Source organism: Couchioplanes caeruleus (genome assembly GCF_003751945.1).
In the GTDB taxonomy this organism is placed as follows: Bacteria; Actinomycetota; Actinomycetes; order Mycobacteriales; family Micromonosporaceae; genus Actinoplanes; species Actinoplanes caeruleus.
Genome location: NZ_RJKL01000001.1, coordinates 1 through 113458, shown reverse-complemented (window position 1 = coordinate 113458; position 113458 = coordinate 1). Strand labels below are relative to the sequence as shown.

Sequence of the window (113458 nt, the reverse complement as noted above, 5' to 3'; positions counted from 1 at the left end):
GTACGAGAGGCGCTCGGCGACCGGGGCCTCGCGCCAGGACAGGTCGACGGTGCGCTTGGTGCCGGCGCCGGTGACCGTGGAGGCGAAGGTGACCAGCCGGTCGGTGGCGTCCTCGCGGCGGTCGAAGATCACGTCCTCGACGAGCTCGAGCAGGTCGGCCGGGATGTCGGCGTAGACGGCGAGCTGACCGGCGTTGACGATGCCCATGTCCAGTCCGGCGCGCACGGCGTGGAGCAGGAAGGCCGAGTGCATGGCCTCGCGGACGACGTCGTTGCCGCGGAAGGCGAACGACAGGTTGGAGATGCCGCCGCTGGTGCGCGCGCCCGGGCAGCGCTCCTTGATCAGCGGCAGGGCGTCGATGAAGGCCCTGGCGTAGCCGTTGTGCTCGGCGATGCCGGTGGCCACGGCCAGCACGTTGGGGTCGAAGATGATGTCCTCGGGCGCGAAGCCTGCCTGCTGCACCAGCAGGTCGTACGCCCGCGCACAGATCTCGACCTTGCGCTCGGTCGTGTCGGCCTGGCCCTGCTCGTCGAAGGCCATGACGACCACGCCGGCGCCGTAGTCGCGGATCCTGCGGGCCTGGGCGAGGAACGGCTCCTCGCCCTCCTTGAGGCTGATCGAGTTGACGACGCCCTTGCCCTGCACGCATTTGAGGCCGGCCTCGAGCACGCTCCACTTCGAGCTGTCGATCATGACCGGGATGCGCGCCACCTCGGGCTCGGTGGCGATCAGGTTGAGGAACGTGGTCATGGCCTGCTCGCTGTCGAGCAGGTCGGCGTCCATGTTGACGTCGAGCAGGTTGGCGCCGCCTCGCACCTGCTCGAGGGCGACCTCCACGGCGGCCTGGTGGTCGCCGGCCTCGATGAGGCGGCGGAACTTCGCGGAGCCGGTGACGTTGGTGCGTTCACCGATCATCACGAAGCCGGTGTCCGGCCCGATGGCGAACGGCTCGAGGCCGCTGAAGCGGGTGGTGCGCACGGGCTCCGCGACCTGGCGCGGGGCGCTGCCTCGTACCGCACCGGCGATCTCCGCGATGTGCGCCGGCGAGGTGCCGCAGCAGCCGCCGACGATGTTGACCATGCCCTCGGCGGCGAACTCGCGGATCAGCCCCGCGGTCTCGGCCGGGGTCTGGTCGTAACCGCCGAACGCGTTGGGCAGGCCGGCGTTGGGGTGACAGGCCACGTAGGTGCCGGCCAGCCGGGCCAGCTCGGCGACGTGCGGGCGCATCTCGGTGGCGCCCAGCGAGCAGTTGACGCCGACCACCAGCGGTTCGGCCCGCTCGATCGAACGCCAGAACGCCTCGACGGTCTGGCCGGACAACGTGCGCCCGGACAGGTCCACGATGGTCACCGAGATCCACAGTGGCAGGTGCGGTGCGACCTCGCGGGCGGCGGCGATCGCGGCCTTGGCGTTGAGGGTGTCGAAGATCGTCTCGACCAGCAGCAGGTCCACGCCGCCCTCGGCCAGCGCCTGGATCTGCTCCGCGTACGTGGCCTTGACCTGGTCGAAGGTCACCGTACGGTAGGCCGGGTCCTCGACCCGCGGGGAGAGCGAGAGGGTGACGTTGAGCGGACCGACCGACCCGGCGACGAACTTGCCGCCCGCCTCGTCGGCGGCCTGCCGGGCAAGCTGGGCACCGCGCACGTTCATGTCGCGCACGAGCGACTCGAGGCCGTAGTCGGCCTGGGCGATGCCGGTCGCCGTGAAGGTGTTGGTCGTGGTGATGTCGGCGCCGGCGGCGAGATACTGCCGGTGGACGTCGAGGATGACGTCGGGCCGGGTCAGGTTGAGCAGGTCGGGGTCGCCGGTGACGTCCTTGGGGTGTTCGGCCGCGATGAGGTCGCCGCGGTAGTCGGCGGGGGTCAGCTTCGCGCCCTGCAGCATGGTGCCCCAGGCGCCGTCGAGCACCAGGACCCGCTCGCCCATCAGCCGGCGCAGCGTCGCCGTCACGTCCCGGCTCTGCGTTGTGACTGACACAGTGACCACCTCCGCGGAAATCTCGGAGGCGCCCTTGTGTCGGTGTTTCCAGTCCGAGCGTGGCGGGTCGTCCCCGTCGCAGCGCCCCTCGGCCTGGCGCACAAGGTTACCCGAAGGCGGTCGTTTCGCCTCCGCCGGCGGCTGCCGTCCCGTCAGGTGGACCGCGCGGCGGGCGGCCGCCAGGGGCCTCACCATCGACGGCCGACGATGGAGAGGCCGAGATCACTCCCTTGATCATCCGGAAGGGCGCCGACGGGTCGTCCCAACGGCCGGTTCTGCCCTAATATCCCCTCGCTGATCGCCCAAGCTTCGCCTTCACCGGGCACGATGCATCGGTACGCAGATTCGGGGAGAAGACCGACATGGAGATCCACCACTTCGAGCAAGGCTGGGTGACCCCGGTCGCCAGCTATCTGCTGTCGGTGCTCGGCTCGCTGCTCGGGCTCATGTGTGCGTCGCGCCTGCGCGCGGCCCGGACCCGCGGCGGCCGCGCCTGGTGGCTCTCGCTCTCCGCGGTCGCCCTCGGCGGCACCGGCATCTGGACCATGCACTTCGTGGCCATGCTCGGCTTCGGGGTGGTCGGCACGCCGATCCGCTACGACCCCGGGATGACCGCCTCCAGCGCGGCCCTGGCGATCGTGGCGGTCGGCGCGGGCATGCTGGTCGTCTTCGGCGGGGAACGCGCCCGCACGCTGCGCCTGCTCGGCGGCGGCCTGCTCGCCGGGCTGGGCGTCGCCGGAATGCACTACGTGGGCATGGAAGGCGTACACCTCAACGGCGAGATCCTGTACGACGCGACGAAGGTCACCGCCTCCGTGATCATCGCGGTCGTGGCGGCCACCGCGGCGCTCTGGCTCACCGCCACGGTGCGCAGGCCGGCCGCGATCGCCGCCGCCGCCCTGGTCATGGGCGTCGCCGTCAACGGAATGCACTTCACCGGCATGTCGGCGATGTCCGTGCGCGCCGGGGCGCCCGACGGCTCGCCGTCCGGCGTGACCGCGACGTCGCTGCTCATCCCGATCGGCCTCGCGGCCGTCTTCGCCATCCTCGGCCTGGTGTCCGCGCTGATGGCCGTCCCGACCGACGAGGACCGTGAGGCGGCCATCTACCCGGCGTCCCGGCCCCGGCGGGGCGCGAGCGCCCCGGCCCCCGAGCCGCACCCGGTGTTCGGCGGCACCCCGGGGAGCGCCCCGGCCCCGGGCGCTCCCCGGGGCGAGGGGCGGATCCCGCAGCCGCGCCGCTCGTCGCTGGGCGACGCCAGTTGGACGTACCGGGACCGCACGCCGCGGCAGTGACACCCGGGTCCGGGGTGCAGCGCACGGCCACGTCCTGGACGAGGCAGTCGCCGTCGACGCCGGTGGTCACCCGCCTTCCACGCCATCTCCACGATCCGGCCGGACCGGCAGGCCCGTGAACGTCAGCCCCGCGTAGAAGCCGGGGCGTCGCCCTCGTCCATCCCCGGGGCGTCGCCCTCGTCCATCCGCCGTACGGGCGAGCCGGCGGCTCGAGACGGCGCCGTCGAAGCCGCCGGTGCCCCCAGTGCATGGTGGTCCCACCGCGGGGCCGTGCGGATCGTGCTGCAGGAACAGGCGGTAGACGCCGTCGTCGTACAGCGGCGCGTTGGTGTCACTCATCCCACCGCCGGCCGGGCTGAATGCACCTGGCCGCGGTGCGGCTCGTCGCGGGCGGTCGGGGCGTAGGGGAACTGGGGACAGTTCGCCGCCGGCCCGCTCCCCGGGATGGCCATGACCGGCTCCGTTACAGCATGAGGGCGCATCCTGTCGCCAGCCGTTTGGACGTGAAAATTCTTGCGGCCACGGCAACTCTTACCCATCGACATACGCGAGTGAATAATGGCCCCTGGTCAGCGCATGGGCACCTTACGTTTTATTAACCTTCCAACTTTCCCGTCGGTCCGGTGCCGAATCGTTACTTGCTTGATCAATCGGAAACATTGCGAAAGCCAGCCGCCCGCTCTTGACTGACAGCCGGGGGAACCGGAGACAGTGACGGTCTTGTCACGCACCGGCGTGATGTGACATAGGGAGAGGGATGTTCGGTCAATCCAGGAGTCAGCGCCTGCGGGGCGCGCTCGCCGGCACGCTGGGCCTCGGCCTCGTGGTCGGCCTGGCCGCCTGTGGCGGCAGCGGCGACTCGGACGACGATTCCACGGCGAAGCAGTCCATCGACTGCTCGCAGTTCAGCTCGTACGGCGATCTGAAGGGCAAGAAGGTCACGGTTTTCGCGAGCATCGTGACGCCGGAGGACAAGGCGTACACGGACTCGTACAAGCCGTTCGAGGACTGCACCGGCGTCGACATCGTGTACCAGGGCGACAAGTCCTTCGAGACGCAGATCCTCGTGCAAGCCAAGGCCGGCAACCCGCCGGACATCGCGATCGTGCCGCAGCCGGGCCTGCTCAAGCAGCTCGTCGCCACCGGCAAGGCCGTCGAGGCGCCGGCCGAGGTCGCCGCCAACGTCGACAAGTTCTGGGACAAGGCCTGGCGGGGCTACGCGACGGTCGACGGCAAGTTCTACGCCGCGCCGTCCGGCGCCAGCGTCAAGTCCCTGATCTGGTACTCGCCCACCGAGTTCAAGGAGAAGGGCTACCAGGTCCCGACCACGCTGGACCAGCTCAAGGAGCTGTCGGACAAGATCGCCGCGGACGGCGGCCGCAAGCCGTGGTGCGCGGGCATCGCCAGCGGTGAGGCCACCGGCTGGCCGATCACCGACTGGATGGAGGACTTCATGCTCCGGCTCAACGGGCCGGAGGCGTACGACAAGTGGGTCAAGCACGAGATCCCGTTCAACGGCCCCGAGTCCACGGCGGCCCTGGACGGCGTCGGCGCGTACCTGAAGAACGACAAGTACGTCAACGGCGGCCTCGGCGACGTCAAGAGCATCGCCACCACGACGTTCCAGGACGCCGGCCTGCCGATCGTCGACGGCAACACCTGCTCCCTGCACCGCCAGGCGAGCTTCTACGCGGCGAACTTCCCCAAGGGCACCAAGGTGGCCGAGGACGGCGACGTCTTCGCGTTCTACCTGCCCGGCAAGGACGCCAGCAGCAAGCCGGTGCTCGGCGGCGGCGAGTTCAACCTGGCGTTCGCCGACCGGCCCGAGGTCAAGGCCTTCCAGACGTACCTGTCCACCGACACCTGGGCCAACAACAAGGCGAAGGTCTCGCAGGGCTGGGTCAGCGCCAACAAGGGCATCGACCCCAACAACCTGAGCAACCCCATCGACAAGCTGGCCGCGAAGATCCTGCTGGACCCGAACACCGTGTTCCGGTTCGACGGCTCGGACCAGATGCCGGCCGCGATCGGCTCGAACGCGTTCTGGAAGCAGACGACGAGCTGGATCACCGGCCAGGACACCAAGACCACCGTCGACAACATCGAGAACGCGTGGCCCAAGTGATCTAGAACCATCCGGGGCCGGTCGCCGCGCGGCGACCGGCCCCGCTCTCCCCGAAGGAGGTACGGGTCGCGTGTTAACCGCCGAGACCAACACCGCGAAGATCGGGCTGATGCTCGCCGCGATCCTGCTCTTCGCCGCGGTCGTGGGCGTCATCCTCTTCGTCGCTACCCTGTTCCGCGGCCGTCGCGCCGACCGCTGGGTCGCGTACGCCTATCTCGCTCCCACCCTGGTCATGCTCCTGGTCGGCCTGGTCTATCCGGGCCTGCGCACGATCTACCAGTCGTTCTTCAACGCCGCCGGCAACGCGTTCATCGGCCTGGACAACTACCAGACCATCTTCACGGACCCCGACCAGCTCACGGTGCTGCGCAACACGGTGTTCTGGGTGCTCGTCACGCCGTTCGTGGCCACCGCGGTCGGGCTGCTCTACGCCATCCTGGTCGACAAGTCGAAGTTCGAGTCGGCGGCCAAGGCGCTGGTCTTCCTGCCCATGGCGATCTCGTTCGTCGGTGCGTCGATCATCTGGAAGTTCGTCTACGAGTACCGGCCCGACCAGGGCAACGTGAAGCAGATCGGTCTGCTCAACCAGATTCTGGTGTGGCTCGGCGGCAAGCCCCAGCAGTGGCTGGTCGACTCGCCGCTCAACACGTTCCTGCTGATCGTGATCATGATCTGGATCCAGGCCGGCTTCGCGATGACCGTGCTCTCCGCGGCCATCAAGGCGATCCCGGACGACATCGTCGAGGCCGCCCGGCTCGACGGCGTCACCGCCTGGGGCATGTTCCGCTTCGTCACCCTGCCGGCGATCCGGCCGGCGGTGGTCGTGGTGCTGACCACCATCGGCATCGGCACGCTGAAGGTCTTCGACATCGTGCGCACCGCCACCGGCGGCCAGTTCGACACCAGCGTCGTGGCCAACGAGTTCTACAGCCAGAGTTTCCGCAGCGACAACCAGGGCCTGGGCGCGGCGCTCGCGGTCCTGCTGTTCCTGCTGGTGATCCCGATCGTCGTCTACAACATCCGGCAGCTCCGCCGATCGGAGGCGCTATGACCACCACGACCCCGCCCGCGGCCGCCCTGCCGGTCGCCGCGGAGCAGCCCTCCGCGGCGGCCGTCGCGAGGCGCCGGCTCAGCTCGCCGTGGGCCTCGCTGGCGGCGATCGTCATCGCGGTGCTGTGGACCCTGCCGACCTTCGGCCTGCTCGTGTCGTCCTTCCGCCCGGAGCGGGCGATCAAGACGACCGGCTGGTGGACGTTCTTCACCGACCCGACGGTCACCATGGACAACTACCGCGAGGTGCTCGACGCGGAGAGCGGGGCCGGGCTGGGGGCGTACTTCATCAACTCGCTGGTGATCACCATTCCCTCGGTGCTCATCCCGCTGACCCTGGCGACGATCGCGGCGTACGCCTTCGCGTGGATCAAGTTCCCGGGCCGCAACATCCTGTTCCTGGTGATCTTCGCCCTTCAGATCGTCCCATTGCAGGTGACGCTGATCCCGCTGCTCACCCTCTACGTGGACGCGGGACTGGCCAACACCTTCTGGACGATCTGGCTCTCGCACTCCATCTTCGGCCTGCCGCTGGCGATCTACCTACTGCACAACTTCATGCGGGAGGTGCCCTCGACCCTGCTGGAGGCGGCCCGGATGGACGGCGCCGGCCACGTGTCGATCTTCTTCCGGGTGCTGCTGCCGCTGCTGCGCCCGGCGCTGGCGGCGTTCGGCATCTTCCAGTTCCTCTGGGTCTGGAACGACCTGCTGGTCGCCCTGGTCTTCGGCGGCGGTGGCGACGCGATCGCCCCGGTGACGGTGGCGCTGGCAAATCTCAGCGGCACCCGCGGCACGGCGTGGCACCTGCTGTCGGCGGGAGCCTTCGTATCCATCCTGGTCCCGGTGACGATCTTCCTGCTGCTGCAGCGGTACTTCGTCCGCGGCCTGCTCGCGGGCAGCGTCAAGGGCTGAACGCACGAAGACCGCGACCGCCCGGTGATCCGGGCGGCCGCGGTCTCGTGTCAGAACGGCTCAGGCGTCGGCGCCGGGCTCCGGCGTCGGCGCCACGGTCGGCTCGACCGAGGGCTCCTCGGTCGGCTCGACCGTCGGCTCGGTCGTGGGCTCGGTCGTGGGCTCGGTCGTGGGCTCGGTCGTGGGCTCGGTCGTGGGCTCGGTCGTGGGCTCGGTCGTGGGCTCGGTCGTGGGCTCGTCGGTCGGGCTCGGCTTGGGCTTGACCACCTTGCCCGTGGTCACCACCTTGGTGGCGGTGTAGACGGAGCCGCTGCGGGTGCCGGTCACGACGATCCGGTGGCCCACGGCGACGAGGGCGAGCGTGCCCTTCTTGCCGTTCACCACGACCATGGCCTTCTCGGCGACCACGACGCTGGTGACGACGGTCTTCTTGGTGGTCTTCTTGCCCTTCTTGACCGTGACCTTGGTCTGCAGCGTCACGGCTCCGGTCGCGGCGTCGAGGGCGGTCACGACGCCGGAGGCCTGGAAGCGCACGGCCTTGACGGGCTTCTTGGTCGTCTTGGTGGTCTTGGTCGTCTTCGGCGTCTTGGCCGAGGCGGTGGACGTCGACTTCGGCTTCGCGCCGCCCTTCGACGCCGACGCGGACGACGACGCCGGCGTCTTCGCGGCGGCGATCGCGACGGTCGAGACGGCGGGAACGACAATCCCGGTGGCGAGCAGGGCGGCGACAGCAGTACGGCGGATACGCATCGGGCAAGACTCCTCGAATCAGGGGAGACTTCAGCTTCGGCGGCACCGGTTGCAGCCGGGTTGCCGGTCCCGGTGTACCCCGGTTGCAACCCGGCCGGCCGTCAGGCCGGCGGCGGTCGCAGCGGCAGCGTGACGGTGAAGGTGCTGCCCTGGTCCAGCTTCGACTCCACCGCGAGCGTGCCGCCGTGCTCCGTGACGATGGTGCGGACGACGGCCAGGCCGAGCCCCGAGCCTGCACCGCCCGGTCCATGGCGTTGGCCGCGCGGTGGAACGGGGTGAACAGCCCCGGCAGGTCCCCGTCCGGGATGCCGATGCCGGTGTCCGTCACCGCCACGACCGCGCGGGCGCCGTCGGCGCCACCTCCGCGTGCACGGCCGCGGCCACGGCGGCGAGGTCCTCGGGGACGGCGTCAACGGTGGTCGTGCGCTGGCTCGGATCGATGCAGTACGGCGGTGTTGGCGTCGCGGGCGCGCTCAAGCCGGGCGGTCCGACCGGCCTGTGCGACCCGCAGCCGGTCACCGACCACGAGCTGGACGACCACGACCGCGCCGAACAGCGTCAGGAGGGGGTGATGAAGGCGGCGTACGCCCGTCGGCGCATGGACATGTCAGGCGCCCGGGAGGGTGAAGGCGATGGTGGTGCCGCCGCCGGGTGCCCCGTCCGCCCAGATGTGCCCGCCGTGGCGCTCGACGATGCGCTGGCAGGCGGCCAGGCCCACGCCGTGGCCGTGGTCGGCCACCTCGCCGAGGTTCGCCTTCTCCCGGCGGCAGGGTTCACTGCCGGCCCGGGCATAGGTCAGCAGCGCCCGGATGACCCAGGGGGTTGGCGGCGTACGTGGGGTCGAGGCTGGCGTCGGGCACATAGGTGAACTCGCCGGTCTCGAACCGTACCGCGCACATCGAGTCGGTCCGGGCGGAGTCGGCGCCCGTGAAGCCGGTCGTGGTGAGCTGGCACTGGCGGTGCTCGTCGATGAGGTTCAGCGTCGCGGTGGGCACGCCGGCGATCATCGCGGCCACCCGGACGACCGCCTCGAGCTCGTCGTCGGCGGGCGCGTCGAGCAGGCGATACTCGTGCAGCGCCGCCAAGCGCCGCCGCTCGTCTGCGCTCACCGGCCGCCGTCCTCCCGTTACATGGTCCCGACGTGAGGCATTTCGGCACGGATGGCCGGGATCTGCACTGGGGCTCGACGCACGGATAGTGCACAGACCTGTGAGCTTCCTGAAAGTTGTTACCGATCCGTAACCATTGATGTTCGCGTACGTGTGGTGACGGTCACATGTGACTTAGCTGACCCATGTGTCCAGAATCGACACATCTTTTACGGCCGCTCGGAAAAAGTCGTGACTGTACGTAACCGCTTTTGTGTCGGGCACGTTACCGACGGGTAGCGGAGCCTCTTGTTCCCGTCACCCGGTAGAGGCAACATTCCCCCCACGTTCAGACGGCCGCATTGACGGGTCTCACTTCCGGACCGACCAGGAGTCGACCGCGATGCGGACCGCATGGGGCCGGGCCGTTCCCATTGTGTACGAGGAGGATCCGTGAAGGATGCGCAAGGCGATCCGGCTTACGGTCGCACCAACTGGCGCCGTTTCGCCGTAGCGGCGGCGGTGCCCACCGCGGCCGCCGGTGCCTTGGTTTTCGGGATGGCCAACGGGGCGTTCGCCGCCTCGTTCACCGTCTCAGGTCAGGCGTTCAAGATCTCCGCCGACCGGCTCGAGGGCACGGGCTTCGCGCAGTACGGCGGCTTCGACGAGACGAAGGACGGCAAGAAGATCCCCGTCGCCGTCTCGGGTATCGCCTCCGCCGAGCTGTACAACCTGTGCCAGTCGGTGAAGACGCCGGGGCTGCCCATCGTGCTCACCATCCGGGCCGGTCGCGACGCCGCCAAGCCGGCGAAGGCCACCGACCTGGTGCTCGGTGTCAGCGAGCTCAGCGGTGACGCGAAGTTCACCGACATCAACATCGGCCAGGACGCCAGCACGCTGGGACTGGGCGGCAAGAACGCGCACGGCGAGAAGGGCGGGTTCGGCCAGGAGGCCAAGGCCGTCACCATCACCGGTCTGAAGCAGACGGCCGTGTCCACCACGGCGGGCACGTTCACGCTGAGCGGGCTGAACATGAAGGTCAACCTGCCCGACTCCAACGGCAAGCCGCCGGCGGAGTGTTTCTGACGCACGATCCGAGGCCCGCGGAACGCACCGTCCGCGGGCCTCACCCATGCCGGGGGCGGCTGAGCACCACCTGAATCGGAGGAGTACGTGGCAACACCAAGGACCACGGCCGGCGGCGGCTTCCGCCACTGGCGGCGCACCCGGCCATTCTGGGGCGGTCTCCTGTTTCTGCTCTCCGGGTTGGAGCTGTTCCTCAGCGCCAACCTGACGCTGGGCGATCTGCAGGTCCACTTCGGGCCGGAGGGCTTCCTGTCCTATCTGCTGCCCTTGCTGCTTCTGCTGTGCGGGCTGCTGACCTGGTTAACGCCGGGCCAGCGGATCTTCTACGGCATCCTCGGGCTGCTGACCGCGGTCTACTCGCTGATCGGGCTCAACCTGGGCGGCTTCGCCGTCGGCATGCTCATCGGCATCCTCGGCGGCGCGCTCGTGCTGGCCTGGACGCCGCAACGGCCGCAGCCCGAGATCCCGATCCCGGCCGACGTCGACGAGGCCGCCGACCCCGCCGACCCGGACGGCGATGCGGCGCAGCCGCGGACGGCGTACGACGAGCCGGCGCCGCAGGACCGGGGGCCCGACCCGGACGAGACCGCGGTGCTGCGCCCGGCCGGCCACAACGGCCAGAACGGAATCGTGCCCGGCTTCCAGGGCGGCGAGGCGCGCCCGGACGACGACCCGGGCCAGCAGCCCCGGCCGTTCGGCGGCGTGCACCGCAAGGCGCTCGCGATCGGACTGGTGCCGCTGGTGGTGGGCGCGATCGTCGTGACGAGCGGCCGGACTCCGGCCCGCGCGGACGAGGAGTGCCCGGAGGGACTGCCGTCCCGCCCGGCCGCGGCCGCCAAGAAGGAGGCCGCGCGACAGTCGTCCGCTTCACTCTCCCCTTCCGGGTCCGCCGCGAAGGCGAAGACGGCCACGACCAAGACCTCCGCGCCGCAGGCGGCCCGCCGCGGTGCCACCCCGTCCTCGCCGAGCGACAGTGCGCCGGCGAAGGCGGACGACGCCGAGGAGGGTGACGGGGAATCCGGCAACATCATCGTCGAGGGCTGGAACAACCTCGTCGACGGCGTCGGTGACCTGCTCGGCCTGGGCGACGACGACGCCGCGGACGCGGCAGAGGCCACGGAGGAGGCCGGGAAGGCCGAGGAGGCCGGCGAGCCCAGCACGCCGCCGTCGGCCCCGCCCGCACCCGCACCCGCGCCGTCCGCCCCGGGGCCGGCCGAGCCGGCCGAGCCGACGACCCCCGGCAAGCCGGCCCCGGACGCCTCGGACGACCCGGCCCCCGGCACGCCCACGGGCTCGGCGAGCGCTTCCACGCCCGCGTCGGCCGCGCCGACGCCGAGCCTGCCGGACATCCCCTGCCTGGGTCCGCGCGTCTTCAAGGTCGCCGGTCCGGACGACGTGCCGACGGTGTCGCTGGGCGGCGGCATCCTCGAGAGCAAGTCGCTGACGATGTACAACTCGACCTACGACGGCGTGAGCGACCTGCCGACGGCGGAGGGCACCATCAAGGCCCTGAAGTTCAGCATGAGGAAGACGGTGACCAAGCCGTTCCAGCTCACCGTCCCCGAACAGAGCGGGGCCAGCACGGTGATCAACAGCGACGAGCTCATCACCGAGGGCAACGTCCGCTTCTACACCCCGAGGTTCCAGGGCAAGCTGTTCGGCCTCATCCCGGTCACCTTCACCCCGGACAAGCCGCCGCCGCTGACCCTGCCGATCCTGTGGTTCACCGACGTGAAGATCCAGTTGGCCTTCGTCCGCTGCGACACCCTCACCGCCGAGCCGCTGAAACTGACCGAGAAGTCCTAGGACGTACGCTCCGCCCGGCGCTCGCGCCAGCCGCGGACGACCTCGTCGGCGTCCAGTGGCGGCAGCAGCACCGGCGGGCCGTCCAGCAGGCCGGCCCGCGCCTTGCGCAACTGCTCGTTGAGATCCGCCACGTACCGGCGCACGTCCGCCTCCGACGTGCGCCGATCGACCGTCTCCCGCAGGTCCTCGGCCTCGCGGCGCAGCGCCAGCGTGGGCGGCAGCGCTCCGGAGGTGGCACCCTCGCGGCGCAGCCATTCCTTGATCCACCAGTCCTCGTCGTACTCCCGGCCGTGGTCGCTCAACGGCTTGCCGGCGCCGGGCAGGTCGTCGAACTGCCCCTGCTCCTGGGCCTCGCGGATCTTGCGATCGATATGCGACTCAGAGCCTTCCCGCGGCGGAGAACCGAAGCCAGACCCCCTTGAACAGCCCACCATGACCAACACTTTACGAGCGCCCGGCACAGCTACTTTACGAGCGCCCGGCGCTCCTCCCGGCGCCGGCGGGCTTCCTGCGGATCGGTGACGGGCACCGCCGCCAGCAGCTCGCGGGTGTACGGATGCTGCGGCCGCTCGTACACCTCGGCGACGTCGCCCAGCTCCACGACCGTGCCGGCGTGCAGGACCGCCACCCGGTCACAGATCCGGCGCACCACGGCGAGGTCGTGCGACACGAAGACCAGCGTCAGGCCGAACTCGCGCCGGACGTCCTCGAGCAGCGCCAGGACCTGCGCCTGCGTGGTGACGTCGAGCGACGACACGGGCTCGTCGCAGACGATCAGCCGGGGCCGCGGTGCCAGCGCCCGGGCGATGCCGACACGCTGGCGCATGCCGCCGGAGAGCTGGTGCGGGTAACGGTCGTACGCGTCCGGGGTCAGGCCGACGCGCACCAGCAGGTCCTCGACCGTGGCGCGGGGTGCCGGCTCACCGACCAGGCGCAGTGGGTCGGCGATGCTCTCCCCCACCGTGCGACGCGGGTTGAGCGAGGACATCGGGTCCTGGAAGACCATCTGCACCGAGCGGCCCCGCCGGCGGGCGACGTCCGTGCCGGCGAAGGTGATCGTGCCGGCGCCGGGGCGGATCAGGCCCACCATCATCCGGGCGAGCGTGGTCTTGCCGGTGCCGCTCTCGCCGACGACGCCGAGCGTCTCACCCTCCCGGACGTCGAGGGTGACGTCCGCGACGGCTCGCACCGGTGCGGGGCGTCGCAGGGAGCGGCGGCGCCGCTGCGGAAAGTGCTTGTGGACGCCGCGCAGCCGCAGCAGCGGCTCGCCCTCGATCGTCCGCGGCGGTCCGGGCCGGGGCACGGCCGCGAGCAGGGCCTTCGTGTACGCGGCCCGCGGCGTGGTCAGCACGGTGGCGGTGGGCCCCTCCTCGACCGCGACGCCGCCGCGCATGACCACGACCGACTCCGTGGCCCCGGCCACCACCCCCAGGTCGTGGCTGATCAGCAGCAGGGCGGCACCGGTCGTGATGCGGACCTCGTCGAGCAGGTCGAGGATCTGTGCCTGCACCGTGACGTCGAGGGCGGTCGTCGGCTCGTCGGCGACGATCAGCCGGGGACGGCAGGCCAGCGCCATGGCGATCAGGGCGCGCTGGCGCATGCCACCGGAGAACTGGTGCGGGTACGCACCCGCGCGCCGCGCCGGCTCCGGGATGTGGACCCGGCCGAGCACCTCGACCGCGCGCTCCCGGGCGGCCCGTCGGGTCGCGCCGGTGTGCAGCCGGTACACCTCGGCGATCTGGTCCCCCACGGTGTGGAAAGGGCTGAGCGCGGTGAGCGGTTCCTGGAAGACCATCGCGATCCCGGCGCCGCGGACCGCCCGCAGCCGCTGCTCGGTGGCGGTGGTGAGGTCGGTGCCGTCGAAGTCGATCCGCCCGCCGAGGGTGGCGTCGCGGTGCAGGCCGAGCAGGGCCAGCGCGGTGGCGCTCTTGCCGGAGCCGGACTCGCCGACCAGGCCCAGGGCGCCGCCCGCGGCGAGGTCGAACGAGAGGCCGTCGACCGCCCGGGTCGCGCCGAAGCTGATGCGCAGGTCGCGCACCGACAGCAGGGTCATCGCAGGTGCACTCTCGGATCGACGGCGGCGTACAGCAGGTCGGCGACGGCATTGGCCACGACGACGAGGAAGCCGGTGAGCAGGGTGACCCCCACGACGACCGGCAGGTCGATCTGGTTGACCGCGCCGACGAGGAGCCGGCCGACGCCCGGCAGGCCGAACACGGTCTCGGTGAGCACGGCGCTGGCCATGATGGCGGCCACGTCGACGGCGGTGAGCGTGACCAGCGGCACCAGGGCGCCGCGCAGCGCCCGGCGGAACACGATGCGGCGCTCGGTGAAGCCGTACGCCCGGGCCGTGCGCACGTGATCCTCCGCGAGCGTCTGCCGCACCCCGGCGCGGGTGAGCCGGGCGTACGCGGCGGACTGGATCACCGCCAGGGCGATCCACGGCAGCAGCAGATTCTGCGCCCAGGCGAGCGGATCGGTGCCGAACGGCACGTACGTGGGGAACGGCAACCACTGCAACTGGACGCAGAAGAGCATGAGCAGGAAGATCCCGACGAGGAAGACCGGGACGGCGTAGCCGGCGAGCACGAGGCCGTTGACGAACCGGTCGAGGACGCGGAAGCGGCGCAGCCCGGAGAGCAGCCCCGCGCCGATGCCGACGACGAGCGAGAGGACCTCGGCCCCGAGCGCCAGCGACGCCGAGACGGGCAGCCGGTCGGCGAGCAGCGCGGTGACCGGCTGGTCGGTCTCGAAGGAGTAGCCCAGGCATGGCGCCGGGCAGCGCCGGACCTCCGGCCCGGCGGGATAGTCGCGGCCGAGGACCAGCCCGCGCAGGAACTCCCCGTACTGGGCGACCACCGACCGGTCGAGACCCATCGCGGCGCGGACCTCGGCGAGGCGTTCCGGGGTGCAGCCCCTGCCGCAGGTGAGCACGGCGGGATCCTGCGGGGCGAGATAGAACAGCCCGTAGACGACGACGGAGAGTCCGAGGAGGACGAGCACGGCGCCGCCGCCGCGGCGCAGCAGGTAGCCGATCACCGCAGCAGCTCGCTCTGGCGGGGGTCGAGGACGCGACGGACGCCGTCGGCTACCAGCACGAAGGCCAGCAGGGTGAGGAAGAGCAGACCGCCGGGGATCCACACGTACGCGGGGTCGGCGCGGAACCACGTCGTGGCGCTGGAGAGCATCTGCCCCCAGGACGGCGTCGGCGGCCGGACCCCGACGCCGAGGAACGACAGCCCGGCCTCGGCGATCATGTTGGCGGGCAGCACCAGGGCCGCGTACGCGAGCACCGGCGCGGCCAGGCCGGGCAGGATCTCCCGGCGCGCCACCCGCAGCGGCCCGGCCCCGGAGACGCGGGCGGCGGCCACGTAGTCGCGGGTCTTGAGCGACAGCGTCTCGCCCCGGGTGATGCGGGCCATGCCGCCCCAGCCGAGCACCGCGATCACCACGGCCAGCAGGGCCGGACGGGGCCAGCTCTGCGGCACGATGGCGAGCAGGGCGATGGCGAGCACCAGGCTGGGGAACGCGAGCACCAGGTCGGCCAGGCGGCTCAGGGCGGCGTCCGCCCACCGCCCGCCCAGACCCGCGGCGACGCCCAGGCCCACCCCGAGCAGCAGTTGCAGCAGCAGCGCCGAGACCGCGACGCCGAGGGAGACGCGGGCGCCGTACACGACCCGGGCGAAGAGGTCGCGGCCGGTGCCGGGCTCGACGCCGAGCCAGTGCTCGCCGCTGATTCCGCCGAAGCGGCCGATCGGCACGCCGCCGCGGGCGGAGTCGAGCAGTTCGCTGTGGAAGGTCGTCGGGTCCTGCCCGGACAGTGCGGTCAGCAGTGGCGCGATCAGGGCGACGAGGACCATGATCGCGGCGACGACCGCGCCCGTGAGGAAGGCGCGGTCGTCGAGCAGGCGGCGCAGGACGGTCACTTGACCGAGATCCGGGCCAGGTCGTAGGTGCCCCGCCAGCCGTCCGGCACGGCGTTCTTCACGTTCTTGCCGTACAGGTAGACGTCCTTGGGATGGGTGAGCGGAAGGACCAGGGCGAGCTTGCCGAGCTTGGCGTCGAGGGCGCCCCAGCGCGACGCTGCGGCGGCCGGATCGGTCAGCGCGTTGATCGCGTCGATCTCGGCGTTGACGGCCGGGTCGTCGTACTGGGCGAGGTTGAAGTTGCCGCCGGCCTCGATGATCTGGCGGCCGTCGAAGATGGGAATCAGGAACGGGCCGCCGGAGGGCCAGTCGGCGCCCCAGCTCTGCAGGGACAACGCGGGCTGGGTGGATGGCTTGCCGGTGACGTCGCGGTAGGTGGCGCTGTCGATGGCGTTCAGCGTGACGGTCACGCCGGCCTGCTTGAACGCCTCCTGCACGGCGGCGGCGACCTTCGGGCCGAGGCCCTGCGCGTCGTCGTTCTCGTGGGCGAGCTCGATGGCGAGGCCGCTGTGCCCCGCGGCGGCGAGCAACTCCCTGGCCTTGGCCGGGTTGCCGGTGTCGCCGGCCGGGAAGTAGTCGTACGGCTGGTGGCCCAGGGCTGTCTGCGGGGGCAGGAAGGTGGTCGAGGGGCCGGCGACCGCGCTGCCGCCGAGCGCGTTGACGACCGAGGTGCGGTTGATCGCGTACGACAGCGCCTGGCGCACCCGCACGTCGTCGAACGGCTTCTGCGTGGTGTCGAAGGCGAGGTACGTGGTCGACGGGAACTCGCCGCGGGCCACCCGCCGGTCCAGCTCGGACCCGGTGCCGAGCTGGACGAGCTGCTCGGGTCCGACGACCGCGTCGGTGGTGACGGCGTTGGCGTCCGCCCCGGCGCCGGTGCTCAGCCGCTGGTTGATGACGGCGGCGTCGAGGCCGGCGGTCACCTTGATCTTGTCGGGGCAGGCGTACCGCAGGGTGTCCGACGAGCGCTTCCAGTGTGGGTTGCGGACCAGCGAGAGGGTCTTCTTCTGCTCGTACGCCTCGACCATGTACGGCCCGGACGAGATCGGGTGCTTCTCGTAGCCGACGCCCTTGTCCTTGCCCTTGGGCACGGGCGCGAACTGCGTGGCCGTGGCCAGGAACGGGAAGTCGCCCTCGGGCTTGCGCAGCCGGAAGACGATCGTCCGCTCGTCGGGCGTCTCGATGGCCTTGAGCCCCTCGGGCTGCTTGTAGGGCCCCTGGTATCCGCTGGCGTCGGCCAGCCAGTCCCGCAGGTAGGGAGCGCCGCCGGGCAGCTCGGGCGCGAACGAGCGCTCGATGCCGTACTTGACGTCGGCGGCGGTGATCGGCGTGCCGTCCTCGAAGAGGATGTCGTCGCGCAGCTTGTAGGTCCACGTCCGGGCGCCGTCCGACGGCGTGCCGAGGTCGGTGGCCAGGTCGGGGGCGGGCTTGGTCCCGGCATCGCCGGGCAGCCGGTTGCGCGTGGTGAGGGTGCGGAACAGCAGCGACGGGATGTTGCCGCCGCCGGAGGTGTAGAGGCGGGCCGGGTCGAGGTGGGTGATGCCGCCCTGGTTGAGCACCGACAGTGTGCCGCCCTGGCAGGTTGCGGGGTCGAAGGCCGCGGAGGAACCGCCGCCACCACCGCCGCCCTGACAGGCGGAGAGGGCTCCGGCCATCAGCGTCGCGGCGAGAACGAGGGACACGTGTCTGCGCATGGCCCACCTTACCTACTTTCCTGCTAGGCAATGCAAGCCGATCGATATCAGGGGAGACGCTACCCACAATCCCTATGGGTGCGATAGGATTCCGGACCATGATGCCGCTGACGGAACGGGCCGCCGAGATCCTCCTCGCCGGCAGTGCGTTCGCCCCCGCACGGCCGGGCTTCGTCGGTGCGGCCGTGGACCTGCTGCTGTCCCAGCCCGGCCTGCCCGGCTCGCTGACGGGATCTCTGGTCGAGGAGCGGCCCCGGCTGCGCCACGGCTATCTGACGGCGCGATCGCCCCGGGTCGCCGTCGTGAGCGGGCCGCCGTCGCCGGGCATCGACGCGGCCCTCGCGCGCCTGACCGACGACCTCGCGCTGCCGCTGCCGCTGTTCGGCGGCCACGGCCTGGCGATCCTCGAGGAGGCGTCGGACACCGTCGACCCGGCCGCGCCGGGCGCCTCCGCGGCGTGGGCCACCGCGGGCGTGCGCGTCGCCCTCGAGGCGGGTCTCGACGAGGACGGGCTGCTGGGCCTGCGCCGGCGCTGGGCCCTGGCCCACGCGCTGGCGCCGGTGCTGGCGGCCGCGTTCGCCAACTCCCCGCTGCGGCACGGGCGGCCGACCGGCTGGCGCAGCAACCGTCAGGCCCTGCGGCGGCTGCCGCCGTGCACCGCCGACCCCCGCGCGGACTGGGCCGCCCGGGTGCTGGACGCGCCGGTGGCCCGCACCTCGCGGACCTTCCGCGAGTGGACCCGCTCCGCGTCCGGCCACCGCCCGGGCCTCGCCGGCCTCGGCCGCCACCTGCGGACGTTCCGGCCGCCGATCGCCGCCCGGCGGCACCTCGAGATCGACGTGGCCGACCGCCAGCCGGGCGCCGGTTGGCGGATCCCGATCGCGGTCACCGCCGCGCTGATGGACGACCCGACGGCGGCGGCCCGGGGGCTGACGGCCGTCGAGCCGCTGCGGACCACGCCGGGCCTGTGGGAACGCGCGTCCCGCGACGCCCTGACCGATCCCCTGCTGGGCGTGGCCGCGCGGTCATGCTTCGTGGCGGCGTACGAGGGGCTCGCCCGGCTGGGCGCCGAGCGTGAGCTGCGGGACGCGGTGGCGACCTTCATCGAGCGCTACGTGATGCGCGGCCGCTGCCCTGCCGACGACATCCTGGACCGCGCCACCGCGCCACACCACCGCTGAGCTGGGCTGCGGCCGCCCGGGCCGTAGGCTCTCGGGCGTGGATGACCTCGCGTACGCCCGGGCCCGGGCGGCGGAACTCGGCCCGCGGTTCTGCCTGACCTTCGTCAAGGGCGCCGACGAGCGCACCGCCCTGGCCCGGATGGGCGCGTACCCGGACACCGTCGCGGAGCGCACCGGCGCCGAGCTCGACGGCGCCGCCGCCGCGATCGGCCTCGGCCGGTGGAGCGTGGTGATCGAGCCGGGCGGCGCCCAGGGCGCCGACCACGTGCTGCTGGAGGCGGTCTCCCGCGGCACGGAGGCGCTGTCGGTGCTGCGCGACGACGCGGCGTCGCCCCGGTTCACCTATGCCGTGGCCGGCACCACGTCGGTCGCGTTCGACCCGGCGTACCCGTCGCCGGAACTCACCTGGGGCGCCGACCCGGAGCTGCTGCGGCATCTGATGCGGGCGATCGGTCTGCGGGAGCCGGCCGGCGAGGACGAGGAGACGTGGCGCGACGCCGAGGCCAGGGCGATGGTCCTGGCCCAGCGCCTCACCGGCGCACGGATCCCCGAGGACCCGCTCGGCGTCTCCCGGCTCTCCGCGCGGATCGAGCCGTGGTTCGTCGGCCCGGCGCGTCCCGGCGACCTGCTGCGTCCCGGTCGCCGGTTCGCCGAGGTGTTCGCCGCGGTGGATGCGGCGGGCGAGGAGCGCCGGTGGGAGGTGGCGGTCGCCCAGGTTCGCCGGCTCGCCGGGGCCCTCGGCGTCGCGGACGCGCCCGGCCTCTCCGAGGCCCTGGAGCAGGCGGCGCGCGGGGCCGGGCGGCCGGTCACGATGGACTCGGCGCTGGGCCGCGAGGTGCGGCGCTGGCTGGAGGGACCCCCGACGGAGCTGCGGACGCTCGCGGTGGCGCTGCGGGGCGTGCTCGGCCGCGACGCCGTCGTGGCGCTGCGGGCCGCCCTCCGGCCGCTGCTCGCCGGGCCCGGCGCGGAGGAGATCCAGGCCGGGACCGTCGCCGCCCTGCGGGCCCCCTAGCTCGTCGGGACCTTCTCCGCTCCGCTCAGGATGCGGAAGCGGGCCTTCTCCATGCCGGAGACGTACTTCTTGATGGCCGGGTTGGAGGTCGCGTACCCGAGGCCGTCGACCTTGAGGTCGTAGCGCCGGACGCCGCCGGAGCGGTCGCCCTTGATGAACGCCTGGATCTCCTGGAAGACGCCGTTGTCGACGCGCTTGAGCATCGAGGTCAGGATCCGGCTCTTCACCTTGCCCTCGGCCGAGGCGTACTGGTCGCTGTCGACGCCGATCGCCCACACGCCCTGGGCGGCCGCCACGGCCTCGAACGAGCCCTGGCCGGAGCCGCCCGCGGCCGAGTAGACGACGTCGGCGCCGTCGTCGATCATCGCCGCCGCGGCGGCCTTGCCCTTGTCCGGCGACCCGAAGCCGCTGAAGTCCGGCGGCTTGGTCAGGAACCGGCTGTCGACCCGGATGCTCGAGTCGACGCTCTTCGCGCCGGCCTCGTAGCCGGCCCAGAACTTGCGGATGACCGGCACGTCGACGCCGCCGATGAAGCCCACGCGCCCGCTCTTGGAGGCCAGCGCCGCCGCCACGCCGACCAGGAACGAGCCCTGCTCCTCGGCGAAGATCAGCGACACCACGTTCTTCGCCTGCACCGAGTCGTCGTCGATGATGGCGAACAGCCGGTCCGGGTGCTCCGCGGCGACGGTCTTGACGGCGCCGGCGTAGAGGAAGCCGACGGCGATGATCGGGTTGCTGCCGGCCTGCACGAGCTCGCGCAGCGCCGCCGAGCGGCCCTCGTCGTCCTCGGACTTCGTGGTGACCTCGGTCGCCTGGACGAGCAGGTCCTTCTTCGCCCGGTCGATGCCCTGGCCGGCCGCGTCGTTGAAGCTCTTGTCGCCGCGGCCCGCGTGGTCGTACGCGATGCCGACGTGGATCGCCTCGCGGCCGAGCCCGATCAGCTTGGTGTCGGTCTTGTCGTGGACCGGCGCGGCGGTGCACGCCGACAGCGTCGCGACGGCGGCGGCCAGCAGGGCGGCGGTGATCCTTCTACGCATCTGCATCCTCAGTACCGGAACTGCCCGACGGCGTCGCGCAGCGTGGTGGACATGCGGGTCAGCTCGGCCGCGGCCTCGCGGGCGCGGGCCACCTCCGCCGAGGTGACCGAGGTCGCGGCGGCGACGGCACGGATGTTCTCGGCGATGCTGGCCGTACCGCTGGAGGCGGCCACGGCGCCGCGGCTCATCTCGACGGTGGTGGCCGTCTGCTCCTCGACGGCGCCCGCGATGCTGGTCTGGTAGTCGCTGATGCGGGCGATGACCCCGCCGATGTGCCCGATGGCGACCACGGCCGCCTCGGTGTCGCCCTGGATCGCCTTGACCAGGCCGTCGATCTCCTCCGCGGCCTTGGCGCTCTCCTGCGCGAGGTCCTTGACCTCGCCGGCCACGACGGCGAAGCCCTTGCCGAGCTCGCCGGCGCGGGCCGCCTCGATGGTGGCGTTCAGCGCGAGCAGGTTGGTCTGCTCGGCGATGCTGGTGATCAGCCGTACGGCGTCACCGATCGCCGACGACGACGAGCCGAGGTTGGCGACGGTGCCGTTCGCGGTCTCGGCGGCCGCGACCGCCTCGGCGGCGACGTTGGCGGCGTCCGTGGCGTTGCGCGAGATCTCCTGAATGGAGATGCCCATCTCCTCCGAGCCCGACGCCATCGTGTCCACGTTGCGGTTGACGTCCTCGGCCGCGCCGGCGACCAGGTCCGCCTGCAGCGACGTGTCACCGACGCTCTTGGCGAAGGCCGCCGAGACGGCGTCCAGGTCCGCGGACGTACGGGTGAGCGCGTCGGCCTGCACGGCGACGTCGGAGACGATGGCACGGACCGAGTCGACCGCCTGCCCGAGCGCGGCGGCCATCTGACCCACCTCGTCGTGCCACTTGCTCTTCGGCGTCTCGGTGAGGTCACCATTGGCCACCCGGCGCAGCGCGTCACGGGCGGCGCCGACCGGGCGCACGATGCTGCGGGTGACGACCCACGCGGATCCCGCGCCGAGCAGCAGGGCCACGATGGTCGCGATCCCGATGACCCACTGCGCGCGCTCGGCGTCGTCGGCGGCGACCTGCACGGCCTGGACGCTGCGGGCGTCCACCGAGCTGGCGAGCTTCTGCGAGTGGACCATGATCCGGTAGTAGCTGTTGAAGCTGTCGTTGATGGCGATCTGGTCGGCGTTCCACAGCGCCTGCGGGGTGCCCGGCTTGTACGCGGCCACGAGCTTGTCGTTGACCGCGACGTAGGTGTCCAGCTCGGCGCCGACCTGCTGGAACAGCTCCTTCTCGGCGCCGGTGAAGGCAGCGGCGTCCACCTGGGAGAGGAACGTCTTGAAGGTGTCGCGCTCCTGTTGCCAGGCCTTGAAGGCGACCGAGTCGCCGCCGATCGCGCGTCCCGCGCCGAGCCGGTAGATGTCGTTGATGTAACTCGCCTGCCAGCCGTTGAGCGTGGCGGCGTGGGTCTTGATCTCCTCCGCCTGCCGCGTCAGCACCTCGAGCCGCCGGACGTCGTTGGCGGACCCCCGCTGGGCGACGATCGTGGCGAAGCCCATCGCGGCGACGCCGAGCAGCAGCACGAGGACAGCGGCGAAGGTCCCGAACAACCGGGTGCCGATAGAGAACCGCCGCACGTGGTCATCCCTCCGCTTGGGTGACGGCGCATAGCTGCCGCCCTTTCTCCGATCGGCACCCGGTCACCGCGGCTGAGGGCTTGAGCCGATCTCACGGCGCGGCGCCCGGAGCGGGGTGATCCTGCGTGCCACCCGGTTCCGGACGCCGTTGCCGGTACCGGCGTCGTCAGTCGTCGTTGACGCAGCTGGCGGCGGTGCTGGCGATGCCGAGGATCGCGAGGCCGTTGCCGCAGACGTTGACCGGGATGTGCACCGGGATCTCGACGCTGTTGCCGTTCAGCAGGCCCACGTTGGTGTTGCCGTTGTGGTCGTCGTCGTCGTGCGCGCTCGCGGGTCCCGCACTCAGCACGAGTGCCGCGGCGGCTACACCGGCGCCGACTGCCAGACGTTTGACCAGTTTCATGTCGTACCTTTCGCTCTTTTCCGACAGATGCCAGGACTCACCGTAGTTCCGTTATCACAATCGGTGGTCATTTCGGCGGTACAACCCTCTGGGGGGATGTCTGCTACGGTCGGCACTGGTCATGAGTGCCAGCGACAAGCCCCGGCTAGCTGGCCGGCAACCCTTGCGTCCGCGATGGGGTGCCCCGGGTGAGGACCGGGCCGGCGTCGATGACGACGCGGGCAAGCGCGGGCCCCGGCGGGGTCCCCGACCCCGTGGAGGTTCCTGTGATCTTGACCGTGCGACACGACCTGGACGTCGTCGACCCCAACGCCAACGTGGCACTGGCCAACGGCGAGAGCATCCGCTTCGCCCACCTGGACTATGCCGCGTCGGCACCCTGCGTGCGGGCCGCCGCGGACGCCGTGGAGGGCCTGCTCCCCTGGTACGGCAGCGTGCACCGCGGCACCGGCGTCCGCGCCCGAACCTCGACGCTGGCGTACGAGCGCGCCCGTGAGCGGGTGGCCGCGTTCGTCGGCGCCCGGGCGAGCGACGCCGTCGTCTTCACCCGCAACACCACCGACGCGCTGAACCTGCTCGCCCGCGCCCTGCCCGCCGGCACCACCACGATCGTCTTCGACGGCGAGCACCACGCCAACCTGCTGCCGTGGCCGCGGCAGTTGCGCCTGGCCTGCCCGGAGACCCCGGACGCGGCGGTGGAGGCCGTGGCGAAGGCGCTCGCGACCGTGCGCGGACCCGCGCTCGTCGCGGTGACCGGCGCCAGCAACGTCACCGGGGAGGTGTGGCCGGTGCAGCGCATCGCCGCCGTGGCGCACGCCCACGGCGCCCGGGTGGCCGTCGACGCCGCCCAGCTCGCCCCGCACTCCCCCGTGGTCCTGGCCGACCTCGGCGCCGACTATGTGGCGTTCTCGGGGCACAAGCTCTACGCCCCGTTCGGCGCGGGTGTGCTGGCGGGCGCGGCCGACTGGCTGGACGCGGCCGAGCCGTACCTCAGCGGCGGCGGCGCCAGCGCGACGGTCGGCGACCGACCGGGCGAGGTGACCTGGGCGACCGGGCCGGCGCGGCACGAGGGCGGCACCCCGAACCTGCTGGGCGCGGCGGCCCTCGGCGCCGTGTGCGCGGCGCTGGGACGCGCCGACCGGGCGGCGCTGCACGAGCGGGAGCAGGAACTGCTGGCGAGGCTGCGCACCGGGCTGGCGTCGGTGCCGGGTGCGGTGGAGGTGACCGCGTTCCGCGGGGCCGCGCCCCGGGTCGGCATCGTGTCGCTCGCCCTGCCGGGCCGCGATCCGGCCGTCGTGGCCACCCAGCTCGCCGACAAGTACGGAATCGGCGTGCGCGCCGGGCAGTTCTGCGCCCACCCGCTGACCCGCAGGCTCACCGCCGACCGGGCCGCCGCGCCGTGCGAGGCCGGGTCCCCGAGCCTGCTCCGCGTGAGCTTCGGCCTGGGGACCCGCGACGACGACATCGACCGGCTGGTGTCCGCCCTCGCCACGCTCACCGCGGCCCGTTCGTAGCGCACGGCGTCCGGTGCGCGGCCCCGGCCCGGCGAGCCGACCGGCCCGAACCCGGCTATCCTCGCTCAGATGTCCAGGAACACCTTGGTCGCGTACGAGCCGGTCACTCCCGACGGACTGCTCGCCGCGGCGCTCGACGGAGACCTCGACCTCGACTGCGCCGACGAGGTGCGCGACAGCCTCGCCTCGGCCGCCCGCGGCACCGGCTGCCGCCGCCTGCACGTCGACGTCAGCCGGCTGACGTTCATCGATTCCTACGCCCTGGGCGCGCTCGTCAGCGCCCGCAACTCGGCGGCCGCGGAGGGCGTCACGCTGACGCTGATCAACCCGTCGCAGCCGGTGCGCAAGGCGATCCAGGTGACCGGCCTGGCCGACGTGTTCGGCCTGCCGCCGCTCGACTGACGGCGCATCCGCCGCGACGGGTCAGGGCGACGGCGGGTGGGTGACCACCACGACCGGGCGCGGCGATCTCTTGATGAGATCGAGCGGCACGCTGCCCAGCAGGCGCTGCGTCACCGCCGGCCGGGTGCTGGAGCCGACCACGATCAGGTCGGCGCCCTGCTCCTCGGCGAACTCGAGGATGCGCTCGAGCGCGCGGCCGGACAGCACGGTCCGGGACGCCTCGACGCCGGCGGCGGCCAGGCGTTCCGCGGCCGCCGCCGCGGCCTGCTCGGCGCGGGCGGTGAAGACGCTGCGCGGCGCGGCCGCCAGCCGCTCGAGCTCCACCTCGTCCACCGCGACCACCGCCACCGTTCCCCCGGTCTGGCGGGCCAGGTCCGCGGCGGCGTCGGCGACCCAGGGCTGGTCGGCCTCCGGGTTCGCGGCGAGCACGATGCGCATGACATCGATCCTGGTGCACGGCTCCCCCCGGGACAAGCCACACTCGACAGATCCGCCGATGTGTACGAGGCTCGAACGACAACACCACCGCGGCACACGACCGGAGGTACGCGGCCATGGCAGAGGCGGGCACTCCGGAGGCGACCACCACCCCGTCCGGCCAGCCGGCGCTCAACCGGGTCATCGGGCCCGGGTTGCTGCTGCTCTTCGTGGTCGGCGACATCCTCGGCACCGGGGTGTACGCGCTCACCGGCAAGGTCGCGGCCGAGGTCGGCGGCGCGGTGTGGCTGCCCTTCCTGCTCGCCTTCGCGGTGGCCCTGCTGACCGCGTTCAGCTATCTCGAGCTCGTGACCAAGTATCCGCGGGCGGCGGGCGCGGCGCTCTACACGCACAAGGCGTTCGGGGTGCACTTCCTGACCTTCATGGTCACCTTCGCGGTGATGTGCTCGGGCCTGACCTCGGCGTCCAGCGCGTCGAAGGCGTTCGCGGGCAATTTCGCGCAGGCCTTCGACCTGTCGATCGGCGCGGGGCTCGGGCTGACCGCGGTCGCGGTCGGGTTCATGACCCTGATCGCGCTGGTCAACTTCCGGGGCGTGGGCGAGAGCGTCAAGGTCAACGTGGTGCTGACCCTGGTGGAGCTGACCGGCCTGCTGATCGTCATCGGCATCGGGGCCTGGGCGCTCGGCGGCGGCGAGGGCGATCTGTCGCGGCTGGTCGAGTTCGACGCTCCGCCGGGCGAGAGCGCCGTGCTGTCCGTGACCGCGGCGACGGCCCTGGCGTTCTTCGCCATGGTCGGCTTCGAGGACTCGGTCAACATGGCGGAGGAGACCCGGGACCCGGTCCGGATCTTCCCCAAGGTGATGCTGACCGGGCTCTGCATCACCGGCCTGATCTACGTGCTCGTGGCGATCTCGGCGGTCGCGCTGGTCTCCCCGACGGACCTGGGCGAGGGCGACGCGCCGTTGCTCAAGGTCGTGTCCGCGGGCGCGCCGGCGTTCCCCCTGACCGTCTTCGCCTTCATCACCATGTTCGCGGTGGCCAACTCCGCGCTGATCAACATGCTGATGGCCAGCCGCCTGCTGTACGGCATGGCCAACGAGCGGGTGCTACCCCGGGTGCTCGGCCTCGTCCACCGCTCCCGGCGTACCCCCTGGGTGGGGATCGTCTTCACCACCCTGGTCGCGTTCGCGCTGATCTGGTTCGCCGACCTGGCGGCGCTGGGCGGGACGACCTCGCTGCTGCTGCTCTGCGTCTTCACGATCGTCAACGTGGCGGTGCTGGTGCTGCGGCGCGACCGGGTCGAGCACCGGCACTTCCGCGCGCCGACGGCCATCCCGGTGCTGGGCGCGGTCCTCTGCGCGTACCTCGCGAGCCCGCTCTCCGGCCGCGCCGGTAGCGACTACCGCGTGGCGGGCGTCCTGCTGCTCGTCGGCGTGGTCTTGTGGGCGGCGACGTACGCCCACCGCCGCCTCACCGGCGACTGAGGGCCGTCAATGCGCCCGCATGCGCCGCTCGACGCGGTCGGCGACCCGGATCAGATACGGCCCGCGCAGGTGGTCGACCTTGGCGTTCCAGGACTCGGGCCCGTGCCGGCACAGCATCTCCTCGTGCCGCCTCGCGGGAGTGACCCGTTCGCCGCGCGGCCCCACCGTCTGGTCGGCGTAGGTCAGCGCGTCCGACAGCATGCCCTCCTCGTACGGGTATGCGGCGAGCCGCTCCCCCAGCCCGCGCGCCGCGGCGACGAACCGGGCGCCGGAGTGGTGGGCGACGCGCGCGGTCACGGACAGCGGCCAGCCCCGCGCGGCGAGGTGGTTGGCGCCGTCGAGCGGGTGGAAGCCGGTGACGACGGTTTCGCGGGCGTACCCGATGTCGTGCAACCAGGCGGCGGCGACGAGGACGTCCGCGTCGAGGTCCAGCGCGGGCGCCAGCTCGGCGGCGCGCTCGGCCACGCCCCGGGTATGCCGCCAGCGGTCACCCATCGTGGCGAGGAGCGCCTCCGCGATCTCGCGGGCGGACGCGGCGAGGACCGGTGTGCGTACCGTCATCGATGGATGGTCGCCCGTCGAGATGAACGGCACGTGACGCCGTCATGAGCGAAGCCTTAAGTGGACTCCGTCACATGCCCTGTCGGATACTGGTGAGGACGCGAGCACGAGGAGTGATCGATGACGACTGGGCTCTCCGCGGCCGGCTCGCGGTCCGACGACGCCGACGCGACGAATCTCGCGCTGGTCCGGGCCGCCGAACCGGGCACCACCGTCGTCATCGGAGCGTCCCGCGAATCAGGGGCCGCCGTCGTCGCGGCCGTGGACGACGACGGCAACTGCGGCCCGCTGCTGCGGTACGCCGCCGCCGAGGCACGCCGGCGGTCGGTCCCGCTGCGGGTCGTGCACGTGTGGGGAGCGCGCGGCGACGCCCGCCCGGGCGTCCGGGGCTGTCCCCGCATGTCCGACGCCGACCGGCTGCTGTCCGCGGTCCTCTACGATCACCTCCCCGCCGAGGTGGCCGCCGAGGCCGAGCGCGAGATCCTGCACGACGACGACCCGGTGCGGGCGCTGGTCGCCCTGAGCGCCGGCGCCTCACTGCTCGTGGTGGCCGCACGCGGGCGCTGTGGCGACACCGCGGAGTCCGTCGGCCGGACGGCACGCGGCCTGCTCGGGACGACGCACTGCCCGCTCGCCGTGGTGATCCCCGCGGCTCCCACCCCCTCGGTGCCGGCGCCGCGCGGCGCCGCACCCCACCCGGTCCCGGCCCGCCGGGACCGCGACCACTCGCTGGAGGAACGATGAACGCGCACGTCGGTGACCGGCTCGTCCTGGAAGGCATCCACGTCGGCGATCCGCGGCGGGTCGGCGTGATCGTCGAGGTGCCCCACCCGGACGGCACCCCGCCGTACCGCGTGCACTGGGAGGACAGCGGCCACGAGGCCCTGGTGTTCCCGGGGCCGGAGGCGCGCGTGGAGCCCGGGACGGGCCACCCGGCGTCGTGAGCGGGCCCGCCCAGGGGCCGCTGGCCGGGGTCCGGGTGGTGGAGCTCGCGAGTCTGGCGCCCGCACCGTTCGGGTGCATGGTGCTCGCCGACCTGGGCGCCGACGTGGTGCGCGTCGACCGGCCCGGCCCCGGCGGCGGGTTCGCACCGCCCGCGCGCGGCCCGCTGCACCGCAGCCGCCGGGTCACCGCCCTGGACCTGAAGTCGCCCGCGGGCGTCGCCGGTCTGCTGCGGCTGACCGCGCACGCCGACGTGCTCGTGGAGGCGTACCGGCCGGGCGTCGCCGAACGACTCGGCTTCGGTCCCGACGTGTGCCTGGAGCGCAACCCCCGCCTGGTGTACGCCCGGATGACCGGCTGGGGCCAGCAGGGACCGCTGGCGCACCGGGCCGGGCACGACATCGACTACATCGCGCTGTCCGGCGCCCTGGAACCGCTCGGCCGGGCCGGCCAGCCCCCGCACGCCCCGCTGAACCTGCTCGGCGACTTCGCCGGCGGCGGCATGCTGCTGGCCGTGGGCGTGCTCGCCGCCCTGCTCGAACGGGAACGCTCGGGCGCGGGGCAGGTCGTGGACGCGGCCATGGTGGACGGTTCGGCGCTGCTGACCGCTTTCCTGCACGGGATGATCGCCACCGGTCAGTGGTCCGGGCCGCGGGGCACCAACCTGCTGGACGGCGGGTCGCCCTACTACGACACGTACGCCACGGCCGACGGCGGGCACATGGCCGTGGGCGCGCTCGAGCCGGCGTTCTACGCGCAGTTGCTCGCCGGGCTCGGCCTGGACGGCGACGCCACCCTGCCGGACCGCGACGATCCGGCGGGCCGCGACGCGCTGCGGCGACGCTTCGCGGACCGGTTCGCCCGGCGTACCCGGGCCGAGTGGACGAAAGTCTTCGAGGACCTGGACGCGTGCGTGGCCCCGGTGCTGTCGCCCGCCGAGGCGCCCGGCCACCCGCACCACACGGCACGCGGCACCTTCGTGGACGTCGGCGCCGAGGTGCAGCCCGCCCCCGCGCCGCGCTTCGGCCGCACCCCCGCCGCCGCGCCGCGGCCGGCACCGGACCCGGTCCGGGACCGGGTAGAGGTGTCGGCCGTGCTCGACGAGTGGAACCGCTGAGGAGCAGGTCAGCGGTTCAGAGCCGAGTGGCGGCGGCCGTAGGCCAGGTAGATGACCAACCCCAGCAGGAACCACACCCCGAAGCGCAACCACGTGACCGGGGCCAGGAACGTGATGAGCCAGAGCGAGAAGATCACCCCGAGCGCCGGGATCACCGGCATCAGGGGCAGCCGGAAGGAGCGCGGCAGGTCCGGGCGCCGGTAGCGCAGCACGATCACCGCGATGCAGACCACGACGAAGGCGAGCAGGATGCCGATGTTCGTGAGCTCGGCCGCCTCACGGATGGGCAGGAAGCCCGCGATGACGGCGGAGGCCACGCCGGCGATCCAGGTCACCCGGCTCGGCACCCGGCGCACCGGGTGAAGGTGGGCGAACCAGCCGGGGAGCAGGCCGTCGCGGCTCATCGCGTACCAGATGCGGGTGACGCCCAGCATGAACGTGAACATGACGGTGAGGATGCCGACGATCGCGCCGACCGCGATGACGTCGGCCAGGCCGGAGAGGCCGACGGCGGCGAAGGCCGAGGAGAAGCCGCTCTCCGGGTCGATGTCGCGGTAGTTCTGCATGCCGGTCAGCACTAGCGTCGCCGCGACGTAGAGCACCATGGAGAAGACCAGTGAATAGATGATCGCCCGGGGCAGGTGCCGGCGGGCGTCGCGCGACTCCTCGGCGGCCGTGCTCATCGCGTCGTAGCCGAAGACGGCGAAGAACACGGTGGCCGCGCCGGTGATCGCCCCGCTCACGCCGAACGGGAAGAACGGCTGGTAGTTCTCCGTACGGATGTAGAAGACGCCGACCGCGACGACCAGCAGGACCACCGCGACCTTCAGCGCCACCACCGCCGTCTCGAAGCGGGCCGCGGCCCGGATCCCCCGGTTGAGCAGGTACGCGATCAGCAGGCACAGCAGCACCGCGAACAGGTCCACGACGTGCCCGTCCCCGGTTCCGGGCGCACCCAGCATCCAGGCCGGCAGGCCGACGCCGAGCTCGCCCATGAGGAACGAGAAGTAGCCGGAGATGCCGATCGCGACCACGGACACGATGGCCGTGTACTCCAGCAGCAGGTCCCAGCCGATGAACCAGCCCACGATCTCGCCCAGCACGACGTAGCCGTACGTGTAGGCGGAGCCGGCCTTCGGGATCAAACCGGCGAACTCCGCGTAGGACAGTGCCGCGGCGGCGCTGGCGACGCCGGCCAGCAGGAAGGAGATCAGCACGGCCGGTCCGGCGGTCTCGTTGGCAACCGCGCCGGCCAGCGCGAAGATGCCGGCGCCGATGATGCCGCCGACGCCGATCGCGGTGAGCTGCCACAGGCCCAGGGACCGGGACAGGTCCGTCTCCCGCTCGTCGGTGATGTCCTCGACCGGCTTGCGCCGGAACATCCCGGTTCCACGGCCGAACCGTTCCGGTGTCGTCGTCATGGCCCACGCTCCCTTGCGGTACGCCACGGCGGCCGCCGACCGGGCCGCCTCTGCCATCGATCTATCACGCATCCGGATCCGGCGCATCCATGAATGTAGATGGAACGCGACAGCGACAGGGTGAACGATGTGGACGCGCGGCCGCGCGGCCCTATGATCGTGCAGGTGGCTGCGCATCATCCGGTGAAGATGCACGTTTGGATGCACGTGCATCCGGTAAAAACACCTCGCGAGGGGACGGACGGCCGATCGGGGTGAAGCGGATGACCGCGCTGGGCACAGACGGCGGCACCGGCTCCCTGGTGCTGCGCATCCGGCTGGGCGCCCAGCTCCGCCACCTGCGCAAGCGCCGCGAGATCACCCGGGAGGCCGCGGGCTGGGAGATCCGCGCCTCGGAGTCGAAGATCAGCCGGATGGAACTCGGCCGGGTGCCGTTCAAGGAGCGCGACGTCGCCGACCTGCTCGCCTTCTACGGCGTGCCCGAGGACGAGCGCGACGACCTGCTGACGCTCGCCCGGCAGGCCAGCACGCCCGGGTGGTGGCAGGAATTCGCCGACGTCGTGCCGCCGTGGTTCCTGGCGTACCTGGGCCTCGAGGAGGCGGCGGCACTGATCCGCTCGTACGAGGTCCACTTCGTCCCCGGGCTGCTGCAGACCGGCGACTACGCCCGTGCGGTGATCGCCCGCGGGCACGCCGGGCTCCCGGCCACCGAGATCGACCGGCGGTTGGCACTGCGGCTGGGCCGCCAGCGGGTGCTGCACCGGGCGAACCCGCCGCAGTTCTGGACGGTGATGGACGAGACCGTGCTGCGCCGCCCGGTCGGCGGGCGGGCGGTCATGCGCGGCCAGCTCGAGGCCCTGATCAAAGCCGCGGACCTGCCGAACGTCCGCATTCAGGTCGCACCACTGGGAGCCGCGTCGCACGCCCACGCCGGCCTGCCCTTCGCGATCCTGCGGTTCGCGGAGCCGGAGCTCTCCGACATCGTCTACATCGAGCAGCTCACCAGCGCGCTCTATCTCGACAAGCCGAACGATGTGGACCACTACTTCGAGACGATGGAACGCGCCTGCGTGGCGGCCGAACCGCCCGATCGCACGCCCGCGATGCTGCGCGCCATCCTCGACGAGACCGCCGGTCCGGCAGGCTGACCATCCGGCCGGTGTCCACCGATCGGTACACGACGCATCGCCGAACCTTCCGTTTCCGACTCAATGTGCATATGCACGTGCAGCAGTACTTGCATCGGCCTGCGCATATGGCCATGCTTGGGCGCGTGCCCGCTATGGGGCGCCGTCGCCGACGATCGGCGACGACGGCGAGCACGGCGTCCGGGCGAACGGACGCGGTGACCATGGAGCGATGGATGGACAGGAATCGCGGCCCGGCGGCCCCGGTCAGTCACTTCCCCGAGTCGGACTACCGGTTCGGAGCCGGCACCCTGCGGATGCGCGTCGAGCGCATCGACTGGAACCGGCCGGTGCTGTACGACAACGACAACTGGTACGAGGTGGACGGCGTCGAGGTCACGGCCGACGGACGCGAGATCGGCCGCCGCCAGGCCCTGGTCCGGGGCCGCAGCCTCGCCGCGCTGCCCCGCAACAGCCGTCCCTGACCGCGCGTCGTGATCCCGGCCATAAAACAGGACTTTGAGAGTCTCTTTTCCGTAGGGTCCTCGGTGTGCGACTCCAGCGCTCCACGGACATCGGCCTGCGGATCCTCATGCTCGGGGCGACCCGCGACGACCGGCTCACCATCGACGAGCTGGCCGAGGCCCTGGCCGTGCCCCGCCACCACCTCGCCAAGGTGGTGCAGCGGCTCCACCACCTCGCTCTGATCGAGACCGTACGGGGCCGCAGCGGCGGCGTCCGCCTCGCCGCCACCACCCCGGCGGCCTCGCTCGGCGGCATCGTGCGCGCCCTCGAGGGCGACAGCGAGGTCGTGGACTGCGACGGCGAACCGGCCTGCCCGCTCAGCGGCGGCTGCCGGCTCCGCGGAGCGTTGCGCCGCGCGCAGGAGGCCTTCTACACGAGCCTCGACCCGATCACGGTCGGCGACCTCGCCGCGCCCCCGGCCCGGAAGCTGCTGCTGAGCCTCGGCCGCCGCTGACCGTGCCACCACCCCCTCGACAGGAGGACCCATGCTGTCCGCCACCAGTGCCCCGGTGATCGACGCGACCCTGCCGGTGGTCGCCGACCACCTGCCGGAGATCTCCGCCGTCTTCTACGACACGATGCTCGGCGAGAACCCCGACCTGCTCGACCTGTTCAGCCGCAGCGCGCAGGCCACCGGCGAGCAGCGCTCCGCACTGGCCGGTGCGGTGGCCGCCTTCGCCGCCCACCTGGTCGGGACCGGGCCGGCACCGGAGGTCGTCGCTCACGTCGTCGAGCGGATCGCCCACCGGCACTGCGCCCTCGGCATCCGCCCCGAGCAGTACACGATGGTCGGTCGCTACCTGATGGGCGCGGTCCGTACGGTGCTGGGCGACGCCGTCACGCCGGCGGTCGCCGCCGCCTGGGACGAGGTCTACTGGCTGTTCGCCGCCCGCCTGATCGGCCGTGAGGCACGCCTGTTCGCGGAGGCGGGGGTCCACGACGACGATCCGTGGCTCGAGACCACTGTGGTCAGCAGGATCCCGGAGGCCGACGACACCGTGTCGTTCGTGCTGGCCCCGGCCGGCGGCGTCCCCGCCCCGGCCTTCCGGCCCGGGCAGTACGTCACCGTCGCCGTCGAGCTGCCCGGCGGCGGCCGCCAGCTCCGGCAGTACTCGCTGTCGCAGGCGCCCACCGGGGGCACGCTGCGCATCACCGTACGCCGGGTCCGCGGCACCGGGGGCGCACCGGACGGCGTCGTGTCCGGTTTCCTGCACGACCGGGTCCGGCCCGGCGACCGGCTGCGGTTGAGCCGCCCGTACGGCGACCTCGCCCTGCGCGACGACGACACGCCGCTCGTGCTGGTCAGCGCGGGGGTGGGAATCACGCCGATGGCGTCCATGCTCGACCACGTGGCCCGGACCCGGCCCGAGCGCGACGTCACCGTCGTGCACGCGGACCGCGGCCCCGACCGGCACGCACTGCTCGCGGACATCCGCGGCCACGGCTCCCGGCTGCGGACCTTCCGCCACCTCGTCTGGTACGAGAACCCGGCGGGCGCCGTCGGCGCGTACCCGGGACGCCTCGACCCCGACCTGATCCCGCTGGACCCCCGCGCCGAGGTCTACCTGTGCGGGCCGGTGCCGTTCATGCAGCTCGTGCGCGCCGGCCTGCACCGCCGCGGCGTCAGCGACGAGCGGATCCACTACGAGGTGTTCGGCTCGGAGCAGTGGCGGCCCACGCCGGTCGCAGTCTGACACCTCCAACTTTGGTTAGGGCTTCCGCTCGGTCCGCGGCCCGATGGCGGACGGGTGCTGACCCCATACGGTGGAATCGTGGGTAGAACGCAGCACATCCGCCGGGGACATCTCGTGGTCGCGGCCCTGCTGGCCGGCGCCGCCGGCCTGGGCCTCACCGCAGCGGGCTGGTGGATCGCCGGCTGGGAGCCGCGGGCCGACTGGGGCCGGCTGACCGATCCGTCGTGGTGGACCGGCGCCCTGGTGCGCGCCGTGGCCTTCCTGTCCTTCGGCAAGGCCGGATTCAAGGTGGCCCTCCTGGTCGTCCTGGGCGCCGCCGCGGCGATCACCTGGCTCCGCACCCGGCGGCAGAAGGGGGGCGAACGGCCGGAGTCCGACGACGACCCCACGTTGGCGGCCTCGGGTGAGTCGGCGACGGGCCCGGCCGGTTCCGGCTGAATCGCGCTCCTGGCGCCCATACTCGGATCATGAGACGCGGGCGGGCGGCGATGCGGAAGTGTCCCCGGTGCGGGCATCCCACCCGCGCCGACCGCATGGTCAAGGGTTTCGGCCGCGACTGTGCGGCGCAGCTCGGCCTCGTCGGCCGGACGGTCGACACCGGCCATTCCGGACCGGATCTGCTCGACCTGCTCGGCCCGGGCGATCCGTCCGGCCACGAGGGCGACCGCTGCGACGGCTGGGACCGTCCGGCCGACCGGGCCTGAGCGGCGCTCCTACCGCGGCTCCGGCTTTCGACGGCGGTTCCGGTCCGGCGCGCCGTTCGACCACGGCTCTGGTCCCGGTGGTGGTCCGAGGCGGAGAATGCGGTGGAGGCCTGCCGCGGGACAGGCCCCTCGGGAGGAGTGGCCATGAGCCACCACGCGGCGGCGACCGCCGCCCAGCGCACCGATCTTCTACACCGCATGCTTCTCGTCCGGCGGCTGGAGCAGCACCGGGCGATCCGGCCCGGCGACGAGGCCGTCGCGGTCGGCCTGGTGTGTGCCCTCGGGCCGCAGGACGCCCTCGTCGCGGCCGGCGACGACGGCCCGTGGCGTGCCGTCGGGGCGGCGGCCCAGCTCTTCGGTGGTGACGTCACGGCGGCGCGCAGCCCCGCCGAGGCGGTCGAGACCGCCCGGGCCAAGGCTCGCGGCGGCGGGCGGCGCATCGTCGCGGTGTGCGTCCCGGGCACGGACCAGGTCCCCGAGCGCCTGGCCGATCTCCTTGCCAGCCTCTCCGACGGCTCGGTCCCGCAGGTGGAGACCGGCCTGCCGGTGTTGTTCTGCCGCGGCGACCGGCTGGCACCCGGTGACCCGCCCCTCGTGCCGGTGCTGTCCGTGGACGCCGGCGACGTCGAGGCGGTCGCCGGCGCGGTGACCGCCGAGATCGCCACGCTGTGGTCCGCCGCCGGTCCGTGCCTGCTGGGGCTGCGCGCACCCGGGCCGGACCACGATCCCGTGGCGTTGCTGGCGGCGCGGATGCGTACCGATCACCAGCTCGACGACAACGCGCTGCGGGCGATCGACCGGGACGCCGCGGTCCGGGTCGAGGCGCTGCTCGACACTCTTGCCGTCCGCCGGTCCCCGACCGTCAGAGGTGCGGGCCGAGCAGGGTGAGGTCGGCCGGGGAGAGCCGGTCGCGGGCCGTCTTCGCCTGATGCCAGTACGGGTACATTCAATGTGATCCGTACGGAGCCGCCGCAGGCTCGCCTCGCACCCGGCGACCACGTGATGGCGCGACAGCCCGGCATCATTGCTTGCCGCCGAAGGTCATGGTGCCCATGGTCAGGACGGAGACTCTGAGCCCGGACCGGCCGAGCCGGCGGTGTTCCATAGGTCTCAACCTATGCCCGGTCGCCCGCGCCCGCCTCTCCGTCTCCGTCTCCGCAGGCTGACCCGCCTTGACGGTGCCCGGCCGGCCTGGAGGCGGCCGGGCGGGCCGTCAGACGCGCTCGCCGGTGATGTAGCCGCTGAGGGCGGTGGTCTCGATCTCCAGCTCGGTGATGCGCTTCTTCACCACGTCGCCGATGCTCACGATGCCCGAGAGCCGCCCGCCGACGACGACCGGCACGTGCCGGAAGCGATGCTCGGTCATGAGCCGCTCCACCTCGGCGAGGTCCGCCTCGGGCTCCACGGTGTGCACCTGGGTCGTGTGGATCGCCGACACGGGCTCGGTGAGCACCGCGGCACCGCGGACGGCGAGCTTGCGGACAATGTCCCGCTCACTGACGATGCCCTCGACGGACGCGCCGTCGGCGGACACGACCGCCGCACCGATCCCGTGCTCGGCGAGGGTGGCAAGCAGGTCCTGGACGGTGGAGTCGGGCGTCACGGTGACGACTCGGTCGCCCTTGTCACGCAGTATGTCGCTGATGCGCATCTATCCTCCCGGGTCATGCGGAAGTTCCGTCCCTACCCACCCTAGAGCGCAAGAACGCTTCCAGCCGAGCTCTTGCCGGTGAAGATCGGAAAAGACCGATCCCGGACGGCCGATGACGGCACCGCGCTCCGGCGCTAAGTTGCTTGCGGTGAGTCGCACCCTCGGAGGAGGCCGGATGAGCCGGGACAGCGGGTCGAGGACCGTCACGACGAGGTTCGTCTGGCTGCCGCACGGGTCCGCCGCCGGCTGGCTGCTGCTGCACCGGACGGTGACCGATCACGTCGCCGGGGACAGCACCGACGAGTTCTGGCGATCGGAGCGAATCTCCCCCGGGGCGGTCGCCTCCGGCGCGTTCCAGGACTCCGCGCCCGAATGGCACCGGATCGTCACGGGCGAGCCCGTACCGTTCCTGCTCTGGCCGTTCTTCCTCGCTGCGGTCACCGACCGGGAGCTGCCGGCGGTGCGCGAGCAGATCATCCGCTCGCCGATCCGCCCCCTCGCGGACATCAGCGCCGAGGTCGCCGGGACGCCCGGGGGCCCCGCCGTGACCGCGCCCCGGGTCGTGCTCGCCGGTGACCCGTTCGGGCCGGTCCCCGACGACCTCGACCTCGGCGACGGCTGGGACGTAGCCGGCCTGGAACGGGAGGGAAGATGCGAGGCTCTGCTGGCGGCGGTGCAGGGGCGCATCCGGCACGCCGGCATCGCCGGCAGTCCGCACGGCGGCGCGGTATGGCTCAACCGCTTCGTGGCCCGGCCGGAAGTCGCGGGCAGGCCGGGCTCTGTCCCGCCGCAGTCCGTTCCCGGCTCCGTCCCGCCGCAGTCCGCTCCCGGCCCGGTCCCGCCGCAGTCCGCTCCCGGCCCCGTCCCGTCACAGTCTGACTCGCCTGGCTCTCCCGGCTTTTCTTCGGCCGCCCCGACCCCGGTCCAAGCGGTAGTGTCCGGCCCCGGCCAGGCCGGCCTCGATGAGGTACTCACCCGCGAGCCGGTGCGACGGGCCATCGCCGACCTTCTCGCCTCCCCGGGCGACGAGGCACCTCGCCGCGCCGTCGTGGCCGAGCTGCGCGAACACGGTTGGACGCTGGCCGCGGAACCGCTGCGCCTCGGCGGTGACGAGCCTGCTCCGGGCTTCCTCGGCCGGCTCGTCCTCTTCTGCGCCGAGGACGGCACCGCACACCATGTCGTCACGACGCTCACGTGTGCGGAGACGCTACGACGCGACGACGACTTGGCGGCCACTTTGACCTGGCATCTCTGTCCACTCCGCGCAGCGCCGCCCGGCTCGGACCCGGCCGGCGACGCACTCCACGAAGCGTTGCACAACCTCCCCGCCGAGTGGGACGAAGCGCACGCGGGCACACCCGGCCTGGCGCCACCGGCGTGGGACGAGATCACCACGGTGACCCGCGACGAGACTGTGCCCGGATCACGCCGGCCGGTGGAGATCAGCCACGTCGAGCTGGTCGACAGCAACGGCCGCCACAGCTGGCGCATCGACTTGTCGGCGCCGGCCCGGCCCCGTACCGACGCTGACCGCTGACCACCGGCAACCGCGACACCGCCCACGACCGTGAACCCATCACCGCGCCCGCCACCGCGCCACCGCACCACGACCCCTGACCCCACCGCGCCCGCCATGCACCGCACCACGGCCCTGACCCCACCGCGCCCGCCACCATGCCACCGCGCGCGCTCACCCCTCACCCGACCGCGACCGAGCCACCGACCGCGGTCGTGAACCTCTCACCGCGTCCACGACCGAGCCACCGACCGCTCTCCCTCCGACAGCGATACAGGGCAGCGACCGCCACGTTGACTTGAGTCCCGGCTTCCGGCCCGATCCCGGAGCCCGGACCCGGCCGGCGCGGCGACGCCGCCCGCGAGCGCCAGGCTGACAAGAACCCCCACGGCGACGGCGGACCGGCGCCGTCGAAGATTGGAGCACCGATGCGCGCCATCTGGATCACGAAGCCGGGCGGAACCGAGGTCCTCGCGGTACGCGAGAGCACCGACCCGCAGCCGGACCGCGGCGAGGTGCGCATCACGGTGCGCGCCACCGGACTGAACTTCGCGGAGGTCATGGCCAGGCAGGGCCTCTACCCGGACGCGCCGAAGCCACCGTGCGTCGTCGGCTACGAGGTGGCCGGCGTCGTCGACGCTCTCGGTGCCGAGGTGACCGGTCTCGAGGTCGGGCAGCGCGTGCTCGCCCTGGTGCGGTTCGGCGGCCACGCCGACTCGGTGTGCGCGCCCGTCGAGCGGGTGCTGCCGATGCCCGACGGCCTGAGCTTCACAGACGGGGCCGCGCTGCCGGTCAACTACCTCACCGCGTACCACATGCTGTTCCGTGTGGCGAACCTTCGTCGGGGCGCCCGGGTTCTGGTGCACATGGCCGCCGGCGGTGTCGGCATCGCGGTGCTGCAACTGTGCCGTACGGTGCCGGACATCGTCACGTTCGGCACCGCATCCGCGGCGAAGCACGACGTGCTGCGCGAGGAGGGCTGCACTCACCCGATCGACTACCGCACCGAGGACTACGCGGCGAGGGTGCGGGAACTCACCGGCGGTGAAGGCGTCGACCTCGTCCTCGACCCGCTGGGCGGCCGCGACTGGAAGCGCGGCCTGCGGTTGCTGCGCCCGGTCGGGCAGCTCGTCGCGTACGGCTTCGCCAATCTCAGCACCGGCGAACGTCGCAGCATCCGCCGCATGGCCGCGCAGCTCACCGGCGTACCCGTGCTGACCCCGTTCGGCATGATGGACCGCAACCACACGGTCAGCGGCGTCAACCTCGGACACCTATGGGACCGCTCCGACCTGCTACGCGAGGAACTCGCTGCCCTGCTCGACCTGTGGCGCCAGGGCGCCGTCAAGCCGCGCATCGACGGGGTGTACCCGTTCGCGGAGGCCGCAGCCGCGCACCGCCGCATCGGCGAGCGCCGCAACATCGGCAAGGTCGTCCTCGTCCCCTGACGATCCTGGACTCGCCCGGCATCAGACGATCCTGCACTCGCCCGTCACCGTGTCCGCTTCGGAGGATCATGGTGGCATGAGGGTCGCCGTTCTCGCTGGCATGCTCGCGGAGCCCGTCAATACATCGATCGCCGCCGTGCCGAGCTGCGCTGGAGCCCGCCGGAGATCATCCTCGCCGCCGTCCACCCGTCCACCATGAACGCCACAACAACGATTGACAGCCCCGAGACGCGGCTCCACAGGTCTGCGCACCTGGCGCCCCACCCGCACGCCCCGCTCACCATGTCGAGTCTGCACGACGACAGGTCGGCGGCAGACCGACGGCTGGTCGGCGGCAGACCGACGGCTGGTCGGCGGCCAGACCGACGGCTCAGAGGGACGTTCACGCCTGGATCCGGCCGAGGAAGCCACCCTCCTGGGCGCCGCGGCTCATTGAGCCGCCCAGTACAGTGCCCGGGCAAATTGGGCGTACAGACCCTTGGGGTGTGCCCGGAACAGGGGTTCGGTGCCGAACAGGACGGCCCGGCCGCCTCGCGCCGTGACGCCGGAGACCACCGCGGCCTGGCCCGCCGCCTGCTGCGGTCCGCCGGCGCCAGGAGTCACCGGCAGCCAGTGGCCGGCCACCAGCGGGTCCGCCGCATACCGCTGCTCGACCGTGAAGCCTGTGCCGGTGAACCAGAGCGGCGAGTATACGAACGAGTGCGGCAGTGAGCCCGCGCCGACCACGGGACCGGTGTTCTGCACGGAGACGACGCCGTTCGCGTCGCCGCGCGCCGCCACCGCCGTCGCGGGCAACAGGCCGGCCGCCGCGTTGAAGGCCGCGCCCGTGGCGCCGCGTGTCACCACACCGCCTCGGGCCAGCAGCGCGTCGACCGCGGCCTTGGCGGCCGGGTTGAGCTGACCGTAGGACAGACCGGACGACACGACGAGCGCGTCCACGCCGGTCAGGCCGGCGCCATCGTTGAGCAGCGCCGTCGACACGGGCCGCACCTCGAAACCCATCTCCCGCAGGGCGAACAGCTCATCGGCCGCGGCGGCCGCGGCGATCACCGGCTTGCGGAGCGGGGTGCCGGCGGAGCCGCGGGGTGCGACGCTGAACCGTACCCCGAAACGCTCGGCCACGACCGCGGCCTCGCCGCGCGCCGCCGCCGGGACCAGCACGGTGGCCGCGTCCGCCCGTCGCACGGCAACGCCCGTGTCGATCAGGACGTTGACGGCCCGGACGTCCGCGCCGTCCCGCAACGACAGCGCAAGGTCCCGGCCCTGCGGGGCATCGACTCCCCCGGTCGGCGACGCCACCGAGACCGCAGTGGCGGCGACCCGGGGAACGGCGGTGGCGCTGATGTCGACGGAGGCGCCCCAGAGCAGGCGATGGCTCCAACCCGAGATGTCGTACATCTGCGGCACCAGCGCGGAGATGTCGCGGCCGGCTTCCAGGAGGACGTTCGCCAGGCCTCGCTTGGGCTGACGCATGTCCACGATGTACGAGCCCGCGGGGTAGGCCCGGCCGGCGAGCGCGAACGCATGCCGGGCCCGGGTCACCCGGACGTCGTGAACGACCAGGTGGTCCACCAGCCGGGCGGCGGCCGCCGGAGAGCGCTGGGCGGATCCCCCGGGAATCACATAGGCCCGCGGGAAGGTGGTGGTGTAACGGTCCTCGGGGCCGAAGCCCTCGACGAACCCGTCCGGGATGGACGGCGACGGCTCACCGGCCCAGCCCCGGCGGAACTGTTCGATCTGGTCGGCGAGCAGCGCGGTGCGGTTCGTGTCGGCGTACGCGATCGCGGCCTCGATGGTCGCCGCGGCCACGTCGGTGTTCACCGCCGAGCGGCGACGCAACTCCTCGACCGGGAGGGTCTCGTACGCGTTGCGGTTGACCTGCCACGGGATCTCCACGGTGTGCCCGACCGCCCCTTGGTAGATGGCGTACATCGGGGTGAAGATCGGCGGCCAGTCGTCCCAGTCGCCCGGTGCGTAGTCCCGGAACGGGATGTCGGCGCGTGCGGTCTCCGGGTGACCGAGCTTGCGGATCGCCTCTTCCATGCCCTCCGCGTTCGGCAGCGCATGCTTGATGTACAGGTCGTATTCGTAGTTCTGCCCGTGCGGCGGCGTGGCCGGCTCGATCAGCGTGGTACCTGTGTAGCCGTGCTCGTCGAGCATCACGAACGGCTGGGTGGCGACGACGACGTCGCGCACGGCCCTCGACTCCGGCTGCGAGCTGGTTGCGTGATCGCGGTTGATGTCGAATCCGGCGCCGTTGGCCCGGGTCCCGGCGACGCGGCCGTCCGGGTTGTTGGTCACCGTCACATAGATCCGCGTCCGGGAGAGGAGCCGCGCCGTCGCCGCGTCCCCGGCGGTGGCGAGCCGCTCGATCACCCGCAGCGCCCCGTCGGAGCCCTCCCACTCGTCGCCGTGGATGTTCGCGTTGATCCAGACCGGCGCCTTGTAGTGGCGTCGCAGCCGCGGATCACGCTCGGCGGCCCCGGGACCGTTCTCGATGAGCGCGCGCCACCGGTCCTGCCTCGCGGCCTCGGCCGGCGTCTCCGGCGCGGTCACAGTGACCAGATACAGGTCGCGGCCGAGCGCGGAGTGCCCGACGACCTCCGCCGAGACCCGGTCGGACTCCTCCTGCAGTGCATTCAGGCGCGGCGCGATCCCGTGATAGGGCACCAGTCCCAGCTTGATCGACTTGTCTGCCGGATTCTCCGGCGGAAGCGGCAACTCGGTCTGGCGCGGGTAGCCCTGGCGCGCCGGAGCCCATCGCCGGGGCTGCACCTCGGGCAGCGCGAAGGCGGACGTCCCGCGGTCCGGGGTGGCGGCGGCGACCTCGTTGCGTTCCGCGCCGTTACCGAAATCCCGCGTGGTGTGCGACGCACGATCGGGACCTGCGGGCGCGGGCCCGGGCTCCGCCGAAGCGGGGGCGCTCAGAAGCCCGGCGGCCACCACGGCCACCGCGAGCAAGGCGGTCGACGAACGGGACAGATTCACGAGGCACCTCCGTCAGCGTCCCTCGACCTTCTCGTGCCGGAGGCGTCGAGGCAACGATTCTTACGAAGATCCATCGAATCGTATGATTGTCACCCGGCGGCGTTGTCCACAGGGCCGCCGCAGGGCGTCGGACGAGCCGCCAGGTTCCCGGACATGGAAATCCGCACCGGACCGCCACCGCCGTCGTCCGCCGATCAAGGTCCGGCCGAGCCGGCACTCGGCGGCGCGCATCCGGCCGCCATGACGCAGAATCGATGACCATGAGGGAACATGACATCGTCGTCTACGGGGCCACCGGCTTCGTGGGTGTGCTCGTCGCCGAGTATCTGGCCGCCCATGCCCCCGCCGGCACCCGCGTCGCCCTGGCGGGCCGGTCCGAGTCGCGGCTCGAGGCCGTACGGCGGCGGCTGGGCGTCGAGTGGCCGCTCGTCGTCGCCGACGCCGCCGACAGTGACGCCCTGGCCACGCTCGCCGCCGCCACCCGCGTGGTGGTCACGACGGTCGGGCCCTACGCGAAATACGGCCGCGCCCTCGCCCGTGCCTGCGCCGCGGCCGGCACCGATTACACCGACCTGACCGGCGAGGTGCTCTTCGTCCGCAGCAACATCGACGAGAACCACGACCTCGCCCGCTCCACAGGCGCCCGGATCGTCCACTCCTGCGGCTTCGACTCCATCCCATCCGACCTCGGCGTGCACGTCCTGCATCAGCGGGTGACCGCCGACGGCGCCGGGGAGCTGACCGACACGACTCTGGTCGTCACCAGCATGCGCGGCGGCGTCAGCGGCGGCACCATCGACTCGTTGCGCCACCAGATCGACGTCGTGCGCAAGGACCGCGACCTCCGGCGGATCGCCACGAGCCCGTACTCGCTGAGTCCCGACCGGGCCGCCGAGCCCGACCTCGGCCGCCAGGGCGACCTCGTCTCGCTGCGCGGCGCGGACGTCGATCCCGCTCTGCGGGGCAGTCTCGCACCGTTCTTCATGGGCCCCTACAACACTCGCATCGTCCGGCGCAGCAACGCGTTGCGGCAGTTCGCGTACGGCCGGAGCTTCCGTTACCGCGAGACGATGAGCACCGGCACCTCGCCGCTGTCCCCGCTGCTCGCCGCCGGCGCGAAGGTCGGTATGGGTGCTTTGGTCGTCGGCCTCGCCCTGCCGCCGACCCGGTTCGTGCTCGACCGGGTGCTGCCCAAGCCGGGCGAGGGTCCGGGCGAGCGGGCCCGCCGCGAGGGCCACTTCACGATCGACATCTACACCCGGACCACGACCGGCGCCCGCTATGCGGCCCGCTTCCGGGCCAAGGGCGATCCCGGGTACGCCGCCACGGCGCTGATGCTCGGCGAATCGGCGCTGGCCCTCGCCTGCGACCGGGACTCGCTACCGCCGTCCGGGGGCGGCGTCCTGACCCCGGCGACCGGCATCGGCGACGCGCTCACCGACCGGCTCCGTGCCGCCGGTGTCGAGATCACCACGCGGGTTCTGTCAGACCCCTCCGGTAAGAAGTAAGCACCACGAGGGGAAGGTGCCAGATGTCCACCAGTCACGAGGTCGCTCCGGTCGTCGACGCCGCACATGCTGCGCCGCATGCCGCCCGCGACGAGTACGCCGCCGCCATCGGCCGCATCCGATCGGCGGCGGAGGCGTACTACGCCGGCAGCGAGCTCGTGATGGACGACGCCACCTACGACGCCCTGCTCGCCCGGGTCACCGCCACCGAGCGGGACCGGCCCGAGTGGGCGGTTCCCGACTCGCCCGCCACCACGGTCGCCGCCGGGATCGCCGGCGGCGACGTGCCGCACAGCACACCGATGCTGAGCCTGGACAACGTCTTCGACGCCGAGGAGCTCACGGTCTGGGCGACCCGGCTGGAGCGGCTGCTCGGACGGCCGGTCAACGGATACACCGTCGAGCCGAAGATCGACGGCATGGCGATCGCCGCCCGGTATGCCGGCGGGAGGCTCGTGCAGGTGGCCACGCGCGGCGACGGCCGGGCCGGCGAGGACGTGACGGTCAACGCGCGGCTCGTCGCGGGGCTGCCCGCCGAGCTGACCAGGCCTGTCACGGTGGAGGTCCGCGGCGAGGTCTTCATGACCGACGCCGACTTCGTCCGTGCCAACGAGCTGCGCACCGGCCACGGTGGCACCGCCTTCGCCAACCCGCGGAGCGCGGCCGCGGGCACGCTGCGCGCCCAGGACCGGGCCTACGAGGCGCCGCTGTCCTTCTTCGCCTATGCGGTGCACGATCTGCCCGGCGGCGAGGGCCTGTTCCATTCGGCCGCCATGGCCGCGATCGCCGAGCTGGGTGTGGCGACCACCGCCGGTTCACCCGCCGGAATGCCCCGCTGCGCGACGATCGACGACGTGCTGAACGCGATCACCGCGCTGGGCGCGCTCCGCGGCACCCTCGGCTTCGACATCGACGGTGCGGTGATCAAGGCCGACGATCCAGCCGACCGCGACGCGGCGGGCTTCTCCAGCCGGGCACCCCGCTGGGCGATCGCCCACAAGTTCCCGGCGGACACCCGCACCAGCCGGCTGATCGGCATCGAGGTGCAGGTCGGCCGCACCGGCCTCGTCACCCCGGTGGCCGTGCTGGAGCCGGTTCAGGTCGGCGGGGTGGTGGTCACCTCGGCGACCCTGCACAACTTCGAGGACCTGGTGCGCCGGGACGTCCGGGTGGGCGACACGGTCTTCGTCCGCCGGGCCGGCGACGTGATCCCCGAGATCACCGGAGCCCTGCTCGACGCCCGGCCGGACGACGCCGTCGCCTTCACCCCGCCTGCGACCTGTCCCCGCTGCGCCGGCGAGATCGACCGCTCCCAGAAACGCTGGCGCTGCGTGCAGGGCCGGGCCTGCGGCGCCGGGGAGTCCCTGGCGTACTTCGCGGCCCGCGACTCCATGGACATCGAGGGCCTCGGCGACAAGGTGATCGCCGCCCTGGTCCGGACCGGCCTGGTCACCGACCCCGCCGACCTGTACGACCTCGAGCCCGAGGCCCTCGCCCAGCTCGAACGGCTGGGCCGCACCTCGGCGGCCAAGCTCGTCGCCAACATCCAGGCCTCGAAGTCCCAGCCGTTGTCCCGGGTGCTCACCGGCCTCGGCGTCCGCATGACCGGCCGGTCCCTGTCCCGCCGCCTGGCCCGCCACTTCGGCTCGATGCAGACCCTTCAGGCGGCCACCGTCGAGGACCTCCAGCAGGTCGACGGGGTCGGCCCGGAACGCGCCACGACGATCGCGGCGGAGCTCGCCGACCTCGCCCCGGTCATCGCCAAGCTGATCGCCCGCGGCCTCACGATGACCGAGCCGGGTCTCCCTCCCGGGCTGGTGCCCGGCACGCTTCCCGGGTCGCCGGCGAGTTCGGACGGCTCCGACACCCCGGCCGCGGAAACGCCCCGCCTGCCACTGCAGAAGGAGGACGGCACCCCTATGACGGTGGTGGTGACGGGTTCGGTGCCCGGCCTCACCCGCAACGAAGGCAACGAGGCCGTGGAACGCCTCGGCGGCAAGTCGTCCGGCTCGGTCTCCGCGCGCACCGACCTCGTGGTGGTGGGCGACGGCGCCGGCAGCAAAGCGGCGAAGGCCGAACAGCTCGGCATCCGCATCATGCCGGCCGACGAGTTCGCCCGGCTCCTCGGCTAACGGCGGGCCTCGGCCGGCCGCCAGGCCGGGGCCGCAGGGACACCGAGCCAGGCCGGGGCCGCAGGGACACCGAGCCAGGCCGGGGCCGCAGGCACGCCAGGCCAGGCCGGGGCCGCACGACGCCAGGCCAGGCCACGCAATGCCAGGCCAGGGCCGGGCCACACAACGCCGGGACAGCCCGCACGACACCAGGCCGGAGCCACACAACGCCGGACCAGCCCGCACGACACCAGGCCAAAGCCGCATGACACCGGGCTCGCCGCAGGGTGCGCGTCAGCTCGGCGGATGGTTCCGGTTGCGGCCGCCTCGGCGGTCGCGGGCCGGCGACGTTCGGCTGCCCGGGCGGTGTCCCGGCGGGTCGGCGAGCTGGCGGCCGGTGTCCTCCTCCGGAAAATCGTCCATGGACACCAGAGACGCCTGCATGCGCTCGATCGCCTGCCGGTCGTCGAGCTGGTGCAGGACCACAAGCAGCTTGCCGGCCGTGGTGTCGTAGCGGGCCAGCGCCTGGACGCGTTCGCTGCTTGCGCTCTCGGTGAGGGTACGGCGGCGGTGTTCGAGGCAGGTGGTCAACAGGCGGCGGGCGGCGTCGTGTTCGCCCAGTTCGGAGTGGGCCGTGGCGAGCGACTCCATGGACGACAGGGTGGAGGGGTGGCCTTCGCCCAGGGTGTCGCGGCGGGCCTGGTACGTCGCCTCCAGGACGCGGCGCGCCGTGGAGAAGTCTTCGAGCTGGCCGAGGACGACGCCCAGGTTGTGGGCGGCGTTGAGGGTTTCCGCGTTCCGTTCGCCGAGCAGTTCGCGGCGGGTGGCCAGGACGTGCTCGTAGAGCGCCCGAGCGATCGGCAGGGCGCTCTCCTCGGTCAGCTTGCCCGCGATGTCCGCCATGACGCGCAGGGTGGCGAGGTGCCGTCTCCGTTCTGCCCGGACCGCATCGGCCTGGTCGTCGTGTGCCATCCGAGGCTCGGGCACCACGTGGCGGTCGCCCGCGACGGACGGCGCCGGCTCGGTCGCGCCGATGCGGTCCCAGGCCGCACCGACGTCGTCCATGAGGTCGTCGGGGACGCCGCAGAATCGGGCCAGCGGCAGGAGTACGGCCGGGCCGGGGATCGGTTTGCGTCCCGCCAGCAGGTTGTTGACGCTGCTGCGCGACAGCCCGCTGGTGCCCTGCGCCCGATCGGCGACCTGCCGTTGCGTGCGTCCGCGTCGTTGCCGGACCCAGTCGAGCACACCCGCCAGGGCGACGACGGTGTCCGCCTCCCGCAGCCTGCGCGGCAGTTCGTCGCCCAGCCTGCGCAGGAACTCATCGTCTCTCATGACCGGGCAACGCTTCCGACCCGCGTCTCGCAGCGACCACAGGTGCGTCTCGTCCCGTCCACCGGCGACCCGGGGACGCGGCGGGGACGACCCGTGGCCGTCCCGAGCCGGCTCCCCGCCGCCCGTGGACACCGAGACGCGAGCCGTGGCCGTCTCGTGCGTCCAGTGCCGGGTCCACCCGCCGGGACAGCCTCACATTTCTTGGTATCCGCGGCACGAGCTGCGGCAACATAGCAAGATCCGAAAAGAGGGATCCTTCGGTGATCCAGTTGCTCATCTTCTCCCCCGCATTCTCCGACACCCACCATCCGAAGAAGATGCCCGTTCATCCGCCGGGCGATGCCTGGCCCGGCGCGGGAACCGACCCGCATGCCCGCGTCCACGACGCGAAAGGCGGAAAGACACCGGCGCCGATCCCTGCATCGTGGCAAGCCAGGAACCCGGCCGACCACACCGCGAGTCCGCCGCTCGCCGGTCGACCGCGGCCCCGGGCCTGGACCACGGCCCGGACCACGGCCCGGACCACGGCGGACCACGGCCGGAGACGGACCACGGCCCGAAGACAGACCGCGCACCACCGGCAGCGTAGGCACCCGACCGTCACCTGTACCCGGGCGGATCCCGGCATCCGAGAGGACCTCACCCACGAGCCGAGGCCCGTCGCGGCAACGACGCCGTCGACGTCCCTCGGGCCCGCCGCTCCGCCGAGGACCCGTGTCCGCCGAAGACCCGTGGCAGTCACCCGATCGGGGTGCGCCTCTCATCCGATCCCGGGTATGCGTCCGTATTCAGAGTCGAACGGCCATCAAGGACCGACCGCGATCACGGTCCGGACGGCCATCAAGAACCGGACCTCGTCACGACCGGAACGACCGGAGAGGCCAGAGAGGACCGAACGACCGAAGCGGACCGGACGTCATCAAGGTCCGAACGCCTCCGCCTTGATCGCGGAAAGGAACCGGAACCACTCCAGTGGATCGAACTCCAAGATCGGACCGTACGGATCCTTACCATCTCGTATCCGCACTGTGAATTCGGAGGTGGACACTTCTACGCAGTTACCCTCACCGCAGCGGGAACTTTTCCGCCACCCGGCCTGCGTCGACGGCTTATCGCCCAACGTGCCTCCCCTATTGGCGGCCGGCCGTTCTTGCGCACGCGCCGGTCAGCGATCTGTGTTCCCGCGGAGATCGGCGGCCCGGCGTAGCAGATAAATCGGATCGCCGACGGTCAAGTATCTGGCAGGCAAGAGTGTAGATTCCTTTCGATGGCACGGCTAGTCTGATGAGGACGGTTCAAGAACGAGAAATGAACGTCCCCGATCGGGGTACGCCGTAGGGACGCAAAATGACGTACTGGCCTGGTGCTTCTTATACGATCCAGGTCGTCAGGAGGACAGATCGCCGCGCGCGGTCTTTGGTGCGATGAGGTGGCTGGTGCGTAGTAGCTCTACCCACGGGCGGACGCCCGTTCGACGGAAGGAGCCACGCATGCAACAGCGGCCGAAGGACGACCCGGCGTCGCCCGTCCGGCTCGCCGTCTACGGCACCTGTGCGGGGACCGCCGCCATCGGGCTCGGTCAGGGATTGGGATCAGCGCTGTTCAGCGCCGCGACGGCGAGGATGATCGCCCTCGCCGTCATTGCCGCGCTGGTGAGCGTCGCCGCGGGGATGGTGTGTGATCCCATCCTGTCGCGCTGGCAACGGATCGCTAATCTCCTTCATCGTCGCGACAGTTGACGTCTTCCCGGCGTGCGCGCCGCAGCGCCCACACGAAGAGCGTCACCATCGAGGTCGCCATCGCGGCCAGGATCTGCGGTGAGCCGGACAGCGCCGCCACCAGCAGGATGAACGGGTAGATCAACGCCAGGGCGTGCACCAGCATGCGGGCGTTGGTCAGCACCCCGTGCAACAGGCCGACGAAACCGCCGGGCGTCCGGGCGGACGCCGGCGCGCCGCCGAGGCGCGGGGCGGGTTTGCGGAAGCCGAGCTCCCGGTCCGTCTCAGCCACCGTCGGCCACCGGTTCGCGGTTGCGCACCGGCGGACGTGAGCCGAAGCCGGCGTTCACCGAGTCGACAGGGGACGACGGAGGCGCCGCGGACCGCAGCATGCAGGAAGCCGTGCCGATGGTCGTCCAGGTCATCCGCGTTTCCTCCCGTCAGTCCACCCTGGTGTCCCGCGCCGGTGAGCGCCGGCCGGGACCGGTCAGCCGATGGCGGCCACCACGTCGTCGAGCAGCTCGTCCAGCTCCGCGCCCTGCAGCGCACAGGCCTGCAGACTCTCGAAGTTCGCGGCGAAGCGCCGTACCTGCCGCTGGTCGTGCTTGGTCAGGAACTCGCCCGCCGCGTTCTCGAGGTAGAGCAGCGGGAAGTCGTCCGGATCGGGGAAGTCCAGGATGACGAAAGGCCCGCTCATCCCCACGTGGCTGCCCGCACCGAACGGCACCACCCGCAGGTCCACGCGCGGGTGCCGGCTCATCTTCTTGAGGTGCTCGATCTGGGCGCGCATGACGCCGGCGTCACCGGACTCCGCGCCGACCACGCGGCGCACGGATGCCTCGTCCAGCACGAACGACGCCTTCGTGATGCCGCCGTCGTTGAAGATCTGCTGCCGCAGGGCACGCAGATCGACCATGCGGCGGATACGGTCGAGGGCCGTGTCGCGCTCGTCGTCGGCGAGCGAGGAGATCTGCAGCAGGGTCCGCAGAACGGCATTCGCGTACGCCGGCGTCTGCAGCAGACCCGGGATGTACGAATTTTCGAACTCCCGTACGGTGTCCGCCGTGATTTCGGCCTCGAGATAGTCCCGGAAATCCTTCGAGTGGATGTCGCTGATCTCCGGGAGGCTGCGTTGCCGGGCCAGTTCGGCCATTTCCGTCAGTTCCTCCACTAACTCGTTCTCGCGAATGCCGTAGATCTTGAGTAAGGCGAGAAGGTCCGTGTACGAAATGCTGTTCTCGCCGCTTTCTATCCGGTGCACCTTCGACTGCGACCACCGCAGCTTTCCGGCGACCTGCGCCTGGGTGTAGCCGATTTTCTGCCGAATTTCGAACAGTTTGCGGACGAGGCGTTTGCGCTCCAATGCGGATCTGCGCCGCTCTCCTATACCCATGTCATTATCCCGCTACTCTCTGTAAGGACACGTGTCCGCGGGTCATCGCCGTGCGTCCAGCCTAGCTCAGCAGCGCCGCGGGTATCGCAGTCTGCATATCGCAGCTCGAATGTCGCAGAAAGTTCTGACCAGTAGGTTTAGCCGACTCGTGGGTGGGTACGCGCGCCGCGCCACCGCCGGCGCGGTCACCGCCCTCGACTCACGTGGCGTACAGGCCCTCTGCGGGGACGCCGGCCGTGAGGGATGCTCGCATCGGCGCCGGCCCGCGGTCGCCGATGCGTTTTCCGTCGCTGTGAGTGATGCCGGACGACCCCGGTCTCACAGATTAGTCCCGGGAAAGGCTGGGGCGATACTCTCAGGAATTTCTCAGTTACTCAGCCGGACGGCGCAACGCCGGTCGAGTGCCATTAAGCCCAGCCAATGTGCGGCCCTCAGGCGGCGGCGCCGCGCAGGACGGCGTCGACGAGCGCTTCCGCGTACCCTTCGATCGGGATAGCGGGGTTCCAGTTCAGCATGTTCTGCGCGATCGTCGGGCCGACGAGCATCAGCAGAGTCAGCTCCACGTCGAGGTCGGGGCGGAGTTCGCCGCTCTCGACGCCGCGGCGCAGCACCTCGCGCATGACCGCGCGGCGGGGCTCGATCACGGCCTGGAAGACCGCGTGCATCTCCGGGCTCTTGACCATCTCCGGCACGAGGCAGGCGGTCACCCGGCCGTACCGTTCCATGCGCGCGTTGCGGGCCGAGGCCACCAGCATGATCAGGTCCTCACGGACCGACTCGCCGGTCAGGGCCGGCAGCGGGCCCTTCATCCGGGCCACCGCGTCGATGAGCAGCGCCTCCTTGTTGGGCCAGCGGCGGTAGATCGTCGCCTTGCCCACCCCCGCCCGCGCCGCGACCGCCTCGATCGAGATCGCGGCGGAGCTCTGGCCCTCCGCCAGCAGGGCCGTCACCGCGTCGATGATGGCCTCGGCGGCCCGGGCGTCGCGGGGCCGGCCGGGTGCCTTGCGGCCCCGGCCGGCCTCCTCGTCCACGCTGACCGTCGTCATGCGCTCCATTGTTACCGAGCCCTCATCGCCTTACCACGGCGCCCGTCATGCCTCGACCAGTTCCCGGCCCTGCTGCTCCGGGAGTCCCGCGGAGGTCCCGGGCGCCGGCGTGCCGGCCGGACGCCGACCGGGCAGCCAGATCGCCGCCACGACGGCGCCGAGCAGCGCGAACGCCGTGGTGCCGACGGAGGCGTAGTGCATCGCGGTCAGGAAGGCGTCGTTGGCCTGCGCGACCAGCGCGGGCCCCGCGGGTCCGGCCTGGGCCGCGACCCCGTACGCACCGGCGATGGACTCGGCGGCGGCGTCGCGGGCGCCGGCGGGCAGCGCGGCCGTGGCGTCGCCCATGCCGTCGCGGTACGCCGCGGACAGCACGGCGCCGAGGACGGCGACGCCGAGCGCGCCGCCGACCTGGCGCACGGTGTTGCTCACGGCCGACCCGACGCCGGCCTGTTCCCGGGGCAGCGCGGCCATGATCGCCTCGGTCGCCGGCGGCATCACGTTGGCCATGCCGACACCCATGACGAAGAACAGCGCGCCGACGATCCAGATCGGGGTTTCCGCGCCGATGAACAGCCAGCCGCCGAGCCCGAGCGCCACCAGCAGCAGGCCGGCCGTGCTGACCGCCCGGGCCCCGAAGCGGGCGACCATCGCGGCACTACGCGGCGCGAACACCATCTGGCCGACCGCGAAGGGCACGAACAGCACGCCCGAGGCCAGCGGGCCGAGGCCGCGGACCAACTGGAGGTAGAACGCGCTGAAGAACATCGAGCCCATCGCCGCGAAGAAGACCAGGCCGATCATGCCGGTCGAGGCGGAGAAGCGGCGGTTGGCGAAAAGCCGTACATCCAGCGACGGGTACGGGATGCGGCGCTCGTACAGGACGAACAGGGCCAGCACCAGCACCCCGGCGGTCAGCGTGGCCCAGGCCCGCGGCTCGCCGAAGCCGGCCTCCCCGCCCTCGATGACGCCGTAGGTCAGCAGGCTCAGGCCCAGGATCGACAGCAGCACACCGATCACGTCGATGCGGCCGGGCTTCGGATCGCGGGACTCGGGGACGAGCACGCGGACCAGCACCACCCCGGCGACGACCACCGGGACGTTGATCAGGAAGACCGAGCCCCACCAGAAGTGCTCGAGCAGCAGGCCGCCGACGATCGGTCCGATCGCGACGCCGAGCCCGACCGCGCCGGCCCAGACGCCGATGGCCCGGCCCCGCTCGTGCGGCTCGAAGACGTTGGCGATGATCGACAGGGTCGCCGGCATGACCGCGGCGGCACCGAACCCCATCAGCGCCCGGGCCCAGATGAGCTGGTCGGGCGTGCCCGCGTACGCGGAGAGCAGCGACGCCAGCCCGAAGAGCGCGAGCCCCACCATGAGCGTGATCCGCCGGCCGAGCCGGTCGGCGAGGATGCCGGCGGTGAAGAGCAGGCCCGCGAAGACCAGCGTGTACGAGTTGATCGCCCATTCGAGCTGGCTCTGGCTGGCGCCGAGGCCGGCATGCGGGTCGGCGATGGTGCGCAGCGCGACGTTGAGGACGGTGTTGTCGAGTACGACGACGAGAAGGCTGATGACCAGCACGCCGAGAATGGCCCAGCGCCGCGGGTGCCCGGTCTGCGGTTCGTCCATGTGGTGGCCCCCGAGGCTACTTACGATACGAAACAGTTCCGTATCTGAGCTACACCCTAGGCCGGAGGTCATCGATACGGAACGGGCTCGTATCGTAATGTGGCCGCCGTCACCGCCTCTGGGGAGCCGCGCGGAGCCAGGCATGGACGCCGGTGACCTCGAGGACCCGGCGCACGATGCCGCACGCCCCCTGGGTGCGCAGCCGGACACCGCCGTCGGCCGCGGCGAGCGCGGACCTGACCACCGCCGCGACCCCGGCGGCGTCGAGGAAGGTGACCGCCGTGAGGTCCAGAACCACGTCGCTCACGCCGGCCTGGCGCCCCGCGCGCGCGACGGCCGCCTCCAGCGCCTCGGCCGCCTCGGCATCCACCTCCCCGTGCAGTGCCAGGCAGGCGACCCCGGCGTCGGCGGGGTGCGCGACGATGGCGAACGGCGGCATAGGCATCGAGGTGCACTGTAGAGGCTCAATGCTTGCCATAGAGCAACGGTTACGCATCGACGCGCCCGGCTCGCCCGAAAGGGTGGTCGATCAGGCGTCCGGCGGCTGGCGAACCAGCGTGAACCCATTCCCCGAGGCGTGCAGCAGCAGGAACCGTGGCGCGGTCCGCGTACCGTCGGGGTTGAAGCTGACCTTGCCCGACATCGCCGTCATGTTCGTCTCGGCGATCGCCTTGCGCACCGCCGCGCGGTCCGTGCTGCCGGCCCGCCGGATGGCGTCCAGCGCGACGGTGACGGCGTCGTACGCCTCGACCGTCGACGGACCCGGCTCGACGCCCACCGCCGTGCGGTAGCGCTGCGACCACTCCTTCAGCTCCGGCATGAGCTCCGGCCACAGCATCGCCGTGCCGTAGAGGTCGCGGGTCTGCGCCGCCCCGAGGCCCTCGAGCAGCGGACCGTCGGTGGCGCCGTCGCCGACCAGGATCTTGCCGTCGAAGCCGCGGGCGCGCAGGTCCGCGATGAGCTGGTTGGCCTCGGCGTAGTACCCGGTGTAGTACGCGACGTCCGCACCGCCGCGGATCACCGCGTCGGCGATCCGGGCGTAGCTGGGCGCGCCCTGGCTGAGCTCGAGTTCGGCGCTGACGGCCAGGCCCTTGCGCTTGGCCGACGCCGCCGTGGAACCGGCGAGGGTCATGGGGAAGCTGGTGCCGTCGTGGACCAGTGCCAGGCGACTGCCCCCGAGGCGCTTCATCCAGTCCACCGCGAAGTCCGCCTCGGCCGCGACCGTGCCACTGAGCAGGAAGACGCTGTCGTACTTCGGTGCCAGCAGGTCGGTGGAGTTCGACTGGGAGATCACCATGGGTACGCCCGCCGACCGGAAGATCTTCAGCGTGGGCACGGTCGCGCTGGAGCAGTAGCCGCCCACCGACACCGTGATGTCCTGGACGACCAGGTCGCGGGCCGCGGTGACGGCGGTGCCCGGGTCGCAGGCGTCGTCGCCGATCACCAGCTCGACGCGCCGGCCGAGCACGCCGCCCTTGGCGTTCGCCTCGTCGACCGCCAGCCGGGCGGCGTGGACCATGGCCTCGCCGGACGGGCTGCTGCGCCCGCTCAGCGGGGCGAGGGTGCCCAGGCGGATCGGCTCCGCCGCCGGGGCGCTCGCCTTGTCCGGCTCCCCGGAGCTCGCGCAGCCGGACGTCACCGCCATCAGGAGTGCCGCAACGGCACCGGTCACCAGACGCATGGCCTCCTCATCGGTCCGGCCCCCGGACATCTGAGAACTGCATTCGCCTTGAGCCCGGCCGCGGATTGCCGATCAGAGCCTCCGTGGTCAGGCCCCTGGGTGGTGCGTTGCGCACCCGCGTCACCGGCTTCGTACGCCGCGGCGCCGCAACCACCGCTGCCCTGGCCGCGGTGCTGCTCGCGCTGGCGGCGTACGTGCTGCAGGGCACCCTGCACACCACCCGGGCGACCGAGGAGCAGCAGCGCGCCCTCGTGGTCGCCGCCCTGTTCACCGAGGCCCGGATCGCCATCGCCATGCAGGAGGTGAACCTGCGGCACTACCAGGTCGAGCCCTCGGTCGCCGTGAAGCAGCGCTTCCAGCGGGTGGCGGAGGAAGCGGACCAGACCCTCGCCGAGGTGATCCGGGCTGGTGGCGAACAGGCCCGTGCGGACGCGCGGCGCCTGCGAGACCAGCAGACCGGCTACCGTGACCTCGCCGAGCGCCTGATGGTGCTGGTCGCCGACAGCGACCCCAGCCACGCGCAGCTCGACCGCCTCGAGGTCACGCCGGCGTTCTACTCGTTGCAGGACGACGTCGACCACGTGGCACGCGCCTACCACGACGCCGCACAGCAGCAGGTGACCGCGCTGCGCGAGACCCAGGGACGACTGCTGGTCGGCACCGCGGTCGGTTTCGCCGCCGGGCTGGCCTTGGTCGGCATGATCATGCGGCTCGTGCTGGGCTATCAGCGCCGGCTCGTCGAGCAGGCCGACGAGAGCCGTCACCTGGCCCTGCACGATCCGCTGACCGGCCTGCCCAACCGGACCCTCTTCGGCCGGAGCCTCGACGCCGCGCTGTCCGACGCGGCCGGCACCGGCGAGCACCAGGTGGCGCTGATGGTCGCCGACCTCGACGGCTTCAAGGCCGTCAACGACACCCTCGGCCACCACGCCGGCGACCAGGTGCTGCTGGAGGCCGGGCGGCGGCTGAGCGCCGCCGCCGGTGACGCGGGCGTCGTGGCGCGCCTCGGCGGCGACGAGTTCGCCGTGCTGCTACCCCGGGTGACGTGCATCGGCGAGGCGACCGCCCTGGCCGAGAGCATGGTGGCCGCGCTGCGGTGCAACTTCGCGCTGGAAGAGGGCCCTGCGGCGATCAGCGGCAGCCTCGGCATCGCGCTGAGCGCGGCCGAGGGGCTCGGCGAGGAGCTGTTCCGCCACGCCGACGCGGCCATGTACCGGGCGAAGGCCGGCGGAGGCGGGGTCGCCGTCTACGACGCCGGCTCGGACACCGGCTCGCAGGATCGCATGCAGCTCCTCGCGGAGCTGCGCGGTCTGCTGGACGACGGGGACCCGCAGGGCCGGTTGCGGCTGCACTACCAGCCCCAGGTACGGCTCAGCGACGGCGCCGTCACCTCGGTGGAGGCCTTGGTCCGCTGGGACCACCCCGAGCGGGGGCTGCTGCTCCCGGCGGCGTTCCTGAGCATCGCCGAGACCAGCGGCCTCGAGGTGCGCCTGACCTGCCACCTGCTCGCCCTGGCGGTCCGTCAGGCCGCCGCGTGGCGGCTCGCCGGAAGCCCCTACTGCGTGGCGGTCAATGTGTCACCGGGCTGCCTCGTCGACGCGGGCTTCGTGCCGGCGGTGCTGGCCACCGTTGCCGGGGCCGGGCTGCCGCCGGAGCTGCTGCGGCTCGAGCTCACCGAGACCAGCATCATGGCCGACCCGGCGAGCACCGTACGGGCCCTGTGCGAGATCCGCGACCAGGGCATCAGCGTGTCCGTGGACGACTTCGGCACCGGCTTCAGCTCGCTTGCCCAGTTGCGGCACGTGCCCGCCGACGAGCTGAAGATCGACCGGATGTTCATCAAGGAGCTGGGGCAGGACGACGGCACGCCGGACGCGGTGATGGTCCGCAGCGCGATCGACCTGGGCCACAACCTGGGCCTCTCGGTGGTCGCCGAGGGCGTGGAGGACGTCGGCGCCCTGATCCGCCTGCGGGACATGACCTGCGACTTCGCACAGGGCTACGCGCTGAGCCGCCCGGTCCCGGCGGACAAGCTGCCGGAGGCCTGTGAGCGTGCCGAGCGCACGGCCCGCGCCGCGACGGCGCCGGGCCACCGGGCCGGCGGGCCGCCGGCGACGGGCCGTCACCGGGCCGCCGTCCGCTCCTGAGCCACGCTCAGTCAGGGCCGCCGGAAGATGCGGATGGAGTGCCCGACCTCGTCGATCGGCTCGCCGCTGGTGCGCAGCAGCGCCGCGAGCCGCCCGGTGGCCTTGGCGATGGAGCTGTCGGAGACCACGAGCAGACCGTGCACGTCCTCTTCCGGCGCCTTGAGCGGGTTGCGCGCGCTGATGCCGTACGCCTCGGGCACACCGGCGCCCTTGTAGACCAGCCATACCGGTTCGCCCGGATATTTCTCGCGCAGCCGGTCGGCGAGCCGGCCGAGGTCCTGCCCCCAGTCGACGTTCGAGTCGTGCAGCCGCAGGTGGGTGCGGGTCGGCCCGCCGAAGGCCTCGTTCGAGTACGGCAGATAATACGGAAACGTCCGCAGCGAGCTGACCGCCACGAGGACGACGAGCACGCCGGCGGTGAGACGCGCGCGTCGCCACCGGACGGCCACGACGGCTGCGGCGGCGACGGCCAGGAACATCGGCATGAAGATCGCGTACCGGGTGCCGAAGTCGCGGGCGCCGGTCATCGCCACGGCGAGCAGCAGCGCGGGAACGACCAGGACGTACGGCGCCGCCGGGCGCAGCCGCGGCACGGCGAGCATCGCCACGGCCCCGACCACCCAGAGCGCCAGCATGCCGAGCGGCGTCTTCACCAGCAGCGCCGCGGGCAGGTAGTACCAGAGCGAGCCCTGGTAGTGCCGGCCGAAGAGGAAGCCGCTGAACGTCGAGTCCTCGAAGGCGAACTGGATGCGCATGCCGTCGCGGTACGCCTCCGGCAGCGGCAGCAAGCCGGTGAGCAGCCCGCGCAGCCCCTCGTCGGGCAGCCCCGCCGGAGGGGTCCAGCGCAGCCCGGGGTCGACGGCGAGGTAGGCGAGCCACACGATCCCGACCGCGACGACGCCCACCCCGGCGGCCAGGGCCAGCCCGCGCAGCCGCTCCCCCGCCGCCACCCGCCGGCGCCACGCGGGCGTCGCGAGCAGGGCGAGCAGCAGCACGACCGGCACGGCGGGCAGCACGCTCATCCGGGTGGCGAGCGCCGCGCCCAGGGCCACGCCCGCCAGCGCCAGGAGCAGCGGGGTGCGCGCACCCGTGCGGGCCCGCCAGGTCAGCCAGACCGCCGTCAGCAGGAAACCGATCGCGGGCACGTCGAGGGTCGCCAGCGAGCCGTGGGTGATGACGTCGGGCGAGAAGGCGTACAGGGCCAGGGCGAGCACGCCGCCGGCGGGGCCGGTGAGGTCGCGGGCGAAGGCGAAGACCACCAGCCCGAACAGCAGGGTCAGCAGGATGATCGGGAGGCGGGCCAGGAGCATGAGTTCGTACGGGTCGTTGCCCGCCTCGTACAGCACGTGACGGCCCAGCGCGGTCTGGTCGCCGCGGAACGCCGGATCCAGCTCCGGCGACGCGAACGCCAGCCCGGCGGCCATGAGCAGCTTGCCCAGCGGCGGGTGTTCCGGGTTGTAGCGCAGGCTGTGCTGCTCGAGGTAGGTGACGGCGGTGCCGACGTACACCGGCTCGTCGATGGTGGGGGTCTGCTGCACCGCGGTGGTGACCATGGCGGCCGCCATCTGGACGAGCAGCAGCACCGCCAGCAGCGGCACCAGCCACCGCCGGCGCCGCCGGACGGGGGCCGGCCCGGCGGTGCTGCGCTCGTCGAGGTCCGCGGTCACCGCTGAAACCTACCCGGCGCGGATACGCTCGGCCCATGTGCCGAAACATCCGCCCGCTGCACAACTTCGCGCCGCCGGCGACCGCCGACGAGGTGCACGCGGCCGCGCTGCAGTACGTCCGCAAGGTCGCCGGGTCGACGAAGCCCTCCCAGCGCAACCAGGCCGCCTTCGACAAGGCGGTGGCCGCCGTGGCCGCCGCGACGGCGGAGCTGCTCGGCGAGCTCGTCACCGCCGCGCCGCCGCGGGACCGGGAGGTCGAGGCCGCCAAGGCCCGCGAGCGGTCCCGGCAGCGGTACGCGTCCTGAACCTCACCCGGTCCGCAGGGTCGCGTCGTACAGCGTCAGGTACCACGGCGAGTCGGTGAAGCCGGGCCCGGTCTGCTCGCCGATGTAGGCGTCGACGTGCTTGTCGCCGCCGAGTCCCGGCGTGAACTCGTCGGTCACCGTCCAGCGGGCGGCGCGCAGGGCGGCACAGACGTCGGCCGCGGCGCGGGAGCCGTCGTCCTGGTGGCCGCACCCGACGATCCGGAAGCGGGTGCCGCGGGCCAGCACCTGCGGATCGGCGGCGGCGGAGACGAACGGTCGCAGGGCCTGGCCGGCGGCGTCGCGCGGCCGGGTGTCGAGCCAGTAGCCGATGTCGTGGGACCAGTTCAGATAGTCGCCCCCGGCGGTGCGCCCGGTGCCCTCCTCCTGGACGGCCTCGACGAAGTCGGACTTGTACTCCCCCAGGTCCTCGTCGCCGTGCGCGCAGTCGAGCCGCGGGCAGCCGGTGACCGTCTCGGGCTGGCCGGAGTGGTAGTCCTCCACGGCGGTGTAGTAGACGGTCACCTCCCAGCCGCCGGTGGCCGGCGCCGCGGTGGTCGTGACCGGCTCCCGGGTGGTCCGGCTGGGCGAAGGGCGCGACGGCGCGCCCCACCCGGTGCCGGCCGAGGCGGTCCGCAGCGGCGCCGGCTCCGCCCGGGGCGCATCCTCCGCCCGGGGCGCATCCCCGTCGCAGCCGGCCAGCAGCAGGACGGCCGCCAGGACCCGCGCCGATCGCATGGCCCGATCCTGCCAAGGACGGGTCCGCGACAGGCATGATTCAGCCTTGGCTTATATAAGCTCGCCCTGATAACCTCGCCGCGTGCATGCGTTCGACGTGCTCGGCGACCCGGTGCGCCGCCGCCTGCTGGAGCTGCTCGCCGACGGTGAGCGGTCCGCCGGGGCGCTCACCGAGGTCATCCGGGCCGAGTTCGGGGTCTCGCAACCGGCGGTCTCCCAGCACCTTCGGGTGCTACGCGACAACGGCTTCGCCACCGTCCGCGCCGACGGCGCCCGGCGGCTCTACGCGGTGGACGACACCGCGCTGCGCGAGGCCGACGCCTGGCTGGACCGGTTCCGGCGGTTCTGGACGCCACATCTGGACGCGCTGGCCACCGAGGTGGTCCGCGGCAAACGGCAGCGGCGGCTCGCCGCAGGCGACGACGACTCGGGAGTGACTCCATGATTCAGATCAAGCAGCAGATCAACGACGTACGCCGGACCGTCGGTGACCGCCACCTCGAAGCCGGGGAGGCGAAGGTCGCCACGATCAGCCAGGTCTACGACACCGGCATCGAGGACCTGTGGGAGGCGGTGACCAGCGCCGAGCGCATCCCGCGCTGGTTCCTGCCGATCACCGGCGACCTGCGCGAGGGCGGAAGCTACCAGCTCGAGGGCAATGCGGGTGGCACGATCAGCCGCTGCGAGCGCCCGACCGGCTTCGCGGCCACGTGGGAGTACAACAACGAGGTGAGCTGGATCGAGGTCCGGCTGACACGAGAGGGCGACGGGCGCACGCGCCTCGAGCTGGAGCACGTCGCGCACGTCAGCGCCGAGATCTGGGAGCAGTACGGGCCCGGCGCCACCGGCCTCGGTTGGGAACTGGGCCTCTGGGGCCTGGCCAATCACCTCACCGACCCCGCCACGGCCCTCGACCCGAAGGACGGCCCCGCCTGGATGGCGTCGCCGGAGGGCAAGGAGTTCATGCGGCTCGGCGCGGACGCCTGGGCCGAGGCCGCGATCGCGGGCGGCGACGCCCCGGAGCAGGCCCGGGCCGCCGCCGAACGCACGTACGCCGCCTATACCGGCTCCTGAGCGTCAGCCGGCACCCGTCACCCGCTCGTCCGCGCCGGCCACCTGGGCCGCCAGGTCCTCGCGGGCGCGGGCGACCCGGGACCGGATGGTCCCCACCGGGCAGGCGCAGACCTCGGCCGCCTCGGCGTACGACAGGCCGAGGACCTGGGTCGCCACGAACGCCTCCCGCCGCTCCGGCGCCAGGCCGGACAGCAGGTCGCGCAGGGCCACATGCTCCTCGAAGCGCGGCCGGTCGGCGGCCGTCGCCACGTCGGCGGCGGCCTGCCAGTCCTCGACCGGGGCGAGCCGGGGACGCACCACCGCCGCGCGCACCTGGTCCACCGCCACCCGCCGGGCGATCGTGTAGAGCCAGGTCCGCGCGCTCGAACGGGCGGCGAAGCCGGGCAGGCTGCGCAGCGCCCGCAGATAGGTCTCCTGGACCAGGTCGTCGAGCTCACCGGGGCCAGCGAGGTGGTGCAGGAAGCGCCGGACCTGACGCTGGGTGGCCCGGACGAACGCCGCGGCCGCGTCCGCGTCGCCGCGGCCGGCGGCCAGCGCCCAGCCGGTCACCTCCTCGTCGGTCACTCCGCCGGGGTGCCGGTCGGCTTCGCGCCGGAGGCCGCACCGGAGCGCCGGTACGCCAGCAGGCCCAGCACCAGCGCCGCGAGACCCAGCCCGATGCCGACGATGCCGGCCCACGTGCCGTTCCCGTCGCCCTCGGTGTCGGCGGCGGCCGTCGTCACCGTCGGGCCGCTGGCCGCGGCGTGCGTGTCGCCCGCGGCGGCCGGGGAGAGCTTCAGCACCGGCGCGGGCTTCTCCGGCTCGGTGCCGTCGGTGGTGGGCTCGTCGATCCACCGCACGATGGTGTTGTCGGAGTAGGTCTGCAGCGCCTTGAAGACGACCTTGTCGACCTTCGGCAGCGGGCCGATCGACACGTCGAACTCCTGGAACTGACCCGGCTTGATCGCCGCGTCGCCGGTGGCGGTCCAGGTGATCTTGGAAACGGCCTCGGTGATCGGCGTGCCGTGCGAGTCGATCGGCTGGGCCAGCTTCGCCTTCTCGGCCACCATCGTCCACCCGGCGACGGGCTTGAGCGACACCGACGCGAACGGCGTCGCGGTCGGCAGGTTGACCTCCACCTTGGTGGTCGAGGTCGTGTCGGACTCGTTCGGCACCCGGAACGTGACCTTGGCGTACCCACCCTGGACGGCGGAGTTCGCGTTCACGGTCACGTGCGCGGCGGCGGGGGTCGCCATCAGGGTGAGCGCGGCGACGGCGGCAGCGCCGATCGCGGCCGAACGCTTCAGCAGGGACATCTCAGGCCTTCCGACTCAGGTGCTCCCGGCCGGGGCGCCGGGCACGGTCATTGGTCGGCCGGGATCCCGGAAAAGTTCCCACGATCTTTTCACCGCACGACGGCGGCGGTCCCCGCCGACGGGGAAACCGGGGCGCCCCGGGGCAGGCGCACCTCGGCGTGCAGCCCCGGCGGCGGGTTGGTGCCGCGCAGGTTGACCGTGCCGCCGTGGCGGCGCACCAGCTCGCGCACGATCGCCAGGCCGAGGCCCGAGCCGCCGGCGTCGCGGGCCCGGGCGTCGTCGAGGCGGGTGAAACGGTCGAAGACCCGCTCCCGGTCCGCCGCCGGGATGCCCGGGCCGTCGTCGGCCACGGCGATGCGCAGCTCCGCGCCGTCCGCCGCCGCCTCCAGGCGCACCGACGACCGGGCGTGCCGTACGGCGTTGTCCAGCAGGTTCGCCACCACCCGGCCGAGCGCGTCCCGCTCGCCGATCATCGTCAACGGCCCGTCCGGCCGCTCGTACGTCACCTCGGGATAGCGCGCGGCCACCTCGTCGAGCAGGCCGCCGAGCTCGATCTCCTCGGTGGCCGGCCGCACGGCCCGGGTCGTCGCGTCATCCGCGCGCGCGAGCAGCAGCAGGTCGTCGACCAGGCGGCTGAGCCGGTGCACGTCGGTGAGCAGGTCGCCGGCGAGCTCCGGCCAGTCGGTGCTGTCCGGCAGGCGCTGGGCCACCTCGAGCTCGGTGCGCATGTTGGTCAGCGGGCTGCGCAGCTCGTGCGCCGCGTCGGCGACGAAGCTCCGCTGCCGGGCCCGCGCGGCGTCGAGGCGGTGCAGCATGTCGTTGAGGGTCACGGCCAGCCGATGGATCTCGTCGCCCGAGTCCGGCACGGGCAGCCGCCCCGGCCGCGCCCCGCCGGTGATCTCCTCCGCGCCGGCCCGCAACGCCTCCACCGGGCGCAGTGCCGCGCCCACGACCCGCCAGGCCACCAGCGCGAGCAGGGCCACCAGCGGCGGGAACGTCGCCAGCAAGGTGATCTGCAGCAGGCGCAGGCTCTGCGTCAGCTCGTCCGTGGGCCGGGCGACGAGCACCGTGACCCGGTCGTCCGGCGGTCCCGCCGCGAGCGCGACCACGCGGACCCGCCCGTCGAAGCCGATCCGGGAGCCGGGGATGAACGTCCCGTCGCCGTCCGCCAGCTCCCGCAGTTCCCGTGGATACAGGATCGGCACCAGCCGGTCGGCGCCCGTGGAGCCGAACAGCACCTGGCCTGCGGAGTTGACCACCTGCACGCGTACGGCGGGAGCGGCCGGCACCGGGTCGGACAGCGAGCCGGTGTCCACCAGGGCGGCCACCGACCGGGCGGTCTCCAGCGCCTCGGTGTTGGCGGCGCGCATCAGCACGTAGTGCATCGTGGTGACGAGCACGACGCCGCCCGCGGCCAGCCCGGCGAAGAGGACGACGACGGAGACGAGCAGCAGCCGCGCCCGCAGGCTCAGCCGGCGCGGACTCAGCCGGCGCGGCAGGCGCGGCCGGGTCACGGCTAGGCCTCGGTGGCGCCGGTCGCGGCGAGCCGGTAGCCGGCGCCGCGGACCGTCTCCAGCCGGTCCCGGCCGATCTTGCGGCGCAGGTAGCCGACGTACACCTCGACGGCGTTGGCGGCCGTGTCCACCGCCGCGTCCCACACGTGGTCCAGCAGCTCGGTCTTGGAGACGACCTCGCCCGGGCGGCGCAGCAGGTACTCGAGCAGGGCGTACTCGCGGGCGGTCAGCACCACCTCGGCCCCGGCGACGGTGACCTTGCGCAGTGCCGGGTCGAGCTCGACGTCGCCGTGGCGCAGCACCGTGGGGCGTTCCGGGGTGCCCCGGCGCAGCAGGGCGCGCAGCCGGGCGAGCAGCACCACGTACGAGAAGGGCTTGGTCAGATAGTCGTCGGCGCCGCAGTCGAGCCCGTCGGCCTGGTCGTATTCGCCGTCCTTGGCCGAGAGCATGAGCACCGGCAGCCACTTCTGCTCGGCGCGCAACTGCCGCACGACCCGGTATCCGGAGAGCCGGGGCAGCATGACGTCGAGGATCATCGCGTCGTAGTCGCCGTGCCGGGCCATCTCCAGGCCGTCCTCGCCGTCGGCGGCGACGTCCACGGCGAAACCCTCCGCCTGCAGCCCGCGCCGCAGCGCGCTCGCGAGCCGCGCCTCGTCCTCCACCACCAGCAACCGCACACCCCTACCTTGGCATGCGCGCCCCAGCGGCTGAATCCGTTCTCAGCGCGGTCACAGCCGCGGCGGGTGGATCAGGCCTTCACCGAGACGGCGATCAGGTCCTCGACGGCGCCGAGGGCGGTGTAGGCGGTGATCCGGATGTGCAGGGCGTTGCCGCACATTCCGACGCCGCCACCGCGGACCAGCATCGCCTGCGCCATCGCGGACAGCGCCGCGGTCGTCGTCTCCGAGCCCGCCAGGCCGGTCTGCGCGAGCAGCTCGCTCCACACCGCGTCGGGGTTGTCCACGCTGGCGCGCAGGCTCTCCCGGGCGTCGGCCAGGGTCGGCCGGCGCAGGCCGTACACCAGACGGTCCTCGAGTTCGGCAGTGATCGGCACTGTGGTCTCCTTCGCGACGCTCCCCGTTGCTGTCAGGGGAGAGATCGGCGCGGAGTCTCAGCACCGGCTCAAGGCCGGCTCTTGTCCCGGTACGGCTTAGTGACGGAAGCTCTCGACCACCTTCGTGAGGTCGGACGCCAGGCGGGTCAGGTCGCCCGCGGCCTGGTGGGTGGCCTTGGCGCCGTCGGCGGTCGCGCTGGCGACCTCGGCGACACCGGCGACGGTGTGTGCCACCTCGCCACTGCCGTTGGCGGCCTCGGCGACCGAGCGGCTCATCTCGCTGGTGGTGGCGGTCTGCTCCTCCACCGCCGAGGCGATCGTGGTCGTGTAGTCGCCGATCTGGGCGATGACCGTGGTGATCTCGCCGATCGCCTGTGCCGCGGACCCGCTCGATGCCTGGATGTTGGCGATCCGGTGGGTGATCTCCTCGGTGGCCTGCGCGGTCTGCTGGGCGAGCTCCTTGACCTCGCCGGCCACGACGGCGAAGCCCTTGCCGAGCTCGCCGGCGCGGGCCGCCTCGATGGTGGCGTTCAATGCGAGCAGGTTGGTCTGCTCGGCGATGCTGGTGATCAGCTTGACCACGTCGCCGATCTCGGCGCTGGCGGTGCCCAGATCGGCCACCTGCGAGTTGGTGCTCTCCGCGACGCTCAGGCCCTGCAGGGAGATCTCTGCGGCGCGGGAGGCGTTGACGGCGATCTCGGCGATCGAGGCCCGCATCTCCTCGGCGCCGGCGGCGATCGCCTGCACGCCGGCGTTCACCTCCTCGGTCGAGGCGCTGGCGGTGGTCGCCCTGATGGCGACGTCGCCGGCGCCCGACTGCAACTGGGTGCTCACCGCGGAGAGCTGCTCCGACGCCGCGGACAGCGTCGCGACCGACCCGCCGATGGTCATGACGGTCTCGCGCAGCCCCGTCACCGCGGTGTCGAGCGCGGCACCCATCTGACCCGGCTCGTCGCGGGAGGTCAGCCCGGTGGTCACGGTCAGATCGCCCGCGGCCAGCCGGTCGCAGACGTCCTTGACCCGGCCCAGCGGCCGCAGGATCTGCCGGGCCACGACCAGCCCCGCGAGCAGCGCCACGATCGCGCCCACGACCATCACGGCGATCGAGACCATCCGGTTGGTCGTGTACGCGGAGTCGGCGTCCTTCGCCGATGTCGCCGCGTCGTGCTCCTCGGCGACGGTCAGCCCGTCGAGGTGTTTGTTGATCTCGGTGAACAACGGCACGACCTCGGTGTCGCGGGTTTCCTGCCAGGCCTTCAGGTCGTTGCGCTCGCTGGCCGGAATCTGCTTCTCCTGGACGACCTTCGCCCAGGCGTCCCAGTCCTCCCGCAGGTCCGCAATCATCGCGGGATCGGTCGCCGGATTCCCGGCCTGATACGCCGTGAAGGCCGCGTCGACGGCCTCCAGGTTCTTGGCGAACGCCGCGCCGTAGCTGTTCATGTGCTCGTCGTCCTGCGAGAGCGCGTGGTTGGCCACGTCCAGCCGGGCCTGGGCCATGGCCTGCTGGAGATCGCCCAACGCCTCGATGCTGGTCACATTGGTGCCGTAGATCGCCTGCGCGGTATCGCTGGACTGTCTCAGCGCCATCAGGCCGACGACGCCCACCACGAGCGAAACGACCGTCCCGACCAGGACCGCCGCGAGGATCTTGAATTTGACGCTGAGGTCAGCGAGAGGAGGTCGTTTTACGCCCACGACACCCTGTTCGGCACTCCTGCCACATCACTGAGCCGCCGTCCCCTAGGGGACTTTCTCAGCGGCGTCACAGCACACCCCCGGCAGGATGGGCGGCACACAACGGGAGGTGGACATCGTGAGTGTCTTCAGGTCGAGGCCGGCGCTGCGCTGGCTGGTTCCGGCGGCCGCGGCGGCCGTCGTCATCGGTGGCGGCGCGGCGGCGGGCACGATCGTGGCGAGCGCGGACCCGGCGCTGCCCGAGCGCAGCGCGGCCCAGCTTCTGGTCGACGTGCAGAACGCCAAGGTCGAGGGGCTGTCGGGCACGATCGTGCAGACCGCGGACCTGGGGCTGCCCACGCTGCCCGGGATCACCGGGGGCGCCGGCAGCAACGCGGACCTGATGAAGCTGGTCGCGGGCAGCAACACCGCGCGGGTCTGGTACGCCGGGCAGGACAAGGTCCGCCTGGCGGTGCTCGGCACCCTGGGCGAGACGGACGTCATCCGCAACGGCTCCGACGTCTGGGTGTGGCGCAGTTCCGGCAGCTCCGCCACGCACTACAAGATCCCGGCCGAGGCCGGCAAGCACGAGAAGCAGACGCCGCCGCTGGGCGTGCCGTCGACCCCGCAGGAGGCCGCGGACGCCGCGCTCGCCGCCATCGACCCCAGCACGGAGGTCAGCACCACCGGCGCGGCGAAGGTCGCCGGGCGCGACGCGTACGAGCTGGTCCTCAAGCCGCGGGACACCGCCTCGCTGGTCGGCCAGGTCCGGCTGGCGATCGACGCGGAGCACCGCATCCCGCTCGGCGTGGACGTCTATGCCAAGAACGCCAACGACCCGGCGGTCCGGATCGCGTTCCAGCAGGTCAGCTTCGCCGTTCCGGACGCCGAGCAGTTCACCTTCAACCCGCCGCCCGGCACGAAGGTCGACACGGCCGACGAGTCCGAGCTGCGCGCGGAGGCCGAGAAGGCCCAGAAGGCGGAGAAGGCGGCGCGGGACAAGGCCGCCAAGCCGGAGGCGCCCGAGGGCACCAAGGTCGTCGGCAAGGGCTGGGCATCGGTCCTGGTCGCCAAGCTGCCCACCGGCGACGCCGGCAAGGGGTCCGGCGACGGCGCGCAGCAGCTCGAGGCCATCGCCGGCGTCCTGCCGAAGGTGAGCGGCACCTGGGGCAGCGGCCGGCTGCTGCAGAGCGCCCTGTTCAGCGCCCTGCTCACCGACGACGGCCGGGTCCTCGTCGGCGCGGTCGCCCCGGAGAAGCTGTACGAGGCCGCGGCGCAGAAGTAACCGGCGCGGTCCAGGGTCGCAGCCAGGTCACGGCGGATGCCGTGGCCTGGCTGCCGCCGTTCGGGGTTCGGCCAGCGACGCAATCGTTCCGGGTCCGGCCAGTGACGCGGTCGTTCCGGGTCCGGCCAGTGACGGATCCGCGGCGGGCGTCAGCCGCGGTGCCGGGCCCGCCGGGCGGTCCCGTCCGGGCGAACGGCTCGCGCCGGCGTTGCACCCAGCTCGGCCACCAGGGCCGCCAGCCCCGTCGTGATCGGCACGGACGCCACCAGGCCGATCGTTCCCACCGCGCTGCGCAGGATCTCCTGCGCCAGGAACTCGCTGGTCAACAGGTCGCCGATCGGTTCGCTGCCCGCCGCGATCAAGAGCAGCAACGGCAGAGACGCTCCCGCGTACGCGAGCACGATCGTGTTCACCGCAGACGCGACGTGGGCGCGGCCCACCCGGATTGCGGCCTGGAAGAGCTCCCAGCGGCCGGTCGCCCCGGGGGCCATCTCGGCGACCGTCACCGCCTGGGTGACCGTCACGTCGTCCAGCACGCCGAGCGCACCGATGACGATGCCGGCCAGCAGCAGCCCCCGCAGATCGAGCCCCGCCCGGGTCACCGACAGATAGGCGCTGTCGTCGCTGCCCGTACCGGTGAGATGCATCGCCGAGGTGAACACCGCACCCAGTACTCCCGTGAGCACCAGGCTCGCGAGGGTCCCCGCCACCGCCAACGACGTGTGGACGTTCACGCCGTGGGTCAGGTACAGGGCGGCGAACATGATGGCCGACGCGCCGACGACCGCGACGAGCAGCGGCGGGGAGCCGTCGAGCACCGCCGGCACCACGAAGAACAGCAGTACCCCGAAGCTCACGGCCAGCCCGGCCAGCGACGTCACGCCGCGGCGGCGGCCGAACGCCAGGATCACCGCGACGGCGAGGCCCACCAGCCAGATCATCGGGGTGGCGCGCTGCCGGTCGACCACCGAGTACGCGCGCCCGCCCGGCACCGCGCCCGGGAAGTGCAGCAGCACCACGTCGTCGCCCGGGCGCAGGGTCGTCGTGCCCGGCCCCTGCGGCAGATCGACCTCCTGCCGGGAACCGGCGCCGGGCCCCTCGGTGACCTGGACGGTGGCGGAGCCGCACCGCCGCTGCGCCGACCCGGCCGGGCAGACCCGCTCGGCGACGGCGCTGACCGTGCCGAGTGCCCGCTGCCCGCCGCCGGTCCCGGGATCCCCGGACCCGTCGCGGACACTGCCCGGCCAGAGCAGCACGAGCGCCAGCACAGTGACGACCGCCGCCGGGACGAGGACGGCGGCGAGAATCCGCCGGGTGCGCCGGGACGCGGCGGGCATCGCCCCGTGACCGTGGCTGTGGCTGTGGCCGTGGCTGTGGCTCACCGGCGCGAGGCCGGGAGTGGCACGCGGCGGTGGACCGGGGCGTCGCTCATGACAGGCGATTATGCCGGGCGGGAACCCCAGCTTTTCGCGGCCGGACCCTTGGATGTCCGGCGGCCCGGTCGATGGTGGGTCTACCGTGCGCGGACGCGCCGGCCCTGCGACTAGGCGAGGACGACGAACGTGAGCAACGCGATCGTGGCGAGAGCGGCGGGGTTCGCCCGCTACGGGGTGACGCACCTGCTGGTGCTGGCCGCCGTCCTCGTCCTGCGCCGGTTCGAGCTCGCCGGCGACGTGCCGCTGTGGGCCATCGTGCTGCCGCTGGTCGTGAGCGCGGTGTGGACCCAACCGCAGGTGCAGCACCGGCTGTCCGGGGGCGATCCGCGCCGCCGCCTGTGGATGCGCATTCCCGTGCAGATCGTGACCGGCACCGCGATCATGTACATGATCGGCTGGGGCGCCCTGCTGGCCGTGGCCCATCTGCACATCCTCTCCGTGCACCTGCGGCGCTCCGGCTCGCGGGCCTGGAAGCCGGCCGCGGTCTCCGGCGTCCTGGCGCTCGCCGGCGGGCAGCTCCTGGTCGCCCTGGGCGCGGTACCGAGCTACCTCGGCGGCTACCAGACGCATGGCCTGGCGCTTCTGGTCGCGGTCGGCACCGCGACGACCGCCCGGGCGCTGGGCGAGCTCGTCGCGCAGCGCGAGCGGGTGGAGGCGGCGGCGAAGCTGAGCGAGGACCGGTTCCGGGCGCTGGTCCGCGACGGCTCCGAGGTCATCACCCTGAGCGATGCCGCCGGCGACGTCTCCTGGGTCAGCCCGGCGGCCCGCCCGGTGATGGGCTACCAGCCGGAGGAACTGCGCGGCAAGGTGCTGCGCGGGCTGTTCCACCCCGAGGATGAGGCCGCCTCGGTCGAGCTGTTCACCCGGCTGCTGACCTCGGACAGCACCGTCGAGCACTCCGCGGAACTGCGGGTGCGGCACGCCAACGGCTCCTGGCAGTGGCACGAGATCATCGCTCGCAACATGCTGGCCCACCCGGCGGTTCACGCCATCGTCAGCCACCACCGCGACATCACCGCGCGCCGGATGACCAACGACGGGATGGCGTACGCGGCCTCGCACGACGGCCTGACCGGCCTCGCGAACGGCCCGACCCTCGAGCGCGACCTGGAGCGGGCCCTCGCCCAGGGCACCCGCTACCAGTACCCTGTGGCGCTGCTGAGCTGCGACCTCGACGGCTTCCGGGCGGTCAACGACACCTACGGCCACGACGTCGGCGACCGCCTGCTGCAGACGATCGGGCAGGTCATCAAGCGCACGACCCGCGAGACCGACACGGCGGCCCGGATCGCCGGCGACGAGTACGGCGTGCTGCTGACCCGGATCCGCGACGCCGGCGAGGCCCTGCACGTGGCCCGGCGCATCGTCGAGGGCGTCACCGCGCACGCGTCCGTCGCGGGGCTGCGGCTCGACGTGGGCATCAGCGTGGGCATCGCGTTGGCCTACCCGGGCGGCACGGACGCCAAGACGCTGATGCGGCACGCGGACACGGCGATGTACCGGTCGAAGCGGCGCGGGCGCGACAACGTGACGGTTTACGTGCAGGAAGAGGTCACGGCACCCTGGATGTGAGCCGGGTCCGCTCTCAGCGCAGCAGCGGCCGCAGGGCGAGCGCGACCTGCAGCGCCCGGCCCGGGGTCGTCCCGCCGCCCTCGGCGTCCCACACCTCCGAGAGCACCGCCTGGACGAAGCCCCAGGCGACGACCCGTGCGGTCGCGACGCCCAGCCCGTCGGCGAACTGCTCGACGCGGGGCATCAGCAGCGACAGCGTCGGCTCGTCGCCGTCGAGCGGGTTGTAGAGGACCGGGCCGATCTCCGCGGCGGGGTCGCCGACGACGCCGTGCGGGTCGATGGCCAGCCACGGCTCCCTGCCCGCGGCGAGGACGTTCTCGTGGTGCAGGTCGCCGTGCAGGACGACACGCGCCTCGGCCGAGGCGCACAGGTCGCCGTACAGGTGCATGGCCTGGGTGACGAGGCGCCGGGGCAGAGGTGCGTCGCCGGGGCTGCGGTCGAGGTAGGCGGCGAAGTCGGCGGTGCGCGCGGCGAGGTCCTTGAGGACCAGGCCCGCAGGGGCCGGGCGGTGCAGTCGGCGCATCAGGTCGATGAGGACGGCGGTGGCTCGGTCGTCGTGGTGGCGGACCAGGGTACGCAGCGTGGTGCCCGGCTCCAGGCGTTCGATCAGCAGGGCGCCGCGCTCGTCGTCGCACGCGAGCAGCCGGGCGGCGGCGCGGCCGTCGAAGAAGGCGAGGGCGGTGGCCTCGGCGGCGAGGTGGCCGGCCTCGGCCAGGCCCAGCTTGAGCACCGCGGCGGAGCCGTCGGCGCGGCGCACAGGGGCGACCCAGTTGAAGCTCAGCGGGTACGCCGGACCGACCGTGAGGTCCCACTCCCGGGCGAGCGCGACGACCAGGCCGGGCAGCTCCGCGAGCCAGGCGCGCCCGGCATGGCCCCAGTTTCCGGTGACGTTATGGACGAACCTGGCGGGAAGCACGGCGCTCATGATCGTGGAAGCTACTGGAACGGCCACGCCGTCAGGGCCTTGCCCAGCCACGGCACCACCACGATCACGGTGGGCACGACGAGCAGGCCCGCCGCCATCGTCAGGCAGAGCGCTGACCAGCTCCGCGACCGAGCGTCCGCACCGGCGAGCCGGTCCGCCCTGCGGCGCCGCTCCTGCTCCGCGTCGCCGCGTGCCTCGGCGGGGGCGTCCGGGCTCACCGCGTCCCCGAGCACGGTCAGGGCCGTGCGCAGCGGCTCCGCGCCGCACCGGCGCCGGGCGGCATCGTCGGCCACCATCTCCAGCAACAGGTGGACGGCGTCCAGCGGCGCCCGGCTGCGCAGCGGGCGCGGCACGGCGCGGTAGAAGGCGGTGAACGACTCCATCACCAGGTCGTGGCGGTGGCGTAGATGCGCCTGCTCGTGCGCGATCACGGCGGCGACCTGATCGCGGTCGAGGATCCGCAGCGCTCCCCCGCTGAGCACCACCCGCGGGCTGCGGCCGGGCAGGCAGTACGCGAACGGCAGCGGGCCGTCGAGCACCCGCAGGCCGGGCGGCACCTCGGCGGGCAGCTCGCCGTGGCGCTCGGCGTCGTCCAGCAGGTCCACGAGCATGCGGTGCCGCGCGCGGCGGGTGCGCGAGCGGTGGGTGACCCCGGCGAGGGAGGCCAGCAGCCGGATGATGATGACCGCCGCCACGCCCAGCGCCGCGATCAGGGCGGCCGCGTTGCCCGGCGTGCCCGACCCCAGCGCGTGGACCAGCTCCTGCGGGGCCGCGAGCACGACCCCGAGGGCGCAGAGGATGCCGGTCAGGGTGATGCTCTGCCAGAGCACGACCGCCGCGGCCGGCGCGCGGTCCGGCCAGCGCGCCGCGGCGAGAACACCCGGCACCACCAGCGACAGGGTCAGGCCCAGGGCGCCGAGCAGCAGCGCGGTCACGATCCGGCGGCCGTTCCCTTCCGGGCCGCCTCGATCGCGGCGGTCAGCGCGGACGGGTCGATCCGCCCGACGAAGTGGGCCAGGGCCGCGTCACGAACGCCGTCGGGGGCGGTGCTGAGCGCGTCGAGCATCAGCGCCGCGGTCATCTCCTCGCGCGACTGCGCGGGCGCATACCGATAGGCGCGGTCGGCCTTCTGCTGCAGGACCACGCCCTTCTTGGCGAGCCGGTCCAGCACGGTCATCACCGTCGTGTACGCGAGGTCGCGGGAGCGGCTGAGCCGCTCGTGCACCTGGCGCACGGTCAGCGGCTCCCCGGCGTCCCACAACTGCTGCATGACCTCGCGTTCGAGGTCCCCCAAAGCCATGTGACCCACTCTACTGCACGACGTCGTACTACGGGTCGTAGTATCTACTACGAGTTGTCGTAGAGGGGATGACGGCGTGGACGTGCTCGACCTGACCCGGCTGCAGTTCGCGGTCGTGACGATCTACCACTACTTCTTCGTGCCGATGTCGATCAGCCTCGCCGCCACCGCGGCCGGGCTCCAGGTCGCCTGGCTGCGGACGGGCAGAGAGCGATATCGCGATCTCACCCGGTTCGTCGGCAAGCTGCTGATCGTGACCTTCGCCGTGGGCGTGGTCACCGGGCTGGTGCAGGAATTCCAGTTCGGCATGGGCTGGAGCGCCTTCGCCCGCTTCTACGGCGACGTCTTCGGGCCCACCCTCGCCATCGAGGGCATGCTCGCATTCTTCCTCGAGGCCACGTTCCTCGCGCTGTGGTACTTCGGCTGGGACCGGCTGCCCCGCGCCCTGCACGCCGCCACCATCGTGATCGTCGCCGTCGGCACCGTGCTCTCCGCATTCATCATCCTGGCCGCGAACTCGTTCATGCAGAACCCGGTGGCGTACTCGCTCGACCCGGTCACCGGCCGCGCCCGCCTCGACGACTTCGGCGCGCTGCTGTTCAACGAGGTCAATCTCGCCGCCTTCCCGCACACGCTCGCGGGCGCCGCGATGGCGGGCGGGTCGCTGCTGCTGGGCATCGGGGTGTGGCGGCAGCGGCACGGCGGCGAACCCGCGCACCGCACGCTCGCCCGCCTCGGCGCGTGGCTCACGGTCGCCGGCGGCGCGCTCACCGCCCTCACCGGCGATCACCTCGGCAAGGTCATCACCGAGGTGCAGCCGATGAAGATGGCCGCCGCCGAGGCCCTCTACGCCACCACCACCGGCGCGCCGTTCTCGCTCTTCGCCGTCGGCTCCCCCGGCGGCGGCGAGCCCTCCTTCAGCATCGAGATCCCCCGCCTGCTGTCGATCCTCGCCGCGGGCTCCCCCGGCGCGGAGGTCCAGGGCATCGACGACCTCCAGGCCCAGTACGCCGCCCAGTACGGGCCCGGCAGCTACATCCCCATGATCCCGGTGGCGTTCTGGTCCTTCCGGCTCATGATCGGCATCGGCATGCTGGCGGCGGCCCTCGCCGCCTTCTACCTGTGGAGCACCCGCAAGGGGCGGCCGGGCCACCCGCTGCTGCCCCGCGTGCTGCCCCTGGTGCCGATCCTGCCCGCCGCCGCCAACTCCTTCGGCTGGATCTTCACCGAGACCGCCCGCCAGCCGTGGCTCGCGTTCGGCATCTCCCGGGTCGCCGACGGCATCTCCCCCGGCCTCACCCGCGCCGAGGTCGCCGCCTCGCTGATCGGCTTCGCGGTCGTCTACGGCATCCTCGCCGCCGTCTGGCTGCGCCTGATCCGCCATCTGTCGCGGCAACCGCTCGCCCCGCGGGCCGCTCCCGTCGAGGCCGCGCAGCCGCCGGCCCCCGTCTACTGAGGAGGAGACCGGCATGATCACCGCCTGGTTCTCGCTCGTCGTCCTCTGCTGGGTGCTGTTCTTCGTGCTGGAGGGCTTCGACTTCGGGGTCGGCATGCTCGGCCCGGTCCTCGGCCGCGACGACCACGAGCGCGGCGCCGCCGTCCGTACGATCGGGCCCTTCTGGGACGGCAACGAGGTCTGGCTCGTCGCCGCCGTCGGCGTGACCTTCGCGGCCTTCCCCGCCTGGTACGCCGCCCTGCTCTCCGGCCTCTACCTGCCGATGGCCGCCCTGTTGCTGCTGCTCGCCGCGCGGGGCGTCGCGCTGGAGTTCCGCGGCAAGGGCGACGGGGCGCGCTGGCGGCGCCGCTGCGACACCGCCCTGGCCCTCAGTTCGGCAGGCATCGTGGCGCTGTGGGGCGCGGTGCTCGGCGTCCTCACCCACGGCCTCGCGCTCGGCGCGGACGGGGAGGTCACCGGCCGCGGCCCGGCCCGCAGCCTCGCACCGCTGGCCACCTGGCCCGCCCTCGCCGGGGCGGTGCTGGCTCTCTTCGCCGCCGTCCTGCTCGGCGCGACGTTCCTCGCACTGCGCACCACCGGCCCGGTCCACGCCCGGGCCCGGCGCGCGAGCGTCCGCCTCGGCGCCGGCGGAACGCTCGCGCTCGGCGCCGCCGGAATGCTCGGCCTGTCGCGGCCCGTGCTCGCCGCCGCCGTGCTCTGCCTGGGCGTCACGCTCGTCGCCCGGCACGGCCGCGAACTGGTCGCCTTCGGTGCCACCGCCGTCGGCGTCGCGGGCGCCGTCGTCGCCGTCTTCACCGTGCACGGCGACGTGGTGCTGCGCAGCACCCTCGACCCGGCCTGGTCACTGACCATGACCGGCGCCGCCGCCACCGCCCCGGCGCTGCGACTGCTCAGCGTCGCCGGCGCGGTCGTGCTCCCGGGAGTGCTGGTCTACCAGGCATTCTCGTACTGGGTGTTCCGCCGGCGGGTGGCCAGCGAGCGGGTGCCGTCGTGAGGCGGGGCCCGGTCGATCCCCGGCTGCTGCGGCACGCGCGCTCCGGGCGTACGGGAATCGCGGTCATGACCCTGCTCGGCGCCGGACAGGCGGCCGCGACCGTCGCGGTGGCCGTCGCCCTCGCCCGGATCGTCACCGGCCGTGACGCGCTCCCGCTGCTCGCCGCCGCCTTCCTGGCGCGCGCCGGCCTCGTCTGGGCGGAGCAGGTCGTCGCCCAGCGCACCGCCGCCCGCGTCACCGACGACCTGCGTCGCGCGACGCTGCACGCGGCACTGCGCCGGGGCCCCGCACGGGTCGCCTCCTACGGCAGCGGCCGGCTCACGGCCGCGCTGACGGGAGGAGTCGACGCCCTGCGGCCCTGGTTCACCGGATATCTGCCCGCGCTGGTGCTCGGCGCCGTGCTGCCACCCCTGGTGATCGTCGCGATGGCCGTGGTGGACCCGCTGTCGGCGGTGATCGCCCTAGTCACGCTGCCCCTGGTGCCGGTGCTGGGTGCGCTGATCGGCTGGGCGACGCAGCGGCGCGCGCGGCAGGCGTGGGCCGCCGACGCCCAGCTTGCGGGCCACTTCCTCGACGTCCTGCGCGGCCTCGCGACGCTGCGGGTCTTCGGGCGGGCGCAGCGGCAGACCGCGGTGGTGCGCGAGCTCACCGACCGGCACCGGTCCGCGACGGTACGGGTGCTACGCGTGGCGTTCCTGTCCTCCACGGCGCTGGACCTGCTCGGCACGCTGTCCGTCGGACTCATCGCGGTCGAGGCCGGACTTCGGGTGGCCTCCGGCAGCCTGGACCTCGGCGCGGCGCTGCTGGTGATCCTGCTGGCGCCGGAGGCGTACCGGCCGCTGCGCGAGGTCGCGGCCCGGTTCCACGCGAGCGCGGACGCGACCGCGGTGATCGCCGACGTGGACGAGATGCTCGGCGGCGAGGAGGCCGCCTACCTTCCCGCGCGGGGTGGCGACGGCGAGCGGCCGGGCGTGTACTCCTCCCGACTGCGCGTGCGCCATCCGGGCATGACCTCGGACGCGCTCACCCTCGACGCTCTGGGCGTCCGCGACCACGAGATCGTCGCGCTGCGCGGGCCGTCCGGGGCGGGCAAGACGACGCTGCTGCGAGTGCTGGCCGGGCTGCACCCGGCCACGCCGGCCCAGCCCCACCCGACCACGCCGGCCCAGGCCCACCCGACCGCGCGGGCCGAGCTCCACCCGGGCGCCGGTGGCCGGGTGGAGCTGACCGGCCCGGGAGTGCTCTACCTGCCTCAGCGGCCGGCGCTGCCGCACGTGCGCACGGTCGCGGACGTCTTCCCCGGCGCCGGCCCGGCGGAGATCCGCGCGGCGCTGCGCACGGCCGGGCTCGACGGCGAGGTCACGCCGGCGACGGTACTCGGCGAGCACGGGTCGGGGGTGTCGGCCGGGCAGCGGCAACGTCTGGCCCTGGCGGCGTTGTTGCGCGCGGCGGCGCGGCGGCCGGTGGTGCTGCTGCTGGACGAGCCGACGGCGCACCTCGACGCGGAGGCCGAGCGAACGGTGATCGCACAGCTACGAGCCGCGGCGCGCCGGGGATGCGCGGTGCTGGTGGTCGCGCACCGGCCCGCCCTGCTGGCCGAAGCCGACCGCGTCGTCGACGTGCTGCCGCCCCGGACCTCCACCGCTACTTCCGCCCTCGCCTCCGCCTCCACTTCCACCCCTACCTCTGCTTCCACCTCCACCTCGGCCTGCACATCCACCTCCACCTCCGCGGCCACGGTCGTGTCGTCGGCTCCGGCGCCGCGGCCGGACTCACACGGCGCAGCGCGTCCTAGGAAGATGTGGCTTCTACCCACGGCGGCGGTCTCGCCCACGGCGGCGGTGGCGCTCGGGGCGGCGGCGTGGCTTGCCGGACTCGTGCTCACCGGCGCCGCGGCCTGGCTGCTGGTCCGGGCGGCGACGCTGCCGCCGGTGCTGACCCTGTCGGCCGCCGTGGTGCTGGTCCGCGGTGCCGCCGTCGCGCGGCCGCTGCTGCGCTACCTCGAACGGCTGGTCGCGCACGACGTGGCGTTCGCACGGCTCGGCCGGTGGCGCTCACGGGTCTACGCGGATCTCGTCCCCCGCGTGCCCGGGCCGCGTTCCCGGCGGCGCGGCGACCTGCTCACCCGGGTCGGCGCCGATGTCGACGCGCGGGCCGACGGGCTGCTGCGCGGTCGGTTGCCCGCCCTGAGCGCGGCGCTCACGCTGGCGGTCGCGACGGTCGCCGCCGTCGCGGTGGCGCCCGCCGTGGTGCTGCCGCTCGGGGCGGGCCTGCTGATCTCGGCCGTCGCGGCGCCCGCCCTGGCCGCGTGGCACGCCGCCCGGGCGGAGGCGGCGACCGGACGGGCCCGCGCCGAGCTGCGGGACGCCGTCGTGGAGACGGTGGACGGGATCGAGGAGCTGGCCCTGCGGGGCGGGGAGGCCCTCGACGTACCCGATCGGCGCAGCCGCGCGCTGGCCCGGCGGGAAGCGCGCGCGGCCCGGGCGGCCGGTGCCGCCGCGGCGCTGAGCCTGGTGGGCTGGGGCCTGGCCGTCACGGGAACGGCGGTGGTCCTGCAGCGCACCGGCGGGATCTCACCGGAGTGGGCGGCCGTCCTGCTGCTCGCCGTCGTGGCCCTCGGCGAGCCGGTGGCCACCCTGCCGGAGGCGGCGATCGCGCGGCGCCGCGCGGCCGGGGCGCGGTCCCGCCTGGCCGCGCTCCGGACCCCACGCCCGCCGGCCACGCAGACCCCGCCCGAGTCCGCCGGAGTGACCGTGCGCGGGCTGGTCGCGGGCTGGGACCCCGGCCGCCGCCCGGCGCTGCGCGGCGTCGACCTCGACCTGCCGCCGGGCGCGCGGGTGGCCGTGCTCGGGCCGTCCGGCGGCGGCAAGTCGACCCTGGCCGCGGTCCTGGCCGGATTGCTCGACCCGCGGGAGGGAACGGTACGCCGGCCCGCGCCCACGGTGCTCGTCGGCGACGAGAGCGACCACGTTTTCGCGTCGACCGTACGGGAGAATCTGCGCCTGGCGAACCCGGCCGCGACCGACCCGGAGCTGACCGCCGCGCTGGACCGCGTCGGTCTGGGACCATGGCTCGCCGGGCTGCCCGGTGGGCTGGACACCCGGCTGGGTGCCGGCGGCGGCACGATCTCCGGCGGGCAGCGGCGCCGGCTCGCCACCGCCCGTGCCGTGCTCGCCGGCCCGCGGCTGCTCCTGCTCGACGAGCCGACCGAGGGTCTCGACGAGGCGGGCGCCGCGGCGCTGATGGCCGACCTGCTCGACGCCGCCGGGGACTGCACGGTCCTGCTGTTCACGCACCGCACCGAGGGGCTCGACCGGGTGGACGCCACCTATCGGCTGAGCGACGGACGGCTCGTGGGGTGCGACGTCCGCACGCCGGTGGGGTAGGACGTGCGCGATTCGGCAATGCGGGCGGGAAACGGGCCGGACCGGCGAGACAGCGCTCCGTACAGTAAGGCCATGCGTACGTCTCACGTCGCGCCGACAGCCGCCGTCCTTGTGCTGTCACTCATTCCCGCCGCGCCGGCACTCGCCGCGCCGGCCGCGGACACCACGCCGCCTCAGGTCCACTCGATCACCTTCGCGAAGGCGTCCTCCACCGTCTCCGGCCTGCAGACCGAGCTCGTGGGGGTGCGGGTCCGGCTGACCGACGAGACCGGGGTCCAGCCCATCGAATACCAGGCGAGTCAGGAGCTGGCGTCCCCCTGGCTGAAGATGAGCGCCGCGCCGAACAGCTTCGTCCTGCTGCGGTTGGCGGAGGGCACCGAACAGGACGGGATCTGGACCGGTGCCATCCCGGTCACCTCCGCCTGGAGCGGGACGATCGAGCCCGTCGGCATCTATGCGATGGATCAGACCTTCGCGAACGCACTGGACATCGATCCGCGGACGGTCATCGACACACCCAGCCTCCAGGTACAGAGTTCCCATCGTCCGGGGCTCGACATGATCTTCTCCCCGGAGCCGCTCCCGGCCGGCCAGCCGGTCACCCAGCGGATCCGGGCCTGGGACACCACCACCGGCCAGCCGTGGGCCAACCTGCCGGTCTCGCTCAGCACCGACAACGGCTGCGTGGAGCCCGGCGGCGTCGTGTCGGTGCGGACCCGGTCGGACGGCACCTACCAGCGGACCCTCAGCGCGGAGGTGGCGCAATGGCTGCAGTGCGCCTGGGTGCCCGGGGTCAACCAGCCGACCATGCCGTATCCGATGACGGTCATCGCGTCGGACGGCGGTCACGTCCGGACCCAGCGCTACTCGGTCGGCGCGACGCCCGCCGCCACCTCGGTGCCGGCCGGCACGAACGTCGACGTCAACGGCAACGTCACGCCCCTGCAGAAGGGCAAGGTCCTGCAACTGCAGCGGCTCTACCCCGACAACAGCTGGCGCAAGGTGAACACCGGCAAGGTACGCGACAGCGGCCGCTACACCATCGTGGCGACCCCGCCGGGCAAGGCGACCTATTCCTACCGGGTCTACGCGCCCGGCGACGACCTCGCGGTCGGCGGCGTCTCCAAGGTCTTCACCATCCGCGGCACCTGAGCGGCACCGGCGGCACTCGAGCGACGGCGGCGCCTGAGCGCGGTGGCGCCCGAAGCGACGGCGGCGCCTGAGCGGTGGCACCCCAGCCGAGCCTAAGGCCGGGCGCACTCCCGCAGCACCTCGAGCAGGCGGCGGGCCGGTGGCGCGGACTCGACGGCGGTCTGGACGAGCGCGAAGATCGACCGGACCGGCGTCGGCGCGGTCACCGGCACCACCGCGACGCCGGCGGGCAGCCTGGTGGCGCCGAGGCGGGGCAGCACGGTGATGCCGATGCCGGCGTCGACGAACGCGATCGCCGTCGGGTAGTCGTGCGCCTCGACGCGGAAGGACGGGCAGAAGCCGGCGCTCTGGCAGGTCTGGAGCAGGTTGTCGCGGCACCAGCCCCGGGCGAAGTCGTTGTCGATCCAGCTCTCCGCGGCGAGTGCGGCCAGCTCGACCCCGGCCTCGCCGGCGATCGGGTGCGTGGCCGGGACCACGGCCACGTACGGGTCGTCCAGCAGGTGGTGGGCGCGGGCCTCCTTCGTACCCTCGAAGTCCGCTCCGGCGACCGCGATCTGGACGTCGGGCCGCTTGCCCGGCCCGGTCGGGAAGTCGTCGCGCAGCTCGAGGGCGAGCCGCAGGTCGGGGAAGTCGGTCAGCAGCGCCCGGGTCACGGCCGGCATCCAGGCCCCGCCGACCGACGCGAAGTAGGCGATCGACAACGAGCCGGTGCGGCCCGCCCGCAGGTCCGACACCAGGGCCTCGACGTCGCCGAGATGGGCCAGCACGCCGTCGATGCGCCTGGCCAGCGCGAGCCCGCTCGCCGTCGGCTCGACGCCGCGCCCGTTGCGGGCGAGCAGCGCCAGACCGGTCTCCCGCTGCAGCGCGGTGACGTGCTGGCTGACGGCCGACGGGGTGTAGCCGAGGTTGGCGGCGGCGGCGTTGACCGAGCCGCTGGCCACGACGGCCCGGAACACGCGAAGTCGATGCACGTCGAGCATGCCGTCGACCGTACAGTGCGGCTTAATGGTTGGGAAGAATTACTTGCTGGTGCTGAAGTCCTGGGTGTCGCAGGGTGGAGGCATGACCGCCACGACCGCCCGGCCGCGCCGGACGACCGCCGCGCTGCCCCTGATCGCCGCCGGGATCACCATGGTCCTGTGGGCGTCCGCCTTCATCGCCATCCGCTCGATCGGCCTGCACTACAGCCCCGGGTCGCTCGCGCTCGGCCGGCTCGCCGCCGGGTCGCTCGCCCTCACCGCGGTCGCGCTGCTCAGGCCCCGGAGCATTCCGCGCGGCCGTCCCCTGCTGCTGGTCCTCGCGTACGGAGCCCTGTGGTTCGGCGTCTACGCGATCTTCATCAACGCCGCCGAGCACCATCTCGACGCCGGCACGACCGCGCTGCTGGTCAACGTGGGCCCGATCCTGATCGCGGTGCTCGCCGGCGTCTACCTCAAGGAGGGCTTCCCGCGCGGGCTGGTCACCGGCCTCGCCATCGCCTTCTGCGGCGTCGCCATCATCGCCGCGGCCACCTCCACCGGCCGCCGCGACATGACCGGAGTGCTGCTCGCGCTGGGCGCGGCCGCCCTCTACGCGGTCGGTGTGGTGCTGCAGAAACAGGCCCTGACCAGTGTGGATCCGTTCACCGCGACCTGGCTGGGCTGCCTGGCCGGAACCGCGGTCTGCCTGCCGTGGGCGGGCACGCTGATCCACGAGCTGACGGTCGCCCCGGCCGCGGCCACGCTGGGCGTCGTCTACCTCGGCCTGTTCCCGACCGCGGTCGCGTTCGCGACGTGGGCCTACGCCCTGCACCGGATGACCGCCGGGCAGCTCAGCTCCTCGTCGTACCTGGTGCCGGCAATCGCCGTCCTGATGTCCTGGGCGCTGCTGGGCGAGGTGCCGACCGGGCTCGCGCTGGCCGGCGGAGCGCTCTGCCTGCTCGGCGTGGCAGTGGCCCGGTCACCCGGCCTCGCCGCCCGCCGGGAGGACTAGCCATTGGCGACCATCACTGTGTGGGGTGATCTCCGCGGCGCTGCGCCAGGCGTTCGCGCTGCGGGACGACCGTGTACCGGGGGTCCTTCGCCGAGGCGACGCCGCCGTCGAAAACGCCGAAGCGGGTCGCCAGCGACGCGGCCAGCATGGACAGACCGGACAGTGCCGACACCACCGTGCTGCGCCGCCCGAGCAGGGCCCCCGCCGCACCGGCCGCCGTCAGCAGGCGGCCGGCCTTCAGCAGCCGGCCCGCCCGCCCCTGCCGGTAGGGCTCGCTGAGCAGGCCCAGGCCGGTCTCGATGCGGTGGGTGCCGTACAGCTCCATCGCCGCGCCGCACACGGCCATGCGACGGGCCGGGTTCGCCCGGTCGCCGGGTGCGGCCAGCAGACCCACCCCGGCGCCGCTGGCCAGCGCGCTGCCGGCGAAGACGAAGGGCAGATCCGGGTACGCCTCGTGCCAGCTCGGCGTCGCCGTGTCGGCGAGCAGCACCGCCGTGTACGTCGCCAGCGCCGGAGCGAGGACGGCGGCGCCGTACTGGCCGGCGGTGCCGATCGGGGACAGGACGCGGCGCACGAGGCCCGGCACGCCCCGCCGCGGCAGCAACGGTGCCGCCTCCGCGACGGCCGACGTGCCGGCGGCCGCACCGAAGGCGCTGAGGATCCACGTACCCATGGACATGGGCGAGGTGGGCTTCGCGACCCGCAGCATGTTCGCGAAGCGTTCGGGACGGCCGAGGTCGTGGATCAGGAAGTAGGTGCTGGCGCCGAGCGCGCCCAGCGCGGTCAGCCGGCCGGCGCGGCGCAGCGCGGGCCGTCCGGTGGCGTCGCCGCCGGCCGCGAGCAGGGCCGATCCTGCCGCCAGCCCGCCGGTGAACAGGTACGCCGCGATGTCGTGATGCCACACCGGCGCCTTGACGATCGGCCGCCCGTAGTAGGAACGGAAGTCCGCCGGCGGCACCATCGCCCGGTCCCCCCGACCACCTCGCCCGCGCCGTCCAGCATCCGGGCCGGTGTCTGGAGTGCGGCCGGACGGCTGGTCCCGGGGCGAGCGCGACGTCATGGGCGGCGTCCCGCGAACGACACCACGACGGCGGCGGCCATGGCGAGCCCGGCCAGTCCGGCGCGTTTCCACATCGCCTTCAGGTCGCGGGTGGGCACCACCGGGTCCGGCGGCAGGCCGTAGACCTCCGGCTCGTCGAGCAGCAGGAAGAAGGCGCCGTCGCCGCCGACGCCGTCGTTCGGGTCGTGGCCGTACAGGCGTGCCTCGGTGACGCCCTGCTCGTGGAGCTTCTCGAGGCGGTGGCGGGCGCGGCCACGGAGCTCGTCGAGTTCGCCGTACTGGATGGACTCGGTCGGGCAGGCCTTCGCACACGCCGGCGTCAGGCCGTCGCCGATGCGGTCGTAGCAGAGGGTGCACTTCCACGCGCGGCCGTCGTCCTCGCGCTGGTCGATGACGCCGTACGGGCAGGCCGGAATGCAGTAGCCACAGCCGTTGCAGATGTCCTCCTGCACCACGACCGTGCCGAACTCGGTGCGGAACAGGGCGCCGGTCGGGCACACGTCCAGGCATCCGGCGTGGGTGCAGTGCTTGCACACGTTGGACATCATCAGCCAGCGGAAGTCGCTGCGCGGCGCGTCGGCCGTGCGGCCAGGAAGGTCCCGCAACGGCATCCCCAGGAACCGGGTCGTGCCCTTCGGCGGCGCGGCGGTGGCGGGCTGTTCGATGAAGGCGACGTGGCGCCACGAGTTGGCGGTCAAGCCTCCGGTGTTGTCGTAGGACGTGCCGAGAAGGTTGAAGCCGTCGTCGGGGACGAGGTTCCACTCCTTGCACGCCACCTCGCACGCCTTGCATCCGATGCAGACGCTCGTGTCGGTGAAGAAGCCCATCCGCGGCGGCGCGTCCACGTGGCCGGCGTCGGGCGCCGGGTCCAGCGGCCCGTAGAGGCTGTTCGCTCCGGCCACGTCAGCTCTCCCCCGGCTCGTCGTCGGTCACCGCGGGCTCGAGGCCCGCGCGCCGGCGGTAGCTTCGCACGTACGCGAGGAGCTCGGGCCCGGTGGGTCGCCGGCCCGGCCGGATGTCGCACGTGCCGACCTTGCTCTCCTGGATCAGGACGTTCGGGTCGAGCGTGATGCCGATGAGGTCGTTGGCCGAGTCGCCGGTGACGAGGCCCTCGCCGCCCCAGTGGTACGGCAGCCAGAGCTGGTGCACGACGCGGTCCTCGATGCGCAGCGGCCGCAGCCGCTCGGTGACCAGGACCCGGGCCTCGATCGCCGCCCGGGCCGTGACGATGTGCGCCCAGCCGAGGTGCTCCAGCCCGCGCTCGGCGGCGAGGTCCGGCGACACCTCGACGAACATCTCCGGTTGCAGCTCCGACAGGTACGCGAGCTGACGGCTCATCGCCCCGGCGGTGTGGTGCTCGGTGAGCCGGCTCGTGCTGAACACGTACGGGAAGACCGTGGTGTCCGGGCTCGGGTTGGTCAGGTTGTCCGACCGGTCGTAGACCTTACGGGTCGGGTTGGCCTGCTGCGCGTAGAGCGGGTTGCGCACCGTCGACTCGGCCGGCTCGTAGTGGGTCGGCAGAGGGCCGTCGATCAGCCCGCTGGGCGCGTAGAGCCAGCCCTTCCCGTCGCCCTGCATGATGAACGCGTCGTCGCCGGCGATCGCCTCGACGCCGGTCGCGCCCGGCGGCGGCCGGTACGACGGTGGCTTCGTCCTCTCGAAGTCGGGCACGTCGAAGCCGGTCCACTCCCCGGCCTCTTCGTCCCACCACACGTATCTCTTGCGCTCGGACCAGGGGCGGCCGTCGGGGTCGGCGGACGCGCGGTTGTAGAGCGTGCGCCGGTCGGCCGGCCACACCCAGCCCCATTCGCGGGCCACCCAGTCCTGCTCGGTTCGCGGCTTGCGGCGTGCCGCCCGGTTGACGCCGCCCGCGTAGACGCCGGTGTAGATCCAGCAGCCGCCGGCGGTGGAGCCGTCCGGCCGCAGCTCGGTGAAGGTGGACAGGGGCCGCCCGGTGGCCACGTCGAAGCCGTTGATCTCCTTGAGGACCGTCTCGGCGTCGGGTTCGTCGCCGCGCGCGCCGTGCAGCGGATAGTCCCAGGTCAGGCGAAGCAGGCCCTGGTCGCGCCCGGCGGTGGACCCGGCCAGCCGCTCGCGCAGGAGGCGGCCGAGGTGGTAGAAGAACCACAGCTCGGAGCGGCAGTCGCCGGGCGGCTCGACGGCCTTCTCGCGCCACTGCAGCATCCGCTGGGTCTGGGTGAAGGTTCCCTCCTTCTCCACGTGCGAGGCCGCCGGCAGGAAGAAGACCTCGGTCCTGCACCGCTCGGGCACGATCTCGCCGGTGGCGACCTCGGGGCCGTCCTTCCAGAACGTCGCGCTCTCGATCATGAACAGGTCGCGGACCACCAGCCAGTCCAGGTTGGCCATGCCGAGGCGCTGGGCGCGACCGTGCGCGGAGCCGACCGCCGGGTTCTGTCCCAGCAGGAAGTAGCCCTTGATCTTGCCGTCGATCATGTCGAGAACCTGTTGGTAGGTGCCGTGATCGCCGGTGAGCCGGGGCAGCCATCCGTACCCGAAGTCGTTTGCGGCGGTGGCGGCGTCGCCGAAGTAGGCCTTGAGCAGGCTGACCGCGTAGGCCTCCGCGTGGGCCCAGAAGCCCTTCTGATCCGGGCGCCGAATGGTGTCGACCCACTGCCGGAACGTCTCGTGTCTCTTGTGGTGCGGCATCGGCAGGTAGCCGGGCAGCAGGTTGAACAGGGTCGGGATGTCGGTGGACCCCTGGATGCTGGCGTGCCCGCGCAGTGCCATCACGCCGCCGCCGGGCCGGCCCATGTTGCCGAGCAGGAGCTGGATGATCGCGCCGGCGCGGATGTACTGCACGCCGACGCTGTGCTGGGTCCAGCCGACCGAGTAGACCAGCGCGGTCGTCCGCTCGCGGCCGGAGTTGGCGGTCCACGCCTCGCAGACCTCGAGGAACTTGTCCTCGGGCACGCCGCAGAGCCGCTCGACGGCCTCCGGCGTGTAGCGGGCGTAGTGCCGCTTGAGCACCTGGTAGACGCAGCGCGGATCACTCAGCGTCGGGTCGCGGGGTACGCCGGCGGGGATCGGCGGGCCGTGCGACTCCTGCTCGAGCCCGGCGGCGGTCTCCCGGTCGATGCGGGACTCGTCCTCTTCCTGGCCGTGCTTCCGCTGGCCCGCGTACTGCCAGCTGCTCTGGTCGTACACACGGGTCTCGGGGTCGTAGCCGGAGAACAGCCCGCCGAGATCCTCGGTGTCCTGGAAGTCCTCACCGACCAGCATGGACGCGTTGGTGTACGCGAGCACGTACTCCCGGAAGTCCTTCTCGTGGGTGAGGATGTAGTTGATCACGCCGCCCAGGAACGCGATGTCGGCACCGGCGCGCACCGGCACGAAGGTGTGCGCCAGCGCGCTGGTCCGGGTGAACCGCGGGTCGATGTGGATGACCTTGGCACCGCGGTTCTTCGCCTCCACCACGTACTGGAAACCCACGGGGTGGGCCTCCGCCATGTTGGAGCCCTGGATGACGATGCAGTCGGCGTTGGCCAGATCCTGGAGGAATCCGGTGGCCCCGCCACGGCCGAAGCTGGTCCCCAGACCGGGGACGGTGGCGGAGTGTCAAATACGCGCCTGGTTCTCGATCTGGATGGCGCCGAGCGCGGTGAAGAGCTTCTTGATCAGGTAGTTCTCTTCGTTGTCCAGCGTGGCACCGCCCAGGCTGGAGATGCCGGTCGTGCGGTTCAGCGGCCGGCCGTCGGCGTCGGCGTCCTGCCAGGTCTGCTCGCGCGCGGCGAGGACCCGGTCGGCGATCATGGACATCGCCGTGTCGAGGTCGAGCTCCTCCCAGTCCGTGCCGTACGGCCGGCGGTAGAGGACCTTGCGCTGGCGGCGGTCACTGGTGACCAGGCTCTTGCTGGCCGAGCCCTTGGGGCACAGCCGGCCCCGGGAGATCGGGCTGTCCGGGTCACCCTCGATCTGGACGACCTCGCCGTCCTTCACGGAGATCCGCTGGCCGCACCCGACGGCGCAGTACGGGCACACGGACCGGGCCGTCGAGTCGGCCGTCTCGGTGCGCGCCGTGAGGCTCCGGGACCGGCCGGACTGCGCCGCCGCGCCCCGGCCCAGCGGGTCGGGGCCGGTGAGCTGCCGGTAGACCGGCCAGTCCCGGATCCACGTACGGACGCCCATGAGATCGACCTTAGACCACGGTCAGCCCTTCAGTTTGGCAAGGTAGGCGTCCAGCGCGGCGTAGCTCTGCTCGGCACCGGCCTCCATGCCCGACTCGATCATGCCGTCCCGGTCGGCCTGGGAGGTGAACGTCGTCGTGCTGGTCACCGTGGTCTTGCCGTCCTGTTCGGTGAAGACGTAGCGCTCGACGGCGACGTGCCCGGCCATGGGCTCGTACTCGAAGGTCCAGGTGAAGGTGTCCGGCGCCTGGATCTCGCGGAACTCGCCGCGGAAGGCGTGCTGCTGAGCGTCGGCGGTCTCGACGAAGCGCCAGGTGCCCCCGACCCGGAAGTCGATGGTGACGTCGAGCGGGTTGCCCCGGCCCCACCAGTGCCGGATGTGCTCGGGCTGCGTGTGCGCGGCGAAGACCAGCTCCTTCGGTGCGTCGAACGAGCGGCTCATGACGAGCTCGGTGTCGGACGGGGTGCTGATGGCGATGGTGCTCACGACTCCTCCTTCTGCTCCTGCTGCAGGGTGTCCAGGTAGCTGCCGAGCGTGTCGTAGCGCTCCTCCCAGAGTCGCCGGTATTGCGCGACCCAGCCCGCGATGTCCCGCAGCGGCGTGGGCTCGATCCGCACGCGCCGCCACTGCGCCTCGCGGGTCCGCACGATCAGGCCCGCGCGCTCCAGCACGTTGAGGTGCTTGGAGATCGCCTGGGCGCTGATCGGGAACGGGGCACCCAGCTCGGCGACGGTCGCCTCGCCCCGGGCCAGCCGGGCGAGGATCGCCCGGCGGGTCGGGTCGGCGAGGGCGGCGAAGAGGCCGCTGAGGGGATCCGCTGTCATTGCTCTCAACCACCCGGGTTATCAACCAGTCGGTTTATCAACCGATAGGTTGACAGTAGCGTGGGCGGCGGTGATGTCAAGCCCTGCGAGTGCCGCGAATGAGGCGGTAGGAGCGGTGCAGGTGCACGGCCCAGACCGTCACGAGCTCGCGGGCCACCTCGACGCGGCTCTGCGGCTTGTCGTGGACGCTCCACCGGCTGATCGGCACCATGTCCACCAGCCTGGGCCACCGCGGCAGCCGGCCGGTCGCCCCAGGGATGCATCCCGGGTGCAGCGTCAACCGTTGCGGTGATGCCTCTTCACGTAGGTGAAGCCGGGAGCCAGCGGCCCCGGACCGGCCTGCTCGTCGTCGGCGGCCCGCTCGTGGAGAATGCGCTGCCTTTCCGACGCCTGCGCCCCGGGCGGCAATCTGCGCACGAAACCATTGACCCAATGGTCCTGGCGCTCGGCGCTTCCGGAATCGTCCTCGTCCGGAAATGGAGCGGGCTCGACCAGCGGCGCGTAGAACAGCATCTCGGCGGTTTTCTGGCCCTCGGCGGCGGGATAGGACGGATATCCCGACGAGTCGGTGCTGCCGGTCAGGCGGGTGAGAAAGCCCTCGCGGACCAGTTGCTCGACGGCATTGCGGAGCAGGAACGCGCCGCGGGCACCCCGGCCCAGCCCGCAGTGCGCGGCGAGCTCCGCCTCGACGAGCACCGCGCTGCCGTCGGCGAACACGCGGCCCTGCCGGCGCACCGCCGACAACACCTTTGCCCGGTTGGACTCGTCCGCGACGAACTCGCGGGTGACGACCTTGGGGTCGTACTCGTGGAAGTAGACGGCGCCGTCGACCCGCAGCGGCTCGTCGAGCGCGGCCGTCCGCACCACGACCTCGTCCCGGGCGGCCCGCCAGGAGACGGTGACCAGGACACCGGGCCGCAGGTCGGCCGGCCAGTCGATTCCCGCGAACTGCCACTCGACGTCCTGCTGGAGCGAGCTGCGAAAGACCCGTTTCGTGGGTGCCCCACCACGGTCGCGGTGCTCCAGCACGACGGTGACGGGTCCGCTGTCGCGCAGCAGCTCGGCGCACTCCTCCGGGGCGGCGCAGACACCGCCGTCGAGGTCCGCCCGCCAGAGAGCGAGCCGACGGGTCACTCTCTTCACATCCACCTCCGCGCGCCCGGCGAAACGACCTTACCCGCGGACCCGCCGGCCCGCGACGCCCCGGCTACGGCGATTTCTCGTGAACAAATGTTCCGCCGTCGAAATCGGTGTCGAAATCGCATTTCATCGCCAATTGAAAAACCCTTGTGGCGGGACGCCGCCGGATGCAGCCTTCCATTGCTATACGACAATGTGTTCCTCGAAGGGAGAAACCGTGGGCACAGCTCCAGGGCATTCCGGGATAGCGCGTCGCGCCGTCCTGCGGGCCGGCGCCGCCACCGCCGGCATCCTCGGTGCCGCCGCCGTGGCCTCCGGCCCCGCACTGGCCGGCGAGTCGGGAACCGCCTCCGTGCAGTCCCAGTGGCGGTGGTGCAGCCGATGCCAGTGCCTGTTCTTCGGCGGCGGGACCACCACGGGCTGGTGCATCGTGGGCGGCGGCCACGACTACGCGGGCAGCGGTAACTACATCGTGACCCACACGTCGGGGCCCGGGCAGGTCGGCTGGCGCTGGTGCAACCGCTGCTACAGCCTCTGGTACGGCGGCAGCGCCTCCGACGGCCGCTGCCCCAACGGCGGCGTCCACGTGCGCACCACCACCGACTACCGGGTCTCGTACGGCACTCCCCCGTCCGGCGAGCAGCCGGGCTGGCGCTGGTGCAACAAGTGCTACTGCCTGGCATACAGCGGCAGCGGCGCCGGTTACTGCCCCGCGAGCGGCGGCCACAACTTCAGCAGCAGCGGCACGTACTACCTGCCGTACGGCTGACGAGGCCACGCCGAGCCACGCCGGCGCCGCAGCGGGCAGACTCGAGGACATGCGCGGCAACCATCCTGAGTCCTCGGCCATCCGTGGCGGTGCGAGCAGCAGCGCTGCTGCTCGCACCGCTGCCGGCCGCGTGCGCTCCGGATGCCGGCGACGACGGCCTGGCCGGTACGGCCGTCGTCGTGAGCGACATGGGCATGTCCGACTCACCGATCGACGAGGGCTGGATCATCGCCGTGCCGGCCGATACCCTCGACGACCTGTGGACCGCCGCCGATGTCCAGCCGGTCGACCAGACAGCGATGCGATACATGAGCGTCCCGCTCAGCCGCGACCAGGCGACCCGGGCCGGCGGCGAGATCGCCCCCCTCGACGACGACGGCGAGTTCGTCCTACCGCCAGGGAGTGCGATCACCTGCTCTGCCGCCTCGAGCTGAACCCGGCCGGGCGCGAGGTGACCGAAGGTTGCGCGTTCCTGACCCTGCCCGCGGCCGGTGAACTGGAAGTATTCGACGGGGAAGGCGGCTTCGGCGCGGCGGTGAAGGAGTAGGACCTCAGGCGTCGGGGGCCGTGAGCAGGTCGACCACCTGGTCGACGTAGCGGCGGCGCTCCGCCTCGGCGGTCGGCAGAGTGCCGGGCGCGACGTGCGCGAGCTGCGCGTAGCCGAGGTACGCGGTCACCGCCAGCAGCCCCCGGCGCCGAGCCTCCTCGGCCGGCCAGCCGAGCGCCGCGAACAGCCCGGCCGTGTACGCCACCCGCCGCTCGGTCACCCGGGCCAGCACCGGCGCGACGTGCGGGTGGTCGGCGGTGGCCAGCATCGCCAGCTCGATGGAGCCCTCGTCCGGCACCACGGTGGAGTCGAGGACCAGGCCGATGAGCAGCCGGAGCCGGCCCAGAGGCTCGGGTTCGGCGTCGACGAGGCCGATGACCGCGTCCGTGTGCTCGCGCTCCCATCGCAGCACGGCCGCCTCGATCAGGGCGTCCCGGTTGGCGAAGTGCCAGTAGAAGCTGCCCTTCGTGGCGCCGAGCCGGGCCGCGAGCGGCTCCACCGCGATCGCCGCGAGGCCCCCGCCGGCCATCGCCTCCAGGGCCGCCGCCGTCCAGTCGTCGGCGGTCAGCCGCTGTGCCGCGCGCTTTCCGACGCCCCGGGAAACAGGTCGCTCGCTCATCACTGTACGGTAGCGTATGGAAAACATACGGGACCGTATGGAGGCGAAGATGACAGCCACGGTACGCAACGTCCACGAACGAGAGTTGCCGGTTCCCGCGGCGGTGGTGGGCCGCCTGCTCGACCGGATGGGCGCCGACGACGACCCGCTCTGGCCGGTGCCCGCCTGGGTGCCGATGCGCTTCGACCGGCCGCTCGGCGTCGGCGCCGACGGCGGGCACGGCCCGGTCCGCTACCACGTCACCGGCTACGAGCCCGGCCGCCGGGTGGAGCTCACCTTCCACCCGCGCACCGGGCTGATCGGCACCCACACCCTGGAGATCGAGGGGCGCGGCCCGCATTCCTGCGTGCTGCGGCACCGGCTCGTCGCCCGCCCGGTCGCAAGCATGCGGCTCCTCTGGCCCGCCCTCGTCCGCGTCTGCCACGACACCGTCATCGAGCATCTTCTGGACAACGCCGAACGCGCCGTCACCGGCACCGTCGCCCGTCCCGTTCGGTACCCGTGGCGGGCCCGGCTCGCCGTCAGCCTGGAGAGCGCGCGGGTGCGGGCCGTGCCGGTGCCCGCCGCGACCCTGCTGCACGGCACGATCGACCGGCCGGAGCTGGCCGACGCCTTCGCGCTGCGAGTGCCGCCCGGCACCACCACCGACCCGCAGGACTGGGCGGACGCGGTGTTCCGCAACCCGCCCCGGGTGGTGGTCGGGCTGCTGCGCCTGCGCAACCGGCTGGTCGTCCCGCTGGGCATCGAGCGCGGCGACGAGTCGGCCTTCGCCACCATCACCCGTACGGACCGCGAAGTGGTGCTCGGCACCGACGCCGGCCACCTCGACTTCCGGGCCGGTGTGCTCGTCGAGCCGGACGGCGACGGCACGACGGTCACCGTGACCACCCTGGCGGCGACCCGGTCCCGCGCCGGGCGTGCCTACCTCGCCGTCGTGCGCCTGGTGCACCCGCTGGTGGTCAGGGCGATGCTGCGCCACGCCGGCCGGACCACCGTCGCGCCGTGGCGGTCCTCCGGGCCGGCCCGGGTCACTGCCCGGACACCCACCTGAGGCGTACCGGCCGCCGCGGTCATCGCCGGTGCGACACGGCGTGATCCTGACGGTCCCGCACGGCCGTGCATTCGCGCACGTCGGCGTCGGTGAGCTGCGCGAAGTCCTCGTAGAAGCGGCCTACCGCGCCGAAGCGCGCCGGCCGCTCCAGGCAGATCACCAGGTCGGCGTCGGCGGCCAGCGAGTGGTCCGCCTCGCGCGAGCAGACCGGCGCGGCCAGCACGAGCGGATGCGCCCCGCGCGACCGGAGCCAGCGCAGGGCCGCCCGGGCGGTCACCCCGGTCGCCACCCCGTCGTCCACCACGATCGCCAGCCGGTCGGTGACCTCCGGCGGGGGCTGGCCGTCCCGGTAGACCTCGATCCGGCGGGCCAGCTCGCGACGTTCGGCCTCGACGATCCCGGACAGGTCCGGCGGCGTGAGCCCCAGCGTCGCGAGCAACTCGTCATCGAAGACCGGCTCGCCGTCCTCGGCGATCGCCCCGACGCCGAGCTCCGGCCGGCCCGGCGCGCCGATCTTGCGCGCGACGACGAGGTCGAGGTCGGCACCGACGGCGGCCGCGACCCGCGCGGCGACCGGCACGCCGCCGCGCGGTAGCGCCAGCACGAGCGGGCGCCGGACCAGGCCGAAGTTGCCGAGGTGGCGGGCCACCATGGCACCCAGTCGTCGTCCCGCCGCGGAGCGGTCGGTGAAGCAGCACTCAGACACCGGAGGGGAACGCCTCCGGCTCGCGCACGTCGACTCTCAGGGTGTGCAACGGGCGGACGGCGCTGGTGTCGTCGAACCACAGGAAGGCGTCGTACCGCTCGCCGAGGATCGTCGGGACGTAGTTTCCCCAGCGCTCGCGCTCCGGGCGGTAGACCACACCGATCGCGCGGTGGGTCAGCTCGTCGGTCAGCAGCGGCGGCTGGTCGTCGACCGGCGGGAAGACGAGGAGCGCCGGGCTGGGCGCCGTCGCGTGCAGGACGTCCTCCAGCGAGTCCGGGCGGGCGGGCGGCACGCCCATGACCTCCATCGGCGCGCCCCAGGCGTGGCCGGCCACGACGGTGCCGCGGTGCCCGCCGAAGCCCACCAGCAGCACCCGGTCGGCGCCGTAACGGTCCCGGGCCAGCTCGCCGATGGTCACCTCGCCGTGCAGCGTCTGGTCGGTCGCCCGGGAGTCGCCGACGTGGGTGTTGTGCGCCCAGACGACCGCCCTCGCGTCCGGCCCGTAGTGGCCGAGCAGGCGGTCCAGGGTCTCGTCCATGTGCCGGTCACGGATGTTCCACGAGTCCGGCCCGCCGTTGACCATCGCCCGGTAGTACCGCTCGGCGCCCACGACGACCTCGGCGTTCTGCCAGGTGGCGAACTCGCCGGACTGCGACGCCGCCCGGGAACGCAGGCCGACCAGCAGGTCGACCACCTCACGCTCGCAGGTGGCGCCGACGAAGCGGGTCGCCCAGGCGTACGACTGCGGGTCCTCCGCGTACGGCTCGAAGCATCGGTACGCGTCCAGCGCGGCCGGCACCCCTTCGGGGTCGTGCTCGCGCAGGTACACGAGGATCTCGCGCATCGACTCCCAGAGCGAGTACACGTCGAGCCCGTGGAAGCCCACCTTCGGCTCCCGGGTCGCATTGTGTGCGCGCAGCCACCGGCAGAAGTCGACGACCTCCTCGTTGGCCCACATCCAGGTCGGCCACCGGTCGTACGCCAGCAGCGCCTCCCGCGGATCCTCCGGCGAGCCGGGCAGCGCCCGTACGCTGCGGTCGACGCGCTCGCAGTCGGGCCAGTCCCCCTCGACGGCGACGAAGGAGAAGCCCAGCTCCTCGATCAGGCGCCGGGTGACGGCGCACCGCCAGGTGTAGTACTCGTGCGTACCGTGGCTGGCCTCGCCGAGCATGACCACCCGCGCGCCGCGGGCACGGTCGAGGAGAGCGTCGAGGTCACCGGGATCGGTGAGCTCGGCCGCCAGCGAGGCGACCTGGTCGCCGTAGCGGGACATGACCGTCGCATACCCCGCCGGGCATCCGTCATACGTCCGATGATTGCCGGATGCGGTGCACGCAAGGCGACACCGCGGAAATCCGGCTACGGCCGCCGGGGCTTGGTCGCGCCCAGGAAGTGCCGCAGGTCCTGGGTTTCTCCGGTGATCGGGCGGACCGCCAGGATGCAGGTGTCGTCGTCCGGGTTGGCCCGGCGCAGGCGGCTGAGGAGTTCGGCCAGCGGTTGCCGGGGTGCGGCCGCGACCGCCTCGTCGACCGTGCGGATGACCGCCGCGAGGCCGTCGTCGAGGCCCCGGCCGCGGTGTTCGACGAGCCCGTCGGTGTAACAGAGCAGGACGTCGCCGACCTGGAGGTCGAGGACCGCGCAGCCGTACTCGGCGTCCTCGACCACGCCGAGCATGGGGCCGGCGGGGCGTTGCAGCGGCGCGGTGCGCCCGCCGCGGCACAGCAGCGGGGGTGGGTGGCCGGCCTGGGCCCAGGTGAGCCGGCGGCGGGCCGGGTCGAAGCAGGCCACGATCGCCGTGGCCGCGGTTTCCGGGGTCTCCTCGTCGAGATCGCAGGTCAGGCGGTTGAGGTGGCCGAGCAGGACGCCGGGGTCGTGGGTGGTGACGGTGAGGGCGCGCAGGGAGTGCCGCAACTGGGCCATGGTGGTGGCGGCCTGGGTGCCGTGGCCGGCGACGTCGCCGACGGCGAGCAGCACCGAACCGTCGCGCAGTGCCGCCGCGTGGAACCAGTCGCCGCCGACCATGCCTTCCTGCTCCGCCGGGAGGTAGCGGACCGCCACCTTGAGGCCGGGCAGCGCCACCGCACCGTCGGGGATCGGCAGGATGATCTGCTGGAGCCGGGAGGCCAGTTCGTGCTCGGCGGCGAGCGAGCGGCGCTGCTCGGCGAGCTGATGCTCGACCTCGGCGAGGCGCTGGACGCTGGTCTCGCGGGCGGTGACGTCCTGGACGATGCCGAAGATGCGCAGCGGGCCGCCGGAGGCGTCGCGGACGGCGTCGACGACCGAGCGCAGGTGCTTGATCCGGCCGTTGACGCGGACGCGGGTGGTCACGTCGACCTGCTCGCCTCGCTGGAACGCCTCGGCCGCGGCCATCCGCAGCGGCAGGTCCTCCGCGAGGGCGAGGGCCTCGGACTCCTCGCGGGCCAGCGGGCCGAGGGCCGGGTCCCGCTCGTAGATGCGGTAGAGCTGCTCGGACCAGCGGACCTCCCCGCTGACCAGGTTCCACTCCCCCCAGCCGAGGTTGCCGAGGCGCTCGGTGGCGGCGATCCGGTCGCTCTCGACGGGGCGGTGGCCGTGCTGCTCCCAGGTCACCAGCAGACCCGGCCCGAGACGGTAGGCGCGCACGCTGTAGCGGTTCCCGGCGTGCTCGAACGGCCCGATCTCGGCCGGTTCGCCGGTGTCCAGGACCCGTTCGTAGACCAGCCACCGGCCGGAGACCAGCGTCTGCGGGAAGTGCGAGCTGATCCGGGTGCCGATCAGGCTCCGGCCGTGGCGTCCGTCGGCGGCCGTGGCCTCCGGGCTGGTGGCCGCGAATTCCAGGTCGGCGAGCCGGCCGGCGTGGTCACGGACCGGGATCAGCAGGGCGTGCTGGCCGGGCATCGCGTCGAGCACCGCCTGGACCAGGGGCTGCCACGCCTCCGGCCGGCGCACCAGCCCCGCCGCGGGTGACGAACCCGGCGCGAGCGAGGGATCGGAGGCGGGCGACGGTCCGGGGGTGGGCGAGGAGTACGGCGGCACGAGCAGCGCGGCGCCGTCCGAACGGTGCTCGGGAACGTCCAGCAGGCTGATCACCCCGGCGGCCACGTCGGCGAGGTCACGGCACTGCTCGGCGCTCATCCGCAGCAGGTGCCGGTGGGCGTCGGTGAGCCGGCACCGGGTCCGTCCGGCCAGGAGTCCCACGGCGCGGTCGACGACGGCGCGGGCGGCGTCCTCGGAGGGCCGCTTCGCGGCCGTCCGCAGGCTCTCCACCGCCTCGATGTACGCCTGCCGCCCGCCCATTCGCCGTCCCAGCCCCCTCCCACACCTGGCTCCACCGGACACCATCGTCATCCTGAATACGCCAGGGCGCTTGGCAGCGTCATCCCCCGAACACCCCCACCCGTATCCGACCAGCGGCGCAACCACGGCGGGATCACCCGGACGGGCTACCGCGAGCAGACGCCGGGTCCGGCCGGTGCGGGTGTCACAGCTCGAAGAAATCCCGCATGGCCTCGGTCAAACGGGCCATGCTGGCGCCCGTCACCATGCCGATGCGCTCCGCGCCGACGGAGGCGGGAAGCCGGCGCATCCGGTTGATCACGACGACGCCGGTGATCGGGTCCTGCTCGGTGAGGGCCACCGCGTACGGCGGCAGCTCGGTGATGCCGCGCTGGCGCACGATCGGGGCGCAGAACGGAGACGCGTTCGTCCGGTCGTTGTAGCTGTCGGCCGAGAGCACGAGGACCCGGTAGCGCAGGTCGGTGCGGCTGCCGATGGTCCAGATCTCGCCGCGCTTCACGCGCCGAGCGTACCGTCGGGCGGATCTGTCGGTCGCGGCGCGACCCGGCCCGGGCCGGGTGAGGGATCCTCACGAGCGGTCGAACCCCGGACGTGGTGAATCCGTAACAATGAGCGCAACGGCTTGCGACGGACGGGATGCAGCCCGCCTCTCGCGTGGAGGAAGGACGTTCATGACGGAAAAGGCCCAAATCGGGGTAACCGGCCTGGCGGTGATGGGCCGCAACCTGGCCCGGAACTTCGCCCGCCACGGCCACACGGTCGCCGTACACAACCGCAGTTACGGGCGGACCAAGGAGCTCGTCGAGGAGTTCGGCCACGAGGGGGCCTTCCTCCCCGCGGAGAGCGCCGAGGACTTCGTGGCCAGCCTCGAGCGGCCCCGCCGCGTGGTGATCATGGTGAAGGCCGGCAAGCCGACCGACGCGGTGATCGAGGAGTTCGCGCCGTTGCTGGAGCCCGGCGACATGATCATCGACGCGGGCAACGCCCACTTCGCCGACACCCGCCGGCGCGAGGCGGCGCTGAAGGAGCGGGGCCTGCACTTCGTCGGCACCGGCGTCTCCGGCGGCGAGGAGGGCGCCCTGCACGGCCCGAGCATCATGCCCGGCGGTTCCCCGGAGTCGTACGAGGCGCTCGGCCCGCTGCTGGAGGACATCGCGGCCAAGGTCGACGGCGAGCCCTGCTGCGTGCACGTCGGCCCGGACGGCGCCGGCCACTTCGTCAAGATGGTGCACAACGGCATCGAGTACGCCGACATGCAGCTCATCGCCGAGGCGTACGACCTGCTCCGGCAGGCCGGCGGGCACACGCCGGCGGAGATCGCGGACGTCTTCCGGGGCTGGAACTCCGGGCGGCTGGGCTCGTACCTGATCGAGATCACCGCCGAGGTGCTCCGGCAGGTCGACGCCGAGACCGGCAAGCCGTTCGTCGACGTCGTGGTGGACCAGGCCGAGCAGAAGGGCACCGGCCGCTGGACCGTGCAGTCCGCGCTGGACCTGGGCGTACCGGTCAGCGGGATCGCCGAGGCCGTCTTCGCCCGCGCCCTGTCCGGCGGCGCGGAGGTGCGCGCGGCGGCCGCCGGCAAGCTGCCCGGCCCGTCGGCCGGCGCCGGTGCCGGTGCCGGTGCCGGCGGTGCGGACCTGCAGGCGGACGTGGAGCAGGCGCTCTTCGCCTCCAAGATCGTCGCGTACGCCCAGGGCTTCCAGCAGATCCAGGCCGCGAGCGCGGAGTACGGCTGGGACATCGACCCCGGCGCGATGGCGAAGATCTGGCGCGACGGCTGCATCATCCGGGCCAAGTTCCTCGACCACATCAAACGGGCGTACGACAAGCAGGCCGGCCTGCAGACGCTGCTGGTGGACGACTACTTCCTCGACGCGGTCAGCGGCGCCCAGGCGGCGTGGCGGCGGGTGGTGGCGCTCGCCGCCGAGCAGGGCATCCCGGCACCGGGCTTCGCGTCGGCGCTGGCCTACTACGACGGCCTGCGGGCGCAGCGGCTCCCGGCCGCGCTGATCCAGGGACAGCGCGACTTCTTCGGTGCGCACACGTACCGCCGGGTGGACAAGGAGGGTGCGTTCCACACCATGTGGGGAGCGGACCGCAACGAGGTCACCGCCTGAGGTTCAGGCCGCGACGGGCGCGGTGGCGGGTCTGGTCATCAGGACCGCCACCTCGCCCGGCGGCAGCGGCTTGGCCAGGTGGTAGCCCTGCCCCAGCCGGTAGCCCATCCGCCGCAGCCGCTCCGCCTGCTCGGCGGTCTCGATGCCCTCCGCCACCGCGTACAGGTCCAGGTACTCGGCGAGCTGGGAGACGGCGGCCGCCACGGCGAGGCGGCCGCGGTCCTCGCCGTCGCAGATGCCGTCGACGAAGGACTTGTCGAGCTTCAGCACGTCCACCGGGAACGCGCGCAGCAGGCTCAGGCTCGACTGGCCGGTGCCGAAGTCGTCGAGCGCCAGGCGCACGCCGAGCCCGTGCAGGGCCTCGAGGGTGTCGCGCACCTGGCGGCCGTCCACCACGGAGGACTCGGTCACCTCGAGGACGAGGTTCGCCGGCACCAGGCCCGTGTCGGCCAGCACCGCCGTGACCTCGTCGACGAAGCCCGGATCGCGCAGTTGGCGTGCCGCCACGTTGACGTTGATCGAGCCGATGGCCGCGTCGCCGTACTCGGCCCGCCACGCGGCAAGCTGGGTGCATGCCTCGCGCAGCACCCAGGAGCCGAGCGGGACGATCAGCCCGGAGCGCTCGGCGACCGGGATGAAGTCGTTGGGCGGCACGTTGCCGCGGGTCGGATGGTTCCAGCGGACGAGCGCCTCGACGCAGGCCAGGCGACCGGTGACGAGGTCGAAGACCGGCTGGTACGCCAGGTACAGCTCGTGCCGGATGATCGCGTTGTGCAGCTCGCTGCCGAGGCGGGCGTGGTTGACCACCTCGTGGCGCATCCGCGGTTCGAAGCGCGCCCAGGACGCCTTGCCGGCGGCCTTGGCCTCGTACATGGCGATGTCCGCGTTGCGCAGCATCTCGTCGGCGCTGTCGCCGGGACCGGCCAGGGCGACCCCGATGCTGGCGTGCGCGAGCAACTGGTGCTCGCCGACCCGGAAGGGCACCGCGAGCGCCGCCAGGATGCGCGCCGCCCCCTCCTCGGCCTCGACCGCCTCGTCGGTGTCGAGCAGGACGCCGAACTCGTCGGCGCCCAGCCGGGCCGGAAGGTGCGTGACGGCGCTGTGCTGGCACAGCCGCTGCGCGACCTCGTAGAGGAGCTGGTCGCCGACCGCGTGGCCCATGGTGTCGTTGACCATCTTGAAGTCGTCGATGTCGACCAGCAGCACGCTGGCGGCCCGGTGCGCGTCCAGCCGCTCGCCGAGCACCGCGCTGAAGCGGGCCCGGTTGGCCAGTCCGGTGAGCGGGTCGTGCATCGCGAGATGTTCGAGCTCGGCCTGCTGACGGCGGACGCCCTCCAACACCCGGTCGTTGGCGCGCCGGCCCAGCAACTGCCGGGCGACGACGAAGGCGGCGATGAGGACGGCGCCGATGATGACGACCCGCGGGCCGGCGTCGAGCTGACGGGCGGAGACGGTGACCACCAGGGCGGCGGTCGCGACGACCGAGATCAGCGGCAGCGTGTGGTAGATGCTGCGGCCACCGGCCGGCTTCGGCTCGGCCCCGGGCCGGCACAGGACCAGTTGCTGGCGGTACGCCGCCAGCGTCATCGCCGCGCCGACGGCCGGTACGGCGAGCACGGACAGCCACAGCCGCCCGGTCTCCCCGCCGATGATGATCAGCACCGACACCACCACACCGATGAACGGCGCGACGGTGAGGATCCGCAGCGACAGCGAGTCCACCACGCTGGCCGGGCTCATCGCGGCGCGCCCGATCACCACGAACGCGATGAGCCCGCCGACGCCGACGACGGCGGCGCCGTACTGGGTCAGCGAGTCCATGCCGCGCGGCGCGAGCTGGAGCACCACGTACCAGAAGATCAGGGCTCCCGCGACGGCCACGGTCGCGCCGTCCAGCAGGAACTGCGTCCAGCGCAGCATCGACCGCTTCTCGCGCGGCAGATGCAGGAAGGCCAGCATCAGCAGGGCCACGCCGAGCAGCATCGGGCCGGCCACGTACGGGGAGATGCCGGGCCGGTTGTTGGACAGCGCAAAGCTCACGGTGGCGCCGATGCCCACACAGACGGCGGCGTGGGAGTAGAGCCGCCAGAACCCGCGGACCGGCCGGGCCACGATGATCGTCGAACCGATCCGGTGGCAGGCGAGGAACGCGGCCCCCATGGCGACCGGGCCGGCGGCGTAGCCGAGCCGGATCGGGGCACCGGCGTCGCGCACCAGCAGCCACACCAGCACCGCGACCACCGTGCCGGCGGCGACGGCGAGCGGCAGCAGGTCCGGACGGGCCTGTTGACGCACCCGCCGGCGGCCCACCTGGGCGGCTGGTGGCGGCATGCTGGGCACGGTTACCTCTCGCTGTTCCTGGATTTCTGGCGACAGAAAAGTCGGCCCGGCGGACTGGAAGCTGAGAATTCCGGCATCCGGCGGCAACCTGTGGCACTGAGCGTGACGGGGGGCGGACACACCCCGACCCCAACCTCGGATAGAGAACACGGTGGCACCCGGGGCCGATGTGGCGCGTGCGCGCGCCGCCTAGGGTCTCAGTGGTCATGAAACGGATCTCCACCTGGCTGGTGCCCGCGCTGCTCGCCGTGCAGCAGTTGCTGGCGTGGCCCGGCCTGCCCCTGCTGGAGGGCGAGTCGGTCACCGCCGTGCAGGTCTGCACCGTCCTGGCGGTCACCGCGGTGACGTCGGTCGCACTGTTGTGGCGGCGTTCCGCCCCGATGGCGGTTCTGACGGTCGTCGTGCCGGCGCTCGCGCTCGGCATGTGGGGGCTGCCGGCCGACGCGACGATGGCGATCTCGAACGCCGAATTCATCGCGCTCTTCAGCGTCGCGGTGTGGCGTACCCAGCGCACCGCCGTGCTGACCGCGCTGGTCCTCATCGTCTGGGAGTGCCTCGCGTACGCGGTGTTCCAGCCCTTCGGCCCCGAGTATCCGCTGGTCGTCGCGGTGATCGTGGTTTTCGACGTGACGGTCGTCGCGCTGGGCCGGGCCCGGCACCGCTGGCACGCCGACCGCGCCCGGGCGGCCATCGAGCTCGCGGAGGCCGAGGACCGGCGGCTGCGGGCGGCCGACACCGAACGCCACCGGCTGGCCCGTGAGCTGCACGACGTGACCGCGCACCACCTCACCTCGATCGTGGTGATCGCGTCGGCGGCGCAGCGGATCGGCGGCTCCCGACCCGAGCTGATGGCCGAGGCCCGCGACTTCGCCGCGCGCACCGGGCGGGAGACCCTCGCCGCTCTGCACCGCCTCGTCGCGCTCCTGCAACTGCCGGACCAGCGCCCGGACGCCCACGGGCTCGAGGAGCTTGCGGAGGGCTTCCGCCGCCTGGGCCAACGGGTCACGGTGACCGGCACGACGGCGCTGCCGCCGGGCGTCGCCGAGGCGGCGTACGGCATCGCCCGGGAGGCCCTCACCAACACGCTGCGGTACGCCCCGGGCGCCGCGGTGGCCGTCCGGCTCGGCGACGGCCCGGGCGGCGTCGAGCTGACCGTCACCGACGACGGTCCCGCCGCGGCGGACCGGCCGCCGCAGGGTCAGCTCGGGTCCGGGCGCGGGCTCACCGGGATGCGCGAACGCGCCGAGGCGCTCGGCGGCAGCCTGGAGGCGGGGCCCCGCGACGGCGGAGGCTGGCGGGTGCGAGCGGTCCTGCCCGCGGCCGGCTGTCCCGGGCCGCGGCGGCCCCGCGCCGAGCGGGTCATCGACGCGGCGGTGCTGCTGCTCGCGCTGTTCGTCCCGGCCAGCGCCGTACTCCTGCTCATCACCGATCCCGAGCTCGGCCCCGGGACGCCGCCCGGGTCGAGGTGGGTGCCGCTGATCGCGCTGACCCTGATCGCGCACGCCGTCCCGCTGATGTGGCGGCGCGACCGGCCGTGGATCGTGCTGGCGGTCGTCGTGCTCACGACGTGGGTGTGGCCGGCCCTCGTGGCCACGCACGTGCTCCCGGAGCACTTCGGCTGGTTCGCGCTCGCCGGACTGGGGGTGGAGGTCCTCGCGGTGCACGCCGTCGCCCGATACGGCCGGGACACGGTGCTGACCTGGCTCGCCATGGTGGCGGTGCTCTTCAGCACGATCCCGGCGGCCACGCTCATGCTCATCCTGGAACCGCCCGAGGACTTCGCCGGCGAGCCGCCCGGGGCGCTGTTCCTGTTCATGACCGTGATGTGCGGCCTCTCGATGTCGCAGCCGCTGTTCGCCGCCTGGCTGACCGGCTTCCTGGTGCGCCGCCGCCGGGACCGGGCCCGCGCCCGGCAGGACCACGCCGTCGCCGCCGCCACCGCCTGGGCCCTCGCCGACGCCGCCGCGGAGCGGGCCCGGGTCGCCGCGGGCCTGCACGCGGCGGTGCTGCGCGACACCGCCCTGGTCGCCGAGGCCGCCGACCGCGGCGACCTGGACCAGGTCCTCTCCCGCGCCCGGGCTGCCCTGGACGGGATGCGGGGCCTGCTCAACAACCTGCGCGAGGCCCCCGCCCAGGCGGACCGCACCCCGCAACCGACCCTGGCAGCGCTTCCCGCGCTGGCGGAGCGCTGGCGCGCCAACGGCCGGACGGTGACGATCGAGACGACCGGCGCGGGCCGTACGCTCAGCCCCGACGTGGACCTTTCCGCCTACCGGGTGGTGGAGCTGCTGCTCGCCGGGGACACCGGGCCGGTGACGGTGGGGGTGGACCTGTCCGGCGACCCGCTGCGGATCACGGTGACGCCGATGCCGTCGGACCCCGGCGGCGAGGTGGCCGCCGGGCTGCGCGCCCGGCTGGCGGCCGTGGGCGGCTCGCTGGCCACGACACCTGCCGGGCGACCGGAGATCCGGCTTCCGGCGACGCCCGCGGCGGCGCCGGCGCGGCCGGGCGGCGGGGCGGGACAGGAACGCGACGGGGAGAACGAGGAAGAGGTGACGTCATCGCAACCCGGGTGATGGTCGTCGACGACCAGTTGATGGTGCGGGCCGGCATCGCGGCCATCGTCGACGCCGAGGCCGATCTGACCATCGTCGGCGAGGCCGGCGACGGCGCGGCGGCCCTCGAGGTCGCGGAGCGGGTCCGGCCGGACGTCGTGCTGATGGACATCCGGATGCCGGGCATGGACGGGCTGACCGCCACGGCCCGGCTGACCGCCGCGCCGCGGCCGCCGCGGGTGCTGGTGCTCACCACGTTCCACCAGGACGCCTACGTCTTCGAGGCGCTCAAGGCGGGCGCGTCCGGCTTCGTCCTCAAGGACACCGAGCCGGCCGACCTGCTGGCGGCGATCCGGGTGGTCGCCGACGGCGAGGCGATGCTCAGCCCGGCCGTCACCCGGCGGCTGATCGACGCGTTCGCCGGCGGCGCCGTGATCGCCACTCCCGGCGAGGATTCCCGGCTGGCGGGACTGACCCCGCGCGAGCGCGAGGTGCTGGTCAGCATCGCCCGGGGGCTGTCCAACGCCGAGATCGGCGCGGCGCTGGGCATCACGACCGGCACGGTGAAAGCACACGTCAACGCCCTGCTGGCCAAGCTCGGCGTCCGCGACCGGGTGCAGGCGACGATCGTCGCCTACAACCTCGGCCTGGTGCGCCCTAGCCCTTGAGGGCGGCGGAGACGACGGCCCGGGCCTCCTCCTGGATCCGGGCCAGCGCCTCCGGGCCCCGGAACGACTCGGCGTAGATCTTGTAGACGTCCTCGGTGCCGGAGGGGCGCGCGGCGAACCAGCCGGACTCGGTGACCACCTTGAGGCCGCCGATGGGGGCGTCGTTGCCCGGCGCGGTGGTCAGCACCGCCGTGATCGGCTCGCCGTCCAGCTCCCGGGCGGAGACCTGCGACGGCGACAGCTTCGCCAGGACCGCCTTCTCCTCGCGGGTCGCCGGGGCGTCGATGCGGGCGTACGCGGGCGCGCCGAAGGTCTCGGTGAGCTCGCGGTAGTGCTCGCTGGGCGTGCGCCCGGTGGTGGCCAGGATCTCCGAGGCGAGCAGGTTCAGCAGGATGCCGTCCTTGTCGGTGCTCCACGGACCGCCGTCGCGGCGCAGGAAGGACGCGCCCGCGCTCTCCTCGCCGCCGAAGCCGATAGAGCCGTCCAGCAGGCCGGGCACGAACCACTTGAAGCCCACCGGCACCTCGTCGAGCGGGCGGCCCAGGTCCGCCGCGACCCGGTCGATCATCGACGAGGAGACCAGGGTCTTGCCGATCGCAGCGCCCGACGGCCAGTCGGTCCGCACCCGGAACAGGTAGGAGATGGCGACGGCCAGGTAGTGGTTCGGGTTCATCAGCCCGCCGTCGGGCGTGACGATGCCGTGCCGGTCGGCGTCGGCGTCGTTGCCGGTGGCGATCTGGAACCGGTCCTTCTGCTCGATCAGCGAGGCCATCGCGTACGGCGACGAGCAGTCCATCCGGATCTTGCCGTCCCAGTCCAGGGTCATGAACCGGAAGGTCGGGTCGACCTGCGGGTTGACCACGGTCAGGTCCAGCCCGTACCGGGCGCCGATCTCGCCCCAGTACGCCACCGACGCCCCGCCCAGCGGATCGGCGCCGATGCGCACCCCCGCCGCCCGGATCGCCGCCATGTCGATCACGGAACCCAGGTCGTCCACGTACGCGGAGAGGTAGTCGTAGCCGGACACCCACTCGCAGGCCCGGGCGCGGGCGGCGCCGGACCGGCGTACCTCCTTGAGGCCGCCGGCGATCAACGCGTTGGCCCGGTCCTGGATCCAGGTGGTGGCGTCGGTGCCGGCGGGTCCGCCGTTTGGCGGGTTGTACTTGAAGCCGCCGTCGTCGGGCGGGTTGTGCGACGGGGTCACCACGACGCCGTCGGCGAGCCCGGACGTGCGGCCCCGGTTGTACGTGAGGATGGCGTGCGACAGCGCCGGCGTCGGGGTGTAGCCGTCCCGGCTGTCGACGAACACCTTCACCTCGTTGGCGGCGAAGACCTCGAGGGCGGAGACCAGGGCGGGCTCGGACAGCGCGTGGGTGTCGCGGCCGAGGAAGAGCGGACCGTCCGTGCCCTGGTTCCTGCGGTACTCGACGATGGCCTGGCTGGTGGCGACGATGTGGTCCTCGGTGAACGCCGTCCGCAGGCTGGAACCCCGGTGACCTGAGGTCCCGAACGCCACACGCTGCGCGGTGACGGTCGGATCGGGATGTTCGGTGTAGTAGCTGAGGACCACCCGAGGCACGTCGATGGTGTCACGGGAGTCGGCGGGAGTGCCGGCGCGGGGGTGCACAGACATCGAAGGCCTCCTTCAGGTGCGTAATAATGCCCGGGATCGTATCGTCGCTGCCGTACCCGGCGACCACGATCCGTAAGCCGCGGCGCGCGGATTGAACCTTTCCCGGCGGAGATCCGAACTACCTGTCGTGACACGGGTCTGGGCGGCCGGGGGGCCGCGGACGATACGCGTACTCATCCTCCTGGTCGTGGGACTCGCCACCTTGGTGCTGCCCGCCTCGCCGGTGAGTGCGCACGCGGCGCTGGTCGGCGCCGCCCCGGAGCCGGGCTCGGTGATCGACGCTCCCCCGGCCGAGATCGTCGTCCAGTTCACCGAGGCGGTCACCCCCGTCACGAGCCGGATCCAGGTCCTGGCCCCGGACGGCAAGCGGATCACCGGTACGGTCACCGCGTCCGGGCCGACCCTGCGCATCCAGGTCCGCCGCGCCGCCCAGCCGCTGGGCACCTACCTGGTCAGCTACCGGGTCGTGTCGGCCGACAGCCATCCGATCGGCGGCGCTATGACCTTCTCGGTGGGCGCGCCGTCGGCACGGCCCGCGGAGAGCGACCCCACCGGCGTGCACCCGTCGGTCGCGGTCGCCGGCCCCGCCTTCAAGGTCATCGGGTACGCCGGCCTGGCGCTGATCGCCGGTCCGGCGCTGCTGCTCGCCCTGCTGTGGCCCCGGCGGGTGTCCCGGCGCGGCCCGGTCCTGCTGGTCCGGACCGGGCTGATCGGCACCGCCGCGGCGACCCTCGGCGCGCTGTGGACCCAGGCCCCGGCCAGCAGCGGCGCGCCCTGGTGGGACGTCTCGGTGACCGAGCTCGCGGACGTGCTGGCGAGCCCGTACGGGCTGGCCCTGCTCGCGCGCCTGGCGGTGCTGGCCGTCGTCGCGGTGCTGCTGCCGCCGGTCCTGCGCGGCGAGGGTGGCCGCCGGCGCGGCGCGGCGCTGCTCGTGCTCGGCCTCGGCGGCCTGGCGACCTGGCCGCTGACCGGGCACGCCACCGAGTCGCCGCTGTCCGGCGCGATCGTCGCCGCCGACGTGATCCACATGGCCGCGATGGCCGGGTGGCTCGGCGGCCTCGTGACCCTGTCGTGCTTCCTGTTGCGCCGGGCGCACCCGCGGGTGCTCGGCCGGATCCTGCCGGTCTGGTCGCGCTGGGCCGCGCTGGCCGTGGTCTGGCTGGTCGGTGCCGGCGTGGTACAGGCCGTGGTCCAGCTCGGCTCGGTCGGCGCGCTGTGGAGCACCGCGTACGGCCGGCTCCTGCTGGGCAAGGTCGCGGTCCTGGCGGCCGTCCTCGGGCTGGCGGCCGTGGCCCGCTCCTTCGTCCAGCGGTCACGGGTGACCACGGCGGGACCCGGGCCGCTGCGCCGTACGGTGCGCATCGAGGTCGCCTCGACCGTCGTGATCCTCGGGCTCAGCGCGGTGCTGGTGCAGACGACGCCCGGCCGCGCCGCCGGGCCGGAGCAGGCGGCGACCTCCGAGCGGGGCGTGTCGCAGACCCTCACCTCGGAGCTGTTCACCCTGCAGTACTCCGTCTATCCCGTGGAGCTGGGCGAGAACAACACGGTGCACGGCTTCACCTACACGCCCGAGGGCAAGCCGCTGCCGGCGCAGGAATGGACCGTGACGACCCGGCTCCAGGGACAGGACCTCGAGCCGATCACCCAGCCGATGCTGCCGCTGCACCCGCGCAACGACGCCATGGGGGCGCTGACCTTCCCGCTGCCGGGAACGTACGACGTCACGTTCACCGTGCGCACCACGGAGATCGACCAGGCCACGGTCCGCACGACGATCACGGTCCCGCAGGTTCCGCGACGCCCCTGAGTGGGCAGACAGAAGTCTCCGTCGATGCGAGGAGACCGCCGTGCACGTGTCCGTCATCGGCAACCCGGACGACACCGTCGTCGTGACCGTCCGCGGCAACCTGGACCTGGACACCGCCCCGGTCCTGCGGACCACCCTCCATCAGGTGCTCGACCGCCCGCTGCCGCGGATCGTGATCGACCTGTCCGGGGTCGAGTTCTGCGACTCGACCGGGCTGAGCGCCTTCGTGATCGGGCATCGCCGCGCGGCCGCGGTGGGCGGCTGGCTGCGCCTCGCCGCGCCGGGCGGCTGGCTGGACGGTCTGTTGCGGACGGTCGGCCTGGTGCCCGCCCTCGCCGTCTATCCCAGCGTCGCGGAAGCCCTCGCCGACGAGCCCGATGCGTCCGGCTTATAACCTCGCGGCGTGCTCATCCTGCTGCCGCCCTCCGAGGGCAAGACCGCGCCCACCGCCGGGGAGCCGGTCGATCCGGCCGCCCTCTGGCTGCCGGGGCTCGCCCCCGCCCGCCGCCGGGTGCTGCGCCGGCTGGTCGCGATGAGCCGGCGCACCAGCGCCCGCGCGGTCGCCGAGTCGCTGGAGGTCCTCGGCCTCAGCGCCGGCCAGCACGGCGAGCTGATGCGCAACGCGGCCCTGGCCACCGCCCCGGCCGCGCCGGCCGCCGAGGTCTACAGCGGGGTGCTCTACGAGGCGCTCGACGTGGCCACGCTCGCCCCGCCGGCCCGGGAGTGGGTGGACGCGCGGGCCGTCGTCTTCTCGGGGTTGTGGGGCGTCGTGCGGCTCACCGACCGGATTCCCGCGTACCGCTGCTCGGCCGGGGTCACGCTGCCCGGGATCGGCGGGCTGACGCCGTACTGGCGGACGGCGCTGGCCACGGCGCTGCCGGACGACGGCCCGGTGCTGGACCTGCGCTCGGGGGCCTACGCCGCGATGGCGGCGCCGGGGCCGCGGGCCGTGGCGCTGCGGGTGCTGCACGAGCGGATCGTGGACGGCGCGCCGCGCCGCTCGGTGGTCAGCCACTTCAACAAGGCGACCAAGGGCCGGCTGGTGCGGGCCCTGGCCGCCGCGGACGCGGCGCCGGCCTCGGTGGACGAGCTGCTCACGGCGCTGCGCGACCTCAAGTACACCGTCGAGGAGCGGCCCGACGCGGCGGGCCGCCCCCGGCAGGCGGATGTGATCGTGCGGGAGCTGTAGCGGCTACTGCGCGGCCAACACGTCCACGACGAAACGCAGGTCACCGGCGGGACGCCCGCCGGTGGCGTTCTCGCCGTAGGCCAGATCGGCGGGAATGTCGAGCTGCACCCGGCTGCCCACCGGCACGCCCACCAGACCCTGGTCCCAGCCCTTGATGAGCTGACCGACGCCGACCGGGAACTCGGCGGGCTCCCCGCGGTCCCAGGACGAGTCGAACTGCTTGCCGTCGGCGTAGGTCACGCCGACGTAGTGGGCCCGGATCGTCTGGCCGGCGGCCAGCTTCGGGCCCTTGCCGGCGATGAGCTGCTTGACGACGAGCTTCGTGACGTCGCCCGAGCCCGCCTCGACGACCGGCTTCTTCTGCAGTGCCGGGTCGACCGGGGCCTGCGCGGGCGGCGCGCTGGGCGCGGGCTGCGCCGGCGCGCCGGCGGCCGGTGCCGTGGCGGCGGCCGACTGCTTCTCGTCGTCGTCCGACATCTTGATGCCGACGAAGACCGCGACGAGGACGGCGATCACGGCGACTCCGGCGAGCGCGCCCGTGAGCGCCTGGCCGCGACGCTTGCCGGCGGTCTTGTCCTGGACACTCATCTGCTCTGAATTCTCCCTCATCGGATGGGAACCGGACCCCGCCGGAAAGGACACGCGGGAAACTTCGGACACCGTACTCGCCCTGACCGCTCGGGCGGCGTCTACCTCCACCGAACCGCCGAGCCGGGTGATCAATAAAACGGCTGGTTACTCAATTCGCTCTTCTCCATCACTCACAGAAGGTGAGACGGTGTACCTCCTCGCTGCGAAGAATGCATCCGTACCAGGGACAACTCGCTTCGGGCGCCGACGGCGTCGCCCGGGCGAACCGCCTACGAACGACCGGGAGGGTCGGTGCCGGACGACGACCGTTCGACAGGTCGCCAGCCACAGCCCGAGGGACAACCCTCCGAGCCGGCGTTCCGCCGCCCCTATCCGGCCCCGTCGAGGGCCGGCTACGGCTATCGGAACGCCGGACGACGAAGCGCGGCGGTGCCACCCGAGCTGCTCGAGGACCGTACGCGGCGGCTCAGCGAGGTCCTCCTGCCCGCCGCGGTGATCCTCGCCGGGGTGCTCATCGTGGTGGCCTTCGGCTTCATCATCAGCGGCACCGCGCGGGACAAGAAGCAGGCGATGCCGCCCGTGCAGCCGCCGGCGCTCGCCGACGTGCCGCTCAACCCGCCCGACCAGTTCCCCATCCCGCTGCCGAGCGCGTCCGACAGCCCGTCGCCGACGCCCAGCAAGAGCGCCTCGAAGCCGCCGACGAGCAAGCCGCCGGCGCCGTTCACCGGCTCGGTCACGATCGCCCGCACCGCCATTCCCGCCGGGGTCAACCTCGCCAACGAGGGCACCCGCGACTGGGTGCACTGGGGTGAGCAGGGGACCTTCTCCATGGAGCGCAAGGCGGACGGCGACTTCGCGATCCTGGAAGGCCCGCCGACGGCACCCCGCTTCCGGCACGCCTTCAGCCCCCAGCGCTTCGTCTGGAGCGGCGGCTCCCCGGTGAGCAACTCCGACGGCACGCCGACCGGCATCCGCACCTGCGGCAAGGGCAACGGCTTCACCCTGTCCGCCCCGGCGGGCACCTCGACGTCGACGCTGAAGGTCTACGTGGGCGCCCTCGCCGGGCGCGGCAAGCTGACCGCCAAGCTGTCCACCGGCGGCCCGACGGCCACCGCCAGCTTCGAGGAGCGGGGCAGCAACCTGGCCACGGTCGCCTTCGTCGTGACCTACCGCGCGCCGAAGAGCGGCAAGATCAACCTGAGCTGGGTCACCGAGGACTCGTTCGATTCCGACTGCGGGGGCGTCGCGCTGGAGGCGGCGACGCTGCGCTGAGCCCGTACGCAGGGTTCGGAAAGAGGGGTTCCTTTGTTCGCCGGGTGGGGTTCGTTCGTGGCCCGGTTCCGCTGGGCGGTGCTCGTGTGCACCGTCGCCGCCGTCGCGGCGGCGGGCGCCTGGGGCACCGGCGTGTTCGACAAGCTCTCCGAGGGCGGTTACACCGACCCGGGCAGCGAGTCGAGCCGGGCCACCGAGGTCGCCGCCGCGGAGCTGGGCATGCAGAGCGGCGACGTCGTGGTGATCTACCGGCCCGCGAAGGGCACGATCGACGACGCGGCGCTGGGCCACGGCATCGAGAAGCGGCTCGACGCGCTGCCCGAGTCGGCGGTCACCGCCGTCACCGGCTACTGGCCCGGCAAGGTCGCGCAGTACGCCGCGGCGGACCGCAAGAGCGCCGTGGCCGTGCTGACCCTGGCCGGTGCGGACGACGGCGAGAAGCTCGCGGCCTACCGGGAGATCGACGACAAGCTGACGGTGCCGGACGCCACCGTTCAGCTCGCCGGCGGGATACCGCTGGCCGACGCCTCCGGCACCCGCTCGACCCGGGACCTCGCGTTCGCCGAGGCGATCTCGCTGCCCGTGGTGCTGATCCTGCTGCTGTTCATCTTCGGCTCGCTCGTCGCCGCCTCCCTGCCGGTGCTGGTCGGCGGCTGCGCGGTCCTCGGCTCGCTGGGCGTGCTGCACGCCATCGCGTCCGGCCACGACGTCAACCCGTTCGCGGTCAACGTGGCGAGCCTGCTCGGGCTCGGCATGGCGATCGACTACGGGCTGTTCATGGTGGGACGGTTCCGGGAGGAGCAGAGCTCCGGGCGTACGCCCGCGCAGGCGGTCACCCGTACGGTCGCGACCGCCGGGCGTACCGTCCTGTTCTCCGCGTGCCTGCTGATGATCGCGCTGTCCGGGCTGCTGTTCTTCCCGCAGGGGTTCCTGAAGTCCCTGGCCTACGGCGGCCTTGCCGCCGTGGCTCTCGCGGCTCTGCTGTCGCTCACCCTGCTGCCCGCGCTCCTGGCCGTCCTCGGTCACCGCGTCGACAAGCTTCCGGTACGGCTGCCGCGCCGCCGCGGAGGTCGTCCGGAGGGCACGGGCTGGGCCGCCCTCGCCGGGTTCGTCCTGCGCCGCCCGGTGCTGGTGGCGCTGCCGATCCTGGCCGGCCTGGCCGTGCTCGCGGCGCCGATCCACGGCGTGCAGTTCGGCGAGAACGACGAGCGGGTCCTGCCCGCCGCCGATCCCGCCCGCCGCGCGATCGAGACGCTCAAGACCGACTTCCCCGTCCTGAGCAGCGCGGGGATCCAGATCGTGCTGCACGGCACGGGCGAGGCGCCGAAGGACGCCCCCGCTTTCGCGGACAAGGTCGCCAAGATCCCCGGCGTAGCGGCGGTCACGCCCACCGGCGCGGGCGGCAAGGCCGTCACCTACACCGCGACCCTCACCGCCACGGATCCGTTCGGACCGCAGGCCCGTACGGCCGTCGAACGCATCCGCGACCTGCCCCCGCCCGCCGGCGCCCGCGTGCTGGTCGGCGGCACCACGGCCCGCAGCGTCGACAGCCTCTCCGCGACCGCCGACCGCCTGCCGCAGATGATCGGCCTACTCGTCGGCGCGACGCTGCTGCTGATGTTCCTGGCGTTCGGCTCCATCCTGCTGCCGGTCAAGGCGGTGCTGATGAGCGCGGTCAGCCTGGGCTCGACCTTCGGCATCCTCGTCTGGATCTTCCAGGACGGCCACGGCGCGGACCTGCTCCGGATCACGCCGGCGCCGCTCGAGGTGGGCATCGTGATCCTGATGGCGGCGGTCGTCTTCGGCCTCTCCACGGACTACGAGGTCTTCCTGCTGTCCCGCATGGTCGAGGCCCGCACCCGTGGCGCGTCGACGGCCGAGGCGGTGACGACGGGCCTGGCCCGCACCGGCCGGGTGATCAGCGCGGCGGCGGTCCTGCTCATCGTGGTGACCGGCGCCTTCGCCCTGTCCTCGGTGACGACCATGCGCTTCATCGGCATCGGCATGATCGTCGCCCTGTTCCTGGACGCGACGGTGGTCCGCATGCTGCTGGTACCGGCGGTGCTGCGCCTGCTGGGCGACGCGGCCTGGTGGGCACCGGGTCCGCTGCGGCGGCTACAGGAACGCGCGGGCCTGGCGGAGTACGAAGACGAGCTGTACCCGACGGTGTCGGCGGGCCGCCACGCGGCCCGGGCGCTCCCGCCCGCCTCGCCTTCGCACGCGGAGGATCTCCCTTCGCCGGCGGTGCTCGGTAGCGCAATGCCCGAGGTGGCGGCGATGGTCACGCCGCGACTGCCATCGTTGTCACCGTCACCGTCATCACCGTCATCACCGTCACCGTCACCGTCACCGGCGGCGCCGGCTCTCGGCGGCGGATGGGTGTTCGGTGCGGTCGTGCCCGGCCTGCCCACGGCCGGGTCCGCGCCGGTGCCGATGCCGGAGCGGGTCACGCTGGAGGAGCAGGTACCCGGCCTTCCCTCCCCCGCCACCGCGCCGTCCCCGGCCGCCGCGCCCTCCCCCGCCACCACGCCGTCCCCGGCCGCCGCACCCTTCCCTGCCGCCGCGTGGTTCCCGGCTGCCGCGTCGTTCCCGGCCGCCGCGCCTCTCCCCGCCGCGCGGCCCGAGAACTTCGCGGCCGTCCCTCTTCCCAGGCGCCCCGTGCCGCCCGGTGACCTGCCCAGGCGGCCCGTGCCGCCCGTCGCGCCGCCTGCGGCGCCGGTGTCGCCTCCGGCGGTACCGGTGTCGCGACCTGCGGTACCGGTGTCGTCTCCTGCGGCGCCGGTGTCGCCGCCTGCCGGTCCCGCCTTCTTCGGGCCGGTGCGGGCCACGGCGCCGGTGCCGCGGACCCCGCCGGACCGACCGCTTGTCTCGCCGGCTCCGGCCGCCGCACCACCACCGGCGCCCCCAGCGACCCGACCGGCAGACGCGGAGTTCGCGCCGGACCCTCTGGTGCGCGGCCGACGGCCGCGGGACCTGTCCGAGCTCGCACCCGTGGCCGACCTGCCCAGCCGTCGCGGGCCCGCCTCCTGAGGCGTCCGTGCGGCGTCGCGCGCCGGCCGGGTGGCCGGTCCGTGATGGCCGATACGGGCGGAAAAGCCGCGCTGTCCCCCGCCGGGCGGCCGCGCGGGCGTCGTGGAAAGTACAGTGCCCTGCGGACCATGGGTACTACCGCGACGGGATGAGCATGACCGCGACAGTTGACGAGACCGCCCGGCCCGACGGCCGCCCCGAGACGCCCGGGATCGACGCCGAGCGGCTCGCCCTGTGCCTCGCCGTCATCGCCGAGGCGGAGGCGCTGGACCGG

At 72.9% G+C, this 113458-nt stretch carries 104 protein-coding genes, 1 pseudogene and 2 riboswitches (1 of these 107 cut by a window edge); of the genes and pseudogenes, 48 read left to right on the top strand and 57 right to left on the bottom strand.

The window, feature by feature from the left end; translation table 11 throughout:
• Positions 1-1977 carry the 5' portion of a methionine synthase gene (gene metH, locus EDD30_RS00505; protein WP_280526114.1) on the bottom strand. It extends 1671 nt beyond the left edge of the window, so only the first 1977 of its 3648 coding nucleotides appear in the window; its start codon is at positions 1975-1977; the stop codon falls past the left edge of the window.
• 19 nt (positions 1978-1996) lie between these two features.
• Positions 1997-2073: riboswitch (S-adenosyl-L-homocysteine riboswitch) on the bottom strand.
• Positions 2074-2339: 266 nt separating this feature from the next.
• On the opposite strand from metH, the gene EDD30_RS00500 reads away from it, so the two are divergent.
• Positions 2340-3272 carry an MHYT domain-containing protein gene (locus tag EDD30_RS00500; protein WP_123677991.1) on the top strand — a complete coding sequence of 311 codons (933 nt, stop codon included), beginning with the start codon at positions 2340-2342 and terminating at the stop codon, positions 3270-3272.
• Positions 3273-3338: 66 nt separating this feature from the next.
• Here the strand turns inward: EDD30_RS00500 and EDD30_RS38090 are convergent, their stop codons facing one another.
• A complete protein-coding gene (locus tag EDD30_RS38090; protein ID WP_143162993.1) occupies positions 3339-3611 on the bottom strand; it encodes a hypothetical protein in 273 nt (90 codons plus the stop codon).
• 418 nt (positions 3612-4029) lie between these two features.
• Between EDD30_RS38090 and EDD30_RS00495 the strand changes: the two genes are divergently transcribed.
• From EDD30_RS00495 to EDD30_RS00485, 3 genes are all read left to right on the top strand, one after another.
• Positions 4030-5397, top strand: a complete 1368-nt coding sequence (locus EDD30_RS00495) for an ABC transporter substrate-binding protein (protein ID WP_071808892.1) — start codon at positions 4030-4032, stop codon at positions 5395-5397.
• 109 nt (positions 5398-5506) lie between these two features.
• Entirely contained in the window at positions 5507-6448 is a 942-nt protein-coding gene (locus tag EDD30_RS00490; protein WP_071808894.1) for a carbohydrate ABC transporter permease, read from the top strand.
• Positions 6445-7359: a carbohydrate ABC transporter permease gene (locus tag EDD30_RS00485; RefSeq protein WP_071808893.1), complete on the top strand. Its 915-nt coding sequence runs from the start codon at positions 6445-6447 to the stop codon at positions 7357-7359. The genes EDD30_RS00490 and EDD30_RS00485 overlap by 4 nt, the downstream gene beginning before the upstream one ends.
• 60 nt (positions 7360-7419) lie before the next feature.
• Here the strand turns inward: EDD30_RS00485 and EDD30_RS39665 are convergent, their stop codons facing one another.
• The 5 genes from EDD30_RS39665 to EDD30_RS00465 form a co-directional block, all read right to left on the bottom strand.
• Entirely contained in the window at positions 7420-8109 is a 690-nt protein-coding gene (locus EDD30_RS39665; RefSeq protein ID WP_211353733.1) for a hypothetical protein, read from the bottom strand.
• A gap of 101 nt (positions 8110-8210) precedes the next feature.
• Positions 8211-8309 (bottom strand): hypothetical protein, encoded by a 99-nt coding sequence (locus tag EDD30_RS40165; RefSeq protein WP_280526208.1) that lies wholly within the window; start codon positions 8307-8309, stop codon positions 8211-8213.
• A gap of 124 nt (positions 8310-8433) precedes the next feature.
• Complete coding sequence (locus tag EDD30_RS40160) at positions 8434-8586, bottom strand: hypothetical protein (RefSeq protein WP_170047726.1); 153 nt, start codon at positions 8584-8586, stop codon at positions 8434-8436.
• A gap of 130 nt (positions 8587-8716) precedes the next feature.
• Positions 8717-8848, bottom strand: coding sequence for an ATP-binding protein (locus EDD30_RS39660; protein ID WP_211353732.1), 132 nt, complete (start codon positions 8846-8848; stop codon positions 8717-8719).
• A 34-nt stretch (positions 8849-8882) separates the two neighbouring features.
• Positions 8883-9218, bottom strand: coding sequence for a hypothetical protein (locus EDD30_RS00465; protein WP_244945050.1), 336 nt, complete (start codon positions 9216-9218; stop codon positions 8883-8885).
• A 432-nt stretch (positions 9219-9650) separates the two neighbouring features.
• On the opposite strand from EDD30_RS00465, the gene EDD30_RS00460 reads away from it, so the two are divergent.
• Entirely contained in the window at positions 9651-10283 is a 633-nt protein-coding gene (locus EDD30_RS00460; protein WP_071810118.1) for a DUF6230 family protein, read from the top strand.
• 87 nt (positions 10284-10370) lie between these two features.
• Positions 10371-12089 carry a DUF6114 domain-containing protein gene (locus EDD30_RS00455; protein WP_071810117.1) on the top strand — a complete coding sequence of 573 codons (1719 nt, stop codon included), beginning with the start codon at positions 10371-10373 and terminating at the stop codon, positions 12087-12089.
• On the opposite strand, the gene EDD30_RS00450 is transcribed toward EDD30_RS00455, so the two are convergent.
• Genes EDD30_RS00450 through EDD30_RS00430 form a run of 5 tightly spaced genes read right to left on the bottom strand, consistent with a single transcriptional unit; the run spans position 12086 to position 17709 of the window.
• A complete protein-coding gene (locus EDD30_RS00450) occupies positions 12086-12523 on the bottom strand; it encodes a DnaJ family domain-containing protein (protein WP_071810116.1) in 438 nt (145 codons plus the stop codon). The genes EDD30_RS00455 and EDD30_RS00450 overlap by 4 nt on opposite strands.
• 29 nt (positions 12524-12552) lie before the next feature.
• Positions 12553-14142 carry a dipeptide ABC transporter ATP-binding protein gene (locus tag EDD30_RS00445; protein WP_071810115.1) on the bottom strand — a complete coding sequence of 530 codons (1590 nt, stop codon included), beginning with the start codon at positions 14140-14142 and terminating at the stop codon, positions 12553-12555.
• The gene (locus EDD30_RS00440) at positions 14139-15128 is read right to left on the bottom strand and encodes an ABC transporter permease (protein WP_071810114.1); all 990 of its coding nucleotides are present in this window, start codon (positions 15126-15128) and stop codon (positions 14139-14141) included. The genes EDD30_RS00445 and EDD30_RS00440 overlap by 4 nt, the downstream gene beginning before the upstream one ends.
• Entirely contained in the window at positions 15125-16015 is an 891-nt protein-coding gene (locus EDD30_RS00435) for an ABC transporter permease (protein ID WP_071810113.1), read from the bottom strand. Before EDD30_RS00435 ends, EDD30_RS00440 begins: the two co-directional genes overlap by 4 nt.
• On the bottom strand, positions 16012-17709 hold the full coding sequence (locus EDD30_RS00430; protein ID WP_071810112.1) for an ABC transporter substrate-binding protein: 1698 nt from the start codon (positions 17707-17709) through the stop codon (positions 16012-16014). Before EDD30_RS00430 ends, EDD30_RS00435 begins: the two co-directional genes overlap by 4 nt.
• A 98-nt stretch (positions 17710-17807) precedes the next feature.
• Between EDD30_RS00430 and EDD30_RS00425 the strand changes: the two genes are divergently transcribed.
• The gene (locus EDD30_RS00425) at positions 17808-18890 is read left to right on the top strand and encodes a glutamate-cysteine ligase family protein (RefSeq protein WP_244945049.1); all 1083 of its coding nucleotides are present in this window, start codon (positions 17808-17810) and stop codon (positions 18888-18890) included.
• Between the two features lie 37 nt (positions 18891-18927).
• A complete protein-coding gene (locus tag EDD30_RS00420) occupies positions 18928-19902 on the top strand; it encodes a DUF6461 domain-containing protein (RefSeq protein ID WP_071810110.1) in 975 nt (324 codons plus the stop codon).
• On the opposite strand, the gene EDD30_RS00415 is transcribed toward EDD30_RS00420, so the two are convergent.
• From EDD30_RS00415 to EDD30_RS00405, 3 genes are all read right to left on the bottom strand, one after another.
• Positions 19899-20939, bottom strand: coding sequence for a BMP family lipoprotein (locus tag EDD30_RS00415; protein WP_071810120.1), 1041 nt, complete (start codon positions 20937-20939; stop codon positions 19899-19901). The genes EDD30_RS00420 and EDD30_RS00415 overlap by 4 nt on opposite strands.
• An 8-nt stretch (positions 20940-20947) precedes the next feature.
• Complete coding sequence (locus EDD30_RS00410; protein ID WP_071810109.1) at positions 20948-22552, bottom strand: methyl-accepting chemotaxis protein; 1605 nt, start codon at positions 22550-22552, stop codon at positions 20948-20950.
• A 166-nt stretch (positions 22553-22718) separates the two neighbouring features.
• The gene (locus EDD30_RS00405; RefSeq protein ID WP_071810108.1) at positions 22719-22955 is read right to left on the bottom strand and encodes a chaplin; all 237 of its coding nucleotides are present in this window, start codon (positions 22953-22955) and stop codon (positions 22719-22721) included.
• 117 nt (positions 22956-23072) lie between these two features.
• Positions 23073-23189, top strand: a riboswitch (SAM riboswitch).
• A 32-nt stretch (positions 23190-23221) separates the two neighbouring features.
• On the opposite strand from EDD30_RS00405, the gene EDD30_RS00400 reads away from it, so the two are divergent.
• Both EDD30_RS00400 and EDD30_RS00395 read left to right on the top strand, forming a co-directional pair.
• Positions 23222-24469: an aminotransferase class V-fold PLP-dependent enzyme gene (locus tag EDD30_RS00400; RefSeq protein ID WP_425321266.1), complete on the top strand. Its 1248-nt coding sequence runs from the start codon at positions 23222-23224 to the stop codon at positions 24467-24469.
• Positions 24470-24538: 69 nt separating this feature from the next.
• Positions 24539-24871, top strand: coding sequence for an STAS domain-containing protein (locus EDD30_RS00395; protein ID WP_071807832.1), 333 nt, complete (start codon positions 24539-24541; stop codon positions 24869-24871).
• A gap of 21 nt (positions 24872-24892) precedes the next feature.
• Here EDD30_RS00395 and EDD30_RS00390 read toward each other — a convergent pair whose 3' ends face one another.
• The gene (locus tag EDD30_RS00390) at positions 24893-25309 is read right to left on the bottom strand and encodes a universal stress protein (protein WP_071807831.1); all 417 of its coding nucleotides are present in this window, start codon (positions 25307-25309) and stop codon (positions 24893-24895) included.
• A gap of 116 nt (positions 25310-25425) precedes the next feature.
• Here EDD30_RS00390 and EDD30_RS00385 point away from each other — a divergent pair, with 116 nt between their 5' ends.
• On the top strand, positions 25426-26793 hold the full coding sequence (locus tag EDD30_RS00385; protein WP_071807830.1) for an APC family permease: 1368 nt from the start codon (positions 25426-25428) through the stop codon (positions 26791-26793).
• A 6-nt stretch (positions 26794-26799) separates the two neighbouring features.
• Here the strand turns inward: EDD30_RS00385 and EDD30_RS00380 are convergent, their stop codons facing one another.
• Positions 26800-27354 carry an HD domain-containing protein gene (locus EDD30_RS00380; protein WP_071807835.1) on the bottom strand — a complete coding sequence of 185 codons (555 nt, stop codon included), beginning with the start codon at positions 27352-27354 and terminating at the stop codon, positions 26800-26802.
• Between the two features lie 120 nt (positions 27355-27474).
• Between EDD30_RS00380 and EDD30_RS00375 the strand changes: the two genes are divergently transcribed.
• The 3 genes from EDD30_RS00375 to EDD30_RS00365 are packed head-to-tail and all read left to right on the top strand — an operon-like array spanning position 27475 to position 29413.
• A complete protein-coding gene (locus tag EDD30_RS00375) occupies positions 27475-28098 on the top strand; it encodes a universal stress protein (RefSeq protein ID WP_071807829.1) in 624 nt (207 codons plus the stop codon).
• Positions 28095-28298, top strand: coding sequence for a DUF1918 domain-containing protein (locus EDD30_RS00370; RefSeq protein WP_071807828.1), 204 nt, complete (start codon positions 28095-28097; stop codon positions 28296-28298). The genes EDD30_RS00375 and EDD30_RS00370 overlap by 4 nt, the downstream gene beginning before the upstream one ends.
• On the top strand, positions 28295-29413 hold the full coding sequence (locus EDD30_RS00365; RefSeq protein WP_071807827.1) for a CaiB/BaiF CoA transferase family protein: 1119 nt from the start codon (positions 28295-28297) through the stop codon (positions 29411-29413). The genes EDD30_RS00370 and EDD30_RS00365 overlap by 4 nt, the downstream gene beginning before the upstream one ends.
• A gap of 8 nt (positions 29414-29421) precedes the next feature.
• Here the strand turns inward: EDD30_RS00365 and EDD30_RS00360 are convergent, their stop codons facing one another.
• Positions 29422-30834: an amino acid permease gene (locus tag EDD30_RS00360; RefSeq protein WP_071807834.1), complete on the bottom strand. Its 1413-nt coding sequence runs from the start codon at positions 30832-30834 to the stop codon at positions 29422-29424.
• A 263-nt stretch (positions 30835-31097) separates the two neighbouring features.
• On the opposite strand from EDD30_RS00360, the gene EDD30_RS00355 reads away from it, so the two are divergent.
• The 7 genes from EDD30_RS00355 to EDD30_RS00325 all read left to right on the top strand — a co-directional run bounded on the left by EDD30_RS00355 (position 31098) and on the right by EDD30_RS00325 (position 35772).
• On the top strand, positions 31098-31982 hold the full coding sequence (locus EDD30_RS00355) for a helix-turn-helix domain-containing protein (RefSeq protein WP_071807833.1): 885 nt from the start codon (positions 31098-31100) through the stop codon (positions 31980-31982).
• Positions 31983-32197: 215 nt separating this feature from the next.
• A complete protein-coding gene (locus EDD30_RS00350; protein WP_123677990.1) occupies positions 32198-32446 on the top strand; it encodes a hypothetical protein in 249 nt (82 codons plus the stop codon).
• A gap of 65 nt (positions 32447-32511) precedes the next feature.
• On the top strand, positions 32512-32940 hold the full coding sequence (locus tag EDD30_RS00345; protein WP_071807825.1) for an RrF2 family transcriptional regulator: 429 nt from the start codon (positions 32512-32514) through the stop codon (positions 32938-32940).
• A gap of 31 nt (positions 32941-32971) precedes the next feature.
• Entirely contained in the window at positions 32972-34180 is a 1209-nt protein-coding gene (locus EDD30_RS00340) for a globin domain-containing protein (protein WP_071807824.1), read from the top strand.
• A 78-nt stretch (positions 34181-34258) separates the two neighbouring features.
• Positions 34259-34618, top strand: coding sequence for a hypothetical protein (locus tag EDD30_RS00335; protein ID WP_143162867.1), 360 nt, complete (start codon positions 34259-34261; stop codon positions 34616-34618).
• 29 nt (positions 34619-34647) lie between these two features.
• Positions 34648-34884, top strand: coding sequence for a hypothetical protein (locus EDD30_RS00330; protein WP_071807822.1), 237 nt, complete (start codon positions 34648-34650; stop codon positions 34882-34884).
• A 144-nt stretch (positions 34885-35028) separates the two neighbouring features.
• Positions 35029-35772 (top strand): hypothetical protein, encoded by a 744-nt coding sequence (locus EDD30_RS00325; RefSeq protein ID WP_123677989.1) that lies wholly within the window; start codon positions 35029-35031, stop codon positions 35770-35772.
• A 325-nt stretch (positions 35773-36097) separates the two neighbouring features.
• On the opposite strand, the gene EDD30_RS00320 is transcribed toward EDD30_RS00325, so the two are convergent.
• Positions 36098-36535 (bottom strand): CBS domain-containing protein, encoded by a 438-nt coding sequence (locus tag EDD30_RS00320; RefSeq protein ID WP_071809965.1) that lies wholly within the window; start codon positions 36533-36535, stop codon positions 36098-36100.
• A gap of 175 nt (positions 36536-36710) precedes the next feature.
• Between EDD30_RS00320 and EDD30_RS00315 the strand changes: the two genes are divergently transcribed.
• Both EDD30_RS00315 and EDD30_RS00310 read left to right on the top strand, forming a co-directional pair.
• The gene (locus EDD30_RS00315) at positions 36711-38072 is read left to right on the top strand and encodes a hypothetical protein (protein ID WP_071809963.1); all 1362 of its coding nucleotides are present in this window, start codon (positions 36711-36713) and stop codon (positions 38070-38072) included.
• Positions 38073-38479: 407 nt separating this feature from the next.
• Positions 38480-39499 carry a synaptic vesicle VAT-1 family membrane protein gene (locus tag EDD30_RS00310; RefSeq protein ID WP_071809961.1) on the top strand — a complete coding sequence of 340 codons (1020 nt, stop codon included), beginning with the start codon at positions 38480-38482 and terminating at the stop codon, positions 39497-39499.
• A 429-nt stretch (positions 39500-39928) separates the two neighbouring features.
• Here the strand turns inward: EDD30_RS00310 and EDD30_RS00305 are convergent, their stop codons facing one another.
• Positions 39929-42487, bottom strand: coding sequence for a M14 family zinc carboxypeptidase (locus EDD30_RS00305; RefSeq protein ID WP_071809958.1), 2559 nt, complete (start codon positions 42485-42487; stop codon positions 39929-39931).
• 260 nt (positions 42488-42747) lie between these two features.
• Between EDD30_RS00305 and EDD30_RS00300 the strand changes: the two genes are divergently transcribed.
• Positions 42748-43995 carry a saccharopine dehydrogenase family protein gene (locus EDD30_RS00300; protein ID WP_211278069.1) on the top strand — a complete coding sequence of 416 codons (1248 nt, stop codon included), beginning with the start codon at positions 42748-42750 and terminating at the stop codon, positions 43993-43995.
• 23 nt (positions 43996-44018) lie between these two features.
• A complete protein-coding gene (ligA, locus tag EDD30_RS00295) occupies positions 44019-46127 on the top strand; it encodes an NAD-dependent DNA ligase LigA (RefSeq protein ID WP_071809954.1) in 2109 nt (702 codons plus the stop codon).
• Between the two features lie 273 nt (positions 46128-46400).
• On the opposite strand, the gene EDD30_RS00290 is transcribed toward ligA, so the two are convergent.
• Together EDD30_RS00290 and EDD30_RS00285 are read right to left on the bottom strand one after the other, a co-directional pair.
• Positions 46401-47438, bottom strand: a complete 1038-nt coding sequence (locus EDD30_RS00290; RefSeq protein WP_071809953.1) for a tetratricopeptide repeat protein — start codon at positions 47436-47438, stop codon at positions 46401-46403.
• A gap of 919 nt (positions 47439-48357) precedes the next feature.
• A complete protein-coding gene (locus EDD30_RS00285) occupies positions 48358-48558 on the bottom strand; it encodes a DUF397 domain-containing protein (RefSeq protein ID WP_071809951.1) in 201 nt (66 codons plus the stop codon).
• 370 nt (positions 48559-48928) lie between these two features.
• Between EDD30_RS00285 and EDD30_RS38085 the strand changes: the two genes are divergently transcribed.
• Positions 48929-49177: a hypothetical protein gene (locus tag EDD30_RS38085; RefSeq protein ID WP_143163062.1), complete on the top strand. Its 249-nt coding sequence runs from the start codon at positions 48929-48931 to the stop codon at positions 49175-49177.
• On the opposite strand, the gene EDD30_RS00280 is transcribed toward EDD30_RS38085, so the two are convergent.
• From EDD30_RS00280 to EDD30_RS00255, 7 genes are all read right to left on the bottom strand, one after another.
• On the bottom strand, positions 49149-49448 hold the full coding sequence (locus EDD30_RS00280) for a hypothetical protein (RefSeq protein ID WP_071809948.1): 300 nt from the start codon (positions 49446-49448) through the stop codon (positions 49149-49151). The two genes, EDD30_RS38085 and EDD30_RS00280, sit on opposite strands and share 29 nt — an antisense overlap.
• On the bottom strand, positions 49441-49581 hold the full coding sequence (locus tag EDD30_RS38610; protein WP_170047716.1) for a hypothetical protein: 141 nt from the start codon (positions 49579-49581) through the stop codon (positions 49441-49443). The genes EDD30_RS00280 and EDD30_RS38610 overlap by 8 nt, the downstream gene beginning before the upstream one ends.
• Before the next feature lie 62 nt (positions 49582-49643).
• On the bottom strand, positions 49644-50549 hold the full coding sequence (locus EDD30_RS00275) for a helix-turn-helix domain-containing protein (RefSeq protein ID WP_084557914.1): 906 nt from the start codon (positions 50547-50549) through the stop codon (positions 49644-49646).
• A 431-nt stretch (positions 50550-50980) separates the two neighbouring features.
• The gene (locus EDD30_RS00270; protein ID WP_342353723.1) at positions 50981-51595 is read right to left on the bottom strand and encodes a TetR/AcrR family transcriptional regulator; all 615 of its coding nucleotides are present in this window, start codon (positions 51593-51595) and stop codon (positions 50981-50983) included.
• A gap of 45 nt (positions 51596-51640) precedes the next feature.
• Entirely contained in the window at positions 51641-53221 is a 1581-nt protein-coding gene (locus tag EDD30_RS00265; RefSeq protein ID WP_071807429.1) for an MFS transporter, read from the bottom strand.
• Positions 53222-53330: 109 nt separating this feature from the next.
• Positions 53331-53666, bottom strand: coding sequence for an anti-sigma factor antagonist (locus EDD30_RS00260; protein WP_170047469.1), 336 nt, complete (start codon positions 53664-53666; stop codon positions 53331-53333).
• Between the two features lie 84 nt (positions 53667-53750).
• Positions 53751-54902 carry a branched-chain amino acid ABC transporter substrate-binding protein gene (locus EDD30_RS00255; protein ID WP_071807427.1) on the bottom strand — a complete coding sequence of 384 codons (1152 nt, stop codon included), beginning with the start codon at positions 54900-54902 and terminating at the stop codon, positions 53751-53753.
• 83 nt (positions 54903-54985) lie between these two features.
• On the opposite strand from EDD30_RS00255, the gene EDD30_RS00250 reads away from it, so the two are divergent.
• Positions 54986-57049, top strand: a complete 2064-nt coding sequence (locus EDD30_RS00250; protein WP_143162832.1) for a putative bifunctional diguanylate cyclase/phosphodiesterase — start codon at positions 54986-54988, stop codon at positions 57047-57049.
• An 11-nt stretch (positions 57050-57060) separates the two neighbouring features.
• On the opposite strand, the gene EDD30_RS00245 is transcribed toward EDD30_RS00250, so the two are convergent.
• Positions 57061-58716, bottom strand: a complete 1656-nt coding sequence (locus EDD30_RS00245; RefSeq protein WP_071807425.1) for a phospholipid carrier-dependent glycosyltransferase — start codon at positions 58714-58716, stop codon at positions 57061-57063.
• A 35-nt stretch (positions 58717-58751) separates the two neighbouring features.
• On the opposite strand from EDD30_RS00245, the gene EDD30_RS00240 reads away from it, so the two are divergent.
• Positions 58752-59021, top strand: a complete 270-nt coding sequence (locus tag EDD30_RS00240) for a DUF2277 domain-containing protein (protein WP_071807424.1) — start codon at positions 58752-58754, stop codon at positions 59019-59021.
• Positions 59022-59024: 3 nt separating this feature from the next.
• Here the strand turns inward: EDD30_RS00240 and EDD30_RS00235 are convergent, their stop codons facing one another.
• Entirely contained in the window at positions 59025-59756 is a 732-nt protein-coding gene (locus EDD30_RS00235) for a hypothetical protein (protein WP_071807423.1), read from the bottom strand.
• 82 nt (positions 59757-59838) lie between these two features.
• Between EDD30_RS00235 and EDD30_RS00230 the strand changes: the two genes are divergently transcribed.
• Both EDD30_RS00230 and EDD30_RS00225 read left to right on the top strand, forming a co-directional pair.
• Positions 59839-60201 carry an ArsR/SmtB family transcription factor gene (locus EDD30_RS00230; RefSeq protein ID WP_071807422.1) on the top strand — a complete coding sequence of 121 codons (363 nt, stop codon included), beginning with the start codon at positions 59839-59841 and terminating at the stop codon, positions 60199-60201.
• Positions 60198-60830, top strand: coding sequence for an SRPBCC family protein (locus tag EDD30_RS00225; RefSeq protein ID WP_071807421.1), 633 nt, complete (start codon positions 60198-60200; stop codon positions 60828-60830). Before EDD30_RS00230 ends, EDD30_RS00225 begins: the two co-directional genes overlap by 4 nt.
• Before the next feature lie 3 nt (positions 60831-60833).
• On the opposite strand, the gene EDD30_RS00220 is transcribed toward EDD30_RS00225, so the two are convergent.
• The 6 genes from EDD30_RS00220 to EDD30_RS00195 form a co-directional block, all read right to left on the bottom strand.
• Positions 60834-61394, bottom strand: a complete 561-nt coding sequence (locus EDD30_RS00220; RefSeq protein WP_071807420.1) for a sigma-70 family RNA polymerase sigma factor — start codon at positions 61392-61394, stop codon at positions 60834-60836.
• Positions 61391-62125, bottom strand: coding sequence for a YcnI family protein (locus tag EDD30_RS00215; protein WP_071807419.1), 735 nt, complete (start codon positions 62123-62125; stop codon positions 61391-61393). The genes EDD30_RS00220 and EDD30_RS00215 overlap by 4 nt, the downstream gene beginning before the upstream one ends.
• An 89-nt stretch (positions 62126-62214) precedes the next feature.
• Positions 62215-63576: a sensor histidine kinase gene (locus tag EDD30_RS00210; protein WP_071807431.1), complete on the bottom strand. Its 1362-nt coding sequence runs from the start codon at positions 63574-63576 to the stop codon at positions 62215-62217.
• Between the two features lie 65 nt (positions 63577-63641).
• Positions 63642-64316: a response regulator transcription factor gene (locus EDD30_RS00205; RefSeq protein ID WP_071807418.1), complete on the bottom strand. Its 675-nt coding sequence runs from the start codon at positions 64314-64316 to the stop codon at positions 63642-63644.
• Positions 64317-64387: 71 nt separating this feature from the next.
• A complete protein-coding gene (locus tag EDD30_RS00200) occupies positions 64388-64693 on the bottom strand; it encodes a hypothetical protein (RefSeq protein WP_071807417.1) in 306 nt (101 codons plus the stop codon).
• A gap of 96 nt (positions 64694-64789) precedes the next feature.
• Positions 64790-66388, bottom strand: a complete 1599-nt coding sequence (locus EDD30_RS00195) for a methyl-accepting chemotaxis protein (protein WP_071807416.1) — start codon at positions 66386-66388, stop codon at positions 64790-64792.
• A gap of 118 nt (positions 66389-66506) precedes the next feature.
• Between EDD30_RS00195 and EDD30_RS00190 the strand changes: the two genes are divergently transcribed.
• The gene (locus EDD30_RS00190) at positions 66507-67652 is read left to right on the top strand and encodes a LolA family protein (RefSeq protein ID WP_071807430.1); all 1146 of its coding nucleotides are present in this window, start codon (positions 66507-66509) and stop codon (positions 67650-67652) included.
• Between the two features lie 149 nt (positions 67653-67801).
• On the opposite strand, the gene EDD30_RS00185 is transcribed toward EDD30_RS00190, so the two are convergent.
• Positions 67802-68989 carry a YibE/F family protein gene (locus tag EDD30_RS00185; protein ID WP_071807415.1) on the bottom strand — a complete coding sequence of 396 codons (1188 nt, stop codon included), beginning with the start codon at positions 68987-68989 and terminating at the stop codon, positions 67802-67804.
• Between the two features lie 225 nt (positions 68990-69214).
• On the opposite strand from EDD30_RS00185, the gene EDD30_RS00180 reads away from it, so the two are divergent.
• Positions 69215-70660: a sensor domain-containing diguanylate cyclase gene (locus tag EDD30_RS00180; protein WP_071807414.1), complete on the top strand. Its 1446-nt coding sequence runs from the start codon at positions 69215-69217 to the stop codon at positions 70658-70660.
• Positions 70661-70673: 13 nt separating this feature from the next.
• Here the strand turns inward: EDD30_RS00180 and EDD30_RS00175 are convergent, their stop codons facing one another.
• From EDD30_RS00175 to EDD30_RS00165, 3 genes are read right to left on the bottom strand one after another with little or no spacing between them, the layout of a single operon-like run.
• A complete protein-coding gene (locus EDD30_RS00175; protein ID WP_071807413.1) occupies positions 70674-71585 on the bottom strand; it encodes an aminoglycoside phosphotransferase family protein in 912 nt (303 codons plus the stop codon).
• An 11-nt stretch (positions 71586-71596) separates the two neighbouring features.
• Complete coding sequence (locus EDD30_RS00170) at positions 71597-72520, bottom strand: M56 family metallopeptidase (protein ID WP_071807412.1); 924 nt, start codon at positions 72518-72520, stop codon at positions 71597-71599.
• The gene (locus EDD30_RS00165) at positions 72517-72885 is read right to left on the bottom strand and encodes a BlaI/MecI/CopY family transcriptional regulator (protein WP_071807411.1); all 369 of its coding nucleotides are present in this window, start codon (positions 72883-72885) and stop codon (positions 72517-72519) included. Before EDD30_RS00165 ends, EDD30_RS00170 begins: the two co-directional genes overlap by 4 nt.
• 76 nt (positions 72886-72961) lie before the next feature.
• Here EDD30_RS00165 and EDD30_RS00160 point away from each other — a divergent pair, with 76 nt between their 5' ends.
• From EDD30_RS00160 to EDD30_RS00145, 4 genes are all read left to right on the top strand, one after another.
• Complete coding sequence (locus EDD30_RS00160; protein ID WP_123677987.1) at positions 72962-74341, top strand: cytochrome ubiquinol oxidase subunit I; 1380 nt, start codon at positions 72962-72964, stop codon at positions 74339-74341.
• Positions 74342-74354: 13 nt separating this feature from the next.
• Positions 74355-75335 (top strand): cytochrome d ubiquinol oxidase subunit II, encoded by a 981-nt coding sequence (gene cydB / locus EDD30_RS00155; RefSeq protein ID WP_071807775.1) that lies wholly within the window; start codon positions 74355-74357, stop codon positions 75333-75335.
• Entirely contained in the window at positions 75332-78721 is a 3390-nt protein-coding gene (gene cydC, locus EDD30_RS00150) for a thiol reductant ABC exporter subunit CydC (RefSeq protein ID WP_244945048.1), read from the top strand. The genes cydB and cydC overlap by 4 nt, the downstream gene beginning before the upstream one ends.
• Positions 78722-78793: 72 nt before the next feature.
• Positions 78794-79873 (top strand): hypothetical protein, encoded by a 1080-nt coding sequence (locus EDD30_RS00145; RefSeq protein ID WP_143162609.1) that lies wholly within the window; start codon positions 78794-78796, stop codon positions 79871-79873.
• 92 nt (positions 79874-79965) lie between these two features.
• Here the strand turns inward: EDD30_RS00145 and EDD30_RS00140 are convergent, their stop codons facing one another.
• On the bottom strand, positions 79966-80853 hold the full coding sequence (locus EDD30_RS00140) for a LysR family transcriptional regulator (RefSeq protein WP_071804304.1): 888 nt from the start codon (positions 80851-80853) through the stop codon (positions 79966-79968).
• An 82-nt stretch (positions 80854-80935) separates the two neighbouring features.
• Here EDD30_RS00140 and EDD30_RS00135 point away from each other — a divergent pair, with 82 nt between their 5' ends.
• Positions 80936-81844: a DMT family transporter gene (locus tag EDD30_RS00135; RefSeq protein WP_084556243.1), complete on the top strand. Its 909-nt coding sequence runs from the start codon at positions 80936-80938 to the stop codon at positions 81842-81844.
• A gap of 13 nt (positions 81845-81857) precedes the next feature.
• Here the strand turns inward: EDD30_RS00135 and nrfD are convergent, their stop codons facing one another.
• The 7 genes and pseudogenes from nrfD to EDD30_RS00100 all read right to left on the bottom strand — a co-directional run bounded on the left by nrfD (position 81858) and on the right by EDD30_RS00100 (position 89017).
• Positions 81858-82805 (bottom strand): NrfD/PsrC family molybdoenzyme membrane anchor subunit, encoded by a 948-nt coding sequence (nrfD, locus tag EDD30_RS00130; RefSeq protein WP_071804302.1) that lies wholly within the window; start codon positions 82803-82805, stop codon positions 81858-81860.
• A 95-nt stretch (positions 82806-82900) separates the two neighbouring features.
• Positions 82901-83806, bottom strand: a complete 906-nt coding sequence (locus EDD30_RS00125; protein WP_071804301.1) for a 4Fe-4S dicluster domain-containing protein — start codon at positions 83804-83806, stop codon at positions 82901-82903.
• A gap of 10 nt (positions 83807-83816) precedes the next feature.
• Positions 83817-87050: pseudogene (fdh, locus tag EDD30_RS00120) on the bottom strand (formate dehydrogenase); the annotation flags it as partial.
• A gap of 21 nt (positions 87051-87071) precedes the next feature.
• Complete coding sequence (locus tag EDD30_RS00110; protein WP_244945047.1) at positions 87072-87536, bottom strand: SRPBCC family protein; 465 nt, start codon at positions 87534-87536, stop codon at positions 87072-87074.
• Positions 87533-87874: an ArsR/SmtB family transcription factor gene (locus EDD30_RS00105; RefSeq protein ID WP_071804298.1), complete on the bottom strand. Its 342-nt coding sequence runs from the start codon at positions 87872-87874 to the stop codon at positions 87533-87535. Before EDD30_RS00105 ends, EDD30_RS00110 begins: the two co-directional genes overlap by 4 nt.
• A gap of 76 nt (positions 87875-87950) precedes the next feature.
• Positions 87951-88085, bottom strand: coding sequence for a hypothetical protein (locus tag EDD30_RS41320; protein ID WP_280526112.1), 135 nt, complete (start codon positions 88083-88085; stop codon positions 87951-87953).
• Between the two features lie 65 nt (positions 88086-88150).
• Entirely contained in the window at positions 88151-89017 is an 867-nt protein-coding gene (locus EDD30_RS00100; protein ID WP_071804297.1) for a hypothetical protein, read from the bottom strand.
• 214 nt (positions 89018-89231) lie between these two features.
• Here EDD30_RS00100 and EDD30_RS00095 point away from each other — a divergent pair, with 214 nt between their 5' ends.
• Both EDD30_RS00095 and EDD30_RS00090 read left to right on the top strand, forming a co-directional pair.
• The gene (locus EDD30_RS00095; RefSeq protein ID WP_071804296.1) at positions 89232-89783 is read left to right on the top strand and encodes a hypothetical protein; all 552 of its coding nucleotides are present in this window, start codon (positions 89232-89234) and stop codon (positions 89781-89783) included.
• 89 nt (positions 89784-89872) lie between these two features.
• Positions 89873-90217: a hypothetical protein gene (locus EDD30_RS00090; RefSeq protein WP_143162608.1), complete on the top strand. Its 345-nt coding sequence runs from the start codon at positions 89873-89875 to the stop codon at positions 90215-90217.
• 117 nt (positions 90218-90334) lie between these two features.
• Here EDD30_RS00090 and EDD30_RS00085 read toward each other — a convergent pair whose 3' ends face one another.
• Positions 90335-90949, bottom strand: a complete 615-nt coding sequence (locus tag EDD30_RS00085) for a TetR family transcriptional regulator (protein ID WP_071804294.1) — start codon at positions 90947-90949, stop codon at positions 90335-90337.
• A gap of 49 nt (positions 90950-90998) precedes the next feature.
• Between EDD30_RS00085 and EDD30_RS00080 the strand changes: the two genes are divergently transcribed.
• Positions 90999-92000 carry a DUF2867 domain-containing protein gene (locus tag EDD30_RS00080; protein ID WP_071804307.1) on the top strand — a complete coding sequence of 334 codons (1002 nt, stop codon included), beginning with the start codon at positions 90999-91001 and terminating at the stop codon, positions 91998-92000.
• Between the two features lie 19 nt (positions 92001-92019).
• Here EDD30_RS00080 and EDD30_RS00075 read toward each other — a convergent pair whose 3' ends face one another.
• The 4 genes from EDD30_RS00075 to EDD30_RS00060 form a co-directional block, all read right to left on the bottom strand.
• Positions 92020-92706: a phosphoribosyltransferase gene (locus tag EDD30_RS00075; RefSeq protein ID WP_244945046.1), complete on the bottom strand. Its 687-nt coding sequence runs from the start codon at positions 92704-92706 to the stop codon at positions 92020-92022.
• Positions 92699-93979: an erythromycin esterase family protein gene (locus EDD30_RS00070; RefSeq protein WP_071804292.1), complete on the bottom strand. Its 1281-nt coding sequence runs from the start codon at positions 93977-93979 to the stop codon at positions 92699-92701. The genes EDD30_RS00075 and EDD30_RS00070 overlap by 8 nt, the downstream gene beginning before the upstream one ends.
• Positions 93980-94065: 86 nt before the next feature.
• Positions 94066-95982 carry a SpoIIE family protein phosphatase gene (locus EDD30_RS00065; RefSeq protein ID WP_071804291.1) on the bottom strand — a complete coding sequence of 639 codons (1917 nt, stop codon included), beginning with the start codon at positions 95980-95982 and terminating at the stop codon, positions 94066-94068.
• A 184-nt stretch (positions 95983-96166) separates the two neighbouring features.
• A complete protein-coding gene (locus EDD30_RS00060; RefSeq protein ID WP_071804290.1) occupies positions 96167-96481 on the bottom strand; it encodes a type II toxin-antitoxin system PemK/MazF family toxin in 315 nt (104 codons plus the stop codon).
• A 172-nt stretch (positions 96482-96653) separates the two neighbouring features.
• Here EDD30_RS00060 and gndA point away from each other — a divergent pair, with 172 nt between their 5' ends.
• The gene (gene gndA / locus EDD30_RS00055) at positions 96654-98099 is read left to right on the top strand and encodes an NADP-dependent phosphogluconate dehydrogenase (protein ID WP_071804289.1); all 1446 of its coding nucleotides are present in this window, start codon (positions 96654-96656) and stop codon (positions 98097-98099) included.
• A gap of 3 nt (positions 98100-98102) precedes the next feature.
• Here the strand turns inward: gndA and EDD30_RS00050 are convergent, their stop codons facing one another.
• A complete protein-coding gene (locus EDD30_RS00050) occupies positions 98103-100430 on the bottom strand; it encodes a putative bifunctional diguanylate cyclase/phosphodiesterase (RefSeq protein WP_071804288.1) in 2328 nt (775 codons plus the stop codon).
• 215 nt (positions 100431-100645) lie between these two features.
• Here EDD30_RS00050 and EDD30_RS00045 point away from each other — a divergent pair, with 215 nt between their 5' ends.
• Positions 100646-103015: an ATP-binding protein gene (locus EDD30_RS00045; RefSeq protein ID WP_143162607.1), complete on the top strand. Its 2370-nt coding sequence runs from the start codon at positions 100646-100648 to the stop codon at positions 103013-103015.
• A complete protein-coding gene (locus EDD30_RS00040) occupies positions 103000-103662 on the top strand; it encodes a response regulator (RefSeq protein ID WP_071804306.1) in 663 nt (220 codons plus the stop codon). Before EDD30_RS00045 ends, EDD30_RS00040 begins: the two co-directional genes overlap by 16 nt.
• On the opposite strand, the gene pgm is transcribed toward EDD30_RS00040, so the two are convergent.
• The gene (gene pgm, locus EDD30_RS00035; RefSeq protein WP_071804286.1) at positions 103652-105295 is read right to left on the bottom strand and encodes a phosphoglucomutase (alpha-D-glucose-1,6-bisphosphate-dependent); all 1644 of its coding nucleotides are present in this window, start codon (positions 105293-105295) and stop codon (positions 103652-103654) included. The genes EDD30_RS00040 and pgm overlap by 11 nt on opposite strands.
• A gap of 187 nt (positions 105296-105482) precedes the next feature.
• On the opposite strand from pgm, the gene EDD30_RS00030 reads away from it, so the two are divergent.
• From EDD30_RS00030 to yaaA, 3 genes are read left to right on the top strand one after another with little or no spacing between them, the layout of a single operon-like run.
• Complete coding sequence (locus tag EDD30_RS00030; RefSeq protein ID WP_244945045.1) at positions 105483-107102, top strand: copper resistance CopC/CopD family protein; 1620 nt, start codon at positions 105483-105485, stop codon at positions 107100-107102.
• A gap of 40 nt (positions 107103-107142) precedes the next feature.
• Positions 107143-107496 carry an STAS domain-containing protein gene (locus EDD30_RS00025; protein ID WP_071804284.1) on the top strand — a complete coding sequence of 118 codons (354 nt, stop codon included), beginning with the start codon at positions 107143-107145 and terminating at the stop codon, positions 107494-107496.
• A 9-nt stretch (positions 107497-107505) separates the two neighbouring features.
• Positions 107506-108291, top strand: coding sequence for a peroxide stress protein YaaA (yaaA, locus tag EDD30_RS00020; protein ID WP_123677986.1), 786 nt, complete (start codon positions 107506-107508; stop codon positions 108289-108291).
• Positions 108292-108294: 3 nt separating this feature from the next.
• On the opposite strand, the gene EDD30_RS41315 is transcribed toward yaaA, so the two are convergent.
• On the bottom strand, positions 108295-108879 hold the full coding sequence (locus EDD30_RS41315; protein ID WP_123677985.1) for an FKBP-type peptidyl-prolyl cis-trans isomerase: 585 nt from the start codon (positions 108877-108879) through the stop codon (positions 108295-108297).
• A 294-nt stretch (positions 108880-109173) separates the two neighbouring features.
• Here EDD30_RS41315 and EDD30_RS00010 point away from each other — a divergent pair, with 294 nt between their 5' ends.
• Entirely contained in the window at positions 109174-110154 is a 981-nt protein-coding gene (locus EDD30_RS00010; RefSeq protein ID WP_071808046.1) for a hypothetical protein, read from the top strand.
• Positions 110155-110211: 57 nt separating this feature from the next.
• The gene (locus EDD30_RS00005; protein WP_211353731.1) at positions 110212-113184 is read left to right on the top strand and encodes an MMPL family transporter; all 2973 of its coding nucleotides are present in this window, start codon (positions 110212-110214) and stop codon (positions 113182-113184) included.
• Positions 113185-113458: the final 274 nt, after the last annotated feature.

Coding starts and splice junctions, on each gene's coding strand:
- EDD30_RS00500 (WP_123677991.1), top strand. CDS start 2,340: ATGGAGATCCACCACTTCGAGCAAGGCTGGGTGACCCCGGTCGCCAGC.
- EDD30_RS38090 (WP_143162993.1), bottom strand. CDS start 3,611: ATGAGTGACACCAACGCGCCGCTGTACGACGACGGCGTCTACCGCCTG.
- EDD30_RS00495 (WP_071808892.1), top strand. CDS start 4,030: ATGTTCGGTCAATCCAGGAGTCAGCGCCTGCGGGGCGCGCTCGCCGGC.
- EDD30_RS00490 (WP_071808894.1), top strand. CDS start 5,507: ATGCTCGCCGCGATCCTGCTCTTCGCCGCGGTCGTGGGCGTCATCCTC.
- EDD30_RS00485 (WP_071808893.1), top strand. CDS start 6,445: ATGACCACCACGACCCCGCCCGCGGCCGCCCTGCCGGTCGCCGCGGAG.
- EDD30_RS39665 (WP_211353733.1), bottom strand. CDS start 8,109: ATGCGTATCCGCCGTACTGCTGTCGCCGCCCTGCTCGCCACCGGGATT.
- EDD30_RS00450 (WP_071810116.1), bottom strand. CDS start 12,523: ATGGTGGGCTGTTCAAGGGGGTCTGGCTTCGGTTCTCCGCCGCGGGAA.
- EDD30_RS00445 (WP_071810115.1), bottom strand. CDS start 14,142: ATGACCCTGCTGTCGGTGCGCGACCTGCGCATCAGCTTCGGCGCGACC.
- EDD30_RS00430 (WP_071810112.1), bottom strand. CDS start 17,709: ATGCGCAGACACGTGTCCCTCGTTCTCGCCGCGACGCTGATGGCCGGA.
- EDD30_RS00425 (WP_244945049.1), top strand. CDS start 17,808: ATGATGCCGCTGACGGAACGGGCCGCCGAGATCCTCCTCGCCGGCAGT.
- EDD30_RS00415 (WP_071810120.1), bottom strand. CDS start 20,939: ATGCGTAGAAGGATCACCGCCGCCCTGCTGGCCGCCGCCGTCGCGACG.
- EDD30_RS00405 (WP_071810108.1), bottom strand. CDS start 22,955: ATGAAACTGGTCAAACGTCTGGCAGTCGGCGCCGGTGTAGCCGCCGCG.
- EDD30_RS00395 (WP_071807832.1), top strand. CDS start 24,539: ATGTCCAGGAACACCTTGGTCGCGTACGAGCCGGTCACTCCCGACGGA.
- EDD30_RS00390 (WP_071807831.1), bottom strand. CDS start 25,309: ATGCGCATCGTGCTCGCCGCGAACCCGGAGGCCGACCAGCCCTGGGTC.
- EDD30_RS00385 (WP_071807830.1), top strand. CDS start 25,426: ATGGCAGAGGCGGGCACTCCGGAGGCGACCACCACCCCGTCCGGCCAG.
- EDD30_RS00380 (WP_071807835.1), bottom strand. CDS start 27,354: ATGACGGTACGCACACCGGTCCTCGCCGCGTCCGCCCGCGAGATCGCG.
- EDD30_RS00375 (WP_071807829.1), top strand. CDS start 27,475: ATGACGACTGGGCTCTCCGCGGCCGGCTCGCGGTCCGACGACGCCGAC.
- EDD30_RS00370 (WP_071807828.1), top strand. CDS start 28,095: ATGAACGCGCACGTCGGTGACCGGCTCGTCCTGGAAGGCATCCACGTC.
- EDD30_RS00360 (WP_071807834.1), bottom strand. CDS start 30,834: ATGACGACGACACCGGAACGGTTCGGCCGTGGAACCGGGATGTTCCGG.
- EDD30_RS00355 (WP_071807833.1), top strand. CDS start 31,098: ATGACCGCGCTGGGCACAGACGGCGGCACCGGCTCCCTGGTGCTGCGC.
- EDD30_RS00350 (WP_123677990.1), top strand. CDS start 32,198: ATGGACAGGAATCGCGGCCCGGCGGCCCCGGTCAGTCACTTCCCCGAG.
- EDD30_RS00340 (WP_071807824.1), top strand. CDS start 32,972: ATGCTGTCCGCCACCAGTGCCCCGGTGATCGACGCGACCCTGCCGGTG.
- EDD30_RS00330 (WP_071807822.1), top strand. CDS start 34,648: ATGAGACGCGGGCGGGCGGCGATGCGGAAGTGTCCCCGGTGCGGGCAT.
- EDD30_RS00325 (WP_123677989.1), top strand. CDS start 35,029: ATGAGCCACCACGCGGCGGCGACCGCCGCCCAGCGCACCGATCTTCTA.
- EDD30_RS00320 (WP_071809965.1), bottom strand. CDS start 36,535: ATGCGCATCAGCGACATACTGCGTGACAAGGGCGACCGAGTCGTCACC.
- EDD30_RS00315 (WP_071809963.1), top strand. CDS start 36,711: ATGAGCCGGGACAGCGGGTCGAGGACCGTCACGACGAGGTTCGTCTGG.
- EDD30_RS00310 (WP_071809961.1), top strand. CDS start 38,480: ATGCGCGCCATCTGGATCACGAAGCCGGGCGGAACCGAGGTCCTCGCG.
- EDD30_RS00300 (WP_211278069.1), top strand. CDS start 42,748: ATGAGGGAACATGACATCGTCGTCTACGGGGCCACCGGCTTCGTGGGT.
- ligA (WP_071809954.1), top strand. CDS start 44,019: ATGTCCACCAGTCACGAGGTCGCTCCGGTCGTCGACGCCGCACATGCT.
- EDD30_RS00290 (WP_071809953.1), bottom strand. CDS start 47,438: ATGAGAGACGATGAGTTCCTGCGCAGGCTGGGCGACGAACTGCCGCGC.
- EDD30_RS38085 (WP_143163062.1), top strand. CDS start 48,929: ATGCAACAGCGGCCGAAGGACGACCCGGCGTCGCCCGTCCGGCTCGCC.
- EDD30_RS38610 (WP_170047716.1), bottom strand. CDS start 49,581: ATGACCTGGACGACCATCGGCACGGCTTCCTGCATGCTGCGGTCCGCG.
- EDD30_RS00275 (WP_084557914.1), bottom strand. CDS start 50,549: ATGGGTATAGGAGAGCGGCGCAGATCCGCATTGGAGCGCAAACGCCTC.
- EDD30_RS00270 (WP_342353723.1), bottom strand. CDS start 51,595: ATGACGACGGTCAGCGTGGACGAGGAGGCCGGCCGGGGCCGCAAGGCA.
- EDD30_RS00265 (WP_071807429.1), bottom strand. CDS start 53,221: ATGGACGAACCGCAGACCGGGCACCCGCGGCGCTGGGCCATTCTCGGC.
- EDD30_RS00260 (WP_170047469.1), bottom strand. CDS start 53,666: ATGCCTATGCCGCCGTTCGCCATCGTCGCGCACCCCGCCGACGCCGGG.
- EDD30_RS00255 (WP_071807427.1), bottom strand. CDS start 54,902: ATGCGTCTGGTGACCGGTGCCGTTGCGGCACTCCTGATGGCGGTGACG.
- EDD30_RS00240 (WP_071807424.1), top strand. CDS start 58,752: ATGTGCCGAAACATCCGCCCGCTGCACAACTTCGCGCCGCCGGCGACC.
- EDD30_RS00235 (WP_071807423.1), bottom strand. CDS start 59,756: ATGCGATCGGCGCGGGTCCTGGCGGCCGTCCTGCTGCTGGCCGGCTGC.
- EDD30_RS00225 (WP_071807421.1), top strand. CDS start 60,198: ATGATTCAGATCAAGCAGCAGATCAACGACGTACGCCGGACCGTCGGT.
- EDD30_RS00215 (WP_071807419.1), bottom strand. CDS start 62,125: ATGTCCCTGCTGAAGCGTTCGGCCGCGATCGGCGCTGCCGCCGTCGCC.
- EDD30_RS00185 (WP_071807415.1), bottom strand. CDS start 68,989: ATGCCCGCCGCGTCCCGGCGCACCCGGCGGATTCTCGCCGCCGTCCTC.
- EDD30_RS00175 (WP_071807413.1), bottom strand. CDS start 71,585: ATGAGCGCCGTGCTTCCCGCCAGGTTCGTCCATAACGTCACCGGAAAC.
- EDD30_RS00165 (WP_071807411.1), bottom strand. CDS start 72,885: ATGGCTTTGGGGGACCTCGAACGCGAGGTCATGCAGCAGTTGTGGGAC.
- cydB (WP_071807775.1), top strand. CDS start 74,355: ATGATCACCGCCTGGTTCTCGCTCGTCGTCCTCTGCTGGGTGCTGTTC.
- EDD30_RS00145 (WP_143162609.1), top strand. CDS start 78,794: ATGCGTACGTCTCACGTCGCGCCGACAGCCGCCGTCCTTGTGCTGTCA.
- EDD30_RS00140 (WP_071804304.1), bottom strand. CDS start 80,853: ATGCTCGACGTGCATCGACTTCGCGTGTTCCGGGCCGTCGTGGCCAGC.
- EDD30_RS00135 (WP_084556243.1), top strand. CDS start 80,936: ATGACCGCCACGACCGCCCGGCCGCGCCGGACGACCGCCGCGCTGCCC.
- nrfD (WP_071804302.1), bottom strand. CDS start 82,805: ATGGTGCCGCCGGCGGACTTCCGTTCCTACTACGGGCGGCCGATCGTC.
- EDD30_RS00105 (WP_071804298.1), bottom strand. CDS start 87,874: ATGACAGCGGATCCCCTCAGCGGCCTCTTCGCCGCCCTCGCCGACCCG.
- EDD30_RS41320 (WP_280526112.1), bottom strand. CDS start 88,085: ATGGTGCCGATCAGCCGGTGGAGCGTCCACGACAAGCCGCAGAGCCGC.
- EDD30_RS00085 (WP_071804294.1), bottom strand. CDS start 90,949: ATGAGCGAGCGACCTGTTTCCCGGGGCGTCGGAAAGCGCGCGGCACAG.
- EDD30_RS00080 (WP_071804307.1), top strand. CDS start 90,999: ATGACAGCCACGGTACGCAACGTCCACGAACGAGAGTTGCCGGTTCCC.
- EDD30_RS00070 (WP_071804292.1), bottom strand. CDS start 93,979: ATGTCCCGCTACGGCGACCAGGTCGCCTCGCTGGCGGCCGAGCTCACC.
- EDD30_RS00065 (WP_071804291.1), bottom strand. CDS start 95,982: ATGGGCGGGCGGCAGGCGTACATCGAGGCGGTGGAGAGCCTGCGGACG.
- gndA (WP_071804289.1), top strand. CDS start 96,654: ATGACGGAAAAGGCCCAAATCGGGGTAACCGGCCTGGCGGTGATGGGC.
- EDD30_RS00050 (WP_071804288.1), bottom strand. CDS start 100,430: ATGCCGCCACCAGCCGCCCAGGTGGGCCGCCGGCGGGTGCGTCAACAG.
- EDD30_RS00045 (WP_143162607.1), top strand. CDS start 100,646: ATGAAACGGATCTCCACCTGGCTGGTGCCCGCGCTGCTCGCCGTGCAG.
- pgm (WP_071804286.1), bottom strand. CDS start 105,295: ATGTCTGTGCACCCCCGCGCCGGCACTCCCGCCGACTCCCGTGACACC.
- EDD30_RS41315 (WP_123677985.1), bottom strand. CDS start 108,879: ATGAGTGTCCAGGACAAGACCGCCGGCAAGCGTCGCGGCCAGGCGCTC.